Raw genomic sequence first — 115,343 nt, 5'->3', positions numbered from 1 at the left:
CCATGCGAGAGCTGCGCGCCGAGGTCGTCGACATGCCGCTCGCGCTGCTGTCGCAGTACGGGCTGGCCACCGACGCGGGCGGCAAGCTCTCCATGACGGCCCACCTCACCGGTCCGCTGCTCGCGCCCGAAGGGGAGCTGAAGGTGCAGGCCCGCCAGGCCACGGTCAATGGCGTCGTGCCCCTGGATGGCGAACTGGCCGTGCTCACCGGCCCCTCCTCCGTGAAGCTCCAGCTCGAGGCCCGGCGTGAGAGCACGCTGCTCGCGCAGATGGAGGCCCAGGTGCGCGCCTCGCTCGTGGCGCTGCAGGACCAGGACGTGGTGGGCCATGTGCCCTTCACCCTCACCGCGCGCGCGGGTCCCCTGTCCCAGCGCGAGTTGCAGGGCCTGGCCAGTGTCTCCCCGCGAGTCGCCCTGAATGCCCGCTGCCGCGGGGGCGAAGCACAGCCCCAGGAGCAGCAGAACAACGCCTCCGAGCCCCAGAACGTCGTCTCCCTGAGCCTGAGCGCGCGCGGCACGCTGAACGATCCCAAGGTGGACCTCACCGCCGGCGTGCAGAACATCGGCGTGCGGGAGCTGGGCCTCGGCCAGGCGCGGCTGCATTACACCTACGCCGACGCGCGCTCCGCCTTCGACGCGCTCCTCACCTCGCCCAAGGGCGGCACGCTCACCGCCCGGGGCCACGCCACGCAGGACCTGTCCCTGCCCGCGCTGCGCCAGGGCATGGATACCCGCCGCATCCCCGTGGTGGTGGAGCTGGACTCGCACATATTCGATCTCTCCTTCCTCTCCGGCGCCCAGCTGCCCATGGTGCGCGCCATCGGCGGCGAGCTGGTGATGAAAAAGGTGCGCGTGGACGGCACGCTCGGAGCGCCCAAGCTGCAGGGCCAGCTCGAGTGGAAGCAGGGCCGGCTGTCGCTGGATGGGATGGGCGACTACCGCGACGTGCACGTGGCGCTCGCCGTGGACGACCAGCGCATCTCGCTCTCCGACTTCTCCGCCCAGAGCGGCCAGGGCAGCCTCAAGCTCAAGGCCGAGGGGACGCGCACGGCGTCCGGCTCGTTCAACCTCACGGGCGAGGGCAACCTGAACGACTTCCCGCTCGTGCTCGATGACCAGCTCTTCGCCATCATCCAGCTGCGCACCGAGTTCGAAGGGGACATCTCCAAGACCGCCCAGTTCATCAACCTGCGCAACCTCTCCATTCCCGAGGCCCACATCAAACTGCCGGAGGAGAAGCGCAAGGACTTGCAGGTGCTCGAGCGGCCCGAGGGCATCGTGCTCACGTGCCAGGGCCAGCCGATGAATCCCGCCCAGGCCGAGGCCGAGGCCCCGCCCACGGACACCGCCACGGGCGGCGCCGGCCCCACCCAGGCCGAGCCCCAGCGCCAGTACCGCATCAACATCAACGCCCCGCGCAACCTCTGGGTCCAGGGCGCCGACGTCAACGTGGAGGTCGGCCTGTCGGAGAACTTCCGCGTCGAGTACGCGGACACCGCCTCCATCTACGGCGAGGTGCACGTGCAGCGCGGCGAGGTGGAGGTGCTCGGCCGGCGCTTCAACATCCAGAACTCCAGCCAGGTGCGCTTCACCGGCCCCGCGGCCGCGCCCTACATCAACGCCACCGCCGAGTACAAGAACGAGAGCGCGGGCGTGACGGTGTACGTCGCCGTGCGCGGCCAGGGCAAGGACTTCACCATCAAGCCCACGAGCGATCCGCCGCTGCCGGAGACGGACATCTACACGCTGCTCGCCACGGGCCGGCGCACGCTCAAGGCGGGCTCGGGTGCCTCGTCGATGAACCAGGGCCAGGTGGCCTCGGTGCTCGGCTCGCTCCTGGCCTCGCAGGCCAAGAAGGCCCTGGCGGCGAAGCTGCCGCTGGACGTGCTCACCATCGAGTCCGGCGACGAGGGCCTCGCGGGAGCGCGGCTGGAGGTGGGCAAGTACCTCACGGACAAGCTCTACCTGGGCTACAGCGGCCGGCTGGGCACGCCCCAGAACCAGTCCACCACGCGGCGGGAGAACGCCAACTCCGTGCGGCTGGAGTACCAGTTCGGCCCCCGCTGGGGCGTGGAGGCCGAGTACGGCGACGCACAGGTGGGTGGCGCGGACTTCATCTGGAGCAAGGAGTACTGAGGCGCCTCCAGCAACTACAGGTGGCTCGCCCGCTTAGCCCTGCGATTTCGCGTGCAGAGGGTGAAATGACACACCCTTCAGGCCCAAGCTGCGGCAGGCCTCGACGAAACGCCCCGTGCAGACGATGACGGTGGAGAAGTCCTCCAACCGGAAAACGTCCAGGTGCTTCGGAAGCGTTCCGAGGTCCAGCAGAAGATTATCGGGCAAGCGAAGTCCACGACGGCTACAGCGAGAGCAAGGCGGCTTGGGGTTCGGTGGCAGGCAATCTGGATGGGCACGGCCCGTGACGACGAGTTCCAACTCGAGGAGTTCGGGTGGTGAGCGCTGACGGAAGCGCAATTGGGTGCGGCAGCCCTTGAGGCCGCGCACACCTTCGGCCTGGAGCTTTTCCAGTGCCGTGTGCTCCACCAACAGCCACCAGGGATAGGGGGACACGAGCGGCCCGAAGCGGCCCTGGGCCTTGCCTACGAGGGGGCCAAGCGCTGTGCCCGGTTCCAGCATTGCCCCCGGCGGTAGATAGGGTCGCACCAGTCCACACAGTCGTTCGTATTCCTCAATGGGCTCTGCTCGCGCTTCCTCGAAGTCTGCCTTGGTGGCGATAGGCGTGAGGTCCACCGAAGGATAGGCGATGGAGTTGTCACCCCAAGTGGCTCCGCAGCCGGGACACTCGAAGACACCCGGCAGCTTCCATTTGTGGGCGGCGTCAATATCGCCCGTGTACTCCGGGGATGATGTGTCTTCCTTGACTCTGAAATACGGCATCCATGTGCTCCAAGACTCAGCCCTGACAATAAGGCGTGAGAGGGCCGTTCACTCTGCCCCGGGATTGAGCCTCGGCTTCCACTTGCTCCACGAGCCACCGCACCGCTTGCTGCCTCTCGTCCTCCTTCAGTCCTTCCCAGCACGGCAGTGGCTTGTCTTGAGCGCCTCAACACCACGCAGTCCGGGGTGGCCCTCGTGCTGGGGCCAGCCTCGCACCTGCCGTGGCCCGGCCCAACCGCTCAGCGGCGCGGGCCCGGCCCCCGTTGCAACATGCTCAGCCGCTGCCGCGCCGCCTTGTTGCGCGGATCGAACCGCAGGGCTTCCTCCAATCGCTCGCGGGCCCGGGGGATGTCCCCCTGGCGGGCGTAGACATCGGCCAGGATCACCAGCACGCCGGCGTTGTACGGCTGCAGGTCCAGGGAGCGCTCCAACTCGGTGGTGGCCTTGACCATGTCGCCCTGGCGCAGCGCGAGTTGGCCGAGCAACACGTGCGGCATCGGCAGCCCCTCCGAGGCGGGCGTGTGGGCCAGCTTTTCCAGCGTCTCGAGCCCGCGCGCATCCCCCGCCCCGGCGAGCGGCAGCGCGGCGGACTGGCGCACCCAGAGCGACTTGTCCTCGAGCAGCGGGGTGAGCAGGTCGAGCGCGTCACGCGAGCCCGTGGCGGCCAGCGCCGCGGCGAGGTCCGAGCGCAGGCCCGAGTCCCGGGCGGTGGCGAGCGCCGCCTTCAGCGCGGGGAGCGCGTCCTGGCGGAAGCGCTGGGCGAGCAGTTGCGCCGCCACGCCGCGCAGGGAGGGCGCCTCCTTCGTGTCCGCCAGCACGCCTTCCAGGAACGGGCGGCTGTCCGCCGCGGTCTTCACCGCCAGGGCATCCGCCAGGCGCATGCGCCGGGCCTGCCGCGTCTTCGCCTGGGGCCACCACTTCGCCAGCGCCTCGTCCATCGCCTCGGGCGTGGCCTTGGCATGCGCATGACACGCATTGCACCCGTTGGGGATGCCATGCTTCACCGTGTTGCGCGGCACCGGCACGTCGATGGCGTGGTCCGCGAACGTGTCCAGCACGCCGGAGATGGTGGGCGGCATGTGGCAGGCGACGCAGTCCGGCGCCTCGGCCGAGGCGGTGTGGTGGGTGTGCCGCGAGCCCTCGGAGAACTCCTTCGCGTGGCAGCCCTGGCAGGTCGCCGAGCCCACCGTCACCGCCTTCGCGGGGTGCTTGGGCTGCTTGAGCTCATTCACGTGCCCGTCGTGGGGCGCGTCGTGGCAGGTGAGGCACGTGGCGCCTCCCTTCAGGTAGCAGCGCGACTGGATGAGGGCCTGGTACTCGAAGCTGGAGGTCTTCGGACGCCCATCGTCGAAGAAGTCGCCGGAGCGAGTCTCGCCCAGCAGCAACACCATGGGCTGGTAGCTGTCCTCGTAGCGCTCGCCCGGCTTGAAATGGTGCGCGGCGTCCAGCGACGGGAAGAGCGTGCGGTGGGGGCCATGGCACTGGGCACACAGGGCCAGACCCTTCTCCGGCGGGAGCTTCTCCGGCTGGACGATGTCCCGGGCGAGCTGCGTCTCCACGTGGCGCGCGCCCGGGCCATGACAGCTCTCGCACGCCACGCCCGCGTCCGCGAAGCCCGTGCTCCAGCGATGGGTCGCGCGGTCATAACGCGTGTCGAGCCCGGTGACGTGGCAGTCCAGGCACGAGTGCTGGGCATTGCGCTGCCAGTTGGACCAGAAGAAGGGGTGGTCCGGCGGCAGGGCACCCTGCTTGGCCTCGGAGTAGTCCACCCACTCGCCGTGGCCGGTGACGTGGAAGTAGATGGGCAGCACCTGCCAGCGGCCATCCGGCATCTGGGTGACGGGGTCCTGCATGTGCTTGCCGCCCATCACCCAGTCCACCGGGTAGTCGGCGAGCACGCCCGTGGGCCCGCGCGTGCGCATGAAGGAGTGCGAGTCGCGCCGCGTCATCCACGCCTCGCTGGACTCGCCCTTGTAGTGGGTGTTGGCGAAGTCGCCCACCACGAAGCGGGGCTCGGCCGGCGAGAGCGCCCGCGCATGCCAGTCCTTGCTCCATGCCTCGTGCTCGGTGTCATGGCACTCGCCACACTTCTCCGCGCCCACGTAGCCCGCCGCGGGCGAGGACAACCGGGCGGGCACCTGGGCCATCGCCTCGGCCGGCTTCACGGCCGCGGGAGCCACCGCGGGTGGAGCACTCGGGACAGCCACCGCCGGGGGCGGCGGAGGGGTGGACGCCGAGGTGCGCCAGACGGCGGCTCCGGCGGCCAACACGAGCAGCGAGACGAACGCGACGAGGAGTGGACGGGAGCGGGACATGCGCGGCGGCGGAGGTTAGCGCAACGACGCGCCAGGCGCTCCAGCCGCTTCCCGCACGGTGTCCCGCAGCACCTCCAGGTCCACCGGCTTGTCCAGGAACGCTCGCACCCCCAACCGTCTGGCCTCCTCGCGCGTCTCCTCGTCCGCGAAGGACGACAGGAGGATGACGGGGCAGGCGAGCCCCGCCGCCTGGGTCTGGGCGAGCACCTCCAGCCCGGTGCGCCCCGGCATCTGGATGTCCGAGAGGATGAGATCCGGCGGCGACAGAGGCCCCCCACACACCCGCGTCAGCGACACGTAGTCGGCCAGCTCGTAGCCGTCCTCCAGCGCCACCACCGCGAAGCCGGCCCGCACCAGCGTCAACGTCAGCAGCGAACGCATCTCCTCATCGTCCTCCGCCAGGAGGATGCGGAGCGGATGGGGTTCGGAAGGCATCATGACGCACGTCCCTGGGAGCAAAGAGCACTCCGCCCCTTACAGGAGCATGCCGTGTGCCAGTGCGCGCCTCGGAGGGGACGCGAGGCCCGGAGGGCGCGCTTCGCGGGGGCAGCCTGCCCCATCGGGGCATTCCGCCTCGCGCGGGACGGCCCGGGGAGACGGGGAGCCGGGTGCGTTTCTTGAAGAAGTCCCGGGGGGTATGCCAGACCCCGGAACCACACCATGAAGCTCGCCCGGAAGATCGTCCTCGCCCTCGTGCTGCTCGCCTTCGCCGTCATCGCCGGGCTGCAGACCATCCAGGTGCGCAGGGAGCTGGCTCGCTCCGAGCTGGACATGCAGCATGACCACCGCCTGCTCGGCCACACGCTGGGAGGCTCCTTCGTCCGGTCCTGGCAGATGGAGGGCCAGCAGGCGGCGCTCACCCTGCTCTCGGACGCCAACCTCTTCCAGGAGCAGGTGCGGGTGAGCTGGCTGTGGTTGGACTCGCGCGAGGGAAGATCACTCCCCGTCGAGCAATGGAGGGCGCTGCTCGCCGGACAGGACACGTCCTTCACGGACCCTACCCGGCCGCCGGGGTGGTTGCTCTCCTTCACCCCCGTCACCGTCAACGGGCGGCTGGGCGCCATCCAGATCATCGAGCCCCTGATGGAGCAGCGCCTGCGGGTGCGGCAGACGGTGGTGAGCACCGCGGTAGCGACGGGCGCCATCACCCTCGCCTTCCTGGTGGTGGCCATGGCCATGGGACGGCGGCTGGTGGGCCAGCCGGTGGAGCAACTGGTGGGGCTCGCCCACCGCGTGGGACAGGGAGACCTGGAGGCCCGGGTGCACCTGCGCCAGGAGGACGAGCTGGCCACGCTGGCGAACGCGATGAACCAGATGGCCCACGAGCTGTCGTCCGCGCGCGCGCAGGTGGAGGCGGAGACGGCGGCGCGCGTGGCCACGCTCGAGCACCTGCGGCACTCGGACCGGCTGGCCACCGTGGGCAAGCTCGCCTCGGGCGTGGCGCACGAGCTGGGCACGCCGCTCAACGTGGTGCTCGGCCGCGCGAAGATGATCGCCTCGGGCGAGGCCGAGGGCGAGGAGGTGCCCGAATACGCCCGCATCATCTCCCAGCAGGTGCAGCACATGACGGGCATCATCCGCCAGCTCCTGGACTTCGCCCGGCGGCGCACGCCCCAGCGCGCCCCGGAGGACCTGACCCAGCTCGTGGAGCGCACGCTCGCGCTCCTGCGACCGCTCGCGGCGCGGCGCCACGTCACGCTGGACCAGGAAGCCGCGGGCCCGCTGATGCTGGAGGTGGACGCGGGGCAGCTCCAACAGGCCCTCACCAACCTCATCGTCAATGGCATGCAGGCGATGAAGCAGGGGGGAGTGCTCCGGGTGCGGCTCGGGCGGGAGCGCGCCCTGCCCCCGGCGGACCTGGGAGGGCCCGAGGCCGAGTGGGTGCGGCTGGACGTGCGGGACGAGGGCGAGGGCATCGCCCCCGAGGTGCTGCCCCACGTCTTCGAGCCCTTCTTCACCACCAAGGACGTGGGCGAGGGAACGGGGCTCGGCCTGTCTGTCTCCTATGGACTCATCCGGGACCATGGGGGGTGGATTTCAGTGAGCAGCGAGCCCGGACGCGGTAGTTGCTTTTCCATCTTCCTCCCACCGGGAGGGAGGGACGCACAGGAGGCGGGGACATGAGCGCGACGAAGGGCCGCGTGCTGGTCGTCGAGGACGAGCGCGAGATGCGAGCGCTCCTGGAGAAGGGCCTGACGCGCCGGGGCTTCGTGCCCACGGTGCTCGGCAGCGCCGCCGAGGCCTTCGCGCTGCTGGAGTCGGAGGACTTCGACACGGTGCTCACGGACCTGCGGATGCCGGGCATGGATGGGATCGCGCTGTGCGAGCGCATCGCGCTCAACCGTCCGGACATCCCCGTGGTGGTGGTGACGGCGTTTGGAAGCCTGGAGACAGCGGTGGCGGCCATCCGCGCGGGCGCGTACGACTTCGTGACGAAGCCGGTGGACCTGGACGCGCTGGCGCTGGTGCTGGAACGGGCGGTGCGGCACCGGGCGCTGCGCGAGGAGGTGAGGCGGTTGCGCCGGGCGCTGGGCGAGGTGTCCACGGAAGGGGGCGTGGTGGGCGAGAGCCTCGCGCTGCGCCGGGTGTACGAGCTCATCGACCGGGTGGCGGACTCGGACACGTCGGTGCTGGTGACGGGCGAGAGCGGCACGGGCAAGGAGGTGGCCGCGCGGGCGTTGCATGAGCGGGGCCGGCGCCGGGCGGGGCCCTTCGTGGCCATCAACTGCGCGGCCATGCCCGAGGCGCTGCTGGAGAGTGAGTTGTTCGGCCACGTGCGGGGGGCGTTCACGGACGCGAAGACGTCGCGCTCGGGCCTGTTCGTGAAGGCCAACGGCGGCACGCTGTTCCTCGACGAGGTGGGGGAGTTGCCGCTCACGCTCCAGCCCAAGCTGCTGAGGGCGCTGCAGGAGCGCACGGTGCGCCCGGTGGGCGGCGAGACGGAGGTGGCCTTCGACGCGCGCATCGTCGCCGCCACCAACCGGGACCTGGAGCTGGCGGTGGAGGAGGGACGCTTCCGCGAGGACCTGTACTACCGGCTCAACGTCATCGGCCTGGAGCTGCCGCCGCTGCGGGCCCGGGGCAATGACGTGTTGCTGCTGGCGCAGCGCTTCCTGGAACACTTCGCCACGCGCAGCGGCAAGCGGGTGGTGGGGTTGAGCCCCGCGGTGGCCCAGCGGCTCCTGGCCTACAGCTGGCCCGGCAACGTGCGCGAGTTGCAGAACTGCATCGAGCGCGCGGTGGCGCTCACGGCCTACGAGCAGCTCACGGTGGAGGATCTGCCGGATCGCATCCGGGACTACCGCGCGCCCAATCCCCAGACACAGAACCAGGACGTGTCCGAGCTGGTGTCACTGGAGGAGATGGAGCGGCGCTACATCCAGCGCGTCATGGAGACGGTGGGCGGCAGCCGGACACTCGCCTCGCGCATCCTCGGCGTGGATCGCAAGACGCTCTACCGCAAGCTCGGCCGCCGCCACCCCGCCGCCGGGGCGGAGGACAAGGACGACGCCAAGGAATAGCCCACGGGGGTGATGGCTGTCTGGGTTACCTGCTCCGAAAAGATGGAGTTCCCTTCGCCCTCTGGGCGCACGAACCAAACCCTGGAACCTCATGACCCGCATCTTCTTGTACCTGATGGCATTGCTGTACATCGGTGCCGGCATCAACCACTTCGTCCATCCGGACCCGTATGTGCGGCTCATGCCCCCCTACATCCCCTATCACCGGGCGATGGTACTGATCAGCGGCGTCTTCGAGATTGGACTGGGCCTGTTGCTCATCCCCACCGTCACCCGGCCCTACGCCGCCTGGGGAATCATCGCGCTACTCATCGCCGTCTTCCCCGCCAACATCCAGATGGCGATCGATTACCACCGCCAGGGCAATCCCCACCTGTGGGTGGCCCTCGTCCGCCTGCCCTTGCAGCTTCCCCTCATCTGGTGGGCATGGAAGTACACCGCTCGTCACTGACCCGAGGGCTCGACGGATTGCGGTAGGCGGGCACGCTTCGCGACGGGCAGGTAGCACCTGCCCTGATACTCGGCATGGGTGTCCGCCAGGCAAGGAGGACGCTGGGCGACTTCAATCCAGCACCCACCATTGATGGCCACTTCACCCCGTTGAGCCTTGCAGGGAGTCGGCTCCTGATTCGCGAAGGGGCCCGCTGGCATGGGGTAGGCGATGATGCCCGCATCGGACCCACTCGAGGCGATGACATAAGGCGCGTTCGTCAGGGTGACTGTCTTCGACGCCATGCCGGCAACGGTCTCATTCGGGAGGGGAGACTCTCTCGCGATGGACAGCCCCACGCCCAGACCCAGCGCGAACACCGCCACGCTCGCGAGCGCCGGCACACTCCAGGACCAGCGCGCTCGTGAACTCCACGGCCCGGCAAGAGTGACCGGCCCTCGCGCGAGATGGGCTTGCACCTGGGCATTGTCCTCCACGCGTCCGACCGCCGCGGTCATCAGGACGAGGAGGTTCGCCAATTCCATCAACTGAGCCGCGGCGGGCGCCTGCTTCACTTCCAGCGTCACCGAGTCCTCCTTCGGATCGCAGGAGATACACACCCGCCAGGGACCCTCGGGCTGCCACTCCACGCCATCCCCGGGCCTCAACATCAGGGCGGGCCGACCCTTGTCCACCCGCCATGCCTCGTAGAGGCAGCCGAGTCCCGGCCCGACCTCGCCGTAGTTCTCGCCAAGCTGGAACAGCCTCCGCGTGCCCCCCGTTCCACTCTTCTCATCCGTCATCCGGCGTCCCCTCGTGACCGCGCGACCCACGCCCACACGGGACTCGATTTGACCATTCAAGTCAAGTCTCTTCATGTATCCTGTCGAGTCAAGAGAGCCCCATCTCGCTCTGGAGACGGTTCCCCCCGGCCAGGGAAGCGATTCCTTTCATCTGGTGGGCATGGAAGTACACCGCTCGCCACTGATTCGAGGGCTCGGCCGCCGCCACGCCGACGCGAAGAACCCGTTCCAAGAGTCCAGGCTCGCGGTGGGCCGGCCGCTGGCGCCATGGAGGAGGGTTCATTGCCCGTACCCCGAGGGGCTCCTACATTTTCCAGGACAGCTCACGGGGGTCCAACCATGGGGAAGAGTGGCGACGACGAGCAGGGCGACCAACAACCCTCCCGTGAGTCATTCGAGGACTCGGATTTCGGGGACTCGCTCCTGAAAGAGGTGGCTGACTCCTCCCCGAAGCACGCGTTCCGCCGTCTGGTGCCCGGAGAGCACCTGGGAGGCTTGGACGGACGCCGCTTCGAGATCCTCCAGCGCCTGGGAGAGGGCGCCATGGGTCAGGTCTTCCGCGCCCGGGACGAGGAATTACAGCGCGTGGTGGCGCTCAAGCTCCTCTTCCCCCGCGAGGAGCTGGCGGGCATGGCGTTGCGGGAGGCACGGGCCATTGCCCAACTGGACCACGAGAACATCGTCCGCATCTTCGACATCTCCGAGTGGGCGGAGGGACCGGGCAGGCCTCTGGTGCCCGTGCTCGTCATGGAGTGTCTGGAGGGCGAGTCGCTCGCGGCGGTGCTGCAACGCGAGAAGCGGCTCGCACCGTGGCGCGCGCTGGACATCATGCGCGGGGTGGCGGCCGGGCTGGCGCACGCGCACCAACATCACATCGTCCACCGCGACCTCAAGCCGAGCAATGTCTTCATCACCCGACAGGGCACGGTGAAATTGCTCGACTTTGGACTGGCATGGTTGACGGGAGGACCCTCGGCGCTGCCGCACCTGCCCACCGCCGGGACTCCCGCCTACATGGCGCCGGAGCAATGGCGCGCGCGGACGGTGGACGAGCGCACCGACCTCTGGGCCGCGGGCATCCTCTTGTATGAGTTGCTCACCGGAGAGCTGCCCTACCCCTCCATGAACATGGAGGAGCTACGCGCGCAGGTGCTGTCGCCGGAGCCGGTGCCGCCACTGCGCGCGCGCCACCCCGAGCTGCGTGGGGAGCTGGAATCGCTCCTGTCCCTGGTGCTGGCCAAGGAGCCCTCGCAACGGCTGTTGTCGGCCGAGGAGCTGAGCGAGGAGCTGCGCGAACTGGGAGAGCAGCTCCGGCCGGGACGCGAGGCCCCTCTGTCCGTGGCGCCTCAGCGACGCCAGGTGACGCTGGTGTCGTGCCGGATGGAGGGGCTGTCCGCACTGGCGGAGGAAATGGATCCAGAGGACTTCAGCGAGCTGGAGGCCACCTTCCACCAGTGTGCGTCGAAGGTGATGCAGCGCCACGGAGGCTTCGTCCACCTGTGCATGGGGGACGAGGCACTGGCCTGTTTCGGCTACCCGGTGGCACGCGAGGGGGACTCGGAGCGCGCGGTGCTCGCGGGCCTGGCGCTGCCCGCCGCCGTGCGAGAAGTCCTCCAGGGGAAGGTGCCGCCGGGAAGTCACGCGGTGCTGTCGGCGCGGGTGGGCATCTACACGGACATGGTGGTGCTGGACGACATCCTCCCCGAGTTGCGCGGGCGCACCCCCACCATGCAGGGGGAGGCGCCCCGGGTGGTGGCGTGGCTGGCGCGGCAGGCCGGGCCGGACGAAGTGGTGATCGGCCCCAACACGCACAACCTCGTGCGGCGTGCCTTCGACACGGAGCCGCTCGGCTCGAGGACGTTCGACGGCAGGCGCGCGCTGGCCGTGCACCGCGTGCTGCGCTCGCGCGAGGCCATCATCCGCTTCGAGCGGGCGCTCAAGGGGGGCGGGACATTGACCCCGCTGGTGGGCCGCGAGCGGGAGCTGGGTCGCCTGCTCGACGCGTGGCGGCGCGCCCGTGAGCGGCAGGGGAGCTATCTGCTGCTGTCTGGCGAGGCCGGCATCGGCAAATCCCGCCTCATCCAGGAGCTGATCGAGCGGGTGTCACCGGAGCGGCCCATGCTGCTGCGGCTCCAGTGTTGGAGCCAGTACAGCACCAGCGCGCTGCACCCCGTCATCGAGGTGTTGCAGCGCAACTGGCTTCGCCCGGAGCGCTCGCGCCAGGAGAACCTGCGCGTGGTGGAGACGCAATTCCAGCAACGGGGCTTGTCGCCCCTCCAGGTGCGGCTGCTGGCCGCGCTGATGTCGCTGCCAGTGGCCGAGGACTCGCCGCACCTGCGCCTCACCCCGCAGCGGCAGAAGGAAGAGACGCTGGAGGGGCTGACATCGCTGCTCATGTGGAACGCCGGGGAGCAGCCGGTTCTGGTGGTGGTGGAGGACCTGCACTGGGCGGATCCCTCCTCGCTGCAAATGCTCGACTACATGCGGGAAAAGGTGGAGCGGGCGCGCATCCTCTTCGTCCTCAGCGCGCGCCCGGAGTTCCACCCACCGTGGACCCAAGGCCCGGGCTTCGAGTCCATCTCGCTGGAGAGGCTGCCCGCGGCCAGTACCGAGCAACTGGTGAAGGAGGTGACGCGCGGCCAGTCGCTGCCGGAGGAGGCGATGCGGCAACTGGTGGCCCGAACGGACGGCGTTCCGCTCTTCGTGGAGGAGATGACACGCGTGCTCCTGGAGGGCGGAGCATCGGCCTCCATCCCCGTGACGCTCCAGGAGTTGCTGCTGGCGCGGCTGGACTCGCTGCCCAGGCGGCAGAAACAGCTCGCGCAGTTGTGTGCACTGGTGGGGCGAACCTTCTCCCAGGCGCTGCTCGTCATCCTCACGGGCCAGAGCGAGCCCGCGCTGCGCCGGGACTTGATGGGACTGGTGTCCGCCGGGCTGCTCCAGGTCCAGACCGACAACGCCGAGCCCACCTACCAGTTCCGTCACGCCCTCATCCAGGAGGCCGCGTGCCAGTCCCAGCCCCGGGGCACGCGGCGGCACTATCACCGGAAGATCGCCCACGTGCTGGAGAAGCACTTCCCTGGGGTGGCGGAGACGCGGCCCGAGCTGCTGGCCCACCACTACGAGGAGGCCCAGGAGTTCCAACCCGCCATCCATTATTGGAAGAAGGGCGGCATGCTCGCCAGCCTGCGTTCCGCCAACGAGGAGGCGGTGAGCCACCTCACCCAGGCGCTGAAGCTGCTACGCAGCCTGCCGGACGCCACGGAACTCACGAAGGAGGAACTGCAACTGCTCATCGCCTTGGGCGTTCCGCTGGTGCAGGTGAAAGGATACCAGTCGACCGAGGTGGAGAGCACGTACGCGCGGGCGCAGGCGCTCTTCCGCCAGGTGGGCGAGGAGCTGCCACGGTTGGAGCTGGGCTTCTGGGGCTCGTTCGCCTACTACTCCGCGCGAGGCAGGTTTGACGACGCGCACGAGGTGGCCAAACTGCTGGTGAGCCTGGGAGAGAGCAAGAACAACCACGAACTGCTCTGCATGGGCCACCGGATGATGGCGACGAACTTCTTCGTCTGGGGGGAGATCGCCCAATCCCTGAGCCACGTGGAGCAGGCACGGGCGGACATGGACTTCGACCTCGAGCGGCACCGGCAGATCGCCGTGCGCCAGTGGGTGAACCCGCGCGTGGCCGTGCTGGCCTATGGCACGCTTCCGCTCTCCGCCGCCGGCCAGGAGGTCCGGGCCAGGCTCTTCACTCGCGAGGCGATGGAACTGGCCAGCCGCATCGGCCACCCGCACACGATGGCCCTCGCGCTCACCTACTGCGCCATCGGCAGCCAGTTGCGCTGGGATGCGAGCACCACGCTGGCGCTCACCGAGCAGTGCATCCCACTCGCGCGCGAGCACCGCTTCCTCCTGTGGTACCTGTGGCCCTCGTTGCTACGGGCCTGGGCCCTGTCCGAGTTGGGGCGCCCCGAGGAGGGGCTGGCTCTGATGCAGCAGGGCCAGAAGCAGTGGGAGCACTCCGGCCTCCTCGCGGGCTCGCACCACAACCTGGGGATGATGGCAACCATCCACCTGCGACTGGGACAGGCGAGGGAAGGACTGGCCGTGGTGGGCGACGCGCTGGCGGCGGCGGCAACGATAAAAGAGTATTCGTACCTGCCCGAACTGCATCGCGCCCGGGGCGAATTGCTGCGGCTGGCGGGCCGGGAGAAGGAGGCGCGCGCGGCGTTCCTCGAGGCCATCCACTTCGCCCACGAGCACGGGATGTTCGCCTACGAGCAGCGGGCGCGCGCGAGTCTGAGCGGGACGCACCAGGACTCGAAGCCGCACGAGAACCACTCCCACGGCTCCTGATGCGCGGGAGCAGGCGTGCGCCACGGCTCCCGTGAGTCATGCGAGGAGGCCGTTCCTCCATCACCCGTCACGAATGCAACCCCTCCGCTCAGACCAGAACAAGCGAGGGCGATTTCGCATGGATGACACGAGTACAGGAGCGGTCCACCGCTCACCCGGCCAGGCGTTGAAACGCTCCGCGCGGTCCCACGGGCGGGCGAGGAGGCGCAAGCAGGTGGCCATGAAGCGCAATGCATTGACGGTGCTCGTGCCCATCCAGCTCGAGCGCTTCCGTTCGCTGGAAAAGGTTCTGGAGAAGATCGGCCATGACATCCAGCACAACCCACACCTCTCGTTCGACGAGCTGAAGACCACCCACTTCCTGCGCTGGGTCATCATTCCTGGTCCCATGCTGGCGTTCGAGGCCAACTTCGACTGCACCGTGGAGGACTTCCTGCGGAACTTCGTGCGCCTGGCTGGGTGCACGCTGCGCGAGCACATCTATTGCCATTGCGCGCCACCGCTCCGAGCCGAGGACACGGATGAGGCCCTCGTGGGCTACTTGCTCGACCACGCGCTGAGCGAGCCCCTCTTCTTCCAGGGCTACCCGGGCATGAGCGTCGAGAGCATCGACAACGACGCCCGGGTACGGGAGCACATCCAAAGCTACCTCGATGAGGCTCGCGGGCAGTACCGGCCAGGGGGGGAGCATCAACTCCACGCGGACATCGGGCGATACCTCGAAGCGCGCGCATCCGCCCAGCAGCTGACCCTCGACCCCGAGCGGCCATCCTGGAAGAAGCGGCTGCTGCGCACGAGCGCCATGCGTGTCGGATTGGGCGTGCTCGCGCTGCCAGTGGCGCTCCCCACGGGACTGGCCTTGTTGGGGCTGAGGTTCGTGGAGGTCGCGGCGAATCGATTGAGGGGAGCACGCGGGGGGGCGACCCGCCCCACCTACCGCCTCAAGGGGCGCGAGAGACGGGGCAGGTTGCTCGAGCGCGAGGACTTCCAGACGCAGAACCAGCTCACGCACCTGGTGGACCTCAAGCCGGGCCTGTCTCGGCTGCTCCTGGTCAAGCTGGCGCTGTGGGTGTGGGGCTACTGGGCCAGGTACTCCTTCGCCGAGGGCCGCCTCGGGGGCATCGAGGGCATCCACTTCGCGCGCTGGATCCTCGTGCGCAACGAGGAGCCGCTCGAGGCGGGGCGCGCGAAGCACCGCCTGCTCTTCTTCAGCAACTACGATGGGAGCTGGGAGGACTACCTCGGCACGTTCGTGGACCGGGCGAGCATCGGGCTCACCACCATCTGGTGCAACACCGAGGGATTCCCCTCCATGCGGCTGCGCGTCTGGCCTCCACGTCTGGAGTTGGGTGCCGACCGCGAGGAGGAATTCAAGGAGTGGGTCCGCCAGCATCAGGTCTACACACAGGTCTGGTTCACCCGGCACCCGGACCTGAGCGTCTCCAACATCTACAACAACAGGAACATCCGCGCGAAGGCGAAGGCCCGCCTGTCCACGGAGCAGGTAAAGGAATGGCTGAGATGGCTCTCATGAAGAAGCAGCTCGATGGGCATGATATCCAGGCGATTGTCTTCGCCGGCTACGGCGACCTGCCGCGCGCGCGCTACGCGTTCCTCCGGGTGAAGCATCCGGAGCAGGCCAAGGCCTGGCTGCGGGAGCTGTCCGAGCAGGTCACCACGATGAAGCACCTCCAGAGGGCCAAGGAGAAAGGCCAGCGGAAGGACCATGCGGTGCATGTGGCCTTCACCGAGAAGGGTCTGGCGGCGCTCGGGCTGCCTCGGGAGGTGCGCGAGTCCTTCCTGCCGGAGTTCGTCGAGGGACAGACCAGTGCCCACCGTGCTCGTGCCCTCGGCGACACGGGCGCGAGCGCGCCGGACAAGTGGTGCTTTGGCGGGCCGGCCCGGAAGGGCGAGGAGGACAAGGAAATCCACCTCGTCCTCATGCTCTTCACCCCCGGGGACGAGCAGCACCTGGAAGAGATGGAAGCCCTCCACGCGCGCCACCGCGAGCGCTATGCCTCCGGACTGGGCGAGGTGTTCGTCCAGGACGCGTGCCTGCGGAGGATGGACGGCGAGGAGGGCACCCAGAACGGCTTCAAGGAGGCGTTTGGCTTCCGGGATGGCATCACCCAGCCCACCATCGAGGGCACTCCAGCGAAGCCCGGACAGACACCGCCCATCAAGGCGGGAGAATTCATCCTCGGCTACGAGAACGCATACGGGCAGCTGCCCTCCTCTCCCACCGTGTCCGCGGAGCAGGATTCGCGCGGGCTCCTCCCCTCGCTCGAAGGCTCGTCCCGGAAGGACCTGGGATGCAATGGCACCTACCTGGTGCTGCGCAAGCTGCGGCAGGACGTCGAGTCCTTCGAGCGTTTCCTGCACGAGCACTCGCGGGATTCCGTGGACCCCCAAGGCGATGCCCATCGGCGCGAGTTGCTGGCCGCGAAGCTGATGGGGCGTTGGCGCAGCGGTGCACCGCTCTCCCTGTGCCCACAACGGGATGACAAGGAACTCGGACTGGACACCACGCGCAACAACGACTTCCTGTATGGGAATGACCCGCATGGGCTGCGCTGCCCCGTGGCCTCGCACATCCGCCGGAGCAACCCCCGCGACACGCTCGTGCCGGATTCGAGCAAGACGTCGCTGAAGGTCTCGGACCGTCGGCAGCTCATCCGGCGGGGCCGGCCCTACCAGGACCCCGATGGTGAGCAGGGCATGGTGTTCGTCGCGCTCAACGCGAACATCCAGCGCCAGTTCGAATTCATCCAACAGAGTTGGATGAACAACCCCAAGTTCGGAGGGCTCTACGACAGCAGGGATCCCATCGCCGGAAACAACCACGACCCCGAGGTGGAGGGTGCTCGCGCGGAGAACTACGCGGTGAGCATCCCCGCCGAGCCCGTGCGCCAGCGCATCACCGGCGTGCCCCGCTTCGTCCACGTCCGGGGGGGTGCCTACTTCTTCCTGCCAGGAATCCGAGCCCTCCGCTTCCTGGCTTCGTGAACGGCGCCCTCGCGCGGGGGACACGGCCCTCCCGCTCGGGGGGCATCCAGGCAAGGCAAGAACATCACCCCCGCCCCTGCGTGCCAGCCCGCCCCGCCATGCGCACCTTCCAGGGAATAACCCTTCACGGAAGAGGCGAGACATGAACAAGAAGAACCTCGACGAGAAGCAGGTTCCCCGCCAAGGGAAGGCGGAGCAGGACGAGCCCATCCGTCACAAGGGCGCGGACCGCTCCACCGAGGAGGAGAAGCGCTCCGGCCCTCAGCCCGACGGCAATGGCGCCACGGGTGAGCCGGCGGCGTTCCCTCCGCACAACTGAGCACACAACTGAGCAACTGAGTACACGGGGTGGGAGGCAGGGGAGCGGGACGCGGCCAGCACGGGGGTGCTGGGCGGAGTCCCCTCCACGGGAGTACGACGTCGCCACCATGAAAACACTCCCCCTCCTGCCGCTGTGCCTCGCCGCGACGCTCGGGCTCCCCGCAGCCACGCATGCCGCGACGAATCCCGCCCCCGTGCTCGCCGGCCTCGACGCGCTCTATCCCGAGTTGGATGGCCTCTACCGCGACCTGCACCAGCACCCCGAGCTGTCCCTCCAGGAAGAGAAGACGGCGGCGAAGCTGGCCGGGCGCATGCGCCAGCTCGGCTTCGAGGTGACGCAGAAGGTGGGCGGTCACGGAGTGGTGGCCGTGCTGCGCAATGGCCAGGGCCCCACCGTGCTGCTGCGCACCGACCTGGACGCCCTGCCCGTCGAGGAGAAGACGGGGCTGCCCTACGCCAGCCAGGTGAAGATGAAGGACGACGCGGGCCAGAGCGTGCCCGTCATGCATGCCTGCGGACATGACGTCCACATGACGGTCTGGCTGGGCACCGCCACGCTGCTCGCGCGCGCGAAGGAGCGCTGGCGCGGCACGCTCGTCATGGTGGGCCAACCCGCCGAGGAGCGCGGCAGCGGGGCGAAGCGGATGCTCGGCGACGGCCTCTACAAGCGCTTTCCCAAGCCCGACTTCGCCCTCGCCGTGCACAACAGCGCCACCGCCGCGGCGGGCACCGTCGAATACGTGCCCGGCTATGCCCTGGCGAGCGTGGATTCGATCGACATCACCCTGCACGGCAAGGGCGGCCATGGCGCCTATCCCCACACCACGGTGGACCCCATCGTGCTCGCCGCCCGCACCATCCTCTCGTTGCAGACCATCGTGAGCCGGGAGAAGTCTCCCCTGGAGCCCGCGGTGGTGACGGTGGGCTCCATCCACGGCGGCACCACGCACAACATCATCCCGGACGCCGTGAAGCTCCAGCTCACCGTGCGCAGCTACAAGCCCGAGGTGCGCCAGCAACTCTTCACCGCCATCGAGCGCGTGGTGAACGCCGAGGCCCAGGCCGCCGGCGCCCCGCGCAAGCCCGACATCGCCATCGCCGAGGGCACGCCCGCCACCTACAACGATCCCGAGCTGACGAAGCGGCTGGCGGAGGCCCTGTCGCGCATGCTCGGCGCCCCCAACGTGAACGAGGGCCAACCCGTCATGGGCGGCGAGGACTTCTCCGAGTACGGCCTGGCTGGCGTCCCCTCGGTGATGCTCCGAGTGGGCACGGTGGAACCCAAACGGCACGCGCAGGCCAAGGCTTCGGGCGAAACCCTTCCTTCCCTGCATTCGCCCCTCTTCTCGCCCGATCGCGAACGCACGCTGCGCACCGGCGTCACCACCTTGACCACGTCCGCCCTGGAGCTACTGGGCGCGCCGTAGCGCTCCCCACGAGTTGAGCCTGATGGATGCGACTCATTAGATTCCCTCAACTACTTTCGGGTGAAACGAATCCATCCATCATCCACTTTTCTTTGTAGGAATGAGAAAAGTCCTGGTGCGTTTGACTTGCACATGACCTGCCCAGAGGTGTTAGAAGAATGGGTTTTGGCTGGTTTTACCGCCTGTGTGGGGGGCACCAAGACCGATGAGGCGCGTCATCCATCACATGCTGCTGGGGTTGCTGGTGTTCGGGCTGGTCGGCCCGCTCACCGCCTACACCTGGAAGCTGGCCGTCCGCAGTGCCGCGGCGACCGAGGAGACGCAGGAATCACTCGACAAGGATTTCACGCTCTCGCGCATCATGGCGCGGCTGTCGGGGGTACGCCGCCTGCCTCCGCGTCCTCCTCGAGAGACCCCGCATGTGCGGCACGAGCGCCGCGCGCGGGTGCTGCCGCCCGCCCAGGTCATCACCCCCCGGCAGGTGATGGTGTGGCGGCCCTCGAATCCAGTCCCGGACGAAGAGCCCTTCTGTCGCTGAGCGGACTGCGCTCACGCCCGACGTCCGCCCGGTGCCAGCGCCCCGGGTGCTGATGCGCGCGCGTGCGTGACGGGCCCGCGTGCCCGCGCGGCGCTCCGCCACGTCCACCCTCCACCCCGCCTCCGCGTGCGGGAAGGCACTCCCGTGTCCTTCCCTCTCGCCTGGCGGCCTTCCCCCTGGCTGCGTGCCCTCTGGCACGTGCCGATCCGCACACGTGTATGCCCATGCAACGAGCCCGTGAGAAGAATGCCCTGACGCGCGAGAAGAGTGCCCTGACGCGCGCCCGGCGCCTGCCCGCGCCAAGGCCCCTGTCGCGCGTCCTGGAGAGACAACGCCCCCCGCCCTCGGAGGACGGCTTCGGCGCCGAGTGGCGCTCGGTGCGCCGCTACCTGGTGGACTCCTGGAAGGACGTGGTGCGCTTCATTCCCCAGGACGTGCTGTCGGGTGTCACCGTGGCGGCGGTGGCGCTGCCGCTCAACCTGGCCCTGGCGGTGGCCAGCGGCCTGCCCCCCTCGGCGGGCCTCATCGCCGGCGTGGTGGGCGGCGGCATCGCGGCGATGATGGGTGGCACGCCCCTGCAGGTGACGGGCCCCGCCGCGGCGCTGTCCACCATGGTGTTCGCCCTGGTCGCCCGCTTCGGCGTGGCGGGTGCGGCGGCCGCCGCCATGGCCGTGGGCTGCATGCAGTTGTTGCTCTCCCTCGGACGCGCCGGCCGGCTGATGAAGTACGTACCTGAGTCGGTGCTCGCCGGCTTCACCACGGGCGTGGGCATCAAGCTGCTCGATCAACAGATTCCCGAGCTGCTCGGCTTCGACTACCGGGTGTTCGAGCTCGCGCAGATGATGCACCGGCCGGAGTGGCTGCACGAGGTGTCCTGGCTGTCGACGCTGTCGGGCCTCGCGGTGGCCTTCCTGGTGGTGGCCGCGCGGCACCTCAAGCGCTTCCCGGCGGCGCTGGTGGGCGTGGGCATCGTCACGGCGCTGGCCAGCTACCTCGGCTGGGACATCGCCCGCGTGGGCGAGGTCCCCTCCAGTCTCCCCCCGCCCCGGCTGCCGGACCTGCAGGGCCGGTGGCTGGAGTTGTTCGCCGCGGCCCTGCCGCTCGGCATCCTCGCCGCGGCCGAGTCGCTGCTGTCCGCGCGGGTCACCGACCGCATGGCGCCCACCTCCCGACCCCACCAGCCCACGCTGGAGCTGCTGGGCCAGGGCCTGGCCAACCTGGGCTCCGGAGTGATGGGCGGCATGCCCGTCACGGGCGTGGTGGTGCGCTCGGGTGTCAACGTGCAGAGCGGAGGCCGCACCCGCCTCGCCGCCTTCCTGCACTCCGCGTCCCTGCTCTTCGTGATGCTGTACCTGTCGGATCAGATCGCCAAGGTGCCGCTGGCGGGCCTGGCGGGGCTGCTCTGCGTGGTGGGCCTGCGCCTGGTGGAGGTGGGCACGCTCGTGCACCTGTGGAAGGAGGAGCGGGTGGAGGCGGTGGCCTTCCTCGTCACCGCGGGGGGCACGTTGAGCGGCCACCTGGTGGAGGGCCTCACGGGCGGCATGGTGATTCACGCGGTGGGGGCTTGGATGCACCGGCGTCGGCACAAGCCGCACCCGAGCGCGCCCTCCGTGGAGCAGAAGCAGCAGGGCGTGCGCGCGGTGCTCTCGCGGGCCCACGCCGAGGCGCGGCACCCGAGCCACCTGGAGGCCTCGCCGCACTCGCTCGGCTGGCTGCGGCACATCAAGTCCCGGCCCCTCATGTCGAACTCCTCGTTCGTCCACCCGCAGGCGGCGGTCATCGGCCGGGTGGTGCTCGGCGACCACGTGCACATCGCCGCGGGCAGCTCGGTGCGCGCGGACGAGGGCACGCCCTTCCACATCGGCGCCAACTCCAACATCCAGGACGGCGTGGTCATCCACGCCCTCAAGGAGCGCAAGGTGGTGGTGGGCGGCGAGGAGTGGGCGGTGTACGTGGGCAAGAACGTCTCCATGGCCCACAACGCCCTGGTGCACGGCCCCTGCTACATCGGGGATGACACCTTCGTGGGCTTCAAGGCGGTGGTGCACGACGCCGTCGTCGGCAGCCACTGCTACATCGGCATCGGCGCCATCGTGGTGGGCGTGGAGGTGCCGGACGGCAGGTTCGTCCCCCACGGCTCCATCGTGGACACCGCGGAGAAGGCCGAGCGCCTGCCGCCGGTGAGCGAGGCCCACCGCGAGTTCAACGAGGACGTGGTGGACGTCAACCGCGGCCTGGCCGCCGCCTACCGCACCCAGGACGGCGAGGTCCGGCAGACCACGCGTCCCCTGACAACCCACAACAACACCGAGCCCAAGTCCGGGTGGACGAACTGGCGGCGCGCCCGTGACGAGCGCTTCTGAGCGCGGGGCCCCTGTGAACGACAACCTTTCCTACGGAGTCACACGAACATGTTCTTGATGGGAATCCTGATGGGCGCGACGGTCTACGGCGCCTATGTGCTGTCCCGCTGCTTCTTCCGCGTGGAGGAGGGACACCTGTCGGTGCTCACCGCTCTCGGCGCGGCGCGGACCGAGTCGGATGGCAAGACGCTGCGCACCTGGGGGCCAGGGCTGCACCGCAAGCTGCCCTGGGAGAAGGCGCATGACATCCCCATGATGGAGCAGGCGCTGGAACTGGCCGGCGAGAAGGGGGGCCAGACGGCCATGACGGGAGATGGCACGGTGCTGCGCTTCGACAGCACCCTGCGCTACGTGCCCGTGCGCGACAGCCTGGGCCACTTCCTCTTCGGCCTGCGCGCGCCGGTGGAGCACATCACCGGGCTGTTCTCCTGCCTGTTGCGCAACGAGATCGCCAACTTCCACGCCCCCGCCGCGGGTCCGGAGACGGTGAGCGGCGCGCTGGCCGCGACGCACCAGACGGGTGAGAACTCCTACGCGCTCATCCGCCGCGAGCGCCGGCTGCTCAGCCAGCGCATCGAGGCGTTCTGCCACAAGGAGATCGGCCGCAAGTACGGCGTGCAGTTCGTCGGCGTGGACCTCACGGACGTGCTGCCGCCGGACGAGCTGGACAGCGCGCTCAACGCCGTCATCGCCGCGCAGAACGAGTCGGACGCGGCCTATGCGCGCGCCGGAGCGGAGTGCCAGCAGCGCGTGCTCGCCGCCGCGCGCGGCGTGGAGATCGCCCGGGCGCGTGCCGCGGCGACCGAGACGGAAATCCTCAAGCTGGGCGAGTTCCTCTCGGAGCTCGACCGGCAGAACACCCTCCACCTCTACGTGTCGCGCCGCCGGTCCGAGGTCATGTCCGAGTCGCGCACCGTCTACCTCAAGGGACAATAACCCCCATGAACTCGAGCCAACTGCTTCAACTCATCGGCGGTATCGTCGCGGGCCTGTGCACCCTCCCCTTCCTGATTGGACTGGGGAAGCTCTTCGGCCTCCAGGTGGAGGACGAGGAGACGGTGCTCGTCACGCGCTTTGGCAAGCTGGAGAAGACGCTGAACAAGCCGGGCTGGCACTGGGTGCCCGAGCGCGTGCTGCCCTGGGTGCGCACGTTCCCGGTGAGCCGGGCGCGCGACTTCCGCGACATCACCAACATCCAGGTCAACGACGCGCGCGGCACCACGGTCATCGTGGACCTGTGGCTGGAGTTCCGCGTGGCGGATCCGGCGCGCGCGCTCTTCGGGGTGGCGGACTGGGACAAGTCGCTCCGGGCGCTCGTCACCCACGCGGCGCTGTCCATCCTCGGCAACCGCTCGTTCGAGCACATCCTGTGTGACCGCAGCGAGCTGGGCGAGAAGGTGCGCCAGGACATCCAGGACGAGACGCAGCGCTGGGGCCTGGAAGTGGAGCGGGTGCTCATCCGCAACGTGAGCCTGCGCCCCGAGGTGGCCCAGCAGGTGTTCGACACGCTGTCGGCGCGGCTCGAGCGCGCCACGGCGGAGGTGGAGGAGGAGGGACGCCAGCGCGTGGCGCTCCTGGACGCGCAGACGAGCGCCCAGGTGGCGGCGCTGGTGGCCGAGGCCAAGGGCCAGTACCCGGCGGCGGTGGGCCGTGCCTTCACGGTGCTGGGCAAGCAGTCGCGGGTGCTCCACGCCTACAACGAGCTGTACTCGCTCTCCCAGGTGCGCCCGCACCGCACCGTGGCCTTCCACGGCTTCGAGGGCGACGCGCTCCGGGCCGTCGACGCGGCGATGCTCCCCACCACCACCAATGGCTCTCAGGAGCTGGAAGTCCCGGCGCTGCGCCCCAACGGGGACGAGCGCAAGGTCGAGGCCTGAGCGTCTCTCGGCTCAGGTAGCTCAACGACTCGGCCGTGATGAGTTCGGGCGATCCGGGGGCCCTCGAGTGGGGCTCAGCGGACGGGTGGGACCTTGGTGCGATATAGTAGAGGGTGCACCGAGCGCCGAGGTCCATGAACCCATGAGCAGCATCGTCCTGAACAGGAGAGAGCCTGCGCCAACGGAGTCCCCGGGCATTCCGCTGCCGTCCATTTCCTTCGCCGGGTGCGCGTGGCTCATCTCGTACCATCTCGGCGTCATCGATGTGGCGCGCGAGGTGTGCGACCTGTCGCGGACGACGTTCCTGGGGGCCTCCTCTGGAAGCCTGGCGGCGATCCTGGCGGCCGCGGAAATCAAGACGGCGGACGCACTGGACTTCATCATCACGATGGTGCGAGACGCGGAGCCGAGGTGGTTGGGACCCTTCGGGCGGATGAGCCAGACGGTGACCGCGGGCCTGCGGCGGCTGATGCCCGAGGACGCCTATCTGCGCGTGCGGGGGCGGGTCCACATCTCGGTGACCCGCCTGCCGACCCTGCGCAACCTGCTGCTGCCAGAGCGCGAACTCCGCTCGAACGAGGAGCTGCTCCGCATCGCGCTCGCGTCCTGCTACATCCCCCTGTACTACGAACGGCCCGTCTTCTACGGCGGCTTTCCCGCGCTGGACGGAGGGGCCTCGAACAACTTGCCCCAACTGGATGCCCACACGGTTCTGGTCTCCCCTATACCTTCCTTCCAGCGCAAGCGGTTCGACATCTTCCCCAAGGAGGAGCCACCGCTGATCACCGCGCTCCTTCCTCGGGTGACGATCGTCGAGCGCTTGTTCGAGCAAGGCCGCGAGGATGGGCTGGAGTTCTTCACGACGACGCTCGCGGCGCGTGCGCGCCCCGAATGACCCGGGCCGTCCAGGTCGAACCAGGCGGCGTAGTTGGACAAGGAGACGACAACGAGTTCTCGACCCGATAAGGCCTCGCCCGGGTCCTCGACCGCGGTAGTGCCACTGCCCACGGCTCTTGCCTTGCTCGCGGTGGGCTTGACCCACTCCCCCACGCTTGATTGAAAGGGCGTGGCCATGAGGTTACTCGTTTGTAGCGCCCTCCTGCTCCTTGTCGTCGGCTGCGCGAGCGTGCCCGCCGCTCCGGCGATGCCACGGCCCCACGCCTTCGTTCCGACTCCTTCCCCAAGCCCGAGCATCCGCTTCGTGTCCGCGCCGATGGACCCGGTGCAGCCAGGGCCGCGGATTGGAAGGGCGGACCTGGAGCAGGCCCGGACCCTGTTGTCTCGGGCGCGCAGTGACCTGGAGCCGCGTCAATGGGAAGCGTTGGATCGCAAGCTGACCGCAGCGGAACGGGCCTTCGAGCGCTTTTCCACAGCCGCGAAAGCGAGCGGGCAAGCCGCCGAGGTGGTGAGGGGGGCGGAGGGTGTCGCGCAGGCGGGACGCGCCAGGACGTTGGCTGAAGTCCTCCCCAGAGTGGGCCCGTTGCTCGTGGGCCTCGTCCTGCTCCACCCCTCCAGCACCGCCGGGCCGGAGATCGACCGTCGCCCAGAGTGGGTGGACGCTCAAGGAGAGTACGAGGCCCGGCTGCGGGAGGTTTCGAAGGCCTCGCGGCAGCTCATGGTGGAACGGAGGCTCAGCCTCGTGCGGCGAAAACACCGGCCCGGGAGCCGGCACCGCGAAAGCAGCCCGCGACCGCCCTCACCCAGGAAGAAGACGACCCAAGATGCAAGCCCATCCCCTTGCCGCGCCACCGTGGCGGGCATGACCCGCACAACGAATGCGCCGACAAGATGCCGGGCAACACCTTCCCGGGTGGGGATGTGTATGTGAATGGGAAAAACTTCGACGCGCTGCAGCTGGCCACGCGCACGCTCTGGGAGGTCAAAACGGATGACTTCGAGGAACAACCGCCTCGCTCGCAGCAGTTCTTCGTTGAAATGAAGTTGCCGGAAATACAGCGAGAGCGAAGGCTTGCCGAGGAATGTGGCTTTAAATTTGTCGTCGGCGTTCGTAGCGAAGCACATAAGGCAGCTCTGTTCCGAGCAGACCCCAGTCTCGATATAGTAGTCATGAACTGGCGTTGAAATGTCAGACGCAAAAAAATCCCTCACCCTCAATATCTACGCACCTTCACTCATGAATCGTGATGAGCGCAGACTTGCCATCGTTCATGGGATGGAACGAGCTTTCCCTGGTTTGCGCCTTGGATGGACGATGTCCAAGGAGGAAGGACTCGTTTCCCTGCCCCAACGAGATGAATGGGTCGAGAGAGAGAGAACAGATGGGGATTTTCCATTTCTCTGTAATGACGATGACAACCATGTCGTGACACTAGGCGGATGGGAAATCCCGGCGGGCCGTTATCCGGGCGCCCAGCCGCAGCTTCAAATCCATGCGATGTTGCCGCTGGAAGAAGCCGCTATCGCCGCCGCGAAAGGTGTATTGGCAGGTGTGGCAGAGGGTGCACAGGCTTTGTGGGGGCACATAACACCGGGAAATGTGATGCTCGTCATTGCGGAGCAGATGGGGCCGAAGATGTATGGGCCACCAAAGCCACCACGGGGGTTGCCAGCGCTCAAGCTCCCAAACGCCATCCCCGCGCCCGAGATTCCACATTGTCTCGGGTGGCTGAACTACTGGTCTGACGCTGCCTCACAGACCATCGGGTTCCCGGATCCCGCCCGCGACGAGGAACTGCTCTCGCGGGCGCGGCGCACGCCATCGGGCGGGTGGGTCGTGCCGCTCACGGATGCGCCGCTCGACCTGGACAACCCCGCCCACCTGGAAGCGCTCAAACGGGCCTACGAGCGCTTCCCGGAGATCGGCGGACGCGCAGCCTCTTGAGGCCGGCACGGCTCTCCTCTCCAACCCCCGGGTGTCGCTGGACAACAACCCGTTCGAGAATCGCCTCCCTGTCAGAGAGGCCGCGTGAGTGGGAGCTCGAGCGTGGCCGTGGCGCCCTTGCCGGGGCCATCGCTCTCCAGCAGCAGACGGCCCCCCATCACCTGCGCCGCCAGCGCGCTCGAGTGCAGGCCAAAGCCATGCCCCTCCTCGCGGGTGGTGAAGCCGAGCGCGAAGAGTTGCTTGTGGAGTTCCCGCGCGAAGCCCTTGCCGCTGTCCACCACCTGAATCCGGGCCACGCTCCCCTCAACCGTGAGCCGCACGCACAGGTGACGTCGCCCCTCGGGGACCTCGGCCATGGCGTCCTTGGCGTTGCTCAGGAGGTTGATGAGGATCTGCAGCACCTTGTGCTTGTCCACCTGCATCCTGGGGGCGTCGTTGAACTCGCGCGTCACGGAAACACCGTGACGCTGCAGCGTGGCCAGCTGGAAGCGCAGGCTGTCCTCGATGAGCTGGGTGAGCTCCCACTCACTGAGGATGAGTGACGTCCTGGCGTAGTCCTGCTGCACCCGGATGATGGCGTGGATGTGCTCGAGATGCAGACCCATCTCGTTCAGGTTCGTCTGGAGTTGGATCCGCTCCTGACGGAGCTCCTCGGTGAGTGCCCGCAGGTAGTCCGGCAGGAGGCGGCCCCTCGGGTCGCGCGTCAGGAAGCCCACCAGGTCCGCCTGGTGCTCCTTGAGCAGGGCGGAGAGTTGAGCCGCCCGCTCGAAGCGCGAGGCCGCGACCCCGGAGCGCATCAGATCCAGGTTGATGACGGCGCTGGTGAGCACGTTGCCCACGTTGTGCAGCACGTCCGAGGCGACCTCGGCCATGCCCGCCGCACGGGCCGTGTCCACCAGCTGGGCCTGGGCCTGCTTGAGTTCGCGCGTGCGCTCCTCCACCCGCCGCTCCAGCTCGTCGTTGGCGCAGCGCAGGGCGGCCTCGGTGCGCTGAAGCTCGGCGTACAGCCGGGCGTTCTCGATGGAGATGGCGGCCTGCGAGGCGAGCTGCCCCAGCAACAGGATGCGCTCCGGCGTGAACGCCCCGGAGGCGAACCGGTTCTCCAGGTACATCACCCCCGACAGCGACTCCTGGCGCATCAGCGGCAGGCAGAGCACGGACCTGGCTCCACCGTGCTCGAGGTAGGGCTCGCCCGAGAACGGGTGAGGCGCCGCCGCGTCGCCAATGAGCACATGCTCGTGCGTGCGCCGGACGTAGGAGAGGATCGTCCAGGGCAGAGCGGCCCGCGTGCCGCCCGAGTCCTCCGTGTCGACCACGACCTCGAGCTTGTCACCGCGCGGCAGCAGCAGGGCTCCCCGCTGGGCCCCCGCGTTCTCGGTGGCGACCCGAATGAGCGTGGACACCAGCCGCTCGAGGACGATCTCGCTGGAGATGGCCTGCTGAGCCTTGACCACGGCGAGCGCGTCGATCTCCCGGGACTCCGAGGAGGAGGTGGTGGTGCCACTCTTGGGTACCGCCGGGCTCAGCAGGGACGGCCACAGGGCGTCCAACTGCTTGACCTTGCCCTGGGCGCCCCACTGCGCGTATGCCTCCCGGGCCTGGCGCGCGTAGGCCTCCGCGATGAAAGGGGCCTGCCGCTTGCGGTAGAAGTTCGCCGCCAGCTCGCACACCAAGGCCACGTGGTGGATGAAGCCGTGGTCGCGCGCCGAGCGAAGGGCCTCCTCGTACGCGGGGAGCGCCTGCTCCAGGCTGCCCCGGACGCGGGCCAGTTCCGCGAAGACCAGCCGCTCGAGCGCGCGGAAGGTCTCGGGGCAGTGACATGCCCACTCCTCGAGCTGTCGCCCATGCGCCTCGGCGGCCTCGAGGTAGCGCCGCCGCTCCTCCTCCGTCGCGCCCTCGCAGCACGCGACCAGGGTGAGGGCGCGGAAGAGGTGGAAGTCCAGGAGCGGGATGATGCCGATGAAGGACCAGATGAACGCCGCCGCCCTGTCCCCCGCCTCGCGGGCCTCCGCGTAGGAGCCGCACATGAATCGCGCCTGCATCTTGGAGAGCCAGTACTGGCACACCATGCTGCTCATGTGGGCCGGCGACAACGAGGCCTCGAGGGCCTTCTCGTCGAACCCCTCCCCATCCAGCGTGCCGAACGTGGGCGAGTGGCCCCGCAGTGTCTGCATGTAGCGCAGGACGATGAGGGTGGTATCCACCACCCCCACGAAGCCCGTCTTGCGCATGAAGTCCATCCGGGCGAGCGCGTCCTGGTAGACGTCATCCAGGGGGTGCCCCATGGCCTGCCGGTTCCAGACGACATGGCCGACGATGTAACAGGCGAACAGGTAGTCGTTGCTCTGGACCGCGTGCTGGAAGGCATTCAGCGCGTGCGCGTGCGACTCGGCCAGGGGCCGGCACCAGTAGCTGATCATCTCCAGGTTGAAGAGCGCTCGGACCCGCTCCTGGGTCAGGTCGTATCGATCGACGAGCGCGCGGGCGAGCACGCCATAGGCGTAGCCCTCCTGATAGCTCTTGAAGAACGTCCCGAGCAGGATGCCGAGCGAGCTGTAGCCGATCGCCGACTCGTTGGTGTTGCCGTAGCGCAGGCTCAGGGAGACCATCCGGCAGACATGGAGGACGAGCAGGTTGTTGTCGGTGAAGTAGGCGGAGGGGAACAGGCGGCCCAGGACGCCCATCACCTGCTTCATGTCCGCGTCCGTCATCAGCGGCAGCTCGACGAGGCTCTCGATGGAACGGCCACCCAGCAGGGCCTGGACCTCCTCCCGGGCGGCCACGGCCTCCTCCCAGGAGGGATGCGGAGACATCGGCATGCCCAGCAGGGTCAGTCCCTCCAGGAGGCAGGTGACGGAGGCCTCGATCTCGCCGGCGATGAGGTGCACCTCATGCCTCAAGGTGTAGGCGGCGGCGATGTCCGCCCGGCTCCGTGTCCGCGAGCACAGCTCCTCCAGCAGGCGGCGGGCCTCGGCGAGATTGCCGCTCATGAGCTCGCTGCTCGCCCGATCCAGCCGCACCTTGAAGGCCAGCGCGGGGTCCAGCACCCAGGGATCGCCCGGGATGAGCGAGAAGGCCATCGCGAGATAGGCGGCGGCCGAGCCGTGCGCGCTGGAGGCCCGGGCCTTCCAGCCCGCCTCGGCGTTGAGGCGCGCGAGACGATGGCGCTCCTCGTGGCCGCTGATGAGCACCACCCCGGTGTTGAGCTGGCTCACGATCTCGAAAAGCCTCTCGCGCACCTCCTCGGCGGACAGGCGCTCCAGCAGCAGGCGCCCGATGCGCACGTGGATCGCCTGGCGCTCGCCTTCGGGGATGAGGGCATGCGCCGCCTGCTGGATGCGATCATGCAGGAACCGGTACTGCTCCGAGGCGCTGCGCACCACCAGGCTCGCCTGGAGCGCCGGCTCGAGGCCCCGCTCCACCTCGTCCGCCTCCAGGCCGGCGATGAGGGCCAGCATCCCGAGTGAGAAGCTGTTGCCCACGCACGCCGCCAGGGGGAGCAGGTGCTGGGTGCTCGCGGAAAGCTGGTGCAGGTTGCGCGCCATGAAGTCGACGATGTTGTCGGAGTACCCGCGGGCCCGCACGCCCTCGACATCCCAGCGCCAGCCCCCTCCGGGCGTGCGGACGAGGAGGCCATCGTGGTGCAACGCCTGCATCAACTGCAGGAGGAAGAACGGGTTGCCGCCGGTCTTCTCGTACACCTGTTCCGACAGGGGCAGGATGACCTCCGCCCCCGCGCCCGGGAGCGCATCGCCCACGAGGTGCTGGAGTTGCTCCAGGCTCAGCGGCGCGAGCTGGAGGTCGATCACCGCGACCTTCGCCCTGCGCACCTCCCCGAGCGTCATCATCAGCGGGTGGGAGGGGCTGACCTCGTTGTCCCGGTAGGCCCCGATCCACAGCGCCGCTGGCGCCTCCTCCGCGGTGAGCAGGGACTGGAGGAGCCGGAGGCTGGCCAGGTCCGCCCACTGCAAGTCATCCAGGAACATGACGAGCGGGTGCTCGGCGGTGGCGAAGACGCCGAGGAAGCGGAGGAACACCAGGTTGAAGCGGTGCCGTGCCTCGGCGGGCGGAAGCTCCGGGACCGCCGGCTGCGGGCCCAGCAGGAGCGAGAGCCGTGGAACCAGCTCCACGAGGACCTGGCCGTTGCCCTGGAGGGCCTCCCGCAGGCGATCACGCCACCGGGCCACCTCCTCGTCGGTGCTCGCCAGCAACTGGCGCACCAACCCCTGGATGGCCTGGGCCAGGGTGGCGTAGGGAACATCCCGCTGGAGCTGATCGAACTTGCCGCTCAGGAAAAACCCGCGCCGCTCAACCACGGGCTTGTGCAGCTCGTGGACCACCGACGACTTGCCGATGCCGGAGTAGCCGCGGACCAGGATGAGCTCGGGCCGGCCTCCGCGCGCGATTCGCTCGAAGCCCTGGAGCAGGGTGGCGACGTGGGTGTCTCGCCCGTAGAGCCGCTGGGGGAGCTGGAAGCGGCTGGGGATGTCCCGCTTGCCCAGCACGAAGAGCTCGAGGGTGCCCCGGCGCAGGCACTCCCCGCACTCCGCGAGGTCGTGCCGCAGCCCCTCGGCGCTCTGGTAGCGCTCCTCGGCGACCTTGGCCAGACACCGCATCACGATCGCGGACAGCACGGGTGGGACGCTGGCGACGAGTTCGTGCGGAGGCCTCGGCAGCTGGGCCATGTGCGCATGGAACCACTCGAGCGCGTCACGCCCCTGGAAGGGCCGGACACCCGTGAGCAACTCGTAGAACGTCACGCCCAGCGAGTAGAAGTCGGTGCGGTAGTCCACCACGCGGTTCATGCGCCCCGTCTGCTCCGGGGACATGTAGGCCAGCGTTCCCTCGATCAGGTGGGTCGGCGCCGCGTCCACATGCTCGGTGCGCTGGAGGGTGGCGGCGCCAAAGTCGATGATGCGCGGCTCGCCCGAGGGCATGACGATGATGTTGGAGGGCTTGATGTCCTTGTGGATGACTCCCCGGAGGTGAATCTCCGCCAGGGTCGAGGTCAGGCAGACGGCCAGCTCGAGGAAGCGGGTGAGCTCGAAGGGCTGGCCCACCGCCTCGGAGAGGGCCACCCCCTGCACCTCCTCCAGCACCAGGACGGGGCGGCCGTTGACCCGCTCGCAACCATGGGGCCGGGTGACGCCACGCACGCCCAGCAGCCTCCGCAGGATGTTGTGCTCCCGGCGGTACCGCTCGTCCTCGCGCGGGCCAGCACAGGGGCCCACGGGCGTCTTGATGATGACCGACGCACCATCCGCCTCGCGCACCGCCTGGAACAGCAGGTTCGAGTCGGTGGCGCGGACCGGACGACGGAGCGTGTAGCCTGGAAGGTTCAACATGGGTGGAGTCCACCCCCAGGGCCGCGCTCACGCAATATCCCGAGGCCCCCTATCAGAAGAGCACGCGCTGGACGCCCGCCGCCTGGAGGAGGTAGTCCCTGGACGCTTCGAGGGCGGCACGCAGGGGGGCCCAGTTCACGTCGACGAGGGCGCCTCGCCATTTGCGGATCCGTCCCGCGACGATGACCGTGTCCACGTTGCTCCGGTCCATCAACGTGACGACGGCCCCCGGAACGTTGTTGAGCGGAGCCACGTTGAGGGCATCCGCGCGCAGCAGGAGGACGTCCGCCTCCTTGCCTGGAGTGAGCGAGCCGACCTTGTGGGAGAGGTGGGCCACCCGGGCCCCCTCGACCGTGGCGAAGCGAATCACATCGCGGCACGTGAGGAGCTCGGGCAGGTTCGTCTCGCCGTTGATCGCGCGCTCGTTGATGAGCGCCCGCTGGAGCGTGAAGACGGTCCGCATCTGGGTGAAGAAGTCCGCGGTCATGGTGCACTCGACATCCGTGCTGAGCGCGGGCTGGACACCATGATCGAGCGCGGACTGGATCGGCGGCAGGCCGTGCCGCATGGCCATCTCGATCGGGGCCGCGATCGAGACGCTCGCCCCCGAGCGGGCGATCTCCCGCCAGGAGCCCTCCGAGATGCGGCTGGCGTGGATGAAGACGAGGTCGGGCCCGAGCAGGTTCTCGCTCGCGAGCTGCTCCACCAACGTGGCCTGGCCGAGGCTGCCGACGAGGTGCGTCACGATGGGCAGGCCATTCTGACGCCCGATCGCCCAGTAGGTCCGGAACGAGGAGTCGAACACCTCCCCGCCCATCGCCAGGGTCAGGAGCTGATCGGTGGAGGAGAAGTACCGGCCGCGGATCCGCTGGAGATCCTCCGGGAAGAGGTTGCCGGGACCCACGCCCGGTGAATACACGAAGACCGCGCGGCGGCCCGCGTCCTGAAGCCCCTGGATGACCGCATCGGTGTGCGCGGGCGTATGTCCCACCTGCGACGTGTCGACGACCGTGGTCACCCCCGCGTCCAGCTGGCTGAGCGACGAGACGAGCTCGGCGAGGTAGGCGTCCTGAGGCCTGAAGACCGGCGTGATCTTCGTGTGGATGTAGTCGAGGTAATTCTTCTCGCCGTGCGGCAGCCCATCGTTGAACAGCAGGCCGTCGGACAGGAAGCTGCGCAGCGCGGTCTGGTATTGATGGTGGTGGGTGTCCACGAACCCCGGCATGACGATCATGCCCGTGGCATCGATGATCGCCGCACCGGGAGCGTTCAGCCTGGCCCCCACCGCGATGATCCGCTTGCCCTCGATGAGCACGTCGCCCTGGGCGAAGTTTCCCACCTGGGGATCCATGCTGAGGACCGCGCCGCCCTTGAGCAGGTAGCGCCGGTTCGACGCACCGGTGTCCCTTGGCATGTCGTGGCCCCTGGCACCGTCCTCTCGCGACAGGTCCCCCTGCGCGGTCGCCGCCAGCACCGGCGTGGGGACCGAGGAGGCCACCACGGCCCCGAGGGCGGAAGCCCCTACCGAGAGAAACTCGCGACGGGAGGAGCCCGCATTCGCTGGCTCGCCGTCATGGTTCGAATGGTTTCCACAGAGCTTCTGGCACATGTCGTACTCCCCCTCTGGACTCACCCGAGCCCGTTGTCGTGCCACCTCATTCACGAGGCGGCGACATTGATGTCCCTGGAGCGCTGGAAAGCCTAGTGGGTGGCGGGGCGCGACGTCGAGCCTCGTTCATCGCCATGCTCGAGACGATCGACGCAGCGCGACAGCAGAGGGCAGCGGGGAAGTCCGCTCCATGCGGACGAGCCCACTGGACGTGCTCCGGGCCGTCCTCTCGCGGCGCCGCCGGGGCAGGCGAGGACCGCCTCGATGAAGGCCTCGGGGGGGTGGTACTCGTGCTCGGTGAGGTAGTGGCGGATGAGTTCGAGTGCGATGAACCTGGCCCCGCGTGTAGGCGATGTCAGGCTTATCGAGGCATCTCCGGTTCTCCTGATATGGTTTCCATGGCAACGAGATAAAAAAATTATCATCCTGCTCAGCCCACTCTAGCCTCACCAGCGCATTATTCACTGGAGGTCAAAGAGTGTTTGTATTTCGCCGTCTCTCCTTTCTCCCCGCGTTGCTGCTGCTCTGCATTGCCGCCTGTAACACGCAGCCTCAAGGCTCCGTCAGCTTCGCCGCCGCCGTCCAGCAAGCCCTCTCCGCCAGTAGCGTCACCCGCGTCACGGTCACCATCTCCGCTTCCGACATGACTTCCATTGTCGTCGACCTGGCCGAGTCGAACGGCACCTGGGGAGGGCTGATCGGCAATATTCCCGCTGGCACCAACCGCACCTTCGTCGCCGACGCTTTCGATGCCTCCGGCACCAAGCGCTTCCAGGGGCAGACCTCCGGCGTCACCATCATCGCCCATCAGACAACCGCCGTCGCACTCACCCTGCAGGAGCTGTCTCCCCAACCGCCCTACAGCAACGAAGCCCCGCTGATTGACTCCGTCGTCGCGGCCACCACCGCCGTGCAGACGGGCGCCTCCCTCTCCCTCACCGCGACGGCCCACGACCCGAACCCGGGTGACTCCCTCACCTATGCGTGGAGCGCCACGGGCGGTACCTTCTCGGCCCCCACCGTGGCCAATACCACCTGGACCGCGCCCACCACCCTCGGTGTCCAGACCCTCACCTTGACGGTGACGGACTCGCAGGGGGCGGCCGTCTCCGTCTCCCTTGCCATCAACGTCTACTCCGGTGTCGCCACCGGTAACGCCGCCATCAACATCTCCTTCAACTTCGCGCCTGTGGTCTCGAAGGTCTCCGCTTCCCTCAACCAGCTCGACGCGGGGCAGTCCACCGCGGTCTCCGCCATCGCCTCGGACTCGGATGGCGATACCCTCTCGTACCTGTGGTCCGCCTCCTGTCCCGGCACCTGGACGAACGACACCTCGAGCGCCGCATCCTTCGTGCCGTCTTCGGTCCCAGCCAGCGCGTGCAACAACTGCCGTCTCACGGTGACCGTCCAGGACGGTCGCGGTGGCCAGACGACGGGCTCGCTCAACCTGTGCGTGACCTCCACGTCCACTCAGCGTTTCCCGCCTGTCTTCACCCACTATTACCAGTCCGCCCTCTCCGCCTCCGCGGGGCAGCCGGTCACCTTCGAGGTCAACGCCCAGGATCCCCAGTCCAGCACCCTGACGTTCGCGTGGAGCGCCAACATGGGCTCGCTGGCCACGGCGCAGAATACCGCCAGCACCAGCCGCGTCGTGTGGACGGCACCTGCGTGCGCTGACGCGGGCCCTCCCCCCTCCGTGACGGTGGTGGTCACCAATGCGTACGGCCTCTCCGCGTCCATGCCCTTCGCCCTCTCCGGGCTGCCGGCCTGCGCAACCGGGTCGTCGTCGGCCGGCTTCATGGCCACGGCGCGCGCTGGCCACACCTCCACCCTGCTCCCCTCCGGCAAGGTGCTCGTCGCGACGGGCGAGAATAGCAGCACGCCCGCCCCCGCGGAGCTGTACGACCCGGCCACCAATTCCTGGTCCTCCACCGGCTCCATGGCCTCACCCCACGACTCCGCCCCGGACATCCTGCTCCCGTCGGGCAAGGTGCTCGTCCCAGGCGGGTACAACCAAGGCTCCGCCACCGCCGTCGTGGAGGTGTACGACCCGGCCACCAACGCCTGGTCCACCGCCCAAGCCATGACCGCGGCACGCTTCGGCCACACCGCCACCCGGCTTGCCTCCGGCAAGGTGCTCGTCACGGGAGGGTTCAATGGCAGCTTCCTCTCCTCCACGGAGCTGTATGACCCGACCACCAACACCTGGACCCCCACTGCGTCCATGAACTCGGTGCGCTACCTGCACATGGCCACCCTGCTCCCGTCGGGCAAGGTGCTCGTCACGGGAGGCTATGGTTCCGGCTTCTTCTCCACCACGGAGGTGTACGACCCGGCCACCAACTCCTGGACTCCCACTGCGTCCATGGCCTCGGTCCGCTACGCCCACACCTCGACGCTGCTCGCGTCCGGCAAGGTGCTCGTCGTGGGGGGACAGTACGCTTACTACAACAGCCATCTGGCGACCGCGGAGGTGTACGACCCGGCCACCAACGCCTGGTCCCCGGCGGGCGCCCTGACCGTGGAACGCTCGGGACACCTCGCCACCCTGCTGACCTCCGGCAAGGTCCTCGTCTCGGGCGGGGCCGACAACGCGGACAACCCCCTCACCTCCGTGCAGGTGTACGACCCGGCCACCAACTCCTGGTCCTCGACGGCGCCCCTGGCCGTGGCGCGCATGTCACACAACGCCACCCTGCTGAACTCCGGGAAGGTGCTCATCTCGGGGGGCATTGGCACCACAGGCGCCTATCTCTCCTCCGCGGAGCTCTACACGCCCTGAGAGGCGTCCTCTCTAGACGCTCCGTCTGAAAACGCCCGGGCCGTGTCATCGGTCCCGGGCGTCATTGCTCCCGGGATGGTGTCCGGGGAGGGTGTCAAAGAATTCGAGCGATGTGACCGGGGATGGCGGGGATGGCTCCGCGAAGCGTCCCCCGCGCCCACCCCGTCTTCGCCCCCCCCCTCTTGCCAGCAGGTGGAAGTGGTTGGAGGCGAAGGTGAAGGCGTGCAACCGGACGGTGCCCGCGCTTTGTTGGACGGCGCGCGCCAGCACGGCTCCCACCACCTCGTTCACCTCCGTGCTGGGACGCAGCAACAGCCTTCCCCGAGTCGAGTGTCCCTTGTTTCGAGTCCTTTGACACCGTCTCCGGAGGGACTAGACGGGCGGCTTCGCCTCCAACACCGGGGGCATATCCGGATCGGCCTTCTGCATCGCCCGCTGATACGCGGGCCGTGCGCCGATCCGCTGCAGATAGGCGAGGATGTTCGGCCAGGGCGACAGATCGTACGGCTTGAACAGCCGCATCGTCGTCAGCGAGAACACGATCATGATATCCGCCGCCGTCAGCTCCTTGCCGGCGAGATAGGGCGCCTCGCCCAGCCTCTTCTCCACCGTCGAGAACACCAGATTGAACCGCTCCTTCGCCGCCTGCAGTACCGCGTTCTTCTCCGACGGATCGGCGCGCTCCAGATACCTCACCTGCAAGACGACCGGCTGCAACGTCCCGTTGGCGAAATGGAACCAATAGAGATAATCGGTGAAGCCAGGCTGTCCTCGCTTCACCGCTAGACGGCCATTGCCATGGGTCTCGATCAGATATTCGGCAATCGCCCCGGACTCGCCGAGTACGAGATCGCCGTCGGTGATGATCGGCGCTGTCCCCATCGGATGCAGCGCCTTGTATTCCGGCGGCGCGAGCCGATTGTCCTTCCGGCGCTCATACCGCTTCAGTTCATAGTCGAGCCCGAGTTCCTCACAGAGCCAGACGATCCGCTCCGATTGCGAACGTCCGAGATGATGCAGCGTCAGCATATGAACGCCCTTGCCCGAAGTATTGCCCTGGTCATGCGCGAACCGTAAGCTGCGCGAGTCAGCTAGAAAAGGCGTGCCCGCATACCGGTATGGCGACTACCACCCTCCCCGAATTCCTCCGCGCTCGCCGCGAGCGGCTTCACCCCGAATCGACCGAGCGGCGTCGCACTCCCGGACTTCGTCGCGAGGAAGTCGCGGCGCGCGCCGGCGTGAGCGTCACCTGGTACACGTGGCTCGAACAAGGTCGCGGCGGCGTGCCGTCCGACGACGTGCTCGAACGCCTCGCTCGCGCACTCGAGCTCGACGACACGAATCGCGAGATGCTGTTCCTGCTCGCTCACGATCGTCCGCCACCGCGCCGCCACACGCCGCCCGCCGAGGTCACGCCGGCGCTACAGCGCGTGCTCGACAACCTGCACGTGCCCGCGTTCGTGAAGACGCCGACGTTCCAGATCGTCGCGTGGAATCGCGCCGCCGTGGCGGTGATCGGCGATTACGCCGCGGTTCCCGAGCGCGACCGCAACATGCTGCGCCGGGTCTTTCATCCCGAAGCCGCCGCGTTCCTGCCTCATGCCGATGACATGCATCGCACGTGCCTCGCCGCGTTTCGCGTCGACATCGCGCGTGCGGGAGCCTCAGAAGAAGCCGCCGCGCTCGTCGACGAGTTGATGGAGACGAGCGAGGACTTTCGCCGGCTGTGGGCCGAGAATGAGCTGAGCACGCACGGTGTGAGGTACAGGCGACTCGTCCGACCGAATGTCGGCGAGCTCGTGTTCGAGACGTCGGTGTTTTCCGTCGACGACAGCGACGGCCTCAACATGTTTGTCTTATCACCGGTGGACGACGCTTCCGCGCGTGGGGTCGAACAGCTGCTCCGCGAGCTTGCCGAGTAGCGCCGAGAGTTGCTCGCGATCGGCTTTCGGCCGGGGCGGGCGCGCGCCTCCGGTAACCGCTGGCACCGGACCCGCGGCCCAGGGAAACACCTGGGGCCGTGACGCTCTGGTGCGGTGCATTCGAGATCGACTACGTTGGCGGGCGAGAGGGGATTCAAGGGGAGTAGGTGCGGCACTCCGCGCGCCACGAAGAGCGACTCGTTGCTGGACCAGCTCATCGCCTGGGGCGGCGCCTTGAAGCCCCCGCGTCAGGGCTGAATCACCGCCACTTGGGCGGGGGGACGAACACGCCGAACACGCGCGTCTCCTCGCCGGCCTCGGCATCCTGCCCCTCGGTCGCCACCATCCATCCCTTGGGGAAGGCACGCAGCTCCAGCAGGGGCTCTCCTCCCGCGTATCCCTGTGCCGTGGGCTGGAGTTGCGCCCGGCGAGGCCCCTCCTCCCGCCCCAGTCCCGTCCACAGCCGCCCCAGCCACCGCGGCTCCGGCGGCTCGCCCTGGCCTCGGAAGTGGTGGTGGTCGAGCTGCTCAGACGCCGAGCCCAGGTAGTCGATGTCGGACTCGCTCTCCGGCCACTGCTCGAAGAGCGTCACGCGCAGGCCTCCGTCCACGGTGGGCGACAGCTCGATCGCCGCCAGGAGGATGTTCTGCTGGAGCAACTCCGCCCCCTTGTATCGCTCCCGGAAGGTCATCCCCCACAAGCGGACGGTCTGGGTGGGTGCCTGGCCCCGCCGTGCGTCCCCGAAGGCGGCGGCGGCCAGACACACGCCCTTGTAGTTGGAGGATGTCTCCGGAACACAGCTGTCGCTGGTGGCCAGCGCCTTCACCCACCCGGCCCGGTGGGCTGCGCCGGGCGCCTCCTTCACGGCCAGGGGTGTCTGGATCGTCTCGGTCTCCTCGGACTGCTTCCTCTTCGTGCATCCCGAGGCGCCCAGGACCACCGCGCAGCTCACTGCCATTCCCGTCAGAAACAGCCTCATGGCATGTCCTTCCGTTCGCGTTCACTCCAAGCGTATAAGAAGGAGGGGAGGCCTGTTGAGGGTGAGGGCTGGAGCGGAGGGGCCGCTGAAGCCCGAGCAGAAGCAGGACCTGCCCGGCCGGGTCAGCATCGTCATCGAGTTCTGACGAGTTCTGACGAGGGGCTCGAACGAATGGCACTCCGCCCGCATGCCTGCTGAAGATCAAGGTGGTGCCCACCTCCCTGGGAGAGATGAAACCACCCCCGCCGGAGGTGATACGGAACAAGGAGGAGCACAACCTCCGGCGTGGAGCTGAAATCAGGTACCCTGCCGAGCGGAAGCCGCACTCGGCAGTCCTTGGAGCACCCCATGCTTCGCATCCTCGGCAGCGTACTGGTTGTCCTCACCCTGAGCGGCTGTGCGGCAATGCCTCCTCGCCAACCCGCCACCCCCCCGTCCACAGGAGCCGCCCCCATGCACCTCGGCAACTTCTCCGTCAGCCTCGCCGTCAAGGACATCGTCGTCTCCCGCGCGTTCTACGAGAAGCTCGGCTTCCGTGCCATCGGCGGTGACCAGGCCCAGAACTGGCTCATCATGCAGAACGAGACCAGCACCATCGGCCTCTTCCAAGGCATGTTCGACAAGAACATCCTGACGTTCAACCCGGGCTGGGACCGCAATGCCAATCCACTCGCCGACTTCGACGACGTCCGCGAGCTCCAGCGGACCCTCCAGGCCCGCGGCCTCACCCTCACCTCCGCCGCCGACGAATCCTCCACTGGCCCCGCGAGCCTCATGCTCATCGATCCCGATGGCAATCCCATCCTGATTGATCAGCACGTCCCCAAGCCGGCGCGCTGAGGGGGCGCTCCTTCTCGGCTCCTCCACCGTCGCGGCAAAGGCCGGGTTCTCCCTCGGGAAGGGAGTCCCGGGAAGGGAGTCAGACGATTCGTAGGCTACGAGCCCTTTGACACCTTCCCCGGTAACGCCTCCCCGTTACTGACAGGCGATTCCTGGCAGACCCCGGTACGCGCCCTGCGAGGTCCACATCGAGTAGGGCGTCCCACACGACCCGCCGTACGGGTCATCCGTGCCGTAGTTGGGAACCCAGTACTCGAAGTGGAGGTGCGGCCCCGTGGAGGCACCGGACGAGCCCGCCCGCGCTATCCAATAGGAGCAGCCGATGGAGGCGTTCCTGGCGAACTGCTGCGTGTACTTCATCAGATGCCAGTACTTGGTCTTGGTGCCATCCGCGTGCCGCATGATGATGTAGTTGGCCGTATACAGTCCGCAGGCGGCGTACGGGTTGGCCTGGTCCCAGTAGTTGCACCGGTCGAAGTAGCCATCCACCGAGGACTCGATGACGCCACTGGCGGCGTTCATGACCCACACGCCGTAGTCCATTTTGCTGAACCCGCCGACCAGGGCGTAGTCCGTGCCCGTGTGGCCCGCGTAGCGCACGCCACCACACGCGTAGTCCCTGCCACCGTAATCCTTGTACGCGCTCACCGTGCAGCCACCGTTGCCGCACTGGTCGGCGAGCTGCGACATGGGGAAGCGGAACCTCACCGTCTGAGCCGAGGACACCGCCGGGAGGGCCAGCAGCGCGAAGAGCAGCGTCGTGGCGAGCTTCTTCATCGTGTTCATCACTTCTCACCTCCCAGATCCGGAGCCGCCTGGCCCGTGCGCACGTTGAGCTTCCAGAACTCGCCGCCACCCGCGTTGTAGCGAAGCACGTCCTCGTTCTCCCACTCCATGTGGTGACTCGAGACGGGCGGGGGGACGAAGCTCGCCGGCGCGCCCCCGAACAGCGACCAGTTCTCCAGCCCGACGTTGGTGAGTTGCTTGGGCTGCGCGCCCTCCACCGTCGTGACGAAGAACGAGGCCACGCTGGTACGGCCCGACACGAAGACCACCGTCTTGCCATCCGGAGAGATGGTGGGCGTCGCGTCGATTCCAGGCCCATCCGCCAGCACCTTCACGCGGCCTTTCATGTCGATGAGGCCCACGGACGTCTCGTGTCCCTCGCCGTCCCCCACCAGCGTGGCCACCAGGGCGTCACCCTTCGCCGTCGGGAACAGATCTCCACCCACCTTCTGGGCCAGCAGCCGCTCGCGGCCGTTGGGCTCGCGCAGGCGCAGGTTGCCCTGCCCATCCAGCAGCGCCACGTTCTGCCCCACCGAACGCGCCTCCCGGTACTTGAACTCGCGGTCCACCACGCGCACCGTGCCGGTCGGCTCGTCGTACTGGGCGATGGCCAGCAGCGGCACGTCGTCCGTCGCCAGCGGCTGCTCCGGGATCTCGGCGATGACACCCACCATCATGTTGCGACCGTGACCGAAAATCTGCACGAACCGTGCCTTGGGTCCGAACTCCTTCTCGACGACCGGGATGATGCGCTCACGCGCCTTCTCGACACGGCGAAGGTCCGACGGGTTCATGCGACCCGCCGCCGATGCGCTGGTCGTGGCCAGTGTCAACACCACAAGGGAGAAAAATAGCTTTTTCATCCGACTCAGGGGGGAAAGGGGGGATTACCAGGGTTGGCACAACGGGCACTGCCCCGTAAGGACGGAGAAACGTGGCGCGCGTCTCACGCGGAGCCGAAAAAACCACGCCGCACGAAGAGCACCTCGCTGAGCGGTGTAGAGGCGGAGCAGCCCCATTGGGCACACACCGGCCCAAGTGGCCCGATGCAAAAGTGCGGCGTAGCAGCCCCGCCCAGTCTACTCGCTGCCTCCTCACCTTCTTCGGCTCCGCCACCGTCGCGACCAGCGCCTGGCGCTCCTCCCCCGGCCTCGGCCCCGGCTGGGGGGGAGCATGGGTTCGAATCCCTTGTGGCTTTCAGCCAACTTGTCTTCGCAGTACAATCATTGTGTATGCCTATTTTCACTGAACCTCGCGATCCCAGATTTATTACCGTTCGTCGTGGCGGCACCTTGAGTGATGCAAATCACCACCTTCTTGCAATATGGGCTGCCACATGCGCGGAGCATGTCCTGCATTTTTTTGAAGAAGCACGGCCCGAAGATGAGCGGCCGCGCCAGGCAATCGAGCTGGCTCACGCCTGGACACGAGGCGAGATTACAATGCGCCAAGCGCACAAGGCTGCTTTTGTTGCCAATGCCGCCGCCAGAGGGCTGTCCGGCGCGGCAAAGCTCGCGGCCTACGCGGCTGGGCAGGCTGTAGCAGTGGCTCACGTGGCAGCGCATGAGTTGGGCGCGGCGGCCTATGCGATCAGGGCCGTGCAAGCCGCGGCTCCTGAAGCTGAGCGTGAACGAGCCGGCCGCCAGGAATGCCAATGGCAGCGCAAGCAGCTTCCAGACGAAATCCGGGAGCTTGTGCTTGACGACCAGCGGCTGCGCAATCATGTATGTTGGTTCGTATTCGATTGCTGACCAACACAGGATGATACTCTTCTGCATTCCTCTCCGAGGATGTCAAGGAGTTCCCTCCGAGGATGTCACACGCTTCCCTGGGAGTTGGACTGCTCCCGGGTCGAATTCAATGCCAATGATTTTGAGTTGTGAGCCGAACCGCTCGCCCAAGGACTGGCAGCACCGGATCAGCAAGGGCTATGTGATCGTGCGCCAGGCGGTCCCGCCCGAGAATGTCGAGCGGCTCGTCGACCACCTCTGGCGCTTCGACGACGCCAGCACGCCTCCCACCACCTCGTTCACTTCCGCGCTGGGACGCAGCAACAGCCTTCCCTCTAGAAGGTGTCAAAAGAATCGTTCCAACAACTCCCGCCCTACGAGCCGTTTGACACCCTTCCCGCTCAGATCTGCGTCAACGTCGCGGGGCCGTTCCCCTGGTCGCGCAGGAACTCCAGATCCTCGATCATCGTGTCGAACATGTCGCGGCCGGTGCTGGTCACGAAATAGTTGGCCAGCGAGGTGATGTCGGAGGAGATGTTCATGCCCCAGGGCGGCTTCGCGCTCTGGTTTTCGATGTCCCACACCACCTCGGTGGGCAAGAAGGTGAGCAGTTCTTTGCGCGCCGTACGCAGTTCCTCCAGCGCGCGCGCGGCATGCGCCTTCGGCAGCTCGCCCTGGTAGAGCTCGCGCATCAGCACCGGAAAGCGCGTGCCCCAGCCCTCCGGCTCCAGCCGCACGGAGATGGTCGAGAAGAAGGCGTGGACGAAATCGCCCCGTCCCAGCTCCGTTGCGACATTGTCGATCATCAGCGCGATGGCCATGGCGATTACCCGGGAAGGGTGCCAATGAAACTGGTTTCATCGGGACCAACCTTCACGTTCGAGCGTAAGATGGAGAAGGGCTGAATTGAAGGGGGGTCGCCGCTGTCCTCTCGCAGGATGCTAGAAAACCGTTGCTGAAGAAGTATCATCGGCCCTACAAGTCTATCGGATGGAGTGAACGCCATGGTCGGCAAGACGTCCAAGAAGTCGGTGAAGGTCGCCAAGAAGGCCGCCTCCAAGCGGGTCGCCGCGAAGGCGGCCAGACCGAGCAAGCCGGCACCGAAGTCACAGTCGCGCAAGGCCGCGAAACCGGCCCTCCTCTCAGGCGGCAACCCTCAGATCGGGAAGGCCTACGGCGACGCCCCCGTGCAGGCCTACATCGCGGCCATGCCGGGCTGGAAACGCGATGTCGGGCGTCGCCTCGACTCGCTCATCGCGCGCACCGTCCCCGGCGTGCACAAGGCAGTCAAATGGAACTCGCCGCTGTACGGAGTCGAGGGCCAGGGCTGGTTCCTCAGCGTCCATTGCTTCACGAAGTACGTCAAGGTGGCTTTCTTCCGCGGCATGTCGCTGCGTCCTGTCCCCCCCGGCGAGTCCAAGAGCAAGGACACGCGCTACCTCGACATCCATGAGGACGACCAGCTCGACGAAGCTCAGCTCGCCGCTTGGGTGAAGCAAGCCAGCCAATTGCCCGGCGAACGAATGGGAGAGGCCAGTGCGAGAAGTGACGGGCGAGGGACAACAACCCTGAAGAAGACGAAGAGCGGCTCGGAGAAAGGAACAGGAGAAGACTCTCCCTCTCAGCTGATCGATGCGAGAATCAAGGAGCTGGGTGATTGGCGGGGCGAGACGCTCGCTCGGATCCGAACGCTCATCAAGCAGGCCGACCCCGAAGTGGTCGAGGAGTGGAAGTGGAGAGGGGTTCCGGTGTGGTCGCACGCCGGAATGATCTGCACCGGTGAGACGCACAAGGCTGTCGTGAAGATGACCTTCGCCAAGGGCGCCTCGTTGGAGGACCCTTCAGGCCTCTTCAACTCCAGCCTCGAAGGCAACACCAGGCGCGCCATCGACTTCCACGAGGGCGACAAGATTGATGAAAAGGCGTTGAAGGCGCTCATTCGCGCCGCCGTGGCACTGAACACGGCGGTGCGTGCGACCGCTCGCCCCGTCCGCGCTCAGAAGAGACGCTCTGGGTGAGGCATGCAGCCCCCACGAAGCCGCTGCTCATGCTCGAGCAGCCACTGCTTGGTGGGCACGCCCCCCGCGTACCCGGTGAGCGCCCCGCTGGTGCCCACCACCCGATGGCAGGGAACGACGATGGAGAGCGGATTCCTCGCGTTCGCGGACCCGACCGCCCGCGAGGCCCCCTCCCGGCCGATGTGGCGCGCGAGGCCCGCATAGGACCAGGTGACGCCCAATGGAATCTCCCGGAGGGCCTTCCACACCGTCTGCTGGAAGGGCGTCCCGATCGGCTCGAGCGGAAGCTCGAAAGCCCCACGCTCGCCCGCGAAGTACGCCTCCAGCTGGCATCGAGCCTCCCGCAGCACCGGGTGCGCCTCCTCCTCGCTCGCGACGAGCACGGGAGCCCGCTTGTGGTTCTCCAGGTAGATGGCGGTGAGTGCCCCTGCGTTGGCGTACAACCGGAGGGGACCCACCGGGCTCTTCAGCGTCGTGGTGTACAGCTTCATCCGCCTGCTCCTTCCGAGAGAGAAGTCCAGAGGTGTATCGCCGCGTATGAACGCCACGGCCGCCAGGCCTCGGCCCGCGCGCCGGCCTCCTTCGCCGTCACGCCTCCGAGTGCCTTGCGAATCCCGAGATCGCTCGCGGGGAACGCGTCGGGCCAGCGCAGCGCCCTCATGGCGACGTAGTGCGCCGTCCAGGCGCCGATGCCCGGCAGCGCCTCCAGCGCCGCCATCGTCGCGTCCACCTCCGCGTGCCGGTCCAGCCGCACCGAGCCCTCCGCCACCGCCCGCGCCACCCCCAGCAGGCTCCTCGCCCGCGCCCCGGGGAGTCCCAACGCCGCCACGTCGTCCTCCGACGCCGCCGCCAGCGTCTCCGGCGGCGGGAACAGCCGGGAGAGTTCCGCATGGGGGCCATCCACGAGCTCGCCGAAGCGCGCGACGAGCCTCCCGCTCAGCGTGGTCGCCGCGCGCACGGTGACCTGCTGCCCGAGGATGGCGCGCACCGTGAGCTCGAAGGGCTCGAAAGCACCCAGCACTCGCAGCCCCGGGCGCGCCTGGACGCACCTGGCCAGGAGCGCGTCGCGTCCGAGGCACTCCGAGATGACCTCCGGCTGCGCGTCGAGGTCGAAGAGCGCCCGCAGCCGCGTGGCCACCTGCATCAACACCCCCGCCAGTGACAACGAGACCTCGGCCAGCAGCGCGGGGCGCTTCGGATCCTTCCGGACCACGAGCCAGCCCGTCTTGCCCCCCAGGCGCACCGTGCGCCGGTATTCGGAAGCCCCCACGTGCTCGACCCCTGGAATGGCACGACCTCGCAGGTAGAGCAGGAGCTGCTCCCAGTCGAGCGGCGGGCGATAGTCCAACCGGAGCACGAGGGAGCGCGAGCCCCCCGCCTCGTCACTGGCTCGCCGCAGCTCCGAAGGGGGCCTGCCGAAGCGCGCCTGGAAGAGCGCGTTGAAGCGCCGGACGCTCTGGAAACCACTGGCGAACGCGACCTCCGCCAGCGGGAGCGCGGTGTCGTGGAGCAGTTGCTTGGCCAGCGCGAGCCGCCGCGACTGGGCCAGCTCGACCGGCGAGACGCCCAGCTCCGTCTCCATCGCCCGGCGCAGGTGACGGCTGGTGACTCCCAGCTCCGCCGCCAGCTCATCCAGGGACGACTCGTTGAGAAATCCCCCCTCGATGCGCGACACCGCGGCCGCCACCAGCCTCGGGACCGAGTCCACCGGTGCGCTGCCCGGGGCCAGCTCGGGACGGCACAGCAGGCAGGCCCGGAAGCCCGCGTGCTCCGCCTCGGCGGCCGTGCGGTAGAAGGCGCAGCGCTCCTGGCGGGGCGTCCTCGCCGTGCACACCGGCCGGCAGTAGATGCCCGTCGTCGACACCCCGACGAAGAAGAGTCCATCGAAGCGCCGGTCTCGCGCGGTCAGGGCCCGGTAGCAGGTCTCGTTCTCCAGCGTCTTCATCACGGGGCTTTCGTAGCGTGACCGCCCCGCTCTGTCTGGCCGTTTTCGGACCTGACCGCGAAAATCGGGTCGCCGCCGCGGCGGGCCTGTGGGGCCACCCCAGCAGGCGGGATGTTGAGCGCCAGGGAGCAGTTGTCCCCAGGCGCCCATCCTTCCTCCGCGTCGCTCCCGTTACTGCCGCGGCTGCACGTCCTGGCTGCCGCCGGTGCCCTGGCCGCTGCTCGTCACGTCCACGCGCAGCGCCGTCGGCTCACCGCCCTGGTCCTGGTACGAGGCGCGCACCTGGCTGCCCTCGGCGATGTCCGCGATGGAGCCCTGACGCCCATCCACCACCACCTGCGTCTGCGCATTGACCTGCAGGCGGATCTGCGGCTGCCCCGGAGCCCCCGCGCTGCTGAGCAACAGCTCATCCGGGCTCGAGCTCACCACCCGGCCCGTCACCATCTGCTGCATCTGGCCCGACGGCTGTTGCTGGGCCGTCTGCTGCTGGGTGCGCGCCATCTGCTCCTGCTGCTGACGCTGCGCCTCGGCGGCCTGCTGCTGGGACTGCTGAACCTCGGCCTGGGCCTGCTGGGCCTGGTTGCTGGCCTGCTGCTGGGCGGTCTGCGCCTCCTGGCTCTCCTTCTGGGCCTTGGCCTGCGCCTCCTGCAAGTCCTGCTGGGCCTTGAGCACGTCCTGACGCGCGTCGGTCACTTCCTTCTGCTCGCCGCTGGCCCTCGTCTGTGCGTCCTCGGCCTGCTTCAACGCCTGCTCCGAGCGCTCCTGCGCCGTCTCCACCTGGGTGTGCGCATCTCCCCGGACGTCCTGCTGCTGCTGGCCCTGCTGCTTGCAACCGGCCGTGAGTAGCAACGCGGCCACCCCGGCGGACCACCACCACGAACCCTTGGGCATGAGACCCTCCTGTCGAATACGAGACAGGTCAAAGATGGAGCCCGTGAGCGGGACGCCAACCCGGCATGTCCTCGGGTATGGCTCCTCCGTCTGGCCACCCTCCAGGCCTGAGTCCCGGCCAGGACGGCCCACCACCCCAGCCCTTGGATGAGCGGCCCCCTCCCCCTACGTCGAGCCATGGGTGAGGTATGGAATCAGTTCCACTGCTGTTCCCTTCAGAGCGGTTGGGCGACTTCGATCAAATGGCCTTCGACGTCGGTCACGAAGGCGACCTTCACTCCGTGCTCGACGAGGGTAGAGGCGGGCTGAGCCACCGCGCCGCCAGCGGCTTTCGCCCGCTCGACGAAGGCATCGACATCGTCGGTCGTGAACCCGAGGATGACCTCGTCGTTGGCCGGCTTGGGAGCATCGAGGAACTTGAGCAGGACGAAAGTAGCGCCCCCTTCGTGACCCGGCGCGAACAGGATCTCACGGATGTTCCTGCCCGCGATGGTGGCATCCACACGCCCGGTCTCCACCAGACCACACACGGATTCGTAGAAGCTGGCTGAAGCCTCGAGGTTGTCGACGAGGAGCTTCGTGAACCCGAACTTCGTGTTCGATGTACCTGACAAGACTCTCTCCTGTTCGATGCACTCAGGCCGCGGTACGAAACCGCGACACCGGCGCCTCTGGCGGATAGGACGTTGGGCGCCCGATGTCGTAGGCCGAGTTGATGGTGCGAATGAACACGGGATCATGCAGTGGATCCGTGGGCGTCTCGACGTGGATGCCCTTGGAGCGCACGTCCTTGATCAGGGTGTCGAAGACCTGATCAAAGGTGAGATCCGCGGTATGGTCCATGTTCTTCTTCAGCTCCGCGAAGTCCTCGAACACCTCGGCCGACCAGTGAACCAGGAAGCGCAGCTCGTCCGTATGATAGCGCGCGATCACCGCGTCACCGGTTTTGACAATCCAGTGATCGCCACTGCTGGGGTCGCCAGCGAACACACTGGAGAAGTCCAGCCCCGCCGGGGATTGCTGCTCGACAGGCCCATTCGCCTCACCGCGATGGACCATCATCTCGTTCTGGACGAGAACGCCACGATTGTAGATGGGCGGATTCAGGCGCTTGGGTGCCGCGCGGGGCCCGTCGGGCCAATAGGTGAATCCGCTCCGAGGGTCATACGAGAACCAGGTGATGACCTGGGCCATCTTGATGAGATGGTCGCGGAACAGCCCCGACTTCCCCATGACGCTGCATAGCCAGGTCGGCGAATTCTCATAGCGGACGCCACGGAAGCTCGGCGAGTCCAGGTGTCCGGGGTCCGTATTGCCGCACGGGCCGTTCACATTGAAGAGCATCATCTGGGGCCTGGCGTATCTGGCCCCCCAGTAGCTCTTCGCCAGCTCCAGGAACCTGTCGTTATAGAAGCAGTCGTTGATCTCGGGGAAGAGACAGGTCGAAGAGTTCCCGTAGAAGTTGCGGAACGTGGGCGACAGGAACATGTCGAGCGTCGGAGTCACGCCCTCCGGAACCCCACCCGCGGAGGTGGCGATGAGCTCCTCGGCAGAGGCGAAATGCTGCGCGATGATGAGCTTGTGCGGCCCGCTGCTCCGCACCACTCCCAGCAGACGCCGCAGCTGATCCTGCGAATAGACGTTGTCCAGCTCGCGCGGCGGAGCCACCGGGCGAAGGATGCGCGCCAATTCGTCTTTTCGTGCTTCGGTCAGCATCACCTTGCTCCCTGGAAATCCTGTCTCGCCGTTTCATCGACGACCACGACGATGGATGTGCCATCGCGGCAAGCAGAGCACAACCCACGAGCCTCGACGGGGTGCCACTTCCTCGACACGAGCGCGCAGATGTCGAAGAAGTCCGCCCACAGGGGACGCGCGCAGCCGGTAAGCAACCAGGAGACCCAACGGGGTTGCCTGCCTGGTGGGGCGAGACTAGACAGGCGGCATCGAGGCCCTGCCCCATGCCCAAACCACTGAAAAAACAGACGCGAGGCGGTCCTGGCACGCGCAAGACAGCGGAGCCCGCCCCCGAGGATCCGCGTGCCCACCGCAGCCGCGCCATGCTTCGCGATGCGCTCCTCGGGTTGATGCGGGAGCGGGGCTTCGACTCCATCAGCGTCCAGGACATCACCGAGCGCGCCCAGCTCAACCGCAGCACCTTCTACCTGCACTACCGCGACAAGGACGAGCTGCTCACGCACGTCATGCGGGACATGATCCTCGAGCTCTCGCGGAGGAGTCATCAGATGGGTGACTCGCCCGATCGCCTCCATCGAACCCTGGTGGAGTGGTTCCAGCACGCGGCCGAGCACCCCGAGCTGTATCACCTCATGCTTGGCCGAAGCGGCATGCGCGCCTTCTCCATGCAGTTGCGCAAGCTCCTCGAGCAGCTCATGAACCTCGACATGGGGCGACCCGGTGTCTCCGCCCGGTTCCACGGGGTGCCCGTCCCCGTCATGAACCGCTTCATGGCCTCGGCCTACATGGGGGTGCTCGAGTGGTGGTTGGATCGACGCGCCCTCCATCCACCCGAGGAGATGGCACGGTGGCTGGGGACTCTCACCGCCATGATGAACAACAGGCGGTGACGGGCCCCCGGGCGGACTTCTTCGACACTCGCGCACTCGTGTCGATTAAGCGGCGCCCCACCAGGGAGTGTTGGTTGTCTACGAGCCGCTGAAGACCACGGGCGCGACGACGCCCAACGTCATCGACCGTATGGCTCTGGCGGCCTGCGCCCGGCGCGTCTCACTCGACGTCACGACTCCTGGGGAGGCGCTCCTCTTCAAGCGCCTCGAACTCGACGCGCAGGGGCGTCTGGCCCACCGGGAAGGCGCGCCGGTCCGCGACGCCATCACCTCGCTCTACCAGCGCGCCCTGTTGCGAAACCCCACGCCCACCGAGGTGGACACGTTGTCGCAACTGTCCACCCGGATGGAGTCCATGGGCAGCCAGACACCGGGCCGCGACTGGATGACCCTGGCCTGCTTCACCGTCCTCTCCTCCGCCGAATCCGTCTTCTTCTAAGGAAACGTCATGTCACTGCGTAACAATGGACGGCTCTCGCGCCGGGAAATCCTGAAGGCGTTGTCGATGTGCGCGGCTCCGCGAAGGTGTCAAACGACTCGTGGGGCGGGACCTCGTGGTGCGCGAGCAAGCGGAAGGCTCAGTCCAGGTGGCGCCAGAAGGAACCCCGCTCCGTGATGAGGTGCAGGGCCTCCCGCAGTTCCTCGTCATGCTCGGCGCGCGTGGCGAGGTTCGCCATCGAGACGATTCCCACGAACTGGCCGTCGCGTTCCACCACCGGCACGCGGCGCAGCCGATGGCGGCCCATGAGCATGATGACGGCGGGCAGGGTCTCGTGTGGTCGCACGGTTTCCATCTCGTCCGTCATCACATCCTGGGCGTGGAGGCTTTCGGGCGCACGCCCCTCGGCCAGGACCCGGGCGATCAGGTCTCGCTCCGTGATGATCCCGCGCAGCCGTCCGTGCTCGTCCACCACCGGGACGGGGCCACGGTCCTCCTTCATCCGCCACGCCACCTCGCGCAGTCCGCTGCCGGGCTTCACGGTGCGCGCTTGGCGAGTCATCACCTCACGCGCCGTCAGCGCCTCTCTGGGCCGGCGGTGGCCCGTCGGAGAAGACAGCTCGGAGGGAACGCTCGGTGGCTCGCCAGCACCGAGGCGATCCCACGGGCGATACTCACGGGCCGGGTGCCATAACCCCTGGGACGTGTCCCAATCCTGATCGCCCATGCGGGGTCCCCCCCCCAGTCCGACGGCGTCACCGAGCGCGCGATCATCCCAGCCATAGGGCCCGCCCGACACTCTCGCGCTCGCATCCCCGGAGGGAAGCGCGTCGGTGCGGGGATCGGCCATGCCCATCTGGGCGGCGCGTTGGAAGCGGTCCTGGCGCAGCGCGGGGGGCTCGTCGCGCTCGACGCTCCAACCGGTGACGTCCGAGTCCGCGCGCTCACTCGAGCCGGGAGGAGACTCCGCGGCGCGGCGATCCCGCTCCTCGGGGGACTGAGGGCCGTTGGACTGTGGAAGTGGCGCCATGAGGAGTCCTCCTGTTCCCTCGAACCTGGAGCGTCGCGGCGCCATCGGCCACATAGGAGCGAGCGTGCGCATGCCCAGCCACCACGGGCGCCGAGGCATTGCCCCGCGACACCAAACGAGCAACCCTGAGCCGCTCCTGTCCCATGGAGCCGCGACAGTCCAGCCCTTGCGGATCCGCTCCCCCCTCACCCATCTCTCTTGGAGGCCTCGAGGGGATTCATCACCCACACGGGCCCGTCAGACCCGGGCCAGCACTCGCCGAGCTCGTATGCCCCCAGACGAGCCCACGCGGCGCTTGGAGGTGATCGATGGGGAACGCGGAGACTGACGAGGACTCGACGGCGGCTCGACCGGACGAGCTGGTGCAGAACCTGCCTGGAGGGCTCATCTGGGAGGCGGACGCCGCGGCCATCCATTTCTCGTTCGTCAGCGAGTCCGCGGCCGCGATGCTGGGCTACCCCGTCGGGCAATGGCGGGCCGAAGACGGTTTCCTCAAGAAGCACGTCCACCCCGAGGACTGGGGCCGCGTCCTGGAGACGCTGTACGAAGCGGCCGCCAGCGGCAGCATCCAGGCGTGTGAGCACCGGATGTTCAAGAGCGATGGCTCGACCCTCTGGGTCCATACCTCCGTTCAGCGTAGCAGCCGCTCGAATGGCGCGCTCCTGCTCACCGGGTTGACGGTCGACATCACCCAGGGCAAGCAGACCGAGCACGCCCGCCGTGATGCCGAAGCGCATTCCCAACTGCTCCTCGAGAACCTCCGCGACTACGGCGTGTTCATGCTGTCGCTCGAAGGAAAGGTGGCCAGTTGGACTCCCGGTGCGCAGCGGCTCAAGGGGTACCGGGCCGACGAGGTCCTCGGCGCGCCGCTCACCCAATTCTTCCCGGCCAACGAGCTCGAGAAGGGAACGCCCCAGCGACTCCTCGAGCAGGCGGAGTTGGAGCGGAAGGCGGAATACGAGGGGTGGTTGGTCCGCAAGGGCGGCGGGCTGTTCTGGGGGAATGTCATCCTGAGCGCCGTCACCGACGAGCGAGGACGCCTCCGTGGCTTCTCCAATGTGGCGAGGGACCTCACCCCGCGCAAACGGGCCGAGCAGGCGCTGAGAGAAAGCGAGGAACACTTCCGGCTGCTCGTCGAGAGTCAGGACTACGGCGTGTTCATGCTGTCGCCCGACGGAGCGATCGAGACCTGGAACCGTGGCGCCCAACGGCTCGAGGGTTATCGGTCCCACGAGATCATCGGTTCCCCCATGTCGGGGCTCTTTCCCCGCGACGAGGCGGAGGGAGGCCTTTCCAGGCGCCTCCTGGAGAGTGCCTCGCGGGAGGGAAAGGCGGACTACGAGGGGTGGCTCGTCCGCAAGGGAGGGGAGAGCTTCTGGGGACTCGTCACGGTCAGCGCGGTGGAGGATGAAGGCGGCCGCCTCCGGGGCTTCTCCATGCTCGCGAGGGATGTCACCCGGCGAAAGCAGACGGAGGAGGAGCTTCGGCGGAGCGAGGAGTACTTCCGGCTGCTCGTGGGGAGCGTTCAGGATTACGGCGTGTTCATGCTGTCCCTGGACGGGGCCATCGAGAGCTGGAATCAGGGGGCGCAGCGGCTCAAGGGTTACCGGGCCCAGGAGATCGTCGGCTCGAGCATCTCCCGCTTCTTTCCTCCCGAGGAGCTCGCGAAGGACACCCCTCAGCGTCTCTTCCAGGACGCGCTCCTGAAGGGCACCGCGACCTATGAAGGCTGGTTGGTCCGAAAGGACGGCAATCGGTTCTGGGCGATCGTCACCTTGAGCGTGGTGGAAGATGAGCACGGCCGTATTCGGGGGGTGAGCAACGTCGCGAGGGATCTGTCGGAGCGCAAGAAGGTCGAGGACGCGCTGCGCGAGAGTGAAGAACGGCTCCGGCTGCTGGTCGACAGCGTCCAGGACTACGGCGTCTTCATGGTGTCACCGGATGGGCAGGTCGCGAGCTGGAGCCCAGGGGCCGAACGGATCCAGGGATACAGGGTGGAGGAAGCCATGGGGGCGCCGCTCTCCCGGTTCTTCCCTCCCGAGCAAGTGGAGAACGGGACCCCCGAGCGGCTCATCCAGGAAGCGGTGGCGCGGGGACGCGCCGAATACGAGGGCTGGCTCGTGCGAAAGGGGGGCGCCACGTTCTGGGCGAACGTGATCCTCGGCGCGGTGATGGACAGGCATGGACACCTGCGTGGTTTCTCCAACGTCACCCGGGATCTGACGGAGCGCATGCGGACCGAGCGGGCCATGACCTTCCTGGCCGATGTCGGCACGGTGCTCGCCGGGTCACTCGACTATCGCACCACCCTGGATCGGGTCGTCCGACTGGCGACGCGAGCCGTGGCCCAGGCCTGCATCGTCGAGATGATCGAGGGGCAGAGCATCCAGCCCGTCGCGGTGGCACATGTGCACCCAGACCAGGAGCGAATCATCCACGAAGCCGTGCGGAGCATGCCCAGCCAACCGAGGATGGGGCACGGAGTCGCACACGTGGTGCAAACCGGGCAACCCGAACTGCGCTCGGGTCTCTCCGATGTGAGCGGGCTCGGTGAGGCGCTCGGGATCGCGGAGCCCAACCTCCTGCGCGGCATTGGATCTCAGTCGTACATGTGCGTGCCGCTGACGGCTCGCGGCAAGACGTTTGGCGCGATGCTGTTCCTGGCCGAGCCCGGCAGGCACTACGTCTCGGATGACCTGCTCCTGGCCGAGGAGCTGGCCCGCCGCGCCGCGCTCGCCATCGACAACGCCCGGCTGTACGAGCAGGCCCAGACAGCCATCCGCATGCGCGAGGAGATCCTCGCCATCGTGTCGCATGATCTCCGCAGCCCGATGAGCATGATCCAGATGGGGGCCGATCAGCTCCTCTCGGAGTCCAACGGGAGCGAGCAGCAGGCGATGACGATCAGGACCGCTGGGAAGATCCGGCGTGCGTCCGTCCGGATGATCCACCTGATCCGCGACCTGCTCGATTTCTCCAGCATCGAGGCGGGACAACTCAGGATCGAGGTCGCGGAGCACGACGCCGACGAGCTGGTGACCGAGGTCCTCGAGGCGTTGCAATCCAATGCGGCCGAGAAGGGCATCCGACTCGTCAGGGAGGGAGAGCACTCGCACCTGAGAGTCCAGTGTGATCGCGAGCGGATCGTACAGGTCTTCTCGAACCTGATCGGCAATGCGATCAAGTTCACGGCCGAGGGCGGCTCCGTCATGATTCAGATCCGGCTCGAAGTGGACCGGGCCGTCTTCAGTGTCAGCGACACGGGCCCCGGTATCTCCGAAGAGGACTTGAGCCATATCTTCGACCGGTATTGGCAGGCGGCCCGCCGGGCTCGAGAGAGCTTTGGACTGGGCCTGGCGATCTCCAAGGCGATCATCGAATCCCACGGAGGGGAGATCTGGGTCGAGAGCACGGTGGGCCAGGGCACCACGTTCTTCTTCTCGCTACCGCTGGGTTCCTGACCCCCGCGGCGCGCCTGACATTGATTTCAGGCTCCTCGTGGTACGGTCACTTCGGAGGAGTGGACATGAGCCGAGCCAGAGACTTCGCGCGACAGGGCTTCCTCGTACTGCCCGGGTTCGTCCCGGCGCACGCTTGCGAGGCCTTGAAGGCCCGGGCGGAAGCGCTCGTGGCGGACTTCCAGCCAGAGACCGTCTCCATCTTCACCACGCACGAGCAGAGCCGCACCTCGGACGAGTATTTCCTCTCCTCGGGAGATCAGATCCGCTTCTTCTTCGAGGAGAACGCCTTCCGCCCGGACGGCTCGCTGCGCCAGGACAAGACGCTGTCCATCAACAAGATCGGCCACGCGATGCACGACCTGGACCCCGTCTTCGAGCGGTTCTCGCGCACGCCGGAGCTGGCGGCCCTGGCCTCGGAGCTGGGCCTGAAGCAGGCGCTGCTGCTCCAGTCCATGTACATCTTCAAGCAGCCCTTCATCGGCGGGGAGGTGAACAGCCACCAGGACTCGACGTTCCTGTACACGGAGCCCACCACCTGTCTGGGCTTCTGGTTCGCCCTGGAGGACGCCACGCTGGAGAATGGCTGTCTGTGGGCGCTACCGGGTGGGCACACGCTGGGCTTGAAGAAGCGCTTCGTGCGCGCCGAGGGAGGCGGCACGGCCTTCCAGGTGGTGGATGCCACGCCCCTGCCCGAGGAGGGCATGGTGCCCCTGGAGGTGGAGAAGGGCACGCTCGTGGTGCTCCACGGGCTGCTGCCGCACAAGAGCGGCGCCAACACCTCGCCCAAGAGCCGCCACGCCTACTCGCTCCACCTCATCGACGGCACCGCGCGCTACCCCGAGGACAACTGGCTGCACCGCGCGCCCACCCTGCCCCTCCGGGGCTTCGGCCCCCTCGCGACGAGTTCGCCCGACTGATCACGCTTCGGCCACGTCCCTACCCCGTCACCAGCAGCCGAATGCCATAGGCCACCAGCACCAGCGCGAGCACCCGGCGGATGAGCGGCTCGCGCCGGGAGTAGGCCCGCCGGACATGCCCGGTGGACAGGCCCCAGGCCAGCGTCCCGTACCACGCCATGGCGATCGTCACGACGCCCGCGCCCGCCGCCACGCGCACCCACGGAGCAATGCCCTGCACCACCGTGGGAGCGAAGAGGCTCAGGTAGAACGGCAGGGTGTTCGGATTGGACAGACTGGAGAACAGCCCGCTGCGAAACGGCCGGGCTTCCTCCCCCGCCAGCGCCCGCTCCACCAGCGCCTTCTCCGGAGCCACGACCGGCTCCGCCGCGGAAGCACGTGAGGCCGCCCGTGCGGCGAGCCATCCCCGCACGCCCATGTAGAGCAGGTACAGCCCCCCCACGTAGCGCACGGCGCGCATCCCTCCCGGCAACCGCTGCAGGAGCACGGCGACGCCCCCCAGGACGAAGCAGAGCCACACCGTATTGCCCAGGGCAATCCCCAGCACGGCCCTGGCCGCGTGCCGGCGCGAGGCGGACAGCGCCAGGCGCGTGACGATGAACGTGTTCGGCCCGGGCGTGATGACCGCGAGCAGATACAGGCCATAGATGGAGGCGAGCAGGGGGGCGGGAGGCGTCATGGCGTTGACTCCGACCTCATCACCCTTCCCGGCAGGTGTCAGCCCTTGTCTGCTCGAGGCCCACCCGGTGGAGGAGCAACGAAGAGCAGATCTAGCAACGCCTCGAAATGAGTTCGCCGTGTGGTCAACCCCGCGAGCAGAGCGGGGGAGCGAGCCCCGAATGAGGCGCTCGCCCGGCACCCCGTTCAGCGACTCCGAGGGCACGGCGGTGAGCACCGGCTCCGGCCCGTGACGAAGTCCTTTGTCAGGACGCAACCCGGCTGATTCAATCGGACACGTCCGGGCCCGCTCCGCCCCCTGAACAGGATCCGATGAACGCACGTGTCTGGAAGATTGCTCCCCTGCTGTTTGGCTCGGGATTTTGTGCCCTCGTGTACCAGACGGCATGGCAGCGGGAGTTGCGCCTCATCTTCGGAGCATCCACGGCGGCGTCGGCCGCGGTGCTGGCCATCTTCATGGGCGGTCTGGGCCTGGGAGGCGCCCTGCTCGGGGCGCGCGTGGACCGGCACAAGCGTCCGCTGGCCTTCTACGCCGACCTGGAGCTGCTCATCTCCCTGAGCGCGGCGGTGACACCGCTGCTCGTGGTGCTGGCGCGCACCCTCTACGTGACCCTGGGCGGTACGGTGTCACTGGGCCTGGGCGTGGGCACCCTGATCCGGCTGCTGCTCTCGACGCTGGTGCTCGCGGTGCCCACGCTGCTCATGGGCGGCACCCTGCCCGCGGCCGCGCGCGCCGCGGAGACACCCGAGGACGTGCGGCGCCGGGCACTCGCGGTGCTCTACGGCGTCAACACGCTGGGCGCCGTGGCGGGCGCCACCGCGTCCACCTTCCTGCTCTTCGAGGTGTTCGGCACCCGCACGACGCTGTGGCTGGCCACCCTGGTCAACGTGCTGGTCGCGCTCGTGGCGCGCTCGGTGGCGCGGAGTCTGCCCGAGTCCGAGACGGAACAGGCGCATGCCGCCCCCGTCCCCGAGGAGGCCCGGGCGCTCCCCCTGCCCCCACGCGCCTTCGTCCTCACGGCGGCGGCCCTGGTGGGCTTCGCCTTCTTCCTCATGGAGATGGTGTGGTACCGGATGACGAGCCCCCTGCTGGGCGGCTCCACCTTCACCTTCGGCCTCATCCTGATGGTGGCGCTGGCGGGCATTGGCCTGGGGGGCGCGGCGTACGCGGCCTGGGGGCGGACGCGTCCGGCCACCCTGCGAGGCTTCGCCCTGACGTGCATCCTGGAGGCGCTGCTGCTCGCCATGCCGCTGGCCCTGGGAGACAAGGTGGCGGTGCTCGCGACGCTGACGCGGTCCCTGTCCGTCTTCGGCTTCAGCGGACTGGTGTTGAGCTGGACCCTCCTGGCCGCGCTGGTGGTGTTTCCCGCCGCCTTCGTCTCGGGCGTGCAGTTCCCCTTGCTGCTGGCGCTGCTGGGTCGGGGCGGCGAGCAGGTGGGCCGGCAGGTGGGCCTGGCCTACGCGTGGAACACCGTGGGCTCCATCGTGGGCTCGCTGGCCGGCGGCTTCGGTCTGCTGCCCCTGCTGACGGCCCCGGGCGTGTGGCGGACGGTGGGCGGGGTGCTGGTGGTGCTCGGCCTGGTGGCGGCGGCAATGGCCCTGCGCTGGGAGCAGGCGCCGCCCTCGCGGCTGCTCCCCTCGCTGCTCGCGGCCGCGCTCACCGTCGTCCTGCTCTCGGCCGAGGGGCCCTCCGCCGTCTGGCGGCATGGCGGCATTGGCGCCGGACGCAGTCGGGTGGACACGACCTCCACCCAGGAGATGCGCGATTCCGCATCGCGGCTGCGCGGCTCCTTGCTGTGGGAAGCGGATGGCGTGGAGAGCAGCGTGGGCATCCTCGGCACGGACGGCCTGTCCTTCCACGTCAATGGCAAGTCGGATGGCAACAGCGTGGGCGATGCGAGCACCCAGGTGATGGGTGGACTCATCGGGGCCCTCGCCCATCCGAATCCGCGCCACGCCCTCGTCATCGGACTGGGCACCGGCAGCACCTCGGGCTGGCTGGGCTCGGTGCCGGAGATGGAGCGCGTGGACACGGTGGAGATCGAACCGGCCATCCTGGAGATGGCGCGCCAGTGCGCGGACGTCAACGAGCGCGTGCTGGACAACCCCAAGGTGAACATCATCTTCGATGATGCGCGCGAGGTGCTGCTCGCCTCCCACGAGTCCTACGACATCATCTTCTCCGAGCCCTCCAACCCCTACCGGGCCGGCATCGCCAGCCTCTTCTCGCGCGAGTTCTACCAGGGGGTGCGGCGGCGGCTGGCGCCCGGAGGCATCTTCCTGCAGTGGGTGCAGGCCTACGAGGTGGACGCGCGCACGGTGCGCAGCATCTACGCCACCCTCACCTCCGAGTTCGGCGCCGTGGAGTCCTGGAAGACGCAGGCCGGAGACCTCATCCTGATGGCCACCGCGGAGCCGTGGCGCCATGACCTGGAGCGCATGCGGGCCCGAGTGGCCCAGGAGCCCTACCGCCGGGCCCTGGCCGCGACGTGGGAGACCACGGAGCTGGAAGGCGTCCTGTCCCACTTCATCGCGGGCCCGGCACTGGCCCTGCGCCTGTCCAAGGGGCAGGAGGCGTTGATCAACACGGATGATCTGTCCTACGTGGAGTTCGCCTTCGCCCGCAGCGTGGGCCGCTCCCACACGGGCTTCGCACCCGAGCTGTTGCGCCAGCTCGGCGTCGAGCTGGGCGCGGACCGGCCGGAGGTGGCGCGAGGGACGGTGGACTGGCAGCGCGTCGAGGAGCTCCGGCTGCCCGCGCAGTGGGACCCGCCCCGCCGGCCCGACCTGAACGCCAGCAAGCTCCAGGCCCACCGCGCCGTGTATGCCGCCTATAACCGCCAGCAACCATCCGAGGCGTTGAAGCTGTGGCAGCGGACGCAGGCGCAGCCCCGGGACATCACGGAGTTGCGGCTGGTGGGCGAGCTCCTGGTCCGGCAAGGCGATGAAGCCGCCCTGCCCCTGCTGGAGCAGCTGGAAGTCTCGCTTCCCTTCGATGCCAGGTCCCTGCGCGCCCAGTGGTTGGTGAGCAAGGACCGCCATGCCGAGGCCACGCAGTCACTCGAGAGCGCCTTCGCCATGCTTCACCAGGTGCCCTGGGGCAGCAACAAACTGCTCGAACAGGCCATGGCCCTGAGCGAGACCATCGCCCGGAAGGACGCCGCCCTGGGAGAGCGGTTGTGGAACGCGCTCGCCCGGCCCTTCTCCAACAACCGGGGGGAGGACGGCCGCAAGTGGACGCGCCTGGTACTGGCCTCGGTCCTCGGGTTTTCCCAACGGTGCGTCGAGGCCCTCGCGCCCTACGAGCCCCACATTCCCTGGACCAGGTCCTTCCTGGAGAAGCGCGCGAGCTGCTACGTGGAGACCCACCACTCCCTGGAGGACGAGGCGCTCGCGGACATCGCGAACTTCATGTCCATGGAACCTCCCCCCCTGCTGGAGGATGGCGGGAACGCCCCTCCCCCTTGAGGGGAGCACTGCTTGGATTTATTCAAGCAAATCAAAACAACCGGGGATATCTGTGATTGCGCGGTGATTCATGCCAGAGTGGCTTCTTCCTCGTCGTCTCGGCTGGTGGAGGAGAAGTCACCCATGGCGTTGAGCGAGAGCCTCCGGAGCCAGGGACAACAGGAGGCGTCCCTCCTGGAAGCGATTCGAGCCGCCGACCGGGAGCTGACGCGTCACCCGGTGTTTGGCGACTCCAAGCGGATTCACGCGCTGGTGCTGGAGCGCTACAAGTTCGGTCTGGAGTTGTTCGCCGAGCGGCTGCCGGCGGTCGCCGCGCTGCTGCCCTCCCTCACGGAGGGAGGGGATGCACGAGCCCGGCGGCTGTATCGGGATCCGCTCGTGCGCAAGGTGATGGAGGCGGCCTTCAAGAAGCTCGAGCAGGGCGCGCTGGTGGCGCCCCAGGCGGAGCTGGAAGAGATCCTCTCGCTGGCGGCCGAGGCCCTGAAGCGCACGGACGTCGACGGGCCCTGTGAGGCGCGAATGAGCCGGCGCTTCCGGGTCGGGCCGCGCCAGGACACCTGGGTGTGGAGCTTCGACCACGCCGAGGACCCCGTCCTGCGCGAGCTCCGGGAGGGATTCGACAGGGCCTTCTCCAGCCGGGGAAGCCGCCCCGGGCGCATCATCCAACCGGAGCCGGAGCAGGTGGCGCGGCTCGATCGCGCCTGCACCCTGCTGGCGCGGGTGCTGCCCGAGGTCGGTTCGAGCGCGCTCGGACACATCCGCTCCATCTGCCTCCTGGAGGTGGAAGTCGAGGGCGGGAAGATGATGTCCGCCTCGGGGGGAGATGGCATTCCCTCGACCGTCTTCATGTCGCCGGAGCAGTTGCGCAACCCCTGGGACGCCGCCGGACACCTCTTGCACGAGGGGCTGCACCTCAAGCTCTTCGACGTCGTCCGCGCCCACACGCTCGTGGAGCCCCACAGCGCGCCGTTGGAGATTCCCTGGCGCGACATTCCCTGGCCGATGGTTCGCGCCATCTTCGCGTTCCACGTCTACGCGCACATCGAGCTGTACCGGGCCGCGGTCGACCAGGCCGACGCCGGGTTGCTCCGGGAGTTCGGCGAGCCGGGCAGCTACACGGACAACCGCCATGCCATGTCGGTGTCGCGCAACAACGGGAGCGTGCCGTATGGGCTCTCGGTGGAGCGCACGCGCTTTCTCGGCAAGCACCTGCGCACCACCTGGGCCTCGCGGCTCACGCCCGAGGGCCTCCAGCTGACGCGCTGGCTGCAGCAGTGCCTGGCTCCTTTCGTCGACTGGGACGCTTGAGGTGACACATGTCCTCGCAATGGCGCTACACGAAGACGCCGGACCTCAGGCTCCGCCCACTGAAGGAGCATGGCTATCTGCTGGTGTTCACGCCCTCGCGCCCCCGGCTGCACTGGCTCAACTTGAATGCGTGGCTCATCTTCGAGCTCTGTGACGGCAAGACCGAGGAGCAGCTCCGTCAGGCCTACGTGGCCGCCGTCTCGCGCAAGCTCTCTCCCGAGGAGGCCTGGAGCCAACTCCAGGCCGGACTCGCCCAGTTGGAGAGGATCGATGTCGTAAGGAAGTCCGAAGCCAAGGAGGTGTACATATGAACGCCGAGAACCAGATCCAGACGCTCGAGTTCCTCCAGAAGCTGATGGAGCAGACCGAGCTCCTCGAGGCCCCCGTCGTCACCCAGGGCTCCGCCCAGGAGCGCGACTGGCTGCCTCCTCACGCGCAGTTCGAGTAGTCACCGGCGCCGTGGCCCTGAAGCCTCGGGGCCGCGGCGACGGAAGGTGAAAGCCCGGAGCCTGCTGGCGGGCCCGGGTCATCCCCCGCCACTCCGGCTCAGGCCTCGCACAGGCGAGTGACGGAGAGGCCCGGACCCGTGCCACTCACGTGCTCGAGGTAGGCCTGGGCCACCCTGGCCCGGAAGCGCTGGGCATAGCCATCACAGAAGTTCTTGTAGAGCGTGCCGCTGGCGCCCTCGGCCAGCACGGCGCAGCCTCCACCACAGGAGGTGGCGTAGCGGCACTTGCGGCACACGGGGTTGGAGACCACGTTGCGCCCGCGCCAGGCATGCAGGTGCAGGCGGCTCATGAGCACCTCTCCGGACGGAGTGACATGGCCGATGCGCTGGCGGGGATCTCCCGTGCGCTCCCAGCAGGCGTAGATGTCCCCGAAGGCATCGAAGACATACATGGTCGTGTGGGCGCCGCAGAAGGCGGTGCTGAAGCCGGTGCTCCGCGCCTTCTGATCGAAGAGCTGCCGCGCCTTGACCTGGAGCGAGTCGTCCGTGAGGCCGATCCGGCTCACCGCCGGGTGGCGCTGGCGCAGCTCCTCCATGGCCTGGGTGAGCTGCCAGCTGGTGAAGGTGGACCCGGCGTCCACCTGGCCATTGCCCGCGTGGATGGGAGCCACGTAGGACGAGAAACCCGCCTGGCGGCTCCAGCCACGGGCCTCGAACAGCTCGGCGAGCACCGGCAGTTGGTCGATGTTGTTCCGGTCGATGTTCATGCGCACGCTCACGGACGCGCCGCGCTCGAGCGCCAGGGAGATGTTGCGCGCGATGCGCTCGAACGAACCGGAACCATCCGGGTAGATGCGCCGGCGGTCGTGCTCCTGGGGCATCCCGTCCAGCGTCACCTGGAGGGAGGCGAGCCCCTCCGGTCCGAGCAGGTCCGCGTAGGCCTCCAGCTCGGTGGCGTTGGTGATGGCAGCGAGGCGCACCCGGCCCCGGGCGCGCATCTGCTCCATGAAGTACTGGAGGGTGGGCCGACTCCGGGCCAGCAGCGGCTCGCCACCGAAGAAGGTGAGGCCTCGAGACACGTCCGCGCCCTCCTGGAGCCCGTGTGCCGCCTCGATGGTGCGCATGCCCGCCAGGATCCGGTCCACCATGGTGCGATCCATCACCCGCAGCAGGTGCGCGTTGCGCGGCTCCGTGCGCATGTGCGCCTGGAAGCAGTAGGGGCAGCGCAGGTTGCACTCATACGTGGGCATCACGACGTAGTTGGGCGCGCCGCGCAGGGTGGCCAGGTGGTGCCGGGCGCTCAGCCGGGCGAAGAGCGACTCCTCCTCCTCGGGCGTGAGCGTGACGAGATAGCCGCGCTTCTTGAGCACCTCGATCGTCTCGTCCGAGGGCCGGGAGACCTCGCCCTCGATGGCGGGCTCGGGCGTCCAGGTGCCATAGAGAGGATTCGGAGCGTGGTGCGCCTCGAGCGAGCGCAGATAGGTGGCCACCCGCCTGGAGGCCAGGTCATGGGCCCCGGTGTAGGCCTGGACGAGCAGCATGTCCTCGCTGTTGCCGGGCAGGTCCACGTAGATGGTGTAGCTGCTGGTGCGCAGCGTGCCGCGCCCCTCGAGTTCGCTCGCCTTGACCCGCAGGGGCGCGAGCCCCGCGGGCAGGAAGGGGGTTGATGGCAGCTCGAAGGGCTCGAGCTTCACCATGTCCTCGAGTCCTCGCGCTCCCGCACTTCCCGGCTCAGCCGACATGAATGGCGCTCCTCCGACACGCAACGAAAAGAAGGGCGCCGGGGGCAGCACCTGCCCGCTCCTCGGCGCCCGGGGTGATGCGCCCGCCTCAACCCTTCAGCACAGGGTGTTGCAGCTGGGACCTTCGCTGGGCTCACCCGAGCCATCATCCGAGCTATAGCCACCCACCACCGTCTCCAACGTCTCGTCGTCCAGTTCCACCAGCGACGGGATGTCGCTCACCACGTCATTGAAGCTCACCAACTCCTTCTTCATGTCGGCCTCCTCCTGCGTGCACGTACGACCCACCCGGCCCTCTCGAGGGCTGGACAGGAAGGCAGTCTAGCATTTCCACTGCCGTCGACACTCCGCCCCCCTGTTGCTTGACGCTCCATTCGAGTGGTCATTAGTTCGCGCCTCATGACCCTCTCTTCATCGGCCTTCTCCTCGCGCATGCCCCTGGGGCCGCGCTTGCTGCTGTTGACGCTCTCGGTGGTGCTCGCGGCCTGCGACACGGGTTCCGAAGGGCCCAAGAGCACGCCCATCTCCGAGGCGCGCGGACGCGCCAACGGCACCCAGGTGACCGTGGAGGGGTACGTCACGGTGCAGCCCGGGGCCTTCGCCTCGGCCATGGGCAACGAGGGCTTCGCGCTCCAGGACAACACCGGGGGCATCTACGTGAAGCTGGCGCGGAAGCTCGACTTCGGGCTGGGCGCCCACGTCCGCGTGACGGGCACGCTGAACGACGAGTCCAATCTGCGCATCCTCGAGAGCGAGCCCGGCTCCGTCGAGAAGCTGACCGGCACCCAGCAGGTGGAGGCCAAGGACGTGAAAACCGGAGACGTGGGCGAGTCCACCGAGGGCCTGCTCGTGCGCATCAACGCCCGGGTGACCCGGCCCATCAACGACGAACTGCCCTACGGGTATGAGCTGTATGTCGATGACGGCTCGGGCGAGGTGCAGGTGTTCATCCACGGCTCGGCCGGCTTCGACCCGGCCACGCTGAACGCCCTCACGGTGGGACAGACCCTCCAGGTAACGGGCTTCTCGTCGCAGTACGAGGATACCCTGGAGGTGGCGCCCCGGCGGCCCTCGGATCTCGTGGTGCAGGCCCGGTAGCCGACGGCGATGGCCCGCGGGCGCCCCTCCACCTAGGAGAGCGGAAGCTCCAGGGTGGACACGGCGCCCTTGCCCGGTCCCTCGCTCTCGATGAACAGGCGGCCCTCCAGGAGCTGTGCCGCCAGCGCGCTGGAGTGCAGTCCGAAGCCGTGGCCGCCCTTGCGCGTGGTGAAGCCATGAGAGAACAGCCTGCCCTTCACCTCGGGAGCGATGCCCATCCCATCATCCACCACCTGGATGCGCGCCACCGACCCCTCCGCCCGCAGCCGCACCCACAGGTGGCGCGTGCCCTCCGGCTTCGAGTCCAGCGCGTGCGTGGCATTGCTGAGCAGGTTGATGAGGATCTGCAGCACCTTGTGCTTGTCCACCATCACCCGGGGCACCGGCGACAACTCGCGGCGGACGGATACGCCGTGACGCTGCAGCACCGGTAGCTGGATGCGCAAGGCATCATCGATGAGCTGGGCCAGGTCGCACTCCTCCGTCATGAGCGTGGTCCGGGCGTACGTCTGCTGGACCTGGACGATGGCGCGGATGTGCTCGATGTGACGGCCCATCGCATCCATGTCCTCCATGAGGTGCGTCTGCTCGCGCACCAGCTCGTCGGCCAGCGCGGCCAGGTAGCCCGGCAGGTGGCTGCCGCGAGCACCCTCCGCCAGGAAGTCGGCCAGGTCCGCCTGGTGATCCAGCAGCAGCGACGTGGCCCGCTTCAAGCGGCCCACGCGAGAAGCGCCCACGGACTGACGCATCGTCTCGAGGTTGACGACGGCGCTGGTGAGCACATTGCCCACGTTGTGCAGCACGTTGGAGGCCACCTCGGCCATGCCCACCTCGCGCGCGGTGTCCACCAGGCGGGCCTGGGCCTGCTCGAGTTCGTGCGTGCGCTCCCGCACCCGCTGCTCCAGCTCTTCATTGGCCCGGCGCAGCTCCATCCTGGCGCGCTGGACATCCTCGTAGAGCCGGGCGTTCTCGATGGAGATGGCGGCCTGGGAGGCGAGGTGTTCCAGGATCGTCAGACGCGCGGGGCTGAAGGCATCGGTGGCCAGGTGATTCTCCAGGTAGAGCACCCCGGAGAGTTGCTCCTGCCTCGACAAGGGCAGGCACAACACCGAGCGCGCCCCGCCCTGGGCCAGGTACGCATCGGACGCGAAGGGATGGGGCTTGGAGGTATCGCCGATGAGCACGTGCTCGCGCGTGCGCCGGACATAGGAGAGGAGTGTCCACGGCAGCCCGGGGGCCGCTCCCTCCCCGGACGCATCGGACATGGCGGCCACCGCGAGCGTGTCTCCCTGGGGCAGCAGCAAGGCGCCTCGCAGGGCGCCCGCGTTCTCGATGGCCGCGCGCAGCAGCGTGGTCACCAGACGCTCCAGCTCGATTTCACTGGAGACGGCCTGCTGGGCCTTGACGACGGTGAGCGCGTCGATGCGGGTGGAATCCGTGCCGCCGGCGGTCCGCGCGTCTTGCGTGCTCGAGGAGGAAGAAAGCTCGGGCCAGAGCGACTCCAGGTGCTGGACCTTGCCCAGGGCTCCCCACCGCTGGTACGCCGCCCGGGCTTCACGCGCGAAGGCATGAGCGACGATGGGCGTGCGCCGGGTGCGCCAGAAGTTCGCGGCGAGCTCGCTGGCCAGTCCGACGTACTGGGTGGCCCCGTTCTCCCGGGCCGAGCGGATGGCCTCCTCATAGGCGCGCGCGGCCTCCTCGGATCGCCCCGTGATGCGGGCCAGCTCCGCGGAGACCAGTCGCTCGGGCGCGTGGAAGTTCTCGGGGCAGTTCTCCGCCCACTGCGCGAACCGCCGTTGGTGAAGCGCGATGGCCTCGAGGAACTGGCGCTGCTGCTCCGGCGGGGCGCCCTCGAAGCACGCGGCCAGGGACAGGGCGCGGTAGAGGTGGTACCCGCCCAGGTGGAAGACGTCATTGTGGACCCAGAGGAGATCGGCCAGCTTGTCCGCCGCACGAAGGGCCTCCGTGTAGGCGCCGCACATGAAGCGCGATTGGAGCTTGATGATCCAATAGGAGCTCCACGTGCGGATCATGCTCCCGGGTATCCGTGCCTCGAAGGACTGCTCCTCGAAGCCGTCTCCGTTCAGCGTGTCGAACGAGAGGGTGTGCCCGCGCAGTTGTTGCACGTAGCGCTGAACCAGGAGGAGCGCCTCCTGGGGATCCAGGAACCCCATCTTGCGCGCGAACTCGCCGCGGACGATCAACTCCTGGTAGACCTCCTCCAGGTCGTGGCTCATCGCCAGGCGATTGGTGGCGACCAGGAGGTTGCTGTAGGCGGCAACCGTGGTGTCCCCGACGTGAATCGCCTGATGGAAGGCCTCGAGGAGGCCCTGCTGCACTTGGGGCAGGGGCAGGTTCCAGGAACCGATGTACTGCAAGCAGAGGAGGACTCCCGCCCGGCTGGTGGACAGGTTGTAGCGCTCGGTGAACTCGAGCGCGAGCCTGGCGAAGGCAAGGCCCTCCCGGTACCGATTGAAGTACGTGCCGACGACGAGGCCAAACCAGCTGCATCCACTCGCGGTGGCATCCACGAAGCCATGGCGGAGGGAGAGAGAGACCATCCGGCTCACGGCGATGATGATCAGGTGCTTGCTGGTGCCGGCCGCGGCATAGAAAAGCTTGAGCAGGGCCCGGACGATCAGCTTCATGTCCGGGTCGGTCATGGGAGGCAGGCCGATGAGGCTCTCGATGGGACGCGCCCCCAGCAAGGCCCAGGCCTCCTCATGGATGGCCATCGCCTCTTCTTGCGAGGGGTGCCGTGGGAGTGACATGCCCAACAACGTCAGACATTCCAGCATGCAGGCCAGGCCCTCCTGGCCCTCACGCGCGGCGAAGTGGACATCCTGTTTCAGGGTGTAGACAGCCACGGTATCCGAAGCAGTCCGAGCCCGGGGGCGGAGTTCGTCGACCAGACGGCGCGCCTCGGCGATGTCGCCTCGTGTGAAGGCACACAGCGCCTGTTCGAGTCTCACCTTGAAGGCCAGCTCGGGGTCCGTCACCCAGGGGTCTCCGGGAATGAGCGCGAAGGCCGTGGTGAGGTAGGTGAGGGCCGGGAGGAGCGCGACCGCGGACCTGGCCTTGCAACCCGCCTCGGCGTTCAACCGCGCGAGCTGGTGGCGCTCGGCGGACTCCTCGATGAGCTCCATCCCGGCGTTGAGCTGACTCACCACGTCGAAGAGCGAGTCGCGCAGCTGCTCCGGTGACAAGCTCTGGAGCAGCAGGCGGCCGATGCGCAGGTGGACGGCCTCGCGCTCCTCCTCGGAGATGAGGGAGTGGGCCGCCTGATGGATACGGTCATGCAGGAAGCGGTACTGCTCCGGGCCCGTGCGCACCAGCATGCCCTCGCGGAGCGCGGGTTCGAGCCCCTCTTCCACGTCCTCCACCGCCTCCAGGCCGGCGAGGGTGCCCAGCATCTCGAGGGAGAAGTGGTTGCCCACGCACGCGGCCAGCCACAGCAGGTGCTGCGTGCCCGGGGGGAACTGGCGCAGCTTGCCCACCATGAAGTCGACGATGTTCTCCGAGTAGTCCCGGGCCCGCACTCCCTCGGCATCCCATCGCCACCCGCTCCCTGGCACGCGCACCAGCAGGCCATCCTGGTGGAGCGCCACCAGCAACTGCAGCAGGAAGAAGGGGTTGCCGCCCGTCTTCTCGTGCACCAGTGCCGAGAGGGGCGCGACGACCTCCGCTCCCGCTCCCGGCAGCGTGTCGGCCACCAGCAGCTCCACCTGCGCCACGCGCAGGGGCTCCAGGCGGAGGTCCGTCACCCTCGCCCCCGCCTTGCGCATCTCCTCCAATACCAACAGGAGCGGGTGCGAGGGGCTCACCTCGTTGTCCCGGTAGGCACCAATCCAGAGCACCGGCAGGGCCTCCGGCCCCGACAGCAGTTGAGCGAGCAGTTGGAGGCTGGCCAGGTCCGCCCACTGCAAGTCATCCAGGAACACCACCATGGGGTGCTCCCGGCTGGCGAACACCGAGCCGAACTGGCGGACCAGCCAATGCAGGTGGCGCTGGGCCTCGCTCGGGGGCACCTCCTGGAGCGAGGACTGGGGGCCCACCAGCACTTCGAGCTGGGGCACCAGGTCCACGAGCATCTGCCCCCGGCCCTCCCAGGCCCGGTTCACCTGCTCGCGCCACCGGGCGAGTTCCTCGTCACTCCCCGCGAGCAATTGTCGCAGCAGGCCCCGGAGCGTCTGGGCCAGGGTGACATACGGAACGTCCCGCTGGAACTGGTCGAACTTGCCGCTCAAGAAGAGGCCGCGGCGCTCGACCACGGGCTTGTGCAGTTCCTGCACCATGGAGGACTTGCCAATGCCCGAATACCCGCTGACGAGGAACAGCTCCGGCATTCCCGTGCGCGCCACCCGCTCGAAACCCTCCAGCAGGGTGGCCACCTGGGCTTCACGCCCATAGAGCCGTTGCGGCAGTTGGAAACGGCTGGGCATGTCCCGCGTCCCCAGCGGGAACACCTCCCACACGCCCCGGCCCAGCATCTCGCGGCAGCGCTCCAGGTCCGCCTGGAGTCCCGCGGCGCTCTGGTAGCGCTCCTCGGCCACCTTCGCCAGCAGCTTGAGGACGATGGCGGACAAGGCGGGAGGCACCCTCGGGTTCAGCTCGTGCGGAGGCCGGGGCTTCCGTGCCATGTGGGCGTGGAACCACTCGAGCGCGTCCCTCCCCTGGAAGGGGTAATGCCCCGTGAGCAGCTCGTAGAAGGTCACCCCCAGCGAGTAGAAGTCCGTGCGGTAGTCCAGCGCCCGGTTCATCCGCCCCGTCTGCTCCGGTGACATGTACGCCAGCGAGCCCTCCACCAGGTGTGTGGGCGCCGCGTCCAGGTGCTCCACCTGCTGCAGCGTGGCCACCCCGAAGTCGATGAGCCGCGCTTCCCCCGACGGCTCCAGGATGATGTTGGAGGGTTTGATGTCCTTGTGGATGACATCGCGGCAGTGCACCTCCTCCAAGGTGGCGGCCAGGGAGAGGGCCAGGCTCAAGAACCGGGCGAGTTCCAGGGGCTGACCCGTGGAGTCGGACAGGGGTTGACCCTTCACCGGCTCCAGCAGCAGCACGGGGCGCTCGCCGAGTCGCTCGCAGGCGTGGGGTCTGGCCACCCCTCGCACGTCCCGCAACCTCTGCAGGATGGCGAACTCCCGCCGGTATCGCTCGCTCTCCGTGCGACCAGGAGAGGCCACCAGGGGCGTCTTGAGGAGGACGGGCAGGCCATCGGCCTCACGCACCGCCTGGAGCAGCACGTTCGAGCCCGTGGCTCGGAGCGTGGCAAGAACCCTGTACCCCGGGATTTCCAACATGGTCGAGCGCACCCGTTGGCGAGAACCGGTCTCCATGACGTTGTCCGCGCCGGCACTCCAAATTGTACGCATCCAGGGGTGGGCTCGCCCCTCCCCCGCCCCTCCCATGGGGTGACGCGCCGCTGGGCGCGCCTCGCGGGTCCCCGTGAGTGTGCGAGAGGTGACCATCTCGCGGGCCCGCCTCCCTGGGAGTCCTTCCGTGAACGAAGCGGGATTCCTAGATCCCGCTGCACGATGCATTCCACACGCAAACGCCGCCTGCTGTTCGGCACACTGCTCACGCTGGCCGTGCTGGCCGTGCTGGCCGTGCTCCTGAGCGTCTTCTTGAATCCGCTCGCCGCCTGGGGCACCCGGCGTGCACTCAGCGAACTCAAGGGGTTCTCCTCGGACTTCCAGAGCGTCTCCCTGTCGCTCGTTCCGTTGCGCTACGAAATCACCGGGCTGAAGCTCTTCGAGGAGCCCCCCGGCCGCGAGGGGCCTCCGCTCCTCCACGCCGAGCGCATCCAGGCGCAACTGTCGTTCCTGGACCTGCTGCGCGGCCGGGTCATCAGCTCGGTGCGCATCGAGAAGCCGAAGATTTCCTACGTGCTGCGCAAGGCGGTGAAGCAGGAGGTCGAGGAGACACGGGAGAAGCTCCAACCGCCCTTCGAGCGGCTCGTCCGGGCGCTCGAGTCCGTTCCGCCCAGCCGCGTCGACCGGGTCGAGTTCCTGGACGGAGAGCTGCTCATCGAGGACCGTCGAGAGAAGGAGTTGCCGACCATCCGGCTGCACGGCATGGACCTGACGCTCGAGAACCTCGCGACCAACCGCCCCTTGTCGCTCGGCCAGGCGACGATCATCGCCATGAGCGCCACGCTGCAGAAGACGGGACAGGTCTCGATGTTCCTCTCGGTGGACCCGCTCACGCTGCCACCGCACTTCGCTGGCCGCTTCCAGGTGAAGGGGCTCGAGCTCAATGACTTCCACGATCTGCTCAAGGCCAAGACGGGCGTGGACCTGCCCAAGGGCGTCTTCGAGATGTTCGCGAGCTTCAAGACCGAGAAGGGCCACCTCGAAGGAGGCGTGAAGCCCGTGCTCTCCGGCCTCGACGCGAAGCCCGCGGAGAAGGGGCTCGGCGCGCGCATCAAGGCCGCGCTCGCGGACATCGCCTTCGACCTCTTCAAGAGCGACAAGGACGAGGACCCCGAGGGCAAGGAGAAGGTCGCGACCATCATCCCCATCCGAGGCGACCTCAGCAGCCCCGACATCCAGCTCTGGCCCACCGTCTTCGGCGTCATCCGCAACGCCTTCGTCGAGGGGCTCGCCGGCTCCTTCAGGAACACGCCGCCAGCCGTCGCGGGCGAGAAGCAGAACGTCCTCCAACAGGCCGCGGAAGCGCTCAAGCCGAGCGGCGACACGCCTCGCGCCCAACCGGTGAAGGAGTAGCCCCCATGCCAAAGACTTCACGAATCGCGCTGCTCGCCCTCGCCCTCTGCGGCTGTGTGGAGGACCGTGAACAGGCGCGCCAGGAGGCCACCCAGAAGCCCGTCGAGGTGGCACTCGACCCCGAGGCACTCCTCCAGAAAGGAGCGGTGAAGCGCATCCAGGAGGCGCTCGCGAGCAATGACTTCCGGGAGGAGTGGAAGGAGGGCGTCCTCGACGGTGCGACGAGCGCCGCGCTCCGACGGGCCCAGAAGGCCCATCGCCTGCCAGCCACCGGCGTCCCCGATGCGAGGACCATGGAGGCCCTGGGGCTCGCTCCGGGAGACGTGTTCGAGCGCTTGAAGTGACAAGGAATTCGAGCCGACAGCTCGCCACTGGCTTGCGAGCGCTCGAAGCGGGGGGGTAGCGTCTTCCTGGCAGTCACCACCCAGGAGCTTCCCCCATGCGCATCAAGTCCATTCTGGCTGTCTTCATCTCGGGCCTCGCCCTTTCCCTGACGGCTTGTGGCACCGAGGCCGTGCAGATCCCGGAGTCCGAGCCCGCCACCGTCCAGGAGCAGGCCGCGCAACAGAGCACGGACCTGGTGGGCATCTGCCCGTTGAAGTGGACGTGCAACTACCAGAACTACTACACCACGCAGACCCAGTGCGCCGCCGCATGTGGCAGCGACACCTGCACGCGTGACTACGCGTGTACGGGCACCTGCGTCTGCCCCTGAGCCAGCGTCCATCAAGCAGTCCGCCCCCTCCCGCGACGCGAGGAACCTTGTCCTTCTCCTGCTCGCGGGGGGGACCCCTATGAAAGACCCCTTCGATTACGTGGTATTCAGTTGCGCTCCCCCCGCGGTCTGTCTGCTCGGACTGCTCCTGGTGCTCTTGCTGGGGCGAGTCTTTCCCCGGACGGCACGAGTCCTCCGCATGGGCCTGCTGTTCGCACTCGCCGCCACCGCCATGGGGGCGGGGCTCATGCTCCTCAGCTTCCTCTCCACCGATACACAGTCCTTGGATCCCCTGGGCCTGCTCCTCATGAACATCGCGGGCATCCAAGCCGGGGGCTTGCTGTTTGTCGTGGGGCTCTGCGTGGGCTACGTCCGCATGAAACAGGCCGATGCTCCTCCTCCCGCGGAGGGCTCGCCGCCCCCGGAGGGACACACCAGGGAAGGGACGAACAAGGACGGGACCTCCCGGCATGGCACCGTGACGCTGCCCGATGGGCGTGCACTGGCCTGGTCCCAGCGTGGCACCCGTGCGCCGACCCTGCTCCTCATCCATGGTTGGTGCTGCGATCAGCGGTTCTGGGATGCGCAGCTCGAGACCCTGTCCCGCGACTTCACCGTCGTGACGGTGGACCTGGCCGGCCACGGTCTGTCGAGCCGCCTCCCCGCGGGCTCCGCCTATCCCATCGACGCGATGGCTCGGGACGTCGTCACCGCCATCGAGCAGTTGGAGCTGCGCGAGCTCATCCTCGTCGGCCACTCGCTCGGTGGGCCGGTCGCGCTCGAGATAGCGATCGCGACACCGGACAGATGCCGGAAGGTGATTGGCGTCGATACCTTCACCGATGCCGCCATGTACCGGCGCAGGCCACCCGCGGAGATCGCGGAGCGCTGCAACGCCTTCCGGGCGGACTTTCCGAGAGCGATGACGGCGCTCGTCCGCATGATCACGCTGCACGACGCGCTCGGTTACGGCGTGGCCGACTGGATCGCCACCACCATGAGCGCTCGAGAGCCCGAGACCGCGGTGGCCGTGCTGGACGCGCTGCTGCGCTGGGATATCGAGGCGCGCTGGCCGCTCCTCACCCGCCCCGTGGCGACGATCAACTCCGCGCCTCTCGTCCCGCTCATCCAGCCCATCGAAGGACTGGCGGGCCTGGAGCTCGAGATGATGGAGCACGTGGGCCACTTCCCGATGATGGAGGATCCTCGCGGCTTCGAGACCCGGCTGCGCCGGCTCATCGGCCGGGACTCCGCCCGGCCCACCTGAGCACCCGATGGCGCGCTGTCCGCCCGCTCACAGCCGCACGAGCAGCTCGCGGAGGATGGAGAAGCCCTGCCGGAAGTCCTCGAGCCGGGCCTGCTCGTTGGGCGCGTGGTAGTACGCCATCTCTCCGAAGCCGGTGATCTGCACGTCACAGCCCTGGCGTTGCAGGTCCCTCACCAGCGGCAGCGAGCCGGTGAGGGAGAAGGGCTTGGGCTCCACGCCGCGCACCGCCCGCATCGACTCCTTCAGGGCCTCGAGGCCCGGCGAGTCCAACCGGCAGGCAATGCCTTCCATACCGCCCCCCAGGAAGCGGAACTCGAGCGAGCCGCGCTGGCCCGCCGCCGTGCGGGTGCGAGGGAAGCCGGCGATGGCCTCGTCCCGCTCCAGGCGGGCGTCCAGCTCGCGCACGAAGTCCGCCACCTGCTCGCGCACGGCCTTCATGTCGTAGAAGGGCGTGAGGCGGATGTCTCCACGCAGGATGACCTCGGCGGGAATCTTCGACTCCTTGGTGTTGAAGCCCTCCACCACGGTGGCCTTGAGGCTGGAGGAGGACAGGAAGCCCCAGGTCTTCTCGTCCTCGGTGGCGGGGAAGCGCGCGTGGAACCAACGGGCCAGCTCCAGTGACGCGGCCATGCCCAGCTCCAGCGCGTTGACACAGTTCTGCGGCATCCCCGAGTGCCCACCCACGCCCTTCACCTTCAGCGACCACAGCGAGATGCCGCCCGTGCCCACCGTGGGGCCGAAGTTGGCGCTGTCCAGCCAGTACACCGGCTGGCCCGCCAGGTCCGCGAGCCGCCCCTGCTCGGCCACGTAGCCCAGGCCCAGGCCCGGCAGGTCCGAGGACTCCTCGTTGGAGATGAGCACCACCTTGAGCGTGCGGCGCGGACGCTCACCGCGCTCGGCGAGCTGCGCCAGCAGGTCCGTCAGCACCGCCACGTGGCCCAGGCAGTCGGTGACGCCGCGCCCGTAGAGCACGCCTCCCGGCCCCTCCCACAGCGTGAAGGGATCGCGCTCCCAGCCCTCGCCCTTCTCGTCCGCGGGGACGACGTCGAAGTGCGCGCCCACGAAGCCGAGTGTGCTCTCGCCCGTGCCCTTCACGGTGAGCACCAGGCTCGGCCGGGACTCCTTGCCCACAGCCGCCAGCGACTCCGCCTGGATGAAGCCGCTCTGGAGGTGCGGCGCCAGCGTCTCCAACACCACCTGAGCGGCGAGCCGCTCCTCGGGCACCAGCCCCGCGCCCGGGTTGTTCTGCAACCGCGGCGTCAGGGCGATGAGACGCCGGAGCACTTCCAGGAAGCGGTCTTCACGAAGCGAGAGCGCGTGCATGGACGCGGATTGAAGTCCATGCACGCGGAGAAGTCACTGACCCGAGAGGAGGAGGGAAGCGTCGCGGCTGCTCAGAACCGGGTCCACTTCTGGGCGGCCGAGCCGTTGCAGTCCCAGATCTGCACCGCGGTTCCCAGGGCCGTGCCCGCGTCGGACACGTCCAGGCAGAGATTGCTCCCCAGCGCGCTGCGCACCGCTCCGCCGCTGAGCGTCCATCTCTGCGCGGCCGAACCGTTGCACTCCCAGATCCGGACCCGAGTGCCCCACGCCGTCTTCCCGTCGGACACATCCAGGCAGCGGTTGGGAGCGAGGGTGCTGCGCAGCTCCCCACGGACGCTCAGGAACCAGTCCTGCGCGGCCGAGCCATTGCACTCCCAGATCTGCGTGGGAGTCCCCTGCGCCGAGTTGCCGTCGGCGACGTCCAGGCAGCGATTCCCGGCCACCCCGCTGCTGAAGCGGGCGCGCGGGCTATAGAGCGACTCCGCGCCACGGGTGTCCCCATCGGACAGCGAATCTTGCCGCCCGAGGCTCCCTCCCCCATCCCTGCGGACGATTGTCGGCTGGCCATTGGAGGAGAAGGCGTAGGCGTCGTAGTGCATGATGGAGCCATAATCGTAGGGGCCCAGGTCCATGCCATCCGCTCCCTGCTGCCCGTAGGTCTGGAAGTTGTGCGCCGTTCCGGACTGGACGTTGCCCCAGTTGATGATGATGTAGTTGTCCCGGTCGGCACGGCTCTGCTCGTGCCAGAGGCCCACGGCATGTCCGATCTCATGGATCGTGGCGGTCAGACCGCATCCGCCGGCCAGGTCCACCGTCTGCTCTCCCCCCAACCTGCCGACGAACGAGCTACAGCCAGAACCCGGCCGGAACCGCAGGTAGTCCGCTTCCGTCGTGCGCGGCTTGAAGCGCAAGGAGGTCTTGGATTCCCAGTGGCGGATGGCGGTCGTCACCCGGCCGCTGTCGGGCAGAGCCCCATCGATGACGTAGGGGACCGTGGCCCCCGGCCAACGCGAGTACGCGTCCGTCCGGGCCACGGACTGGCCGCTTCGGGTCGGCTCCTCCCGCGGGTCGAGCAGGATGTCCCCCTCCAGGACGGCCCTTCCGTCGATCTTCTCGTAGGTGACCGTCTGGACCCCGCGTCCCGGCAACGCCACCCGGGCGGTCACCACTTCACCTGTCTTTCCGGGGAAGGCCAGCTCCGTCTCATGGGAGACACCGCAGCCGCCCAGCAGCAGGGCGCTCAGCGCGGAAGCACTCATGGACAGACGGGCGAATCGATGATGACGGCTCATGGGGGTTGTACCTTTTCGTGGCGGCTCGGTTCGGGTCGAGCGTGAAAGCACCCTAGCAGGAAGCCACGAAGAAGGGCCGTAATACGTGAAATACGAGCAATCGAAGCATAAAGGAATTATCCGGTGTCCCTGAACCCGGCGGATCCGCCCGGCGTCATCCCACGGCGGCCAACTTCCACCTCGGAGAGGGTCCCCAGCTCGACGGGCTCAATCCACCCTCCAGCGGCTGGAGCATGCGCGACACAGGAGCGCCCTGGTGAGGGAGGCAGCATGAGCAGGGATTGACCCCGCCCAATTCGAGACATCCCGAGCCTTCACCCTCCTGGTGTGAGTCTCGAGACCGATGGCGTTGCCCGGGTCGCGGGCCGGAGATACGGCCCGCATGCGGCTCGGCCGGGAGAAACCGCCGCCAGGCGCTCGCCCCACGTTGTCCGCGGAGCTTCGGACGGAGTGGACGGGGGCGCCCACCCACGTCCCGGTTCACCGGCGGCCAGCGCCCGTGTCACCGCCCGAGCGCCTCCGCGTCCAGAACGAACCAGCCGTGTACCCACGCGGCGCACGGTCCCGAGGCTGCCCGCCCCCGCTCACGACAGACCAACGCCCGCCAGGACGCCTGGGTCGCGCCGATGCTGCGCGGGCGCGTCATGCACACTAAGACAACCAGGATGCCGTCTCCCCCCCCCGGGAATCATGCTAACGTCTACTCGTTAGAGCAACGGCTCGAGGAGGAGAGATTGGAGATGCGCCACTTCTTCTCCATGATGACGGCCCTGGTGCTCATCATTCCCCTGGTGGCGGGAGCCGCGCTGCTGCGGGTGTTCCAGATCTCCCAGGGGGAACAGGCCGTCCTGCGGCGCTATGCACTCGTCACCGAGCAAACACTCCGCGCCGAGCGTCTGAACGCCGAAGGGGAGCGACTGGCCCGTCTGAGCCGCTCGTACCTGCTCACACCCCACCTGGACATCATGAAGGAGGTGGACACCTCGCGCGCCCGGTTCGACGAGCTGGTGCGACAGCTCACCGAGGGCTACCTGGACGAGCAGGAGCGGGCGCTGATGGAGGAGATCTCCCGCGCCGACAGGCTCCTGCGGAGCATCGCCCGGGACCTGCACCAGCAGAGGGGCGCGGGCATCCCCGTGGATCAACTCCAGCCCCCCCTCACCGGGGAGTACCAGTCCCTGCGCGAGGCGTTGGATGAGAGCCTGCGGGTGCTGCTGCGCCATGAGCGCGAGAGGATGAGCGCCCTGGAGACCGAGGCCCATCAGGTGCTCGCCGAGTCGGGCGGGACGCGCCTGGCCGCGGTCACCGTCGCCGTGCTCATGCTGGCGCTCCAGGCGGTGCTCGCGATGCGCGAGTTGCGCCGGCGGCGCCTCGCCCAGGTCCTCGCCGAGCGCAACGCCGCGGAGCGCGCCACCTCGGAAGCGCGCTACTCCGGCATCGTCTCGCTCGCCGCGGACGCCATCATCACCGTGGACGAAGCCGGGCACATCACCCTCTTCAACGCAGGAGCCGAGACCATCTTCGGCTACAAGGCCTCCGAGGTGCTCGGGCGTCCCCTCGACGTGCTGATGCCCGAGCGCTTCCGGGAGCGGCATCACCAGTTCATGCGGACGTTCCTCGAGAAGGGCATCCAGGCCCGGAGGAGGGTCGGCGAGCGCCGGCGCGTCCACGGCCTGCGCAAGAGTGGCGAGGAGTTCCCCATCGACGCGGCCATCTCCGAGCTCGAGGTGGAGGGCAGACGCACACTCACGGTCATCCTCCGGGACATCTCCGAGCAGAAGCGGGTGGAGGACGAGCAACGCTTCCTGGTGAGCGCCGGGGAGCTGCTGTCGTCCACATCGCTGGACTCCGAGCGCACGCTCTCGCGCGTCGCCCAGCTCGCCGTGGAGAGGCTGGCCGACTGGTGCCTCGTCTACCTGTGGGACGAGGGCCGGGTGCGCCTGTCCGAGGTCGCCCACCGCGACCCCGTCCAGCGGCAGACGGCCTCGCTCCTGCGGGGCTTCCCGCTGGACTCCCGCCGCGCCTTCCTCGCACACGAGGTGCTGGTCCAGCACAGGCCCCTGCTCCATTCCCATGTCTCCGCGGAGCAGCTCGCGGCCCTGGCCCAGAGCGATGAGCACCTGCGCCTGCTGCGGCGGCTCAACGTGCGCTCCTTCATGGCCGTTCCCCTGGTGGTCAACGAGCGGCTGTTGGGAGCCCTCACGTTCATCTCCTCGGACTCCTGCCACGTCTACACCCCGAGGGATCTGGAGTTCGCCGAGCAGTTGGGCCGCTACTCCAGCCTCGCCCTGGAGAACGCCCGGCTCTACCAGTCCGCGCGGGACGCCACCCAGGCGCGGGACAGGATCCTCGGCGTCGTCGCCCATGATCTGCGCAGCCCGCTGCAATCCATCCTCCTCGCACTGCCGCTGCTGCAACGGCGGGCCGCGCTCCCCGGCGGGGTGAACGACGAGCGCCAGGGAAAGCTCCTGGAGCGGCTGTCCGCCTCCGCCCATCGGATGAACCGGATGATCGAGGATCTGCTGGACGTGGCGCGCGTGGAGGCGGGGCAGCTCTCCATCCGCGCGAGCCCCCAGCCCACCGAGCCGCTGCTGCACGAGGCGCTCGAGACGGTGCGGCCCCAGGCCCAGGAGGTTCAGCTCGTGCTCGAGCCGCCCGGCAGCCTGCCGCCGGTGCTCGCCGATCGGGACCGGTTGCTGCAGGTGTTCTCCAACCTGCTGGGCAACGCGTTGAAGTTCACCCCCTCGGGGGGAGAGGTCCGGGTGGGAGCCCACGCGGAAGACGGGCAGGTGGTGTTCTTCGTGAAGGATACCGGCCCCGGACTCACGCCCGACGCCCGGCAGCACCTCTTCGAGCGCTTCTGGCAGGCGAACCACGGAGATCGCCGGGGGGCCGGACTCGGGCTGTCCATCGTCAAGGACATCATCGAGGCCCATGGAGGGAGGATCCACGTGGAGAGCGAGCAGGGTCAGGGCAGCTCCTTCTTCTTCTCCGTGCCCATCGCCCTCAACGTGGCCCCCTCCTCGCCCCCGAGATCCTTGAACACCATCGGCCCGTTCTGAGCGGGAGCACGGCTCAAGGGGGCGGTGGAGTCGTGATGCGGCAGATGTCCGACACCTCCAGCCCCCGCGCCCGTGCCCAGGCGAGCAGCGCGGCGTCGGCTCGGAACACGGGCTCCAACGCCCAGCCCGGCGGCACGTTGCCCGAGTAGCCATTGACGGTGGGCACGCCCCGCTCGAGGGCGGCCCACATCGCGTCGATCTGATACTTCCACGAGGGCGCGTGCTCCTCGGCCGGGCCGTAGAAGAAGCTCTGGCAGCCAGGCCCCACCCGTGCCGCCAGCCGTTGCACGTCCGCGCGCGCCGCCGCCGCGTCGAAGGTGCTTCCACTCACGCCCTGCTCGAGCAGACACACCCCGCCCAGCACCGCCGCCCACCACGCCCTGCCCTCGCGCGACAGACGCGACAGGAAGAGGGCCAGCCCCACGCTGGCCGGCAGCAACAACCAGACGCCCATCCGGCAGACAGCCCGGATCGCGCTGGCGCCCGGGACGCCGTGGAACACCAGCCACCAGGGCGTCACGCCCCCGCGGTAGCGCGTGGCGAGCAGGACGGTGACGAGCACTACCGCCAACAACAGCCTCGCGGCCGCGCGGTCCCGGGCACGCCACAGCCCCGCCCCCGCCAGCACCAGCGTCAGCACGCCCACTCCCACCCGGTGCTCCCCCTCCACGGGCAGGCGCGCGAAAGGCGTCAGCCGGCCCATCCAGCCGTAGAGCCAGCTCGAATCGCCCATGTGGAACCAGGAGGCGAAGCGCGGCACCATGCCCTCCGCCTCGAGGAAGGAGCGCGCCCCCACCTCCCGCATCGCCGCCAGGCTGTGCTGGACGATGGGCAGCAGGGCCACCATCCCCACCACGCCCCACAGCACGAGCACCGGCCCGTGCACACGCAGGCCCCGCCACAGCCGGGCGCGGGTGTCGGGGAAGCCGAGCGCGACGAGCCCCGTCAGGGCGAGGAAGAAGCCCAGGAACCAGCCCCAGTAGAAGCCCGCGTAGAGCTGCGCCACGCAGGAGCCCACCAGCAGCGCGCCCCAGGCGGCTCCGGCCCGGCGCGATGTCTCGGGGCGCGTCAGGGCGAGCAGCGCCCCCACCGCGAGCACGCTGTAGAACTGTGGCAGCAATTGGGGGTGGTTGGCCTGATGGATGCGCGAGGCCCCCGCGGCGAAGAGCACCGCGCCCACCATCGCCGCGCTCGCGGACGCCCCGAACCCCCGGCGCAAGAGCCACAGGGCCGCCAGGAAGTTGAGCGAGGTGACGGTGAACACCCAGAACTGGAAGGCCGTGTCGGGCGGCAGGCCCACGGCACGCCAGGCCGCGTACAGCGGCAGCACGCCCAGCAGCGGATCCGAGTAGGCGATGGTGTTGGGGGCCGGGTGGAAGAAGGGCGCGTCCCAGAAACGCGCGTGCGGAGCATCCCCGCGCAGGTAGCGGAAGCCATGCTCGAGGACGTAGTGCACGAAGCGCGCGTCGCCCTCGTCCCCCTGGGTGAGCCGCAGGCCCGACAGCCACACCGCATGGTGCGCCAACAGCAACGCCAACACCCAGCCCACGAGCCCCCAGAGCAGCGGAGAGTTCCAGGGGGAGGACGCTTCACCAGGGCGCGCGGCGGGAGTCGACATGACGGTGCGCGCACCGTTAGCACCTTCGGGGGCCTCGCGGGAGATGTCCGTCAGCCGAGCGCAGCACCTCGCGCGCACGGGCCCCGCCAATGGCCCCCAGGGACTCCATGGTCGAGGCCGAGGAGTAACGAGGCCAGGCCGGGAGTGACTTGATTTGTCAGCGGTCCGCCCCAAAGCGTCACTCAGAATTCGCGAGTCCCTGTAAAAGCATACGCACGCCCAGACGACTGGCTGCCCCCAAGCCCTGGCACGTCTCGTGCCAAGAGGTCCGGCACACGCAGTCCCACCCCCTGAAGAGACGCGGTCCGTGACCGCGCGGGACACGTGTCGCAGCACGACAACACCCACGCCCCCTCCCCCCCGAGCCTGCTCACGGGCAGTGTTTGGGCGCACTCGAGAAAAGGGCAATCATGAATCAAATGAACAAGTGGATGGCGATTGGTTTTCTCCTTCTGGGAGCAACGGCCAACGCGGGACCCCGAAACAATTTCGGGGTCTATATCGACACCCAATCGAATATCGTCTTTGGCAGCCCGGCTGGAGCCTACAACTCTCCCGATTCGACGCAGCAAATCGGTTGTTCGATCATCTCCAACCGCCAGCCCGATGGGAGTTGGCTCGTGTCGATTCGATGCCATGCGCGAAACGCGGCCGGCTACCAGGCCAGCTGCGAACTCTACAATCCCCCGGCCCCCCTGCTCCAGGTCGTCAGTGCCATGAATGACACCTCCCTGATCTCGTTCAGATGGGACGCGCAAACCGGGGAGTGCACGGCGCTGCATGCATATGGAGAGTCGACGCAGGCCCCGAAGCTGGCTTCTTCGCAGACCGCGAGCGCCAATGCGGCGCTCCCCGCGGCGAGCCATCCCGCCGTGAGCGCCAACAAGGCGAACGACTAGCGAGGGAGCATCGGGAGTCGTGAGGGCCGCCGAAGGTGGGCATGGGCGGCCCTCGCCGTGCGCGGTGTGTCCCGGAGTCAGTGTCTCTGGACAATCTCCCGGGATTGGATGATGGGAGGCTTCATGGAGACCCAGGATCCCGAACCCATCTTCCCGCATGAATTGCGTGACGCCTGGCCCGCGCTCTCCCGCGATGAGCGGGTGGAGAGCTTCAAGCTGGTGCCGCACGCCACCGCGGATGACTTCTTCCTGTCGCTCTCCGCCCAGGGGCAGGCGGATCTCCTCCTCGCGCTCGGCCCGGGGGAGCGGCGCACCTGGCTGCGGCTGCTCGCCCCGGATGACGCCGTGGACGTCATCCAGCCACCGCGCCCGATACCCGCGACGCGCTCCTGAGCGAGCTGGACGACACCACTCGCCGCGAGGTGCACGCCCTGCTCGCCTACGCCGAGGACAACGCGGGCGGACTGATGAATCCCCGCTTCGCGCGCGTACGGCCGGAGATGACCATCGACGAGGCCATCAGCTACCTGCTCCGGCAGACCCGCGAGACGGTGGAGACCGTCTATTACGCCTACGTGTTGGACTCCCAGCAGCACCTGCTCGGCGTGGTGTCCCTGCGCCAGCTCTTCCAGTCCGCCCCGGACAAGCGCGTGGAGGACGTGATGAGCCGCGACCTCATCACCGTCTCCGAGGACACGGATCAAGAGGTGGTGAGCCGGCTGTTCGCCTCGCAGTCGCTCATGGCCATCCCCGTGGTGGACGCCGAGCGGCACATGAAGGGCATCGTCACCGTGGACGACATCGTCCAGGTGGTGCAGGAGGAGGCCACCGAGGACATCCAGAAGGTGGGCGGCATGGAGGCCCTGGACGCGCCCTACCTCGAGGTGAGCTTCCTCTCCATGATCAAGAAGCGCGCCGGGTGGCTGCTCGTGCTGTTCCTCGGCGAGATGCTCACCGCCACCGCCATGGGCCACTTCGAGGACGAGATCGCCCGCGCCGTGGTGCTCGCGCTCTTCGTGCCCCTCATCATCAGCTCCGGAGGCAACTCGGGCAGCCAGGCCACCACGCTCATCATCCGCTCGCTGGCGCTCAACGAGGTGCGGCTGCGCGATGTGTGGCGCGTGGCCCGGCGCGAGGTGCTCGCGGGTGTGGCCCTGGGCGCCATCCTCGGTGGGGTCGGCATCATCCGCATCCTCGTGTGGCAGCACTTCTTCGGCTCCTACGGGGAGCACGCCGTCCTGGTGGCCCTCACCGTGGGCCTGTCCCTCATGGGCGTGGTGACGTGGGGAACCCTCTCCGGCTCCATGCTCCCCTTCGCCCTGCGCCGCCTGGGGTTCGACCCGGCGAGCGCCTCCGCCCCCTTCGTGGCCCCCCTCGTGGACGTCTCCGGACGTGTCATCTACTTCACCGTGGCCAGTCTCCTGCTGCGAGGAACCCCGCTCTGACGTATCCAGGGTAGTTCCTACCCCCGGAGGCAACATCCATGAGCACGAGCACCCTCACCAGTGAGCTGTGGGCCCCCCAGACGCGCCACAACCCCCTGCCCTTCTACGCGCGCATCCGCCAGGAGGCCCCCGTCGTGCGGATGATGGATCCCTACTTCCAGACGCCGGTGTGGATCGTCACCCGCTACAAGGAAGCCGTGGAGCTGCTGAGGGACAACCGCTTCACCAAGGATGAAGACAAGCTGCCCGAGAACTCACCCTCGCGGATGCAGCGCATCGACTCGCTGTCGGCCATCAACCAGCACATGCTCTCGGCGGATCCCCCGGACCACACGCGCCTGCGCACCATCGTCTCCAAGGCCTTCACCCCGCGCCGGGTGGAGGAGCTGCGCCCGCGCGTCACCGCCATCGCCCAGCGCCTGCTGGACGAAGCCCAGCCCCAGGGCAGCATGGATCTGCTCGACGCCTTCGCCTTCCCCCTGCCGGTGACGGTCATCGCCGAGATGCTCGGCGTGCCCGCGGAGGACCAGGACCAGTTCCGCGAGTGGACGAACGTCATCATCAACCCGCCGCTCAATGGCGACGTGGGCCCCATGCAGAAGGCCGGCATGGAGTTCCTCCAGTACTTCCAGCAGCTCATGGCCCGGCGCCGGGCCGAGCCGCGCGATGACCTGCTCACCGCGCTCATGACGGCGGAGGAGCAGGGAGACCGGCTGTCGCCCATGGAGCTCGTCAGCATGTTGTTCCTGCTGCTGGTGGCCGGCCACGAGACGACGGTGAACCTCATGGGCAACGGCGTCTGGGCGCTGCTCAAGCACCCCGAGCAGCTCGAGCGGCTGCGCGCCAACCCCGCCCTCATCGACTCCGCGGTGGAGGAGATGCTGCGCTACCGCGGCCCGGTGGAGACCACCACCTACCGCTGGGCGCTCCAGGACACCGAGCTGCACGGCCAGGTGATTCCCGCGGGAGAGGCGGTGCTCGCCTCGCTGCTGGCGGCCGACCATGATCCGGCGCAGTTCCCGGAGCCGGAGCGCTTCGACATCACCCGCGAGCCCAACCGGCACATCGCCTTCGGCTTCGGCATCCACTTCTGCCTGGGCGCGCCCCTGGCCCGGCTCGAGGCCACCGTCGCCCTCAACCTGCTGCTCGAGCGCATGCCGCGGCTGCGCCTGGCGGTGGACGAGCGCGAGCTGCGCTGGCGCGAGGGCATCCTCGTGCACGGCCTGCAGCGCCTGCCCGTGGCCTTCTGAGCGCCCGGCCCCGTACCGTTCATGACAGGATGGACGGCGCGTATGTCCATCCCCTGTCCCTACTGCCAGCACCCCTTCCCGCCCGGCGCCCAGTCCTGTCCGGGCTGTGGCGCCTCCCTGCTGCTCGAGGCCGTCCCCGGCGGCACCCAGCCCGTGTGCGCCGTGCACCCCACGCTGCGCGGCCTCGGCACCTGCTCGCGCTGTGGCACGTTCGCCTGTGCCCGGTGTCTGCGCTCCGGTCCCCAGGGCGAGACGCTCTGCGTCCGTTGCCACCAGTTGGAGCCGGACGCGCCCATGCCGTGGGATCAGCGCCAGGAGCTGGGCATGTGGCGCGCCTTCTGGAAGACGCTCGGCCAGGTGCTCCTCCACCCGGGCACCTTCTCCCACGCCCGCGCCGAGGGCCGCACGAGCGACTCCCTGCTGTTCGCGCTGCTGTGCTCAGTGCCCGCCTGCTTCATGACGGGCCTCACCTACATGCTCATCTTCGTCGGCATGCCCTCGCTGATGGAGGCGTTCCCGGAGTCGAGCCAACCCACGGGCGATGGCTCCGGACCGGTGTTCATGCGCTGGCTGGGGGTGGTCATGTTCGTGGCCACCACGCTGCTCGGGCCCCCGCTGTCCGTGCTCATGACCCTGATGGGCGCGGGCGTGGATCACCTCGTGCTGCGCGCGGGCGGCGTCACCCGGCCCTTCAACGTCACGCTGCGCGCCCACTCGCTCTCCGAGGCCGCCTGGACACTCGGGATCGTGCCCTTCATCGGCACGCAGGTGGCCCCCTTCTGGGCACTGGTGTCGCGCTTCTTCGCCTACCGCGGGCTGCACCGCACGACGACCGGCACGGCGCTCGTCGGGACGCTGCTCGCGCCCCTGGCCTCTTGTTGTCTGTGCGGCGGAGGCTACATCGGCCTGTTGTTCCTCATCTTCAGCCGCGCCGCCCAGAAGTAGGTGGTGTGGCAGGCGCCTAGAGGGCGTAGGTGGCGTAGCAGGCGCCCACGGGCCCACTGCCCGTGGTGGGCACGGTGGACGCGGCTTGCCACACGCCCCCCACGCCGCACTGCTGCCACTGCGCGTTGCTCGCCGACTGCACACAGGTACGCGCCGGCACCGCTCTGCCCAGCGTGACGGACTGGCACCACGGCCAGGAGACCGTGCAGGTGGAGGGCTTCGCGCTGGTGCCGTCCGTGAAGGCGCCACCCAGGCACTGCCGCCAGAGGCCATCCGAGGAGCTCTGCACGCAGCCGCCCTGGGCCACGTCGGCGTCCACCGTGCCCGAGTAGCACGCGGTGGTGGAGGGGGCCCAGTCGTACTCGCCCTCGAACTGGTTGTACTTCGCCGCCACGAGCGACGAGCCCCCCACGGTGGTGCGGCCACACTGGATGGCATACGCCCCCACCCAGGGCGTGTACGTATAGAGCGCCGCGGTGGCCTTGTTGGCCGGCTTCACCGAGCACGGGTCCGACGTGCTCTTCGTCACGTTCGGCTTCCAACCCGACACGGTGGCGCGCCCGGCGTCCAGGTCCGTGAGGTAGCCGCGCAGCTTCCGGGCCGAGCAGTCCACCTGGTTGCCAAAGCCCGCGTACGAGGTGTCACACCCGGCGCTGTCCGGGCACCCGCACCCGGTGGCCTTGGCGAGGTTGGTGGAGGTGCCGCTGGTGATGAGGCTCGACTCCGTCTGGATGCGCGCGAGCATGTACAGGGGGTTGATGCCCGCGGCCTTGGAGCGCTCCACGATGAGCACCGCCGCCGTCTTGTTCCACGCGGGGTCCGTGTAGCCCGCCAGGTACGAGCCCTTGAGCGCGAGGAACTGCTGCACCTGCGCCGGGGTGATGCCCTGTCCCCCGGTGAGGTCCGTGTCCTCCAGCAGCCGGTTCATGTCGTACGCCGTCGTGGCCGCTTCGAGCACCTCACCGGTGAGCTCGTCCACGACCTCTTCATCCACGGAAGGGCCACAGCCCACCACCCACAACGCCGGCAACAGCCACCACGCGCGTCGGAGATTCATCGCCTGCCTCGCTCAAGGCCGGGAGGACGGGGCCGGATGGCACCGGCCTCCACGGCGGGGAAGGCGCTCTTCTTAGCATCTGAGAAAGTGAGATTTCCTGATATTTCCAGGAAATGTCGCGTCGGGGGCCCTCAGGGCAGCGAGCCCGCCGAGAGGGCGCGGGAAGAGCCCGCCGAGAAGCCCAGCACCGGCAGGGGCAGGCCCACACCGAAGAAGAGGTAGCCCCGGTCGCGGAACACGTTGTAGCCGTAGCCCACCTGCACGAAGTCGCGGAAGAGCGCGAGCGTCACGGCGGCGCCCAGCTCGGGCGTGCCGTCCTTGTCGAAGTCCAGCGCGGACAGGTTGGCGCCAATCCCGGGCGTCAGCACGTTGTTCCAGAAGCCGCTCGTGCGCGAGGCGCCCTTGAAGAGCACGCTGTAGGCCGGAGCCACCTGGAAGCGGCTGGTGGAGGAGCCCCCCATGTCCCGGGGCTGCTGGGCGAAGATGAGGCCCACCACCGTCTCCAGGTGCACGAGCACCCGCTGCATCTGCAACTGCCGCACTTCCAGCTCCTGGGCGGGGCGCTCGCCGCGCCGCAGGGCGAACTTGAGCACCACGGTGTCTCCCTCCGCGCGCCGTCCCGCGTCCGCCAGGTCCAGGGTGGTGCGCTCGGGCAGGTCCTCCAGGGCGAGCCGGAGCACCTGCGCGCCCAGCTCCAGCGCCGCGGTGTGGGTGGACTGCGCGCCCGCGAGCGTCTGGAACACGGACGTCAGCGTCTGGAGCACGGCGCCCACGTCGGTGGTGAATGTCTGTCGGCACTCGGTGAGCTGCTTGAGCAGCCGCTTGCCCCCCTCGTCCAGGCCCGCGGCCTGGGCATTGAGCGCGGTGAGGAGCACGGAGAACTGCTCGACGCTCTGGCGGGTGCGCCGCGCCGCCTCGTCCAGGTCCTCGTTGGTGCCGATGAGGAAGTCCGCCGAGGAAGACGTACTGGGGGGCGCGCGGTACTTCGCCGCGAGCCCATCCATGAAGGCGCCATAGGACTCGAGCTGGGCCCGGGTGGCCTCCGCCGCCGCCCGGAGCCGTTGGGTGGTGGGATCCGTCCCCCTCAGGAAGGCGTCCAACTGCTCGCGCAGCGCGATGACACACGCGCGCGTGCTGGAGAAGAGCTGGGCGAGCCGCTCGCGCGCCTCGGGCCCGAGCGCCCCGGAGAAGCGGCGCGACTGGATGTCGCGCGCGAGCTGGTCGGCCTGGCGCAGCTGCGCCTTCTGCTCCTCGGTGAGGAGGATCTTGAAGCGCTCGATGTCCACGCGGCCCTGGGGTGCGTAGGTGTCGAAGTTGGGCAGGTGGATGGGACGGCTGCCCTCCCCCCGCGTCGTCACCCAGACGCCCATCTGCACCGAGACGCCCTCCTGACGCAGCACCTCATCCAGCTCGCCGCGCAGCCGCCACGCCTCCTGCGTGCCCACCTGGGTGATGGTCGCGTAGAGCTGCTCGATGGAGGCCCCCGCGTTGCGCTCCAGGGCGACGTTGAGGGACTCGCGCAGCCGGGCGCGGCGGGGGTCTCCGCCGGACAGGGAGCGGTGGGCGTACTCCATGACCTGGAGCGAGGACTTTCCCCACTGGCGATAGGCCCCCTGCAGCTTCGCGTTCGCCGCAGGCGTTCCCCCCTCCCGGGCCCACTCCGACAGCGCATCCTCCAGGGGTTTGAGGCCCGCCTCCGCCCCCTCGTTCAGGAAGGACTGGAGCTGGAGCAGATCCTGGATGAGCTCCTGGCTGGAGGTGCCCGGCGCCGAGGCCCGGATGCGCTCGAGCAGCGCGGCGCGGTCCACCCCGATGTTCAACGTGCTGCTGATGTCGACGATGGCGACCCCCGGCCCCACCGCATGGGAGGCGCCGTCGAGATCCCTCTCCTCGATGCGCAGCAGGGTCTGCGCCAGGGCCGGCGCCGCGCCCAGGGACACCGTCAGGGCCCACGCCCGGAGCAGCGCCCTCATGGCAGCACTTCCGCGCGCATGTAGGCCAGGTTCACCCGGAAGTTGTCCGCCGCCTCGCTCGAGGAGATGACATCGTGGATCGCATCCCCCAGCGACAGGACGAAGGCACGCGCCTCCCCACCGAGCACCGCCTGCTTCAGCCCCGCCGTGCTCTCCTTGAGCTGGACGATGTCGGACTCGATGGCCGACAGATCCCTCGCCCAGATGACCCAGCGCGGCTGGTGCTCCGTTCCCGCGAACATCCCCGCCTTGGACACCAGCGCCTCCCGGTCGGGACCGCTCCCCAGCACGACGAAGAGGACATGGGGCCGGTCATGCACCCACTGGCGGAAGAGATGGCTCGCCGCCTGCGCGTCGTCGAGCGGCAGGACGGTGGTCTTGCGGAACTCCATGGCGTGTTCCCTTCGGTGAATGAACGGCCAGGCAAGACTCTACCGCCACCCCGACATTTCCCGCCGGGGCGCCTCCCAGGGCCTCAGTCGCGCAGCCGGCGGCGGGCCCGCTCCCGGGCGGCCTCCAGCGCCGAGTCCACTCCGGACTCTTCCCGGGGACGCTCCGGCTCGGGCGTGGCGGAGGGGGGCGGTGCTCGCGGGGCCGCGTCCGCCCTCGGCCGCTCCGGCCCCTCGGGAGGGCCCGCCGTCGCCGCCGCGGAAGGGGCCGTCCGAACGGGCCGGAGCCTCGGCGCCGACAGGAAGCGGCGCGCGGCCACCTCCGCCAGCAGCGCCACCAGCGCCAGTCCCACCAGCCACGGCGCGAGCGCCACCCGACCCTCGGACTCGGGCGCGCGGGCGAAGAGGCCCGTCAATGACAGGCGCTCCTCGCCTCCACTCACGGACGCCAGCCCGCGCAGCACCTCCAGCCCTCGTTGGGCGCTGCCAGGCTCGAACTCGGGCGCGTAGGGCAGCGTCACCGGGGGTGCGCGCAACGCCCGCGTGCCCAGCTTCACCACCGGGTGCCACGTGCCGCTGCCCGGCAGCGTGTACTCGGCCACCACCCGATCCTCGTCCTCCCACCGCATGGGCAACTCCACCGGGGCGCCCCGTCCATCCCCCGGCAACAGCATCAGCGTGGGCAGGGCTCCCGGCAACGGCGCGTCCGGCGCGAAGTCCAGCGTCACCCGCAGCCGGTCCCCCCGCCGCTCCGAGCGCGCCACCGCCTCGTCCGCCCCACCCGCGCCCCCCATCGTCCAGCGCACCATGCCCTCGAGCGCCGCGCGCAGGCCGCTCCAGGTGCGCAGCTCGCCCGTGTACTCGCCGTCCACCTCCGCCAGGAAGGCCACCACCCGCCCCGCCCCACGCGGCCACAGCGCCAGCACCGGCGCCGCGTTGTCATCCAGCGTGCGCAGCGCCACGCTCGCGCGCGGCTTGAGGTAGGTGAGGTTGTAGCCCCCCACCTGGGGCAGCCCCAGCCCCGGCAGACGCCCGAGCAACGGCAGGTCCGGCGCGGCCTCGAGCGAGGCGGGCGTGTCCACGAAGGTGGCCCGCGCCACCGCGAGCGTCTCCTGGCTGAAGATGCGCGGCAGGCTCGTCGCGTCCTCCGCGAAGTAGACGCGGCCCCCGCCCCGGACGGCGATCTCCTTGAGCAGCGGCGCGTAGGGGTCCTTCTCCGTGCCCAGGCCGATGACGGACACCGTCACCTTCTGGCGCCGCAGCTCGTCCAGCGTCCGCAGGTAGTCGTCCGGCTCCACCGAGTCCGCCGCGTCCGAGAAGAGCAACACGTGCCGGGTGGGCTGGCGGCTGCTCAGCACCTGCTCCCGCCCCACGCGCAGCGCCTCGCCCACGTAGATGCCCCCGCCGCCACTGAAGCCCCGCGCCACCTCGTCCAGCGGCAGCCCCTCCGACACCGGGCTCATCGGGAAGAGCTCGTGCGGCTCGGTGTCCACCATGTGCACGGACACCTCGTCCTTCTCGTTGAGCAGCGTGAGCGCGCCCACCACGCCCTCGGCCGCCAGCTCCATCTTCGTGCGCCCGTCGGGCACCTGGACGCCCATGGAGCAGCTACAGTCCATCAACACGCTCATGGCCACGGCCGAGCGGCGCTGCTCCTCGCGCATCTCCAGCGACACCGGCAGGAGCGGCTCCACCGGCGAGCGGCGGTAGCCCCCTTCCGCGAAGCTCGAGCGGCCGCCCGTCATCACCAGCCCCCCACCCGCCTGCTCCACGTAGGCGGCCAGGGCATGCAGCCCGGACTCGCCGAGCCGGTTCGCGTCCACGTTCTCCAGCACCAGCGCGCCCACGCCCTCCAGCGCGTCGAGCGAGAGGATGAAGGGCGCGCGCACCTCCAGATTCAGGCCCGCCGCGCGCAGCGCCTGGGCGAGCGTGCCCTGGGGCGCGTTCGTGAGCAGCATCACCCGGGGAGGCCCCTCCACCCGCAGCACCGCCTGGCCCACGTCGTTCTCCACCACCCCGTCCCCGGGCGCCTCCACCACCAGGCGGTAGGCCGCGAGGCCCGGCGCGTCCACCAGGTCGCGCAAGGGCAACAGGTTGGAGCCGGTGTGGAAGTCGAAGGGCCCTCGGAGCAGCACGCGGCCATTCCGCTCCAGGCGCACCGTGCCCGTGACGGGCGCCGTCGCCTGGACCACGCCCGTCATCTGGAAGGGCTCGTGCGCCGTCACCGAGGCCGGGGCCTCCAACGCGACGACGGCCAGGTCCAGCGGTGCGTCCTCTCGCGCCACGTGGCGGAAGTCCACGGCGAGCCCCCGGGCCGCCAGCCGCCGCGCCGCGCCCCGCGCGTCCTCCCCCGTGGCCCGTCCGTCGGACACCACCAGCACCCGGCCCGTGCGCCCGGGAGGAATCAACGCCCCCGCCGCGTCCAGCGCCGCCGCCACGTCCGACGCCTCCGCGTCCACCGGCCGGGTGAAGCCGCCAAAGCGGCCCATCTCCGACAGCGGCTGCTCCACCCGCGCCTCGCGCCCGAAGGAGATGACGCCCACCCGATCCCCCGCCCCCCGCTGCTGCTCCAACAGGCCCACCCACTCCGAGGCCAGACGCCCCGCGTCCGCCGGCATGGAGCGCGAGCGGTCCACCACCACCACCACGTCGCTGCCCGCGTGGCGCAGCACCCACTCGGGGCCGGAGAGCGCCCCCAGCACGAGCAACAGCAGCACCCAGCGCAGCACCATGGGCGGCCCCGGACGCCGGCCCCGCTTCCACAGGAAGAGGCCCAGCGGCACGAGGAGGATCCACACCTGGGGCAGGGAGAAGCTCATGCCGCCTCCACGCGCCGCGTGAGGAAGAAGTCCGCCAGCAACGCCGCCAGCAGCACCCACAGCGGCCAGCGCTCACGGCCCTCGGAGGCCGGCCGCCCCGCATCATTATTACCCTCGGACGCGGGCCGCTCGCCCGCGCCGCGCCCCCGCAGGTCCGACTCGCGGGCGTCCAGCGGCAGCACCTCCACCGCGTCCACCGGCTCGCCCTCGCGCACGAGCGTGTAGCGGCCCGGAGACTCCGGAGCGGGCAGGCTCAAGGCCCCCGCGCCGAACAGGAGACGCTCCGACTCGGGGCCCTTCAGCGAGTAGCGCGCCCCCGCCCGCGTCACCACCGCGAGCGGCTCGCCGAGCGGAAACTGCCGCCGGGTGAAGCCCTCGCGCGCACGCCGCGCCTCGTGCACCACGTTGCCCAGCAACACTGGCCAGGCCGAGGTGCGCTGCACGTTGGAGCGCGCCAGGTCCACGTTGAGGTGCACCCGGCCCTCCTCCTCCGAGACGAGCACCGCCTCGCCCGCCGTCATCAGGGGACGGCCCGGTGGCGCCTCCGCTCCCGCCGCCCAGCGCACGCCGCCCAGTTGCACGTCGTCCAGCAACGGGTGGCCCTTCTCCGCGAAGAAGGGGCCCACGAAGGTGCGCACCGCGCCGCCCACGCCCACCGTCACCCCCGCATCCGAGCCCCTCGGCCCCACGACGAGCGCCCCCTCGCCCGGGCCCACCTCCATCCCGGGCACCACGGAGAAGAAGCGCTCCAGTGCCGAGCGCACCGGCGCCTCCAACCCCTCGGCCCACGCCACGCGCAGCGGACGCTCCGCCGCGGGCGGCAGCCGCACCACCCCGTCCTCGGGCAGCGCGTCCGGCGGCAGGGACACCTCCACGTCTCCCGCGCCCTCGAAGGTGAAGCGCAACGTGGCCGCGCCCTCCTCGGGCAGCCGCACCCGCTCGCGCCGCTCCGTGCCCTCCACCGCCCCCGGTCCGGGCCTCGCCACCACGCGCACCTCCGTCTCCTCGGGGCCCGACCCCCAGCGCGCCACCCGCAGCGTCACCGTGGCCGTGGAGCCCTCGTCCCGGCGCCACGCGGACACCAGCCCCACGTTGTCCCGGGGCGCGCCCAGGGCCGTCCACCGCACCGGGTCCGGCACGGCCACCCCCGGAGCGGGCAGCGCATCCGTGAGGAAGTGCACGCGCTGGCCCGGGCCCGCCAGTTCCTGGGCCCATCTCAGCGTGGGCGCCACCTCATGGTCCGCGCCGAGCGCCCGGAAGGACTCCAGCGCCGCCAGCGCCCGCGAGGGCTCCGCCTCCGGCCCCGCGATCACCCGGGGGACTCCCCCACTCACCAGCACCGTCACCCGCGTGGCCCGCTCCTCCTCCACGCGCCGGGCCGCTTCCACGCGCACCCGCTCCACCCCGGACACCCCATCGGCACCCCGCGCGGACAGGGACAGGCTCCCATCCACCACCAGCACCAGGTGCCGCGTCCGCTCGCGCTCGCCCCACCGCGCGTCCGCGAGGAACAAGGCCGCGGCCACCACCGCCAGCATCTCCAGCAGCAGCGAGGCCTCGCGGGTGAAGCGCTCGAGGCGAGGGCCGGCCTCGGCGCGGGGACGGGGCGTGCGCCAGAGGAACAGGGCGCTCACCACCACGGGCTTCTGCTTGCGCCGCAGGAAGTACGCCGCCACCAGCGGCACGAGCGCGCCCAGGGCCAGCAGTCCCCAGGGAAAACCGAGGCTCATGCGCCCCCCGCGGGGGGAAAGAGGGGCCGCAGCGCTCCGGCCACGAGCGCCTCCAGGGCCTGGTCCGCGCGCAGCACCAGGTGCGAGGCCTGGGCCCGCCGCGCCGCGGCCCCGAGCAGCTTCTGGTGCTCGGCGAAGCGCCGCGCGTAGGCGGCCAGCACGCTCCCGGTGAGCAGCTCCTCCAGCGCCTCGCCGCTCTCCGCGTCCACCAACCGCGCGCCCTCGCCTCCCGAGGGCTCCAGGTCCTCCGCGTCCAGCACCTGCACCAGGAAGAGCGCCGCGGCCCCCCGCGCCAGCCGCGACACGAGCTCCGCCAGGGGCGCCTCGAAGAGGAAGTCACTCACCACCACGCGCAGCCCACAGGGGCGCAGCGGCGGCAGCCGCCCCAGCGCCGAGGCCAGGTCCTCCCGCGCGTCGAAGGCGGCCGAGCGCAGCACGCCCCGGCACACCGAGCCCTGTACCCGCTCGGGCCGGGAGCCTCCCACCAGCAGCGTCGGCGCCAGCCCCTGCCGCGCGCCCACCTCCGTGGCCAGCAGCGCCACCTCGCGCGCGCACGCGGCCTTGCGCGGCGACACCGCCATGCTGCGCGAGCCGTCCAGCAGCACCTCCAGCCGGGGCGACACCTCCTCCTGGCGCACGCGCAGGATGAGCTCGCCGGTGCGCGCCACCGCGTTCCAGTCCATCTGCCGCAGGTCGTCCCCCGGCTGATAGGCGCGGAAGTCCTGCACGTCCAACGAGGAGCCCGCCGAGGCGGCACGCACCTCGCCCACCCGGCCGCGGTGGGGCGTGCGGGGCAGCGCCAGGGCGAGCCCCGGAGCCAGCCGCGCCACCTCCGCCTCGTCGAAGTCCACCGGAGCGCTCATGCCGCGTGGACCTCTCGCTCCCGGGCGGCGAGCGAGCGATCCGCGAGGAAGACGGAGAGCGCGGCGAGCAGCCCCACGCACCCGAGCAGGCGCCAGGCCAGCGCCGGCTCATCCAGCGGAGGCTCCCCATTGGCGAAGGAGATCAGGCCGAGGAAGGGGTTGAGCAGCGAGAGGAACGTGGGGCTCTCCTCCTCGCGCCAGAGGAGGAAGGACACCAGGGAAGGCACGAGCAGGCCCAGCCCGCCGATCACGAAGAACAGCAACCGCACCACCGCTGGGGAGGAGAACACCGGCGAGCGCGACAGGCGCGCCACCCACAGCGGCAGCGAGAGATAGAGGAGCGCGTACAGGGGCAGGGCGACCACCGCGGGCAGGCCCACGGAGGACCGGCGCGTGGAGAGGACGATGAGCACGCCGCAGGCCGCCGTCCAGAAGAGCAGCAGCAGCACGGCGAGCCGGAAGCCGCGCAAGGCGCCCGGACGCAGCAGAGACCAGGGCCGCGTGGCGGCACGCAGGGAGCGAGCCTGTCCATCCACATCCGTGGCCAGCACGAGGCCGCAGAGCGTCAGCAACACGCACCCGAGGACGCTCACCTCGAAGGCCATCCGCTGGGAGCTGGAGTCCCACCAACCGAGCAGGACGACGAGCACGGAGAGCACGGTCTGCACGACGAGCGCCCGCCGGGGCCCCCACGAGTAGTTCTCGGTGGGCAGCGACAGCCGAGCGGCCGCGGTCTCGAAGAGGAGCCAGGCGCAGGTGATCATGAGCCACAACGCGCTCAGGATGAAGGCGAGCGCATCGTCACTGGCGAGGAGGGAGCGGAAGCCCTGCTCACACAGGAAGTAGGCGCTCACCTGCCCATAGATCAGCCCCAGGCCCAACACTCCCAGCAGCGCCAGGTGCGCGAGGCCGCGGCCCATGCGCCCCTCGGCGAGGGTGGCCGTGCACACCGCCACCACGGTGAGGAAGAGGAACCAGCACGCCCCCAGCAACAGCACCAGCAGGAGCGTCGGCAGATCGATGCCGTTGAGGTAGTAGCTGAAGAGGAGGAAGGGCCCCACCGCCGAGGCGTACAGCCCGCCCTGCACCAGGGAAGAGGCCACCTTGCCCCGGAGGATGCGCCGGGGCCCCAGCCCGGTGAGCAGCAACAGCACCCACGTCTCGTCCTCGCGCTCGCGCGCCAGGGAGCGGTAGGCGCCATAGGGCAGGAGGAAGAAGTGCACCATGCCCAGACAGAAGAAGAAGGCGAGGAAGAAGGTGCGCCCCTGGGGCTTCAGGCCCTCCTCGATCGTGGCGACATAGGCCGCCAGGGAGAGGATGAAGCAGGCCAGCAACATCAGCCCGAAGCTCAACCAGAAGACGCGCGAGCGCAGCCCCTGGCGCACCTCCTTCACCACGAGCGGGTTGAGCCGCTCGGCCCACCGCGCGAGCCACCAGGCGCGGGGCGCCTCCACCGAAGCCGTCGCGCTCACGTCCCCGCCCCCTTGGCTACATCCATGAAACCCCTCCAGGTGCCCCGAGGCCCCCGAGTATAGAAAGGAAGGCATCTTCCCAGGCAGACTGACGCCATGTCCTCCCGCCCATCATACGTCTGGTTCTCCTTCTCGCTCGCCATGGCGCCCGGGATCACGCGCGAACGGGTCGAGGGTGCCCGGCTTCCCGAACTGCCCGAGGGGGAAGTGGCGGCGGCGCTCGACGTGGAACTCCTCTATGACGTGCCGGCAGCGGACTGGGGAGGCCACGTGCCAAGGCTGGTGGATGCGCCGGGCCGGCGGGTGATGGGGCGCGTGCGCGTCATGCCCCTGGAGAGCTGGCCCCAGGTGACGAAGCTGGAGGAAGCCCTGTCCCTGGCCACCAGCGAGCGCCCGGTCCGGGTGCGCACGGCCAAGGGCGCCATGCTCTCCGCGAGGGCCTTCACCCCGCCTCCGCCCGAGCCCTCGCCGGGACTGGTGAGCGAATCGTACCTGGAGGCGCTCGCCCGGGCCGCCGAGCACGCGAAACTGCCCACGGACTACGTTTCGCGCCTCCAGGCCGAGGCCCGGCTCATCCAGGCCGTGCAGCGCGGCCACGCCAGGTGGCCACGCTGAGCCGCGCCGCCGTGGGCCCCAAGGGCAGGAAGTCTTCGGGCCCGCGCCACGCGTCAGGCATTGGGAGATCAATTGATACACACCCCGTCTGGACGGAGCGTGGCAAGCTGTTTCGAGTCTGACACCTCTGCCCGGCTTCGCGTCTCCTCTCCGAGCCCTGGTGAATCGTCCGGGCTAGTCTGCGGGCCATGGCCATGCGTCTTCCCGCTCGCCTCGCCAATGTCCTGCTCTCCGTCCTGCTCGCCTGCGCGTGCTCTCCCGAGTCCGAGCCTGGCACCTCTCCCGATGCCGGAGGAGACATCGCGAGCGGGCGGGTGCGGCTCGAGGCGGGCTTCGAGGGGACGCCGCAACCGCGCGGCAACATGCTCCGCATCCACGTGACGGACACCGCCGGGACACCGGTGGAGGCCACGCGGGTCTCCGTCAGCCTGTGGATGCCCAGACACGGCCATGGTGCGCCCGCGCCCGCCGTCACCCGCGAGGCGCGCGGGGACTACCTGGCCACCGTGGACTTCACCATGCCGGGCACGTGGACCGTCACCATCCAGGTGGACACGGAGGGCCGCAGCGACACCCTCGAGTTATCCGTGGAAGCCCCGTGAGCGTGTGACGTTTTGTCGCGGCGCCACGCCCGAGCCGCTGACGTAGGGTGATTCTCCATCCATACATCCCAAGGAGAAGCCATGACGCCGAATGACACCTCCTCCGCCCCGAACGCCAGCCCTGGGCAGCCATCCCGGAAGCTCCTGCTGGCCGCCGTGGCCGGCCTCATGGGGCTCGGCTCCGCTGGCTGCGGCCAGCCCGACGAGCCGCCTCCTTCTCAGGGCGTACCCGATCCGGAGCCACAGGGGCCCCACGTCGTGAGCCGGAGTACCGTCGAGGGAGGGCTGACCTTCGAGCGCTTCTCCGCTGACTGCGAGCAGCGGGGCGGCTTCGTGCAGACGCATGCCGTGTGTTCTGGCAACAACTCCTGCAAAGGCGTCTCCTACAACCGCTTCGATTACTCGCTCACCGAGCACACCTGTAAGGCAATCAACTCCTGCGGTGGCATGAGTTGCGTCGAGCTCCCCGCGGACTCGGGCAAGACGGGCGAGACGGTCTACAAGAACTCGTGCGGCCCTGTGTGCCACAGTCATACCAACACGACGGCATTCGTGTACTACGTGGCACCGGGCACCCATCTGGACACCGCCCGGCAGCAATTCCTCAGCCGTTCCCGGCTCTACCAGCAGTCCATCGTGGCCTTTGGAATCCACGGGGTGAGCGCCGACGGAGTCCTGTCCGCCAACATGCCCGCGTTTCACGAGAAGTACTCGCGCAAGGAAATCGAGCGCGTCGTCGACTACGTGCGCCAGTTGGAGCTGGAGGTCGAGGCCTATGAGGTCATGGGGCCCGCCGCCCCGGTCCCATGAGCCGTCCGGTCCCCACGCTGAGGGCGGATGCCCTGGGGCTCGGGCTGCGCCTGCCCCACCTGGAAACACTCCAGCAGGCGTGGCCGGAATCGGTGGCCTACGTGGAAATCATCAGCGAGAACTACCTGGGGGCGGCGGCGCCCCCTCGGAGGCACCTCGCGTGGGTGCGCGAGCGCGTACCCGTGGTGCTCCATGGCGTGGGCCTGAACCTGCTGGGCCATGAGCCGCTGGACGAGGCCTACCTCGACGACGTGTGTCGGTTGGCGGACGCGATGGACGCTCCCTTCGTGAGCGACCACCTGTGCTGGGTGCGCGCCGGAGGACTGTCGCACCATGACCTGCTGCCAACGCCCTTCCGGGCGGATCTGATCGACTTCGCCGCCGAGCGGGCCGCGTGGGTGCAGCGCCGGCTGGGCAGGCCCTTCGGGCTGGAGAACCTCTCCTCGTACGTTTCCTTTCCCGAGTCGGACCTGACCGAGTGGGAGTTCTACGCCTCCGTCGTCCGGGAGGCGGGGTGCTACTTCATGCTCGACCTGAACAACATCTACGTTTCGGGGAGGAATCACGGCTTCGACCCCCGCGGCTACCTGGACGCCATCGACTTCGGCCGGGTCCTCCAGGTGCACCTCGCGGGGCACGAGCCCGAGCCGGACGGAACGCTCGTGGACACCCACGGCCAGCCCGTGGACGGGGCGGTGTGGGAGCTCTACGCCCAGGCGTGGCGCCAGGGAGGGCCCTTCCCGACGCTGCTGGAGTGGGACACGAACGTGCCGCCCCTGGCTCGCGCGGTAGAGGAGTTGGAGCGCGCCGCCGGGGTTCGCGCGTGAGCCCCGCTCGTGCGCCCCCGGACTGGCTCGCCGGTTTCCAGGAGCGGTTCGGTGCCACACTGCGCACGCCACTCGATGCCTCGTCGGGCACGCTGCGCCCGGTGGAGCAGGGCACGGGGCGGGGGCTCTACAACCGGCAATACTGGTTCCGGCTCTTCGAGGTGCTCCAGGGCGAGTACCCGCTCACGGCCCGACTCCTCGGGCTGTTCCCCTTCAACCTGCTCGTCCAGCGATTCGCGCGCGAGCATCCCCCCCGGGAGTGGGACCTGCGGCTGGCGGGCCGGGGCTTTGGAAGCTGGCTCCGCACGCAGGTGTCCTCGCTGCCCGCGGGGCTGCCCGCCGCGGCCCTCGCCGAGGCGGCGGACATCGACACGGCCTGGAGCGAGGTGTGGATGGCGCCGGAGGTGCCCGCCTGGACTCCCTCTCCAGAAGAGCTCGCGACGCTCGAGGGGCGGTTCCTGCGGGCCTCCCCCGCGTGCCGCCTGCTGGAGGAGAGCTGGCCCCTGGTGGTGCTCCGGCGGACGCTGGGGCCGGACGCGGATGCGCGGCGCCAGCCCCTGCCGAGCCCCCTCCCCACGCGCCAGCACTGGATGTTGCTGCGCCACGGGGAGGCCCTGGTCCAGGTGCCGCTGTCCCCGGTGAGGGCGCGCCTGCTGTGGGCCCTGCGCACGAAGACGTTCGGCGCCGCGCTCGCGGAGGTGGAGGCGTCCCTGCCGCCCTCGGAGCACGAGGCGCTCGTGGCGCACATCGGCACCTGGCTCGCCGAGGGCCTGCGGTGGGGCTTCTGGGTGGGGACGGCCGACCGGTAGGGCGGAGCAGGCGAGGGCCGCGTGCGACACCGTGCCGCATTCCGTGGACGCAGCCGCGCTTGCTACGACAAGAGGCCATCGCTTCCAGGGGGGAAAGCATGGGCTCCGAGCGCATCGGCGTCATCGGTTCTGGCAACACCGCGAGGGCTCTCGCGGCCTACTTGTCGCACCAGGGACATTCCGTCTGCGTCTACACACGCCACCCGGAGAAGCTCGACACCATCCGCCGCCGGGGCCACATCGAGGCCACGGGACTGCTCGAGGGGATGTTTCCCATCGAGGAGGTGACGAACGAGCCGGAGCGCCTGGCGCGCCAGTGCGGGACGCTCTTCGTGGCCAGCGTCACCACCGCCTACCTGGACGTGGCGGCGACCCTGGCGCCCCACCTGCGCGAGCACCATGCGCTCGTGCTCTTCTCCAGCAAGCTGTGCGGCAGCCTGGAGATGACGCGCGCGCTTCACGGGCATGGCGTCCAGGGGGTGCCCATCATCGAGACGGATGCGCTCTTCGCCTGCCGGGCACGCGAGGACCATGGCATTTGGATCGCCGGCCTCAAGGGCTGGACGTTCCTGGCCTGTCCCCAGCGCTCGGGCACGTTGAGCCACGGCCCGCTGGTGCGCCGCTTCTTCCCGGGCCTCGAGGACGCGAGCAACCTGGTGCAGCGGGGGCTCACCGACTTCGGCGCGCTCGCGCACGCCATCGTGTCGCTCGTCAACCTGGGAAGCATCGACCGGGGAGAGCGCCTGCGCTTCTACGTGGAGGGCTTGTCCGAGCGCACCATCGTCCTGCTGGAGCGGATGGAGGAGGAGTTCCACGCGGTGGCCCGGGCCTACGGGACGAGCCTGCTGCCCATGAAGGAGCTGCTCAACCGCTACTATGGCTGCGAGACGGGGAGCCTGCTGGAGGCCATGCGGACCGTGCCTGGCTATCGGGAACTCTATGCCCCCACGAGCCTGGAGCACCGCTTCCTCACCGAGGACATCGCCACCAGCCTGGTGCCACTCCAGGGGCTGGCGCGCAAGGCGGGGGTGGCGGTGCCCATGGTGGACGCCGTCATCACCTTCACCTCGGTGCTCAGTGGCCAGGACCTCGGCGCCAAGGGGCGCACCTTGGAGCGGCTGGGGTGGGGCGACCTCAGCCATGAAGCCATCGTGCAGTGGATGGCGCAGTGAGTGGACAGCCCGGACGGACCCCAGGAGAAGACATCATGACGTACTCCCCTCCCTCGCTGGATTGGAGGAGCTGGCTGAGGCGCTGGGACGCGCAGCAGACGGGCTACCTGCCGCGCCGTGAGCAGCGCTTCGAGGTGATGCTGGACGTGCTCTCGGCGCTGCTGCCGGAGGAGTTCGTGCTGGTGGACCTGGCGTGTGGGCCGGGCTCCATCAGCCAACGCGTGCTGGAGCGCTTTCCGAAGGCACGGTGCATCGCGGTGGACCTGGACCCGGTGCTGCTGACGCTGGGGAGGGGAGCGCTCGGCGATGGAGGGGGGCGGCTGCGCTGGGTGGCGGCGGACCTGATGACCGTGGACCTGGTGGCGCGGTTGGAGGTGTCGTCGGTGGATGCGGTGCTGAGCACCACGGCGCTGCACTGGCTGCCGGCCGAGCGGCTCGTGGCGCTCTACCACCAACTGGGACGACTGGTGCGTCCCGGGGGCGTGCTCCTCAACGGCGACAACATTCCGTTCTCGCGCCGGCCCAGCCCCTTCCAGCGGCTGGCGGAGCAAGCGCGCCGGAGGGATGAGGCGAAGGCTTTCGGCGAGCGGGGAGTGGAGGATTGGGAGGTCTGGTGGAAGGCGCTGGCGGCGGAGCCGGGGATGGGCCCGCTCATCGAGGAGCGCCAGCGCCTCTTCGCCGGCATTCGCCGGGACTGGAGCGAGCCGTTGCTGGAGGTGCACGAGGCGGCGCTTCGCGACGCGGGCTTCCAGGACGTGGGAGTGCTCTGGCAGCACCTGGACGACCGCATCATCCTGGCGGTGCGCTAGGGCCGCGTGTACCCCCGGCGAACTGGACACGCGCCCCAAAGAGGCCTACTGGCTGAACTTCTTACATGAATGTGCTTGCTCGAATCGGACTGCTCGTGGGGCTCTCGTGGGGCATCGGGGGCTGCCTGCTGTCCGACGACGTGTGCACCCCCGCGGACACCACCTATTCCTGCTGCGTCAAGCAGCACCTGGACGATGCCTCCCAGTGCAACACACTCGAGGCGGAGGTGAGAGTCCTCACGCCGACGGTTCACCCAAGTACGCCACGCACGCAGGGGACGGCCGTGGCGGTGGGCACCGTGATCGCGGCGGCGACGCTCTCGTCCGATGGGGAGATCTTCTCCGGGAAACTGCGCGCGGCCGTGGAGAAGATCCTGCGCGAGTGCGCCGTCCAAGCACACGAGACGGTGAATCGCAGACGCCTTGGCGCAGACCCGACCTGGGAGCAATGTCAAGAGATTGTGGAACGCAAAGCAGGAGGCAGAGCCCTCACACTGGCCATGAAACTGGGTAATGAGAAGCATGCTGAGGCCATCGAATGCGCCAGGAGTCGCCTGAACCACCTGTTGCGAGGGCGCTTCAGCCTGGAACAACGATACCGTCACGATAAAACAACAGACCAACTCGAGTTGGTGAGCCCGGAGCAATACCAGAAATCAATGAGGACCAATCAAGGCAAGGACATGAAAGGAACGCTCGTTCCCGACGTTGTCATCCACGCCAAGGACAACCCATTGAAGACTCAATTCACCTACGACTTCAAGTTTCCGTGCCTCGAAAGCACCCTACCCACATGGAACGCCTACCCTCGAGACAGCCCCTACTACGGTAAGAACCAGGGACAAATCTATGAGAGAGCCTTCGGAGCTGCCTTGCGCGTCACCCCTTGGGAGATCATCTGATGAATGGCCGCTATCCTCACTTCAAAGGACATACGCCGGCCGGGCTCCATATCTTGCGCGATGGGCTCGTCATGAACTTCTTCATCCAGCGCTCACACCGGGAGATCGGACATTCCATCGCCCACGCGTTGGAAATCTATCGCCAAGCCGTGGGGATCGAGAAACTGGGTTTCTACACGGGTGAGGAAGGTTACATTCTATCTCTCGACAAAGAGGCTCTAGAATACATCCAGCAGCAACTGCTCGATTGGGACGGCTGCGTCATCCAGCTCTGGGAGCACCATGACCAGTGGAGTGGATACCGGTTCGACTACCGGGGTCGGATGCTCGGCACGGACACCTACATACACTCGCCCGATGAGGTCTGTTGTGCTTCGTTCTGGCTGCCCACCGAGTACCTGGAAGAGCAGGGCCCGGCACGAGTGAAGGAACTGGCTGTGGCCCTGGCACGAGAAATTCCACTCACCTCGGGTTATGCCAATCTCGCATTCAATGGCATGATGGACACCTTTCGGGTCGGTCCGCTGATTCATGACTTGTGCTTCCGCTACCCGGGACTCGATATCGTCGATGACAACGTGACCTATGACCTGGGCACACGTCCCAAAGGTGCCTATTGGCTGAACTTCTACGGGCAGCCCCTCCTGGACAAGCTGGGCGGAGTGGCGGGACTGCGCGAGCGGCTGACCCTGCCCGGAATCTCCGTCGAGGAAATGCAACCCGACAAGGTCCTGGTGCAGCTCGGCGAGTGGCCGGAGGCGGACGGCGAGCTGCGGCCCTACCGCCAACTGGCGCGCGTGCTCGAGCCCCACCTCTACCAGGAGGCCCGCCCCGTCCTCCCCCCCGAGGACATGCGCCGCTGGGAGCGCCGCTTCCTCGACTGAAGCTCACTCTCCGCGCGGAGCGTCCACGGGCTCCGGCAGCTGCGGGGCCCACGCGCACACCCCAGAGTCCCCGTGCATGGGGACGCAGATGTAGTCCGGGGCACACGGGTCTTCCTCTCCGAGGCTACAGATGTCGTGGCACGTCCCGAACAGACACGCGCTATACCCCGGGCACGGCGAGGCAAAGGAGCCCTCGCCCGTACACGGCGTGACACACTCCATCCACGCCTCTCCGGGCCGGACCGGACTCGTGTCCACCTTGCACGTCAGTCCTTCCGCGCAGGGCTCACGCTGGCAGTTCGGGCCATGCACCCGCGCGCACACCGACACGCCCGGCGTCGTCTCCCGCACACACTGCTCTCCCTCCGGGCACTCCCGGCCCTCGCACGTGGGCAGACATACCGGACCGTTGGGATCGTCCTCGGCGCAGAAATACCCCTCCGGACACGAGTTGAAGGGCCAGAGTCCACACCGCCGCGCGCACCAGTCCGCGCACACGAGTCCCCGCTCGCAGGCCCCCTCGTCGCGCCGGGGTAGACGCAAACAGGACTCCCCCTCCTCGCGCACGCCCACGAAGGTGCAGGAAGCCATCGCCGTCTTCGTCCCGTCCCCCACCGGGTTCCACCGGCACACCGATCCCAGAGCGCAATCCGCGTCGATGAGGCAATCACTGCCACTACACGTCTGGCGGTCGTAGCGCCGGTCCGAGAAACAGGCCAGGGGCGGATCGCACTCCGCGCTGCTCGTGCAGGCCGCGAGGAACGAGGGCCGCGCCAGGCGCTCGTCGGGGGAAATCATCGGCAACCGCCGCCACGTCCCCGCCCGCTGCGGCGAGACGCTCATCCACAACAGCCCCACCAGGGGCAATGCCAGCAACACCCCCACCGCCACCGCGCCCCAGACCCGCCCGTTCATCCGCACACCTCCCGCCTCACGCCACCCGACCCCGCGTCACCCGCATGAAGGCATCCTCCAGGTTGCGCTCGCGGTGGCCGAACGCGCACACCGGCACGCCCGCCTCCACGAGCACCTTCAACAGCCGCGCCGCCACCTCGTCTCCCCACGCCGCCGCGGCCCCCTCCTGCTCCAGACGCACGCGCAGCGCCTGGCCCTCGCGGGAAACCTCCTTCACGTGGGGCTGCTCCCACAACAGCCGCTCGGCGCGCGCCCACGCCTCCTCCCCCTCCGCTCCCGGAAGCAACCGCACCAGCAACTCCACCACCGCCGTGCCCGCCGCCTGCGCGAGCACGTCCGCCACCTTGCCCGTGGCCAACAGCCGCCCCTGCTCGATGATGGCGCACGTGTCGCAGATCTCCGCCAGCTCGGTGAGGATGTGGCTGGAGATGAGCACCGCCTTGCCCTGATCCGCGAGCGCGCGCAGCAGCTCGCGCAGCTCGATGCGGGCACGCGGATCCAGACCGTCCGCCGGCTCGTCGAGGATGAGCAGCTTCGGGTCATGCAGCAGCGTGCGCCCGAGCGCCACGCGCTGCTTCATCCCCTTGGACAGCGCGTGGGTGAGCTTGTCCGCCAGGGGCCCCAGTCCGGTGAACTCCATCACCGACGCCAGCCGCCGCGCGCGCACCGGGCCCGTCAGGCCGTAGGCGCGCGCGAAGAAGTCGAGGAACTCGAACACGGTGACATCGTCATAGGTGCCGTAGCGGTCGGGCATGTAGCCGATGAGCGGCCGCACCTTGTCCGGCGTGTCCACCAGCGAGTACCCATCCAGGAGCACCTCGCCCGCGGTGGGCGTGTCCAGGGTGGCGAGGATGCGCATCGTGGTGCTCTTGCCCGCGCCGTTGGGCCCGATGAAGCCGAGGACGGTGCCCGCCTCCAGCTCGAACGACACGTCGTCCACCGCGCGCAGGGCGCCGAAGTCGCGCCGCAGTCCCTTCACCTCGAGCAGGCTCATCCCTCCACCTCGTCTCGCGTCCGCGTCATGGTCCGTCCACCCGTCCCCGCACCAGGTGCGAGCCCTCGTGCAAGCGCACCGGAATCGCCGCCGAGAAGGTCCACCCCGCCCCCTCCAGCCTCGCGAGGAACCCCCCCTCGGGCAGGGGCTCCTCGACCATGCGCCCGAGCACCGGGTAGAGGCGCCGAGCCACGGCCTCGGTGGGACGCAGCTCCTCGGTGACGTCGTCCCGGGTGCTCGCGGGGAGCCGCGTGGCCAGGCCCTCGGCGCCCTCGGCGAGCGCGGGCAGCTTCCACCACCCGCCCCCGGAGCGCACGTAGCCCTCCACGAGCGGCGCGCCGAGCGCGTTGCGGACGCGCAGCTGTCCTCCCTCGGCCGACACGCCGAGCCGGGCGCGCGAGGGCTGCACGGCCACCTCGCCCCATTCCTGGTAGGTGCGCGCGGAGAGGAAGCCGCCCGTCACCACCATGCCCCGGGTCCAGTCCGCCTCGAGGGGCCGCGACTCCCAGTCCGCGTCCGAGGACAGCAGCGCGCCCAGCACGGGCACCTGGAAGGGCTCCGGCTCCAGGTTGGCGTAGTAGCCCCCAACGCCGACGGTGACGGCCCGGTCCCGCTCCCGGTCCAGCCAGGTGACGCTGTAGCGCGCGGCATGCAGCGAGAAGCCCTCCACGAGCACCGACCAGCCCACGAAGGCCAGGCACGTGACGAGCGCCACCGAGGGCACGGCGATGAGCAGCGCCACCGGCCCCTTGCGCCGGGCCAGCAGCAGCCCGCCGGGACCTACCGCCAGCACGAAGAGGGTGATGAGGCCCAGGAAGCGGCCCACCGGAGCCTGGACACCGGGCAACAGGGGCGACAGGCCCGTGCCCAGGGCCTGCTGGTGTCCCCATCGGCTCGGAGGCGGAGCGGGATGCACGGGGCCCGGAGGAGGTGCACTGTTGGACTCCAGCGCGGCCGCGTCGGCGAGCAGTCCGGCGGCACAGCCTTCCACCCCGTCACACAGCCGGACCTGGCCGAAGCCGTAGGGCTGGACGTCTCCCGGAGTGGACCGGGTGAGCAGTGGCAGGCGCTGGTCCACGTCACGCGGCGGATGGAGCAGCATCAACGAGCCCCCCGTGGCCGCGTAGGCCTCGAGCGCGCTCCACACATCCGCGGGCAGCGCGGTGACGTCCCCGGCCACCACGATGCGGGGATGGCCCACGTAGGCGGCGAGCTCACGCGGCGCGTTCTCGGGAGACAGGAAGCGCACCGCCAGCTTCCCCTCTTCCACGCGCGGCAGGTGCGTGCCCTCCGCGAAGGCCTTCTCCGTGCCCAGCACCAGCACGGTCTGTCCCGAGCCATCCGTCGCGTAGAAGGAAAAGACGCGGAATTTCAGGCCCGGGCTCTCCACCCGCACGAGGCCGTGCCGGGAGAGCACGGGGACGGGCATCCAGACCGACAACTTCTCGCGCGGACCCACCTCCACCGTTCGCCTGGAGACCTCGACGCGCCGCACTTCCGTGGCGGTGGCCGTGACGCCGATGTCCACGACGCGCGGCGTGGAGCCCGTGTTGTGGAGCTCCACCTCCAGGGGGAAGTAGCCCCGCGGCGGCCGAGGCAAGGTGGTGGCCACGGACACCCGCAGCTCCCCATCGGACGCGCTCTCCGGGGCGCCCGAGATCTCCGTGTAGCCGGGCAGGCGCGTGTCCTCCTCGGCCGCGCTCGGGACCGCTTCCTCGATTTCCACCTCCGCCCGGGCGACGCCCGCGCACAGCCCCAGGACGAGCAGCAGCGCTCTCCAGGCCTCACGCACGAGGCACCTCGGGAGTGGACTGGAGCAGGGAGCGCACCACGTCCCAGGGGCCCACCTTCTCGAGGGATGCCTCGTAGGCGAGCACCAGCCGGTGGTTGAGGACCGCGGGGGCACAGGCCGTCACCTCGTCGAAGCCCACGTTGGGCTTGCCCCGCATCAGCGCGAGCGCGCGGCCGGCGGCGGCCAGGGCGAGCGCGGCGCGGGGGCTGGCGCCGAAGCGGACGAAGCGGCGGACGGACTCGGGCGCTCCGGGGGCGCGCGGATCGCTCGCCTCCACCAGGCGGCCGATGAAGTCCGCCACCGGCACGGGCAGGTGCACCCGGTCCACCGCGGCGAAGAGCGTGGCGAGCCCCGCCGCGTCCGTCACGGGCGGCAGCGCGGGCGGAGCGCCACGCACGCGCGTGGTGAGCAGCGTGGTGAGCGTCTTCGCGCCCACGGGCGGCACCTGGACGCGGAAGAGGAAGCGATCGAGCTGCGCCTCGGGCAGGGGGTAGGTGCCCTCCAGCTCGATGGGGTTCTGCGTGGCGAGCACGAAGAAGGGATCCGGCAGCGGGCGCGTCTGGCCGAGCACCGTCACGCCCCGCTCCTGCATGGCCTCGAGCAACGCGGCCTGCGTCTTGGGGCTGGAGCGGTTGATTTCATCCGCGAGCACCACGTGGGCGAAGAGGGGCCCCTCGCGGAAGGTGAACTCGCGGCGGCCCTCGCCCTCCAGGACGTAGGTGCCGGTGATGTCGCCGGGCAGCAGGTCCGGGGTGAACTGGATGCGCCGGAAGGGCAGCCCGAGCAGCCGCCCGAGCGCCTTGCACAGCTCCGTCTTGCCGAGACCCGGCAGACCCTCGAGCAGCACGTGGCCGCGCGCGAGCACCGCCGCCACCACCTGCTCCACCACCTGCGTCTGATCGAGCAGGACCTGGTTCAACGCCTTCTGGAGCAGGCTCACCCGCTCCGCCGCGCCCTGCACCTCGGCGGGACTCAACAATTCCGACACGGCCGACTCCTCTACGAGTACTTCTTGGTTACTTCGTCTTCCGCCAGAGAGACTTGCCGTAGATGAGCAGGAGATCTTGAGGAGATGCGACCGGCCCGCATCAAATGGCTCCGAGCAGAAGAACAAAGAAAATAACTCATCTAATAATAAAATCTAATTTAAAAATAAGTAAATCTACAACATCCAATAAGGAATACAACAAAACAGACCGAGGCGTTTACCTTCGTGGGACACGATGGGCTTGCTTCATTACCATAGAAGTCATCTATATAAGCTTACCGGTCACGTAACCAGGACAAGTTCACTTGGGGACCAAATTGAGGAGACAGTAGTGAAATCAGGGAGGGAGAAGGGTGGCGATGAGGGCTGGATTCATAGTGCCGACCACAAAAGGCCCCAGACACAAGCAGGCAAAAACGTGGCTCTTCAGTCCCACTCCGAGGTAAATTGGAAGCTAGGTCCTCGAAATAGAGGAACTCCAAGTCCCAAGGGGGTTCAAGTGACGAGTGACGGAACAGTGGCCGAAAGCACGACAGCGCCCCCAAGACGCCGCAGTGGCAACATTCTTGGTGAACTCGCTGGTGAATCAGATCGAGAGATGCTGGATGCGGCATTTTTCGAGACAGCTACGTTTCGCGAGCTTGCAGTCGGCGAAGACTTCCGATTCGTGGTTGGGCGTCGAGGAGCAGGCAAGAGCGCATTGTTCCAGAAATTACATGCCCATCTAGAAGCGACCAATGTTCCAGTAATTGCGGAAAGGCCGCAGCCTGAAATTGCTCGTTCGTTTCAAGCAAAATTGCGAACTCTTTCGGCAGAGTATGATACGGCAAGCTATATAACAAAGCTTACTTGGAAAGTACAAGTTCTAAGCGCAGCTCTTGAACGACTGAAGAAGCATTACAAGTTCCACCGCGTTGATGACTTTGATTTTTTAGAAAATTACCACAAACAACACCCAGCTCTTTTTGAGAAATCCGGCATGAATAGAAGTTTGTTCGTGTTGGAGAGCGTGCTCTCACCAGGACTGGATGCGGACGAAATTCCCCGCATTATCGCTGAACGGTATAATGTCAATGCACTTGCAAGCGCAGTATCCAATACTGCCGCGCACCTCAACCAACGCATAGTAGTTCTTTATGATGCCTTGGATGCTGGATGGGTCCCGACACCTATTGCCACGGCCATTCTTGGAGGTCTTGCCAAAATAGCGGCGGAGTGTCGCGAGCAAGACTCTCGCGTGCATTGCATACTTTTCATTCGCGACAACATGCTTCGCGCACTTTCCCACCTAGACAATGACTACACACGGGACATCGAAGGAAATGTCCTGCGCCTCCAATGGGAAGAGGAGTCATTACTCAAAATGGTAGCCATGCGTTTGCGCGTCGCATTCGACTGGAAGGGCGAAAACGACCTAAAAGCATGGAGCCGCTTTGCGCAGCGCGGACTGGAAGGGCGAGAAGGCTTTCGTACTTGTCTACGTTATACCCTTTACAGACCACGCGATGTAATCGCACTGCTCAACAGTGCGTATCAGATAGCCCTTCAGGCAGGACGCCAAAATATCATCGAGAGCGACCTCGACCCGAGTGCTGCACGAATTTCTCGAGATCGGCTTCAGGACCTTTTCCGTGAGTACCATGCTGTTTTGCCAGGGCTAGACTCTTTCGCCCGGCTTTTCCAAGGGCGCCCGTCAGTTTCGACGTATGCTGAAATTCACACACTGTTGGAGGATTCAGCGCATGCACCACTTACTGGTGCTGCTGGTCGCGACTTCGCTCTGCTGAACTCTGGGGCAGAGATATTCTCTGCTCTTTATAGTGTTGGCTTTCTCGGCATTCGGCAACCAGATCGTGAGACATTTGGATTTTGTCATGATGGTTCGGATGCGAGTCCCTCCACAATGGAGCCTCTGCGGGAGATAATCATCCATCCATGTTATTGGAAAGCACTAGAGATCCAGTCAACGCTCGCGCCCGAACAAGTTGTCATGCGCATTGACGATGTCGACGATGCGGTAGCGGAGGGAGACACCGAGGCGGAAGGATCTTCCAAAAAGCGCGTAAATGACATTCGAATGCGCAAGCTAGGTGAAACAGTTGACGAGCTACGTGATATTGAAGATGGCCAAGCTGATGCGGCGAAATTTGAACGCTGGGTGCTGCGCGCCATAACAGTTCTTTTTGGTGAGCATCTTGAAAATATCCAGAAACACCCTAACGCAGCCGAACATCAAAGGCGCGACATCGTTGGAACAATAAAGACTGACTCTGGAATATGGGGTCGAATTCTGCATGACTATGGAGTTCGCCAGTGTATTTTTGAAGTAAAGAACTACAGGGAACTTGGCCCTAGCGAGTTTCGGCAGGTCTGGGGTTACTTGTCCGGTCAGTATGGGAAACTGGCTTTTATCATAACCAAATCACCAGATGAAGCAATGAGTCGAGTGGAGAAGCAGTGGATCAAGGAGGGGTGGCGAGAACATCAAAAGATGGTGGTTGTTATCCCTGCTTTCTTGCTTCAGCGCGCACTCAACAAGTTACGTAGTCCCACAAGCAACAAAGAGTATGCCGATAAAATATTACGCAAGCGTCTTGATGCCCTTGAGCGCTAACTGCAGTACTACTGCGGCAACGAACAGAGGCGGTTTTAACTCAACTGCCTGAAGAGGATGAGGCAGCAGGCGAGTTGGGCAAGGGCGAAGTGGATGTCGTCACGCCGGCCTCGAAGACGGGGCGACAGCCTCTCCAACTCTTCATCCGCCAGGGCCTTGATGCGCCGGATGAGATGCTCCTTGGGCGCTCTCTCGGCTGGACCGATGAGGATCAGGAACGTCGCCTGCTTCTTCACTTCTCCGCGCATCCGGGCTACCTCTCGCGTGAGGTGCAGGAAGCTCCTTCACCCGTTCGGTTTTTTTCAGCAGCCTGCTAATACGACTCGGTCACTTCCAAGGGCGACGCGACTCCTCAGGAGGAAAGTCTACTCGGAGAGAGGCCCTAACATTAACCGCCTCGCCAGGGCCTCTGCATTAGGCCTTCCGGCTGCCCCACGCCGGTTTTGTCAGGACCTCGAAGTCCACTGCTTGGCCACCTGCTCCACAACATGGCGCATGCGATTGCTCCTCCGCAGTCTCTTCTCGTGAAGGTTGGCCAGATTTGGGTCATCAACTCCGGGGATATGGTGCACTGACGCACCCGACGTCCAGATTCCGATTGAAGTAGGTTCGGCGTGCAGGCCATCCCGGAGCTGGTGGTAGGTGATGTCGATCCAGTAGCCGCAGCTCTCCACCCACCAGTGCGAGGGTTCGTTGGAAAAGGTTTCGGGCTCCTCTTCATCAAACGGTATGGCCTGACCCAGACTAATTCGTCCACGGACTGTCCACGCCGTTATGCCCAGTTTTTCCAGTACCATCACCAGTGCCGTAGAAGCATCCTGACAATCGATGGGGGTGGAGCCAGGTTGCCCGGCTAAGGCAGCCCTGACAGAGGCCGCGACGCGCAACAACGATTCCCTATTAGTACCGGCAATTGCCGCAGCTTGGTGAATAAGATAAGGATTTATCACAGGCTGCTCAGGGATTCGGATACCTTCGGGAAGTTGTCCCATCTGGGATGCCAGTTCGGCAGCAATCACCGCTAGTTGCGCATCCCGCTTCTCGCCTTTCGGAAGGTCCGCGATCGTCTGCCCGTCAAGGCCAGTCTTTATGTGGATGAGGCTGAAGTGGGTCAGGTGCCGGGTGTGGGCGACGTTTGCCCGAAGACGGTTTTGAGCCTTCAACTCATGCAGCGCCCACCTTGCCCGGTTACCGAAGGCAATCACCCAACCGGTGATATGTCCTATTTCGCGCTCAAGCCTGCTGAGATTGACGGGCTGGAGCAGATCCTCTTCATTACCCTCCGTCCGTCCAGTCCTGCCGATGGCCGAGCGATCGTACTCTACTCGGGTCCATGCGTTAGTAATGGTCGCTTCTTCGGAGGTTGGGACTCCAGGCGGGCCCCACCTACGCAGGTGCTCGATTACCTTGTCCAGATGTGTGCGGGTCTGCTTGGCCGCGGGACGGCGGGCTAATAACTCTTCGTATCCCGGGCAAGAGAAGACGTAGGCAACTTGGGTGTTTGTGCCAACTTCGATCCAGGGACGTCCATCCGGTTTGCCCATGCTGTCAAAGCCCCGTTTAGTAACTTCCAACCCCTTAGTACTACAGTTGGACTTCCCCTCTGGGGGCATGCGGCCTCGCTTCGAGGAAAGTCCAACTGTAGTACTAGAGCCGGTTTCGGTTGGAGTCTGATTTGACCCTCTGCCCGAGGGGCAACCAGCCAGGAATGAGCCCTATCGGAACCGACTCTTAGTACTACTTGGTCACTTCCTGAGTGAGACCTCGCTCCTCCATAGGGGAATTCTCCTCGGCGAGCACGCGAAGTGACCGAGTAGGACTAGGGCTGCTCCCCGAAATAACGCTTCACCAGCTCCCGATTGCGCGGCAGCAGCGGCCCCGTGGAATGTCCCGCCTCCGCGTCGCCCCGCGCGCCCTCCCCCCGCGCCCCGCCCCCTGGACCCGCCTCGCGCCGCTCCGGCTCCACGGCCTTCAGGCCCCACAAGCCCGCGGCCTCGCCGCCCTGCCCCTTGGGCAGGGGCTTGAAGGCGAGCCGCTCGGGATCCATCTCCGCCTTCTCGCCGAACACGAGCGGCTGGGTCTCCTTGCCCCCGCCCTCGCCCACTCCCTTGCCCTTGCCCTTGCCCGCCCCACGGCTCGCATGGCCTCGCGAACGGCCCTCGCCCTCGCCGTTGCCCTCCCCCTCGCCTTGTTCCCGGCCGGAGCGGGCTCCCTTGCGGCCCTCCCCCTGACCAAAGCGCCGCTCCAGCTCACGCTGACGGCGCTCGAGCGTCGCGCGCAGGTCCGCCACCTCCGCGCGCGAGCGGGGCGTCTGCTCGCCCTGGCTCCCCGCGCCCCCCGCCTCGCCGGTCCGGGGTGCCTCACCCGGCTGGCTCTCTCCAGAAGAGCCGGGAGAAGAGCCGAGCTTCATCAGCGCGCTCTCCAGGGCCTCGCGCTCGCGCGTGGCGGCCTCGGCACCCGAGGCGGCGTCCAGCGCGGACTCCAGCTCCCGCGCGGCCTCGGACGCGGAGGCCAGCTCGGCGGCGGCCCGCGCGGCCTGGGCATCGAGGGAGTGGTCCAGACGATCGGCGGCCTCCCAATCGGCGGCGTCGAAGCGGCCCTCGGCGACCTCCTCGGCCAGCCGGCGCAGCTCCTCGTCCACGGCGGAGCCCGGGGGTTCTTCTTGGGCGAGCGCCTCGGCCTTGGCGCGCACGGCGTCCACCTTCGCCGCGGCGGCCGCGTTGGCGGGGCGCACCGCGCGGGCGGGCAGTGGCAGCAGCAGGCCCGCGGCGAGGAAGACGAGCGCCGCGAGCAGGGCGCCCACCGGACGCCGCCAGGCCACCGGGGGCGGAGTCACCGCGCGGGCGTACTGGTTGGCGGCGAACTCCCACTCTCCCACGGGACGCTCCAGACGGGTGAGCAGCAAGCCGCCCGCGCCCGCCGAGCGATCCGCGAGCACCGCGGCGTGGGCGAGGGACACGCGCCGGGCGCGCGCCCGGAGAAACCACCAGACGCCCGAGGCGAGCAGCGGCACGGGCAGCACCCAGAGGACGGAGTCGCGCAGCACCAGCCGGCCCACCACGCACGCGGTGGCGGCGGCCCACACGGGCACCGCGCCCGCCTCGGCGAAGCGCACGGTGTGCAGGCGTCGCTGGACGCGCCGCACGGGCGCGAGCACGAGGGCCTGGAGACGGCGTTCATCGCTGGCGGGCATTGGACTCGAGTCTCAGCCAGGAGGCCGTCCCATCACAAGCCGGACAGAAGGAGCCGCCTCCACGCCCCCGGCTATCCGCCAGACGTCACTCCCCGGCGAAACGCGCCCCGGGCGGCGGTGGGCGCGCGTAGAGACGCCGCGACACCCACAGGAGGCGGCTCGAATGAAGCTCCAAGGAAAGGTTGCCCTCATCACCGGCGCGGACTCGGGAATCGGCAAGGCGACGGCGGAGATCTTCGCCCGGGAGGGGGCGAGCGTCGGCATCATCTACCACTCGGACGAGCAGGGCGCCCAGGAGACGCGCCGCCTCGTGGAGGCCTATGGACGGCGCGCACTCGTCCTGCAGGGAGACGTGGGGGACTCGGCCTCGGTGGCGAGGTTCTTCGAGCGCACGGTGGCGGAGCTGGGCGTGCTCGACGTCCTCGTGAACAACGCGGGCCAGGGCATGGGGAGCAAGGTCCCCGTCGACGAGCTGGAGGACGCGCAGCTGGAGAAGATCCTCCGCGTCAACCTCATGGGGCCCGTCTTCTGTGCCCGCGCCTTCATCAAGCTGCGCAAGAAGCACGGCGGCAAGGGGCGCATCGTGAACATCAGCTCGGTGGCCCAGCATCTGCCCACGCCGGAGAGCGCACCCTACGGCATGTCCAAGGCGGGCCTCGGCTCGTTCACGCGCAGCCTGTCGGTGGAGCTCGCCCCGCACCGCATCAACGTCAACGGCATCGCCCCCGGCCTCATCCAGACGCCCATGACGCAGAAGCGCCTGGACGACCCCAAGCAGCGCGAGCAATCCCTCGAGCAGATTCCCTGGCACCGCGCGGGGCAGCCCGAGGAGATCGCCCGGCTGGCGCTCTTCCTCGCCTCGGATGACGGCGACTACGTCACCGGGCAGACGTGGACGATCGACGGCGGCCTGACGATGAACTGGGGAGGCGCCTGAGCCGAGCGCTTCCCCTCGGAGCGCGCTAACCCGCCTGGGCGCGGGAGGGAACGGGCCGCGCCTCGGGCAGCGGATAGGCCTCCCACCCGGGGGGCCACACCACGCGCTCGGCGGTGAAGCGGTGGGTGTCGTCCTCGGGCCAGGGCGCGCCGAGTGGCTCCTCCACCAGCTCGAAGACGCCGTGATCGAAGGGGCGCCCGGGGCCCGGAGTGGCGCGCACCACCCGCTCGCGCAGGCCCCGCCCGGCCAGCTCCAGCGAGCGGTAATGGCAGTAGGGGTTGTTGCCACGCTGGTTGAAGAGCGTATGCGCCATCTGGCTGCAGCCGCCCCGGCATGCCTCGGCGTAGCGGCAGCCCCCGCAGTAGCCCCACATGTGCGAGACGCCCTCGGGTGCTCCCGCGCCCATGTTGAAGGTGAGCTCGCGCGTCTCCAGGATGTCGGACAGCGGCTGCTGGCGGATGTTGCCGCCGATGTACTCGGAGGGCAGCGTGGGGCAGCCCTTGACGCTGCCATCCGCGTGGATGCCGAGCACGGACAGTCCGGCCATGCAGCCCGACCAGCCCTTGCCGAGACTCGCGAAGAGCCACTCGTCGTACGGGCCGTAATAGCCAATGTCGTTGGCGGGCGCGAGGGCGAGCCGTTCTTCCTTGAGCGCGCGCACGGCGACGCGGGCGAGCGTGCGGTAGAGCTCGGGCAGCTCCGCGGGCTGCAACAACATCCACGCGTTGTCCGCGCCGTTGCCCATGGGAGAGGTGAGCTGCAACTGCCAGGCGCGGATGCCGGCGTCGCGCAGGCGCACGTACAGCTCGGGCAGCTCCGGGGCGGACAGACGGTTGATCTGCGTGTTCGCGCTGAAGGGCAGTCCCACCTCGCGGAAGTGCCCCAACGTCTCGAAACAGAAGCGGAACGAGCCGGG

89 protein-coding genes and 2 pseudogenes (2 of these 91 running past the window's edge) are annotated in these 115,343 nt (G+C 68.4%); 51 read left to right on the top strand and 40 right to left on the bottom strand.

All coding sequences use genetic code 11. The features are described from left to right. Positions 1-2,135, top strand: the 3' end of a protein-coding gene (locus D187_RS21270) for a translocation/assembly module TamB domain-containing protein (RefSeq protein ID WP_043430915.1). It extends 2,590 nt beyond the left edge of the window; the window shows 2,135 of its 4,725 coding nt (coding positions 2,591-4,725); its start codon lies off the left edge, out of view; the stop codon is at positions 2,133-2,135. 33 nt (positions 2,136-2,168) lie between these two features. Here D187_RS21270 and sitI6 read toward each other — a convergent pair whose 3' ends face one another. The 3 genes from sitI6 to D187_RS21255 form a co-directional block, all read right to left on the bottom strand. After that, positions 2,169-2,897, bottom strand: coding sequence for a SitI6 family double-CXXCG motif immunity protein (sitI6, locus tag D187_RS21265; protein WP_043430914.1), 729 nt, complete (start codon positions 2,895-2,897; stop codon positions 2,169-2,171). 239 nt (positions 2,898-3,136) lie between these two features. Further along, the gene (locus D187_RS21260; protein WP_002622630.1) at positions 3,137-5,212 is read right to left on the bottom strand and encodes a HEAT repeat domain-containing protein; all 2,076 of its coding nucleotides are present in this window, start codon (positions 5,210-5,212) and stop codon (positions 3,137-3,139) included. A 15-nt stretch (positions 5,213-5,227) separates the two neighbouring features. Beyond that, a complete protein-coding gene (locus tag D187_RS21255) occupies positions 5,228-5,650 on the bottom strand; it encodes a response regulator (protein WP_155893486.1) in 423 nt (140 codons plus the stop codon). A 222-nt stretch (positions 5,651-5,872) separates the two neighbouring features. On the opposite strand from D187_RS21255, the gene D187_RS58800 reads away from it, so the two are divergent. The 3 genes from D187_RS58800 (at position 5,873) to D187_RS21240 (ending at position 9,184) form a co-directional block, all read left to right on the top strand. Further along, a complete protein-coding gene (locus D187_RS58800) occupies positions 5,873-7,336 on the top strand; it encodes a sensor histidine kinase (protein WP_002622627.1) in 1,464 nt (487 codons plus the stop codon). Next, positions 7,333-8,733: a sigma-54-dependent transcriptional regulator gene (locus D187_RS21245; protein WP_002622626.1), complete on the top strand. Its 1,401-nt coding sequence runs from the start codon at positions 7,333-7,335 to the stop codon at positions 8,731-8,733. The genes D187_RS58800 and D187_RS21245 overlap by 4 nt, the downstream gene beginning before the upstream one ends. 91 nt (positions 8,734-8,824) lie before the next feature. Then, complete coding sequence (locus D187_RS21240; protein WP_002622625.1) at positions 8,825-9,184, top strand: DoxX family protein; 360 nt, start codon at positions 8,825-8,827, stop codon at positions 9,182-9,184. Here the strand turns inward: D187_RS21240 and D187_RS21235 are convergent. Further along, positions 9,178-9,966 carry a hypothetical protein gene (locus D187_RS21235; protein WP_002622624.1) on the bottom strand — a complete coding sequence of 263 codons (789 nt, stop codon included), beginning with the start codon at positions 9,964-9,966 and terminating at the stop codon, positions 9,178-9,180. The genes D187_RS21240 and D187_RS21235 overlap by 7 nt on opposite strands. A gap of 339 nt (positions 9,967-10,305) precedes the next feature. Between D187_RS21235 and D187_RS21230 the strand changes: the two genes are divergently transcribed. From D187_RS21230 to D187_RS21180, 12 genes are all read left to right on the top strand, one after another. Then, positions 10,306-14,322 carry a protein kinase domain-containing protein gene (locus D187_RS21230; RefSeq protein ID WP_002622622.1) on the top strand — a complete coding sequence of 1,339 codons (4,017 nt, stop codon included), beginning with the start codon at positions 10,306-10,308 and terminating at the stop codon, positions 14,320-14,322. A gap of 220 nt (positions 14,323-14,542) precedes the next feature. Further along, entirely contained in the window at positions 14,543-15,856 is a 1,314-nt protein-coding gene (locus D187_RS21225; RefSeq protein ID WP_043430911.1) for a hypothetical protein, read from the top strand. After that, on the top strand, positions 15,844-17,328 hold the full coding sequence (locus D187_RS21220; protein ID WP_002622620.1) for a Dyp-type peroxidase: 1,485 nt from the start codon (positions 15,844-15,846) through the stop codon (positions 17,326-17,328). Before D187_RS21225 ends, D187_RS21220 begins: the two co-directional genes overlap by 13 nt. Before the next feature lie 142 nt (positions 17,329-17,470). Then, on the top strand, positions 17,471-17,647 hold the full coding sequence (locus D187_RS56775; RefSeq protein ID WP_002622618.1) for a hypothetical protein: 177 nt from the start codon (positions 17,471-17,473) through the stop codon (positions 17,645-17,647). A gap of 109 nt (positions 17,648-17,756) precedes the next feature. Beyond that, positions 17,757-19,076, top strand: coding sequence for an amidohydrolase (locus tag D187_RS21215; RefSeq protein WP_002622617.1), 1,320 nt, complete (start codon positions 17,757-17,759; stop codon positions 19,074-19,076). Positions 19,077-19,281: 205 nt separating this feature from the next. Beyond that, positions 19,282-19,614, top strand: coding sequence for a hypothetical protein (locus D187_RS21210; protein ID WP_155893484.1), 333 nt, complete (start codon positions 19,282-19,284; stop codon positions 19,612-19,614). A 224-nt stretch (positions 19,615-19,838) separates the two neighbouring features. Continuing rightward, positions 19,839-21,977 (top strand): SulP family inorganic anion transporter, encoded by a 2,139-nt coding sequence (locus D187_RS50190; protein WP_002622614.1) that lies wholly within the window; start codon positions 19,839-19,841, stop codon positions 21,975-21,977. A 48-nt stretch (positions 21,978-22,025) separates the two neighbouring features. Further along, the gene (locus D187_RS21200; RefSeq protein ID WP_002622613.1) at positions 22,026-22,913 is read left to right on the top strand and encodes an SPFH domain-containing protein; all 888 of its coding nucleotides are present in this window, start codon (positions 22,026-22,028) and stop codon (positions 22,911-22,913) included. Positions 22,914-22,918: 5 nt separating this feature from the next. Next, on the top strand, positions 22,919-23,854 hold the full coding sequence (locus D187_RS21195; RefSeq protein ID WP_002622612.1) for an SPFH domain-containing protein: 936 nt from the start codon (positions 22,919-22,921) through the stop codon (positions 23,852-23,854). A gap of 142 nt (positions 23,855-23,996) precedes the next feature. Further along, entirely contained in the window at positions 23,997-24,749 is a 753-nt protein-coding gene (locus tag D187_RS21190) for a patatin-like phospholipase family protein (protein WP_002622611.1), read from the top strand. A gap of 653 nt (positions 24,750-25,402) precedes the next feature. Beyond that, positions 25,403-25,936, top strand: coding sequence for a DUF6310 domain-containing protein (locus D187_RS57980; protein WP_245591776.1), 534 nt, complete (start codon positions 25,403-25,405; stop codon positions 25,934-25,936). A 1-nt stretch (position 25,937) separates the two neighbouring features. Further along, complete coding sequence (locus tag D187_RS21180) at positions 25,938-26,696, top strand: DUF5953 family protein (RefSeq protein WP_020918176.1); 759 nt, start codon at positions 25,938-25,940, stop codon at positions 26,694-26,696. A gap of 71 nt (positions 26,697-26,767) precedes the next feature. Here the strand turns inward: D187_RS21180 and D187_RS21175 are convergent, their stop codons facing one another. The 3 genes from D187_RS21175 to D187_RS59725 form a co-directional block, all read right to left on the bottom strand. Beyond that, positions 26,768-32,041 (bottom strand): trifunctional serine/threonine-protein kinase/ATP-binding protein/sensor histidine kinase, encoded by a 5,274-nt coding sequence (locus D187_RS21175; RefSeq protein ID WP_020918175.1) that lies wholly within the window; start codon positions 32,039-32,041, stop codon positions 26,768-26,770. A 52-nt stretch (positions 32,042-32,093) separates the two neighbouring features. Continuing rightward, positions 32,094-33,455 (bottom strand): amidohydrolase family protein, encoded by a 1,362-nt coding sequence (locus tag D187_RS21170; RefSeq protein WP_245591775.1) that lies wholly within the window; start codon positions 33,453-33,455, stop codon positions 32,094-32,096. A gap of 287 nt (positions 33,456-33,742) precedes the next feature. Next, a complete protein-coding gene (locus D187_RS59725) occupies positions 33,743-34,075 on the bottom strand; it encodes a DUF7919 family protein (protein ID WP_497463187.1) in 333 nt (110 codons plus the stop codon). Between the two features lie 53 nt (positions 34,076-34,128). On the opposite strand from D187_RS59725, the gene D187_RS21165 reads away from it, so the two are divergent. Beyond that, positions 34,129-36,432, top strand: coding sequence for a Kelch repeat-containing protein (locus D187_RS21165; RefSeq protein WP_002626605.1), 2,304 nt, complete (start codon positions 34,129-34,131; stop codon positions 36,430-36,432). Positions 36,433-36,804: 372 nt separating this feature from the next. Here D187_RS21165 and D187_RS21160 read toward each other — a convergent pair whose 3' ends face one another. Further along, on the bottom strand, positions 36,805-37,461 hold the full coding sequence (locus D187_RS21160) for a glutathione S-transferase family protein (protein ID WP_002626604.1): 657 nt from the start codon (positions 37,459-37,461) through the stop codon (positions 36,805-36,807). 89 nt (positions 37,462-37,550) lie between these two features. On the opposite strand from D187_RS21160, the gene D187_RS21155 reads away from it, so the two are divergent. Beyond that, positions 37,551-38,354 carry a helix-turn-helix transcriptional regulator gene (locus tag D187_RS21155; protein WP_002626603.1) on the top strand — a complete coding sequence of 268 codons (804 nt, stop codon included), beginning with the start codon at positions 37,551-37,553 and terminating at the stop codon, positions 38,352-38,354. Positions 38,355-38,613: 259 nt separating this feature from the next. Here D187_RS21155 and D187_RS21150 read toward each other — a convergent pair whose 3' ends face one another. After that, positions 38,614-39,333, bottom strand: a complete 720-nt coding sequence (locus tag D187_RS21150) for a hypothetical protein (RefSeq protein WP_043430908.1) — start codon at positions 39,331-39,333, stop codon at positions 38,614-38,616. Positions 39,334-39,786: 453 nt separating this feature from the next. On the opposite strand from D187_RS21150, the gene D187_RS21145 reads away from it, so the two are divergent. Further along, on the top strand, positions 39,787-40,173 hold the full coding sequence (locus tag D187_RS21145) for a VOC family protein (RefSeq protein ID WP_002626600.1): 387 nt from the start codon (positions 39,787-39,789) through the stop codon (positions 40,171-40,173). A 135-nt stretch (positions 40,174-40,308) separates the two neighbouring features. Here D187_RS21145 and D187_RS21140 read toward each other — a convergent pair whose 3' ends face one another. Together D187_RS21140 and D187_RS21135 are read right to left on the bottom strand one after the other, a co-directional pair. Beyond that, on the bottom strand, positions 40,309-40,959 hold the full coding sequence (locus D187_RS21140; protein ID WP_020918172.1) for a M23 family metallopeptidase: 651 nt from the start codon (positions 40,957-40,959) through the stop codon (positions 40,309-40,311). Further along, a complete protein-coding gene (locus D187_RS21135; RefSeq protein WP_002626598.1) occupies positions 40,959-41,753 on the bottom strand; it encodes a TolB family protein in 795 nt (264 codons plus the stop codon). The genes D187_RS21140 and D187_RS21135 overlap by 1 nt, the downstream gene beginning before the upstream one ends. Positions 41,754-42,005: 252 nt before the next feature. Between D187_RS21135 and D187_RS59255 the strand changes: the two genes are divergently transcribed. Continuing rightward, positions 42,006-42,710 (top strand): putative immunity protein, encoded by a 705-nt coding sequence (locus tag D187_RS59255; protein WP_368665049.1) that lies wholly within the window; start codon positions 42,006-42,008, stop codon positions 42,708-42,710. Between the two features lie 380 nt (positions 42,711-43,090). On the opposite strand, the gene D187_RS21130 is transcribed toward D187_RS59255, so the two are convergent. Further along, positions 43,091-43,510 (bottom strand): immunity 70 family protein, encoded by a 420-nt coding sequence (locus D187_RS21130; protein ID WP_002626597.1) that lies wholly within the window; start codon positions 43,508-43,510, stop codon positions 43,091-43,093. 183 nt (positions 43,511-43,693) lie between these two features. Here D187_RS21130 and D187_RS59095 point away from each other — a divergent pair. Together D187_RS59095 and D187_RS57130 are read left to right on the top strand one after the other, a co-directional pair. Then, positions 43,694-44,179 (top strand): annotated as a pseudogene (locus tag D187_RS59095) (DUF1801 domain-containing protein); the annotation flags it as partial. A gap of 33 nt (positions 44,180-44,212) precedes the next feature. Beyond that, the gene (locus D187_RS57130; RefSeq protein ID WP_211241558.1) at positions 44,213-44,707 is read left to right on the top strand and encodes a DUF1801 domain-containing protein; all 495 of its coding nucleotides are present in this window, start codon (positions 44,213-44,215) and stop codon (positions 44,705-44,707) included. Here D187_RS57130 and D187_RS21120 read toward each other — a convergent pair. The 5 genes from D187_RS21120 to D187_RS21100 form a co-directional block, all read right to left on the bottom strand. After that, positions 44,686-45,198, bottom strand: coding sequence for a methylated-DNA--[protein]-cysteine S-methyltransferase (locus D187_RS21120; RefSeq protein WP_002626595.1), 513 nt, complete (start codon positions 45,196-45,198; stop codon positions 44,686-44,688). The two genes, D187_RS57130 and D187_RS21120, sit on opposite strands and share 22 nt — an antisense overlap. After that, entirely contained in the window at positions 45,195-46,652 is a 1,458-nt protein-coding gene (locus tag D187_RS21115; RefSeq protein ID WP_043430903.1) for a DNA-3-methyladenine glycosylase 2, read from the bottom strand. Before D187_RS21115 ends, D187_RS21120 begins: the two co-directional genes overlap by 4 nt. Before the next feature lie 171 nt (positions 46,653-46,823). Further along, positions 46,824-47,543: a hypothetical protein gene (locus tag D187_RS21110; RefSeq protein WP_002626593.1), complete on the bottom strand. Its 720-nt coding sequence runs from the start codon at positions 47,541-47,543 to the stop codon at positions 46,824-46,826. Positions 47,544-47,758: 215 nt separating this feature from the next. Then, positions 47,759-48,157 (bottom strand): VOC family protein, encoded by a 399-nt coding sequence (locus D187_RS21105; protein WP_002626592.1) that lies wholly within the window; start codon positions 48,155-48,157, stop codon positions 47,759-47,761. A gap of 22 nt (positions 48,158-48,179) precedes the next feature. Beyond that, positions 48,180-49,259, bottom strand: coding sequence for a hypothetical protein (locus tag D187_RS21100; RefSeq protein ID WP_002626591.1), 1,080 nt, complete (start codon positions 49,257-49,259; stop codon positions 48,180-48,182). 245 nt (positions 49,260-49,504) lie between these two features. Between D187_RS21100 and D187_RS21095 the strand changes: the two genes are divergently transcribed. Both D187_RS21095 and D187_RS21090 read left to right on the top strand, forming a co-directional pair. Continuing rightward, complete coding sequence (locus tag D187_RS21095; protein ID WP_002626590.1) at positions 49,505-50,131, top strand: TetR/AcrR family transcriptional regulator; 627 nt, start codon at positions 49,505-49,507, stop codon at positions 50,129-50,131. Positions 50,132-50,198: 67 nt separating this feature from the next. Further along, positions 50,199-50,570: a hypothetical protein gene (locus tag D187_RS21090; RefSeq protein ID WP_002626589.1), complete on the top strand. Its 372-nt coding sequence runs from the start codon at positions 50,199-50,201 to the stop codon at positions 50,568-50,570. 139 nt (positions 50,571-50,709) lie between these two features. On the opposite strand, the gene D187_RS54015 is transcribed toward D187_RS21090, so the two are convergent. Further along, positions 50,710-51,600 (bottom strand): CBS domain-containing protein, encoded by an 891-nt coding sequence (locus D187_RS54015; RefSeq protein WP_002626588.1) that lies wholly within the window; start codon positions 51,598-51,600, stop codon positions 50,710-50,712. 308 nt (positions 51,601-51,908) lie between these two features. Between D187_RS54015 and D187_RS50180 the strand changes: the two genes are divergently transcribed. Both D187_RS50180 and D187_RS21075 read left to right on the top strand, forming a co-directional pair. Then, positions 51,909-55,061 (top strand): sensor histidine kinase, encoded by a 3,153-nt coding sequence (locus D187_RS50180; RefSeq protein ID WP_002626587.1) that lies wholly within the window; start codon positions 51,909-51,911, stop codon positions 55,059-55,061. Between the two features lie 65 nt (positions 55,062-55,126). Continuing rightward, a complete protein-coding gene (locus D187_RS21075) occupies positions 55,127-55,978 on the top strand; it encodes a phytanoyl-CoA dioxygenase family protein (RefSeq protein ID WP_002626586.1) in 852 nt (283 codons plus the stop codon). A 19-nt stretch (positions 55,979-55,997) separates the two neighbouring features. On the opposite strand, the gene D187_RS56400 is transcribed toward D187_RS21075, so the two are convergent. Beyond that, positions 55,998-56,657, bottom strand: coding sequence for a LysE family translocator (locus D187_RS56400; protein WP_002626585.1), 660 nt, complete (start codon positions 56,655-56,657; stop codon positions 55,998-56,000). A 311-nt stretch (positions 56,658-56,968) separates the two neighbouring features. Here D187_RS56400 and D187_RS21065 point away from each other — a divergent pair, with 311 nt between their 5' ends. The 4 genes from D187_RS21065 to D187_RS55335 all read left to right on the top strand — a co-directional run bounded on the left by D187_RS21065 (position 56,969) and on the right by D187_RS55335 (position 61,880). Continuing rightward, on the top strand, positions 56,969-60,124 hold the full coding sequence (locus D187_RS21065; protein WP_020918169.1) for a fused MFS/spermidine synthase: 3,156 nt from the start codon (positions 56,969-56,971) through the stop codon (positions 60,122-60,124). Between the two features lie 123 nt (positions 60,125-60,247). Continuing rightward, positions 60,248-61,432, top strand: a complete 1,185-nt coding sequence (locus D187_RS21060) for an aKG-HExxH-type peptide beta-hydroxylase (RefSeq protein ID WP_002626583.1) — start codon at positions 60,248-60,250, stop codon at positions 61,430-61,432. Positions 61,433-61,440: 8 nt separating this feature from the next. Continuing rightward, complete coding sequence (locus D187_RS21055) at positions 61,441-61,743, top strand: hypothetical protein (protein ID WP_002626582.1); 303 nt, start codon at positions 61,441-61,443, stop codon at positions 61,741-61,743. Next, positions 61,740-61,880, top strand: a complete 141-nt coding sequence (locus D187_RS55335) for a hypothetical protein (protein ID WP_002626580.1) — start codon at positions 61,740-61,742, stop codon at positions 61,878-61,880. Before D187_RS21055 ends, D187_RS55335 begins: the two co-directional genes overlap by 4 nt. Before the next feature lie 98 nt (positions 61,881-61,978). Here the strand turns inward: D187_RS55335 and D187_RS21050 are convergent, their stop codons facing one another. After that, on the bottom strand, positions 61,979-63,622 hold the full coding sequence (locus D187_RS21050) for a radical SAM/SPASM domain-containing protein (RefSeq protein ID WP_211241554.1): 1,644 nt from the start codon (positions 63,620-63,622) through the stop codon (positions 61,979-61,981). Between the two features lie 96 nt (positions 63,623-63,718). Beyond that, complete coding sequence (locus D187_RS55330; protein ID WP_002626578.1) at positions 63,719-63,877, bottom strand: hypothetical protein; 159 nt, start codon at positions 63,875-63,877, stop codon at positions 63,719-63,721. A gap of 144 nt (positions 63,878-64,021) precedes the next feature. Between D187_RS55330 and D187_RS21045 the strand changes: the two genes are divergently transcribed. Further along, positions 64,022-64,720 carry a hypothetical protein gene (locus D187_RS21045; RefSeq protein ID WP_002626577.1) on the top strand — a complete coding sequence of 233 codons (699 nt, stop codon included), beginning with the start codon at positions 64,022-64,024 and terminating at the stop codon, positions 64,718-64,720. Between the two features lie 32 nt (positions 64,721-64,752). On the opposite strand, the gene D187_RS21040 is transcribed toward D187_RS21045, so the two are convergent. Next, on the bottom strand, positions 64,753-70,020 hold the full coding sequence (locus D187_RS21040; protein WP_043430899.1) for a trifunctional serine/threonine-protein kinase/ATP-binding protein/sensor histidine kinase: 5,268 nt from the start codon (positions 70,018-70,020) through the stop codon (positions 64,753-64,755). Between the two features lie 234 nt (positions 70,021-70,254). On the opposite strand from D187_RS21040, the gene D187_RS21035 reads away from it, so the two are divergent. From D187_RS21035 to D187_RS21020, 4 genes are all read left to right on the top strand, one after another. Beyond that, complete coding sequence (locus tag D187_RS21035) at positions 70,255-71,445, top strand: DUF748 domain-containing protein (protein WP_002626575.1); 1,191 nt, start codon at positions 70,255-70,257, stop codon at positions 71,443-71,445. 5 nt (positions 71,446-71,450) lie between these two features. Beyond that, positions 71,451-71,789, top strand: a complete 339-nt coding sequence (locus D187_RS21030) for a peptidoglycan-binding domain-containing protein (RefSeq protein WP_002626574.1) — start codon at positions 71,451-71,453, stop codon at positions 71,787-71,789. A gap of 95 nt (positions 71,790-71,884) precedes the next feature. Further along, complete coding sequence (locus D187_RS21025; protein ID WP_002626573.1) at positions 71,885-72,160, top strand: hypothetical protein; 276 nt, start codon at positions 71,885-71,887, stop codon at positions 72,158-72,160. A gap of 79 nt (positions 72,161-72,239) precedes the next feature. Continuing rightward, positions 72,240-73,427, top strand: a complete 1,188-nt coding sequence (locus D187_RS21020; RefSeq protein WP_043430897.1) for an alpha/beta fold hydrolase — start codon at positions 72,240-72,242, stop codon at positions 73,425-73,427. A 27-nt stretch (positions 73,428-73,454) separates the two neighbouring features. On the opposite strand, the gene D187_RS21015 is transcribed toward D187_RS21020, so the two are convergent. After that, entirely contained in the window at positions 73,455-74,750 is a 1,296-nt protein-coding gene (locus D187_RS21015; RefSeq protein WP_043430895.1) for a M20/M25/M40 family metallo-hydrolase, read from the bottom strand. Between the two features lie 71 nt (positions 74,751-74,821). Beyond that, positions 74,822-76,042 carry a M12 family metallopeptidase gene (locus D187_RS50175; RefSeq protein ID WP_002626570.1) on the bottom strand — a complete coding sequence of 407 codons (1,221 nt, stop codon included), beginning with the start codon at positions 76,040-76,042 and terminating at the stop codon, positions 74,822-74,824. A 740-nt stretch (positions 76,043-76,782) separates the two neighbouring features. Here D187_RS50175 and D187_RS50170 point away from each other — a divergent pair. Next, complete coding sequence (locus D187_RS50170; RefSeq protein WP_002626569.1) at positions 76,783-79,104, top strand: PAS domain-containing sensor histidine kinase; 2,322 nt, start codon at positions 76,783-76,785, stop codon at positions 79,102-79,104. Between the two features lie 13 nt (positions 79,105-79,117). On the opposite strand, the gene D187_RS21000 is transcribed toward D187_RS50170, so the two are convergent. Continuing rightward, complete coding sequence (locus D187_RS21000) at positions 79,118-80,722, bottom strand: hypothetical protein (RefSeq protein WP_063725005.1); 1,605 nt, start codon at positions 80,720-80,722, stop codon at positions 79,118-79,120. A 410-nt stretch (positions 80,723-81,132) separates the two neighbouring features. Here D187_RS21000 and D187_RS20995 point away from each other — a divergent pair, with 410 nt between their 5' ends. From D187_RS20995 to D187_RS20980, 4 genes and pseudogenes are all read left to right on the top strand, one after another. After that, entirely contained in the window at positions 81,133-81,621 is a 489-nt protein-coding gene (locus D187_RS20995; protein ID WP_155893480.1) for a hypothetical protein, read from the top strand. Positions 81,622-81,744: 123 nt separating this feature from the next. Next, positions 81,745-83,066, top strand: a pseudogene (gene mgtE, locus D187_RS20990) (magnesium transporter). Positions 83,067-83,104: 38 nt separating this feature from the next. Next, positions 83,105-84,316, top strand: coding sequence for a cytochrome P450 family protein (locus tag D187_RS20985; protein WP_002626563.1), 1,212 nt, complete (start codon positions 83,105-83,107; stop codon positions 84,314-84,316). Between the two features lie 42 nt (positions 84,317-84,358). After that, complete coding sequence (locus D187_RS20980) at positions 84,359-85,261, top strand: zinc ribbon domain-containing protein (RefSeq protein ID WP_002626562.1); 903 nt, start codon at positions 84,359-84,361, stop codon at positions 85,259-85,261. A 16-nt stretch (positions 85,262-85,277) separates the two neighbouring features. Here D187_RS20980 and D187_RS20975 read toward each other — a convergent pair whose 3' ends face one another. From D187_RS20975 to D187_RS20945, 7 genes are all read right to left on the bottom strand, one after another. Further along, positions 85,278-86,318 carry a hypothetical protein gene (locus D187_RS20975; RefSeq protein WP_002626561.1) on the bottom strand — a complete coding sequence of 347 codons (1,041 nt, stop codon included), beginning with the start codon at positions 86,316-86,318 and terminating at the stop codon, positions 85,278-85,280. A 131-nt stretch (positions 86,319-86,449) separates the two neighbouring features. After that, entirely contained in the window at positions 86,450-88,291 is a 1,842-nt protein-coding gene (locus tag D187_RS20970; protein ID WP_002626560.1) for a hypothetical protein, read from the bottom strand. Next, on the bottom strand, positions 88,288-88,683 hold the full coding sequence (locus D187_RS20965) for a hypothetical protein (protein ID WP_002626559.1): 396 nt from the start codon (positions 88,681-88,683) through the stop codon (positions 88,288-88,290). The genes D187_RS20970 and D187_RS20965 overlap by 4 nt, the downstream gene beginning before the upstream one ends. Positions 88,684-88,766: 83 nt before the next feature. Further along, positions 88,767-91,499: a VWA domain-containing protein gene (locus tag D187_RS20960; RefSeq protein ID WP_020918167.1), complete on the bottom strand. Its 2,733-nt coding sequence runs from the start codon at positions 91,497-91,499 to the stop codon at positions 88,767-88,769. Next, complete coding sequence (locus D187_RS20955; RefSeq protein ID WP_002626557.1) at positions 91,496-93,229, bottom strand: vWA domain-containing protein; 1,734 nt, start codon at positions 93,227-93,229, stop codon at positions 91,496-91,498. The genes D187_RS20960 and D187_RS20955 overlap by 4 nt, the downstream gene beginning before the upstream one ends. Then, the gene (locus D187_RS20950; protein ID WP_020918166.1) at positions 93,226-94,092 is read right to left on the bottom strand and encodes a DUF58 domain-containing protein; all 867 of its coding nucleotides are present in this window, start codon (positions 94,090-94,092) and stop codon (positions 93,226-93,228) included. Before D187_RS20950 ends, D187_RS20955 begins: the two co-directional genes overlap by 4 nt. Further along, positions 94,089-95,564, bottom strand: coding sequence for an ABC transporter permease (locus tag D187_RS20945; protein WP_051256452.1), 1,476 nt, complete (start codon positions 95,562-95,564; stop codon positions 94,089-94,091). The genes D187_RS20950 and D187_RS20945 overlap by 4 nt, the downstream gene beginning before the upstream one ends. Before the next feature lie 96 nt (positions 95,565-95,660). On the opposite strand from D187_RS20945, the gene D187_RS20940 reads away from it, so the two are divergent. The 9 genes from D187_RS20940 to D187_RS20900 all read left to right on the top strand — a co-directional run bounded on the left by D187_RS20940 (position 95,661) and on the right by D187_RS20900 (position 102,994). After that, positions 95,661-96,179 (top strand): gamma-glutamylcyclotransferase, encoded by a 519-nt coding sequence (locus D187_RS20940; protein WP_002626554.1) that lies wholly within the window; start codon positions 95,661-95,663, stop codon positions 96,177-96,179. 194 nt (positions 96,180-96,373) lie between these two features. Continuing rightward, positions 96,374-96,781, top strand: a complete 408-nt coding sequence (locus tag D187_RS20935; RefSeq protein WP_162159664.1) for a FixH family protein — start codon at positions 96,374-96,376, stop codon at positions 96,779-96,781. 81 nt (positions 96,782-96,862) lie between these two features. Then, positions 96,863-97,591 carry a c-type cytochrome gene (locus tag D187_RS20930; RefSeq protein WP_002626552.1) on the top strand — a complete coding sequence of 243 codons (729 nt, stop codon included), beginning with the start codon at positions 96,863-96,865 and terminating at the stop codon, positions 97,589-97,591. After that, positions 97,588-98,418: an MbnB/TglH/ChrH family RiPP precursor modification enzyme gene (locus tag D187_RS20925; RefSeq protein WP_002626551.1), complete on the top strand. Its 831-nt coding sequence runs from the start codon at positions 97,588-97,590 to the stop codon at positions 98,416-98,418. Before D187_RS20930 ends, D187_RS20925 begins: the two co-directional genes overlap by 4 nt. Then, positions 98,415-99,227 carry an HvfC/BufC N-terminal domain-containing protein gene (locus tag D187_RS20920; protein ID WP_002626550.1) on the top strand — a complete coding sequence of 271 codons (813 nt, stop codon included), beginning with the start codon at positions 98,415-98,417 and terminating at the stop codon, positions 99,225-99,227. Before D187_RS20925 ends, D187_RS20920 begins: the two co-directional genes overlap by 4 nt. A gap of 98 nt (positions 99,228-99,325) precedes the next feature. Continuing rightward, positions 99,326-100,399 carry an NAD/NADP-dependent octopine/nopaline dehydrogenase family protein gene (locus D187_RS20915; protein ID WP_002626549.1) on the top strand — a complete coding sequence of 358 codons (1,074 nt, stop codon included), beginning with the start codon at positions 99,326-99,328 and terminating at the stop codon, positions 100,397-100,399. A gap of 35 nt (positions 100,400-100,434) precedes the next feature. Further along, positions 100,435-101,208 (top strand): class I SAM-dependent methyltransferase, encoded by a 774-nt coding sequence (locus D187_RS20910; RefSeq protein WP_002626548.1) that lies wholly within the window; start codon positions 100,435-100,437, stop codon positions 101,206-101,208. 65 nt (positions 101,209-101,273) lie between these two features. Next, a complete protein-coding gene (locus D187_RS50165) occupies positions 101,274-102,110 on the top strand; it encodes a hypothetical protein (protein ID WP_002626547.1) in 837 nt (278 codons plus the stop codon). Further along, a complete protein-coding gene (locus D187_RS20900; RefSeq protein ID WP_002626546.1) occupies positions 102,110-102,994 on the top strand; it encodes a type VI immunity family protein in 885 nt (294 codons plus the stop codon). Before D187_RS50165 ends, D187_RS20900 begins: the two co-directional genes overlap by 1 nt. Positions 102,995-102,997: 3 nt before the next feature. On the opposite strand, the gene D187_RS20895 is transcribed toward D187_RS20900, so the two are convergent. Genes D187_RS20895 through D187_RS20880 form a run of 4 tightly spaced genes read right to left on the bottom strand, consistent with a single transcriptional unit; the run spans position 102,998 to position 107,683 of the window. After that, on the bottom strand, positions 102,998-103,909 hold the full coding sequence (locus tag D187_RS20895; protein ID WP_002626545.1) for a hypothetical protein: 912 nt from the start codon (positions 103,907-103,909) through the stop codon (positions 102,998-103,000). Positions 103,910-103,925: 16 nt separating this feature from the next. Further along, positions 103,926-104,903: an ABC transporter ATP-binding protein gene (locus D187_RS20890; RefSeq protein WP_002626544.1), complete on the bottom strand. Its 978-nt coding sequence runs from the start codon at positions 104,901-104,903 to the stop codon at positions 103,926-103,928. Positions 104,904-104,928: 25 nt separating this feature from the next. Continuing rightward, positions 104,929-106,695 (bottom strand): hypothetical protein, encoded by a 1,767-nt coding sequence (locus D187_RS20885; RefSeq protein ID WP_002626543.1) that lies wholly within the window; start codon positions 106,693-106,695, stop codon positions 104,929-104,931. After that, positions 106,688-107,683 carry an AAA family ATPase gene (locus tag D187_RS20880; protein ID WP_002626542.1) on the bottom strand — a complete coding sequence of 332 codons (996 nt, stop codon included), beginning with the start codon at positions 107,681-107,683 and terminating at the stop codon, positions 106,688-106,690. The genes D187_RS20885 and D187_RS20880 overlap by 8 nt, the downstream gene beginning before the upstream one ends. Positions 107,684-108,200: 517 nt before the next feature. Between D187_RS20880 and D187_RS55325 the strand changes: the two genes are divergently transcribed. Next, a complete protein-coding gene (locus D187_RS55325; protein WP_155893479.1) occupies positions 108,201-110,297 on the top strand; it encodes a P-loop ATPase, Sll1717 family in 2,097 nt (698 codons plus the stop codon). Positions 110,298-110,332: 35 nt separating this feature from the next. On the opposite strand, the gene D187_RS20875 is transcribed toward D187_RS55325, so the two are convergent. From D187_RS20875 to D187_RS20870, 3 genes are all read right to left on the bottom strand, one after another. After that, positions 110,333-110,545 carry a hypothetical protein gene (locus D187_RS20875; protein WP_002626540.1) on the bottom strand — a complete coding sequence of 71 codons (213 nt, stop codon included), beginning with the start codon at positions 110,543-110,545 and terminating at the stop codon, positions 110,333-110,335. Positions 110,546-110,743: 198 nt separating this feature from the next. After that, on the bottom strand, positions 110,744-111,841 hold the full coding sequence (locus D187_RS55320) for a hypothetical protein (protein ID WP_155893478.1): 1,098 nt from the start codon (positions 111,839-111,841) through the stop codon (positions 110,744-110,746). 275 nt (positions 111,842-112,116) lie between these two features. Then, entirely contained in the window at positions 112,117-113,490 is a 1,374-nt protein-coding gene (locus D187_RS20870; RefSeq protein WP_002626539.1) for a hypothetical protein, read from the bottom strand. A gap of 163 nt (positions 113,491-113,653) precedes the next feature. On the opposite strand from D187_RS20870, the gene D187_RS20865 reads away from it, so the two are divergent. Next, positions 113,654-114,427: an SDR family NAD(P)-dependent oxidoreductase gene (locus D187_RS20865; protein WP_002626538.1), complete on the top strand. Its 774-nt coding sequence runs from the start codon at positions 113,654-113,656 to the stop codon at positions 114,425-114,427. 25 nt (positions 114,428-114,452) lie between these two features. On the opposite strand, the gene D187_RS20860 is transcribed toward D187_RS20865, so the two are convergent. Further along, positions 114,453-115,343, bottom strand: the 3' portion of a protein-coding gene (locus tag D187_RS20860) for a radical SAM/SPASM domain-containing protein (protein ID WP_002626537.1). 387 nt of this gene lie beyond the right edge of the window; 891 of the gene's 1,278 nt are visible here — the last part of the coding sequence; its start codon lies beyond the right edge, outside the window — the gene reads right to left on this strand; it ends in the stop codon at positions 114,453-114,455.

The sequence above is a fragment of the Cystobacter fuscus DSM 2262 genome, assembly GCF_000335475.2.
GTDB lineage: Bacteria > Myxococcota > Myxococcia > Myxococcales > Myxococcaceae > Cystobacter > Cystobacter fuscus.
This window is presented reverse-complemented; position numbering and strand designations above follow the sequence as displayed.

What these genes read in the sequence shown, in the direction of transcription:
- sitI6 (WP_043430914.1), bottom strand. Translation starts at nt 2,897, where the DNA reads ATGCCGTATTTCAGAGTCAAGGAAGACACATCATCCCCGGAGTACACG.
- D187_RS21260 (WP_002622630.1), bottom strand. Translation starts at nt 5,212, where the DNA reads ATGTCCCGCTCCCGTCCACTCCTCGTCGCGTTCGTCTCGCTGCTCGTG.
- D187_RS21255 (WP_155893486.1), bottom strand. Translation starts at nt 5,650, where the DNA reads ATGATGCCTTCCGAACCCCATCCGCTCCGCATCCTCCTGGCGGAGGAC.
- D187_RS58800 (WP_002622627.1), top strand. Translation starts at nt 5,873, where the DNA reads ATGAAGCTCGCCCGGAAGATCGTCCTCGCCCTCGTGCTGCTCGCCTTC.
- D187_RS21245 (WP_002622626.1), top strand. Translation starts at nt 7,333, where the DNA reads ATGAGCGCGACGAAGGGCCGCGTGCTGGTCGTCGAGGACGAGCGCGAG.
- D187_RS21240 (WP_002622625.1), top strand. Translation starts at nt 8,825, where the DNA reads ATGACCCGCATCTTCTTGTACCTGATGGCATTGCTGTACATCGGTGCC.
- D187_RS21235 (WP_002622624.1), bottom strand. Translation starts at nt 9,966, where the DNA reads ATGACGGATGAGAAGAGTGGAACGGGGGGCACGCGGAGGCTGTTCCAG.
- D187_RS21230 (WP_002622622.1), top strand. Translation starts at nt 10,306, where the DNA reads ATGGGGAAGAGTGGCGACGACGAGCAGGGCGACCAACAACCCTCCCGT.
- D187_RS21225 (WP_043430911.1), top strand. Translation starts at nt 14,543, where the DNA reads ATGAAGCGCAATGCATTGACGGTGCTCGTGCCCATCCAGCTCGAGCGC.
- D187_RS21220 (WP_002622620.1), top strand. Translation starts at nt 15,844, where the DNA reads ATGGCTCTCATGAAGAAGCAGCTCGATGGGCATGATATCCAGGCGATT.
- D187_RS56775 (WP_002622618.1), top strand. Translation starts at nt 17,471, where the DNA reads ATGAACAAGAAGAACCTCGACGAGAAGCAGGTTCCCCGCCAAGGGAAG.
- D187_RS21215 (WP_002622617.1), top strand. Translation starts at nt 17,757, where the DNA reads ATGAAAACACTCCCCCTCCTGCCGCTGTGCCTCGCCGCGACGCTCGGG.
- D187_RS21210 (WP_155893484.1), top strand. Translation starts at nt 19,282, where the DNA reads ATGAGGCGCGTCATCCATCACATGCTGCTGGGGTTGCTGGTGTTCGGG.
- D187_RS50190 (WP_002622614.1), top strand. Translation starts at nt 19,839, where the DNA reads ATGCAACGAGCCCGTGAGAAGAATGCCCTGACGCGCGAGAAGAGTGCC.
- D187_RS21200 (WP_002622613.1), top strand. Translation starts at nt 22,026, where the DNA reads ATGTTCTTGATGGGAATCCTGATGGGCGCGACGGTCTACGGCGCCTAT.
- D187_RS21195 (WP_002622612.1), top strand. Translation starts at nt 22,919, where the DNA reads ATGAACTCGAGCCAACTGCTTCAACTCATCGGCGGTATCGTCGCGGGC.
- D187_RS21190 (WP_002622611.1), top strand. Translation starts at nt 23,997, where the DNA reads ATGAGCAGCATCGTCCTGAACAGGAGAGAGCCTGCGCCAACGGAGTCC.
- D187_RS21180 (WP_020918176.1), top strand. Translation starts at nt 25,938, where the DNA reads ATGTCAGACGCAAAAAAATCCCTCACCCTCAATATCTACGCACCTTCA.
- D187_RS21175 (WP_020918175.1), bottom strand. Translation starts at nt 32,041, where the DNA reads ATGTTGAACCTTCCAGGCTACACGCTCCGTCGTCCGGTCCGCGCCACC.
- D187_RS21170 (WP_245591775.1), bottom strand. Translation starts at nt 33,455, where the DNA reads ATGCCAAGGGACACCGGTGCGTCGAACCGGCGCTACCTGCTCAAGGGC.
- D187_RS59725 (WP_497463187.1), bottom strand. Translation starts at nt 34,075, where the DNA reads ATGATAATTTTTTTATCTCGTTGCCATGGAAACCATATCAGGAGAACC.
- D187_RS21160 (WP_002626604.1), bottom strand. Translation starts at nt 37,461, where the DNA reads ATGCTGACGCTGCATCATCTCGGACGTTCGCAATCGGAGCGGATCGTC.
- D187_RS21155 (WP_002626603.1), top strand. Translation starts at nt 37,551, where the DNA reads ATGGCGACTACCACCCTCCCCGAATTCCTCCGCGCTCGCCGCGAGCGG.
- D187_RS21150 (WP_043430908.1), bottom strand. Translation starts at nt 39,333, where the DNA reads ATGAGGCTGTTTCTGACGGGAATGGCAGTGAGCTGCGCGGTGGTCCTG.
- D187_RS21145 (WP_002626600.1), top strand. Translation starts at nt 39,787, where the DNA reads ATGCACCTCGGCAACTTCTCCGTCAGCCTCGCCGTCAAGGACATCGTC.
- D187_RS21140 (WP_020918172.1), bottom strand. Translation starts at nt 40,959, where the DNA reads ATGAACACGATGAAGAAGCTCGCCACGACGCTGCTCTTCGCGCTGCTG.
- D187_RS21135 (WP_002626598.1), bottom strand. Translation starts at nt 41,753, where the DNA reads ATGAACCCGTCGGACCTTCGCCGTGTCGAGAAGGCGCGTGAGCGCATC.
- D187_RS59255 (WP_368665049.1), top strand. Translation starts at nt 42,006, where the DNA reads ATGCAAAAGTGCGGCGTAGCAGCCCCGCCCAGTCTACTCGCTGCCTCC.
- D187_RS21130 (WP_002626597.1), bottom strand. Translation starts at nt 43,510, where the DNA reads ATGGCCATCGCGCTGATGATCGACAATGTCGCAACGGAGCTGGGACGG.
- D187_RS57130 (WP_211241558.1), top strand. Translation starts at nt 44,213, where the DNA reads ATGGGAGAGGCCAGTGCGAGAAGTGACGGGCGAGGGACAACAACCCTG.
- D187_RS21120 (WP_002626595.1), bottom strand. Translation starts at nt 45,198, where the DNA reads ATGAAGCTGTACACCACGACGCTGAAGAGCCCGGTGGGTCCCCTCCGG.
- D187_RS21115 (WP_043430903.1), bottom strand. Translation starts at nt 46,652, where the DNA reads ATGAAGACGCTGGAGAACGAGACCTGCTACCGGGCCCTGACCGCGCGA.
- D187_RS21110 (WP_002626593.1), bottom strand. Translation starts at nt 47,543, where the DNA reads ATGCCCAAGGGTTCGTGGTGGTGGTCCGCCGGGGTGGCCGCGTTGCTA.
- D187_RS21100 (WP_002626591.1), bottom strand. Translation starts at nt 49,259, where the DNA reads ATGCTGACCGAAGCACGAAAAGACGAATTGGCGCGCATCCTTCGCCCG.
- D187_RS21095 (WP_002626590.1), top strand. Translation starts at nt 49,505, where the DNA reads ATGCCCAAACCACTGAAAAAACAGACGCGAGGCGGTCCTGGCACGCGC.
- D187_RS54015 (WP_002626588.1), bottom strand. Translation starts at nt 51,600, where the DNA reads ATGGCGCCACTTCCACAGTCCAACGGCCCTCAGTCCCCCGAGGAGCGG.
- D187_RS50180 (WP_002626587.1), top strand. Translation starts at nt 51,909, where the DNA reads ATGGGGAACGCGGAGACTGACGAGGACTCGACGGCGGCTCGACCGGAC.
- D187_RS21075 (WP_002626586.1), top strand. Translation starts at nt 55,127, where the DNA reads ATGAGCCGAGCCAGAGACTTCGCGCGACAGGGCTTCCTCGTACTGCCC.
- D187_RS56400 (WP_002626585.1), bottom strand. Translation starts at nt 56,657, where the DNA reads ATGACGCCTCCCGCCCCCCTGCTCGCCTCCATCTATGGCCTGTATCTG.
- D187_RS21065 (WP_020918169.1), top strand. Translation starts at nt 56,969, where the DNA reads ATGAACGCACGTGTCTGGAAGATTGCTCCCCTGCTGTTTGGCTCGGGA.
- D187_RS21060 (WP_002626583.1), top strand. Translation starts at nt 60,248, where the DNA reads ATGGCGTTGAGCGAGAGCCTCCGGAGCCAGGGACAACAGGAGGCGTCC.
- D187_RS21055 (WP_002626582.1), top strand. Translation starts at nt 61,441, where the DNA reads ATGTCCTCGCAATGGCGCTACACGAAGACGCCGGACCTCAGGCTCCGC.
- D187_RS55335 (WP_002626580.1), top strand. Translation starts at nt 61,740, where the DNA reads ATGAACGCCGAGAACCAGATCCAGACGCTCGAGTTCCTCCAGAAGCTG.
- D187_RS21050 (WP_211241554.1), bottom strand. Translation starts at nt 63,622, where the DNA reads ATGTCGGCTGAGCCGGGAAGTGCGGGAGCGCGAGGACTCGAGGACATG.
- D187_RS55330 (WP_002626578.1), bottom strand. Translation starts at nt 63,877, where the DNA reads ATGAAGAAGGAGTTGGTGAGCTTCAATGACGTGGTGAGCGACATCCCG.
- D187_RS21045 (WP_002626577.1), top strand. Translation starts at nt 64,022, where the DNA reads ATGACCCTCTCTTCATCGGCCTTCTCCTCGCGCATGCCCCTGGGGCCG.
- D187_RS21040 (WP_043430899.1), bottom strand. Translation starts at nt 70,020, where the DNA reads ATGTTGGAAATCCCGGGGTACAGGGTTCTTGCCACGCTCCGAGCCACG.
- D187_RS21035 (WP_002626575.1), top strand. Translation starts at nt 70,255, where the DNA reads ATGCATTCCACACGCAAACGCCGCCTGCTGTTCGGCACACTGCTCACG.
- D187_RS21030 (WP_002626574.1), top strand. Translation starts at nt 71,451, where the DNA reads ATGCCAAAGACTTCACGAATCGCGCTGCTCGCCCTCGCCCTCTGCGGC.
- D187_RS21025 (WP_002626573.1), top strand. Translation starts at nt 71,885, where the DNA reads ATGCGCATCAAGTCCATTCTGGCTGTCTTCATCTCGGGCCTCGCCCTT.
- D187_RS21020 (WP_043430897.1), top strand. Translation starts at nt 72,240, where the DNA reads ATGAAAGACCCCTTCGATTACGTGGTATTCAGTTGCGCTCCCCCCGCG.
- D187_RS21015 (WP_043430895.1), bottom strand. Translation starts at nt 74,750, where the DNA reads ATGCACGCGCTCTCGCTTCGTGAAGACCGCTTCCTGGAAGTGCTCCGG.
- D187_RS50175 (WP_002626570.1), bottom strand. Translation starts at nt 76,042, where the DNA reads ATGAGCCGTCATCATCGATTCGCCCGTCTGTCCATGAGTGCTTCCGCG.
- D187_RS50170 (WP_002626569.1), top strand. Translation starts at nt 76,783, where the DNA reads ATGCGCCACTTCTTCTCCATGATGACGGCCCTGGTGCTCATCATTCCC.
- D187_RS21000 (WP_063725005.1), bottom strand. Translation starts at nt 80,722, where the DNA reads ATGTCGACTCCCGCCGCGCGCCCTGGTGAAGCGTCCTCCCCCTGGAAC.
- D187_RS20995 (WP_155893480.1), top strand. Translation starts at nt 81,133, where the DNA reads ATGAATCAAATGAACAAGTGGATGGCGATTGGTTTTCTCCTTCTGGGA.
- D187_RS20985 (WP_002626563.1), top strand. Translation starts at nt 83,105, where the DNA reads ATGAGCACGAGCACCCTCACCAGTGAGCTGTGGGCCCCCCAGACGCGC.
- D187_RS20980 (WP_002626562.1), top strand. Translation starts at nt 84,359, where the DNA reads ATGTCCATCCCCTGTCCCTACTGCCAGCACCCCTTCCCGCCCGGCGCC.
- D187_RS20975 (WP_002626561.1), bottom strand. Translation starts at nt 86,318, where the DNA reads ATGAATCTCCGACGCGCGTGGTGGCTGTTGCCGGCGTTGTGGGTGGTG.
- D187_RS20970 (WP_002626560.1), bottom strand. Translation starts at nt 88,291, where the DNA reads ATGAGGGCGCTGCTCCGGGCGTGGGCCCTGACGGTGTCCCTGGGCGCG.
- D187_RS20965 (WP_002626559.1), bottom strand. Translation starts at nt 88,683, where the DNA reads ATGGAGTTCCGCAAGACCACCGTCCTGCCGCTCGACGACGCGCAGGCG.
- D187_RS20960 (WP_020918167.1), bottom strand. Translation starts at nt 91,499, where the DNA reads ATGAGCTTCTCCCTGCCCCAGGTGTGGATCCTCCTCGTGCCGCTGGGC.
- D187_RS20955 (WP_002626557.1), bottom strand. Translation starts at nt 93,229, where the DNA reads ATGAGCCTCGGTTTTCCCTGGGGACTGCTGGCCCTGGGCGCGCTCGTG.
- D187_RS20950 (WP_020918166.1), bottom strand. Translation starts at nt 94,092, where the DNA reads ATGAGCGCTCCGGTGGACTTCGACGAGGCGGAGGTGGCGCGGCTGGCT.
- D187_RS20940 (WP_002626554.1), top strand. Translation starts at nt 95,661, where the DNA reads ATGTCCTCCCGCCCATCATACGTCTGGTTCTCCTTCTCGCTCGCCATG.
- D187_RS20935 (WP_162159664.1), top strand. Translation starts at nt 96,374, where the DNA reads ATGCGTCTTCCCGCTCGCCTCGCCAATGTCCTGCTCTCCGTCCTGCTC.
- D187_RS20930 (WP_002626552.1), top strand. Translation starts at nt 96,863, where the DNA reads ATGACGCCGAATGACACCTCCTCCGCCCCGAACGCCAGCCCTGGGCAG.
- D187_RS20925 (WP_002626551.1), top strand. Translation starts at nt 97,588, where the DNA reads ATGAGCCGTCCGGTCCCCACGCTGAGGGCGGATGCCCTGGGGCTCGGG.
- D187_RS20915 (WP_002626549.1), top strand. Translation starts at nt 99,326, where the DNA reads ATGGGCTCCGAGCGCATCGGCGTCATCGGTTCTGGCAACACCGCGAGG.
- D187_RS20910 (WP_002626548.1), top strand. Translation starts at nt 100,435, where the DNA reads ATGACGTACTCCCCTCCCTCGCTGGATTGGAGGAGCTGGCTGAGGCGC.
- D187_RS50165 (WP_002626547.1), top strand. Translation starts at nt 101,274, where the DNA reads ATGAATGTGCTTGCTCGAATCGGACTGCTCGTGGGGCTCTCGTGGGGC.
- D187_RS20900 (WP_002626546.1), top strand. Translation starts at nt 102,110, where the DNA reads ATGAATGGCCGCTATCCTCACTTCAAAGGACATACGCCGGCCGGGCTC.
- D187_RS20895 (WP_002626545.1), bottom strand. Translation starts at nt 103,909, where the DNA reads ATGAACGGGCGGGTCTGGGGCGCGGTGGCGGTGGGGGTGTTGCTGGCA.
- D187_RS20890 (WP_002626544.1), bottom strand. Translation starts at nt 104,903, where the DNA reads ATGAGCCTGCTCGAGGTGAAGGGACTGCGGCGCGACTTCGGCGCCCTG.
- D187_RS20875 (WP_002626540.1), bottom strand. Translation starts at nt 110,545, where the DNA reads ATGCGCGGAGAAGTGAAGAAGCAGGCGACGTTCCTGATCCTCATCGGT.
- D187_RS55320 (WP_155893478.1), bottom strand. Translation starts at nt 111,841, where the DNA reads ATGGGCAAACCGGATGGACGTCCCTGGATCGAAGTTGGCACAAACACC.
- D187_RS20870 (WP_002626539.1), bottom strand. Translation starts at nt 113,490, where the DNA reads ATGCCCGCCAGCGATGAACGCCGTCTCCAGGCCCTCGTGCTCGCGCCC.
- D187_RS20865 (WP_002626538.1), top strand. Translation starts at nt 113,654, where the DNA reads ATGAAGCTCCAAGGAAAGGTTGCCCTCATCACCGGCGCGGACTCGGGA.